The organism is Niabella ginsenosidivorans (assembly GCF_001654455.1).
Taxonomy (GTDB): domain Bacteria; phylum Bacteroidota; class Bacteroidia; order Chitinophagales; family Chitinophagaceae; genus Niabella; species Niabella ginsenosidivorans.
Map to the genome: position 1 here is coordinate 3,575,631 of NZ_CP015772.1, position 115,343 is coordinate 3,690,973.

Consider the following 115,343-nt stretch of genomic DNA (forward strand, 5'->3'; position numbering starts at 1 on the left):
TCAACCGGTCCGCTTAGCGGGAAATCCCCGCCATATGCCAGAATACGTTTCCCGTTTTTCACTGTATCAATTCCCTGGTCGATCCATTCCCAAATATAGCCGCCCTGTGTTCCCGGCGTGTTTTCGATGGCATCCCAGTATTCCCTGAAATTCCCGAGGCTGTTGCCCATAATATGGGCATACTCGCTCATAATATAGGGTCTTCCGTCTTTTGAATCTTTCTGCCTTGCCACACCGTTGGGAGACGGGTATTGCGGGCAGATCACATCCGTGTTATAATCATATTCCGCACGCTCATATTGTACAGGGCGTATATCTTTTTTCTTCAACCAGTCGTATCCTTCATACATGTTAATTCCATTGCCGGCTTCATTACCAAGCGACCAGGTAATGATAGAAGGATGATTTTTGTCGCGTTCATACATACGCTTTATGCGCTCCAGGTGCGGAATACGCCATTGCCGGTCGTTGGCCAGGGTATATTCCAGGTCATAATACCTGCCATGCGATTCAATATTTGCTTCGTCAATTACATATAAGCCATACTCATCGCAAAGTTCCAGCCAATACGGGTCAGGCGGATAATGGGACTGGCGCACGGCGTTCACATTCAGCTTTTTCATCATTTCCATATCCTTTTCCATATCCGCTTTTGTAAGGGTATGGCCTGTGCGGGCATTATGTTCATGACGATTCACCCCTTTAAAGAAAACACGTTTGCCGTTTATAAGAAAATTCCGGCCTTTTATTTCAATGGATCTGAAACCTACACGAACGGGGATCACTTCCAGCACTTCACCCCTGTTATTTTTTAACGTAATATATAAAGTGTATAAGTAGGGCACTTCTGCAGACCATGTTCTTATGCCGGGAATATTTTTCCGGAAAGAAACAGCTGTTTTATACCGGCCCAATACGGAAACAGCGGGCAGTGTTTCTTTAAAAACAGCATGCCCTGCATCATCTGCCAGTTCCAGCTCAACAGTAGCCGTATCTGCTTTGGAATGCAGCGTTTTCCGGTCTGTTTTATAATTATTCACCTCGCCGGCAAATTCAAAGACCCCGTCTTCGTAATGATTGGTTAAAGTAGCCGATACCTTAAAATCACGTACATCCAGCAATGGTGTGGCATACAGGTACACCTCCCGCTCAATGCCCGAGATGCGCCACATATCCTGGCACTCCAAATAGCTGCCATCGCTCCATCGGTACACCTGTAGTGCAATCAGATTTTCGCCGGGTTTTACATACCGGGTTATATCAAATTCAGCAGCCATTTTGCTATCTTCACTATAGCCCACCTTTTGCCCGTTTACCCAAATGAAGAAGGCCGATTTAACGGCGCCCAGGTGAATAAAAACCTGCCGGCCATCCCAATCAGCGGGGATCACCACTTTTTTACGATAGGAGCCCACCGGGTTATTATCGTCAGGTATGTCATAGGGCGGGCTCAGTTTTTTGCCTGTTTTTGCACGGCCGGCAAATTCATACGGCTGGTTTACATAAATCGGCAAGCCATAACCGTTCAGTTCCCAGTTGGCGGGCACGGGAAAATTGATCCATTTGCTGTCATTGAAATCCGCTTTATAAAAATCTGCAGGACGGTCTTTGGGATTCTGCACCCAGTTAAAACGCCAGCTCCCATTCAGCGATATAAAGTATTTTGACTGCTCTTTTTCTCTTTTTTCTGCCAGCTGCCTTGTTTCAAAAGCAAAAGCATTTGCCCGCATGGGCATCCGGTTCACGGCGACTATTTCCGGCGTCTGCAGTTCGGAAGGAAGTGGTTGTTGTGCGATTCCTGCAATAGATATCCATAACAATGCAACCAATGATAGGCCCTTTTTCATAAAAACATTTATGTATGGTATTGTATATGGCGCTAATATAGAAAAAGCGTTTAAGAAAAAAACGGATTCCGGGAGATTACGGACAGGTACAGCCTGCTACAAAAAACAGCCAATAAAAACACATTTTATTACAGGATCCGCTCCGGTAGCGTATTACAGCCCATGCTCCTTTCCAGGCGCTTACCGGTGCAATCGATTGAGCAGCCCGTTTTAAAAACTGTTATGCGGCACCTCTTTTATGCGCCGGAGGCCGGCCTTTTATTAATGGCAACAAAAAAATTTCCAGCAGCATTAAAAAAGCACCTACCATAATAGAAACATCTGCCATATTGAATACACCGGTCTGAAAATAATGAAAATCCATATGCAGAAAATCCGTTACATGGCCAAACACCACCCTATCGTATAAATTACCGATGCCCCCTCCAATGATCAACCCAAAAGCAATGACCATAAGCAGCGATACCTTGCGTCTTTTAAAGAGATAAAAGGTGACACTCAAAATAGAGGCAATAGGCAGAATGACCAGTACAAATATCCTGAGCGGCATTGGCCAGGAATGTCCCAGGCTTAAAAAAGCACCGGTGTTCTCTACCCTTATCAGGCTCAGAAAACCATCCATTACATGCACCGGCTGCATATAATCCAGCCGTGCCCGGGCGACCTGCTTGGACAACTGGTCGCATGAAATACTGCTGACAACAATCAGCAACAATAAAATGAAACGAAGGGTTTTATTTTTCATTAACAGCTATTGACCAGCTAAAATTAAGCAGCATACTACTTACTTTTATCATTCATCCAGTTTCTGCTTATTGATCCTTTAAGGCTTCACCGTATTGTATTTACACCGTTATAACGACCCTGCAGTTATGCCGTCAATGCCTGCCTGGCAAAATCCAGACAGCGCTTTACTTCCTGTACTGCGTCAGATCCGGCCGGGATCTCATACTCCAGCTCTATAGTAGCGGGTATCTTATATTTTTGTTCTTTTAAAAGATCCAGGATTTCTTTTATAGGTGTATCCCCCTGCCCCCAGGGCACGTTGGCCCCTCCATGCTCTTTTGTTTTACGATCTTTTATGTGCATGGAAGTAATACGGTCGTGCCGGGCCTTTATTAATGCAAGCAGGGATTCTTTTGTGTTACTGCCACCTGATGCCATATAATGCCCGCAATCCAGGTTCATGGAATTATAGGGCGACTGGGCCAACGCAGTGTCCCATACCGTATCAGTTGCCTGTGTATGCGCATGATAGCCTATATACATTTTATGCCTGGCGGCCAGCGTGCCCAACCGTTGTGAGTGTGCAGGGTCTTTAGGCAGCTCCACTGTTACGGATTGTGCGCCCAGCACCTTTGCTGCTTTTAAAGCGTATTCAATTTCAGCATCCGTATTATCGGGGTTAAGCGCATTTGGTTTAAACGCGTAAATATGCACACCGGCTTTGTCGAACATTTTTTTTACTTCCGCAAATTTATCCATCGGTGCATTTGCACGCCATGCTGCAATTTTTTCTTTATCGGAAGGTATGCCGGCATAGGCTTCCACCGGGCCACCCATCAGTTCAGTTGCGCTGATACCACTGTCTGCAATATACTGCAATACCTGTTCTAAAGCCTGCGGCATGCTCCTGTAAGAATAAGTGATCACCCCTATCTGAACGCCTGCAATTCTTGAATCAGGGTTCTTAAAAAATAAAGAAGGACGCGCCAGCACCTTTCCGCCCAATAACAATCCGGCTGAAGCCAGAGAGCCGGTTTGTAAAAAGGACCGGCGGGATATTGTATTTTTTTTATCAGCAAACATATCAGTTTTTTTAAGAGCTGAAGTTAGTGATTTTATCGGAGATCTGACCAGTGATGCGCCTTTAATGAGTACAGTGAAAGAAGTGAGGGATGAGCGGCAAAAAATGAAAAGTGAAAGGCTATCTGTAAGAAGTAAACGATGCAACAGCAATAGTGAACTCCAAAAGTTACATATACGATCAAGGCACACTTCTCTTTTCTGCAGTCAGTGAAAAATTACTGGCCGCAGGCATAAACTGCCACCCCCGGAAGGAGGAGCTTTTTGCTCACCTCCCGTCAAAAAACTTCAATCAACATCTTACGAATATCCAACCGGTATTATTTCTCATCCCTGCTCATGGAGTAAGGAACGTCTGCTTCACCAATACCTCTTGTCTTATTGGGCTGCGCACCCATCGTATAATTGATAACGGCCCCTTTCTGCAGCCTGCTATGACTGAGCCAGTTTTTTGTAAAGGGCTGCCCGTTGAAGGAGGCCGACTGAATATACCGGTTCACATCACTGTTGGCAGGGGCGTTAATAACTATTTTTTTGCCATTTTCCAGGTAGATGGTTGCCTTTTTAAATAATGGGGCCCCTACCACATATTGATCCACAGCCGGTGTTACCGGATAAAATCCAAGTGCCGAGAATATATACCAGGCGCTTGTTTGCCCGTTGTCTTCATCACCACAATAACCATCAGGTGTTGCATGATACATCCGGTTCATGGTTTCCCTTACCCAATATTGCGCTTTCCATGGCGCACCTGCATAATTATACAAATAGATCATATGCTGGATGGGTTGGTTCCCATGCGCATATTGCCCCATATTGGCGATCTGCATTTCACGGATCTCGTGGATCACACTACCGTAATAGCTGTCGTCAAAGACAGGAGGCATCACAAATATGCTGTCCAGTTGCTGTACAAATGCTTTCCTGCCTCCCATCAGATCAATCAGTCCCTGGATATCATGAAAGACGGACCAGGAGTAATGCCAGCTATTTCCTTCAGTAAATGCATCACCCCATTTAAACGGATTGAACGGGCTCTGGAAGCTGCCATCCTTATTTTTTCCACGCATTAAATTATGCGACGGATCAAACAGGTTCTTATAATTATGGGCATGTTTGAAATACGGTTCCAGCTCTGTTTTAGGGTGTCCCAGCGCCTTTCCCAGCTGGTAGATCGTAAAATCGTCATAAGCATATTCCAGCGTACGCGCTGCATTTTCATTAATCCCTACATCATAAGGCACATACCCCAGTTCATTATAAAAAGACACTCCTTTTCTTCCTGTTCCACCCGGCCCTTCAGCATTGGCACCGTGCAACAGCGCTTCATAGAGCTTATTGATATCATACCCCCGCAGCCCTTTTATATACGCATCCGCCACAACGGATGCAGAATTATTACCTACCATTACCGGCGCATAGGCAGGGCTGCTCCACTCCGGCAGCCAGCCGCCTTCCTTATAATCATTGATCAGCCCTTCCTGCATTTCTTTATTGATAGACGGGTACACCAAATTGAGGAAAGGATATAAGGCACGGAAAGTATCCCAGAAGCCGGTTCCGGCAAACAGGTAGCCGGGCAGGGTTTTACCGGTATACGGGCTGTAATGTACCGGGTTGCCAGATGCATCCAGTTCATATAATTTATTAGGGAAAAATAATGTACGGTACAGGGCAGAATAAAAGGTACGCATCTGGTCAATGGTGCCTCCTTCTATTTCAATCTTTTTCAAACGGTCATCCCACTGTTGTTTTGCTTTTGCCATTGTTTGGGCAAAGCCGTCTTTGCCCAGCTCTTTTTTCAGGTTCAGCTCTGCCTGGTCAAAGCTGATAAAGGAGGTTGCGATGCGCATGTTCACTTTTTCACCCTTACGGGTTTTAAAGCCCACAATGGCGCCGGTATGATCTGCGCTGATCTCCAGCTTGGTTTCGTTCAGCTTTTTTCCTTCCCATGTATGGGCGTTTGCAAAGGGCTTGTCAAAATAGATGACAAAGAAGTTTTTAAAATCCGGCAATTTTCCGATGGCATGTTTTGTTGAATAGCCGATGATCTTTTTTTCAGCAGGAATGACCTTAATATACGATCCCTTATCAAAAGCATCGATCACTACATAGGAGCTATCTGATTCCGGGAACGTAAAGCGGAACTGCGCAGCACGTTCAGTAGGCGTCAGTTCGGCAGTTACATCATGATCAGCTAGATACACACTGTAATAATAAGGTTTTGCCACCTCTGCCTTATGCGAGAACCAACTGGCACGTTCATCCTGGTCAAAGACCATTTTACCGGTTACCGGCATAATGGACAGCTGGCCATAATCGTTCATCCATGGTGAGGGCTGGTGTGTTTGCTTAATGCCCCGTATCTTATCCGCATCATAGGTATACATCCATCCATCTCCCATTTTACCGGTCTGTGCGCTCCACAGGTTCATTCCCCAGGGTACTCCAACTGCAGGATACGTATTACCTGTAGACATACTTGGTTTGGACATAGTACCCATTAATGGGTTCACCAGCTCTACCGGGTCATATTTTTGGGCGTTCACTGTATTTACAAGCACTCCTGTTAATAACAACAAGCCAATATGGCCAATCCGCTTCATGAGCAACAAATTTTGAAACTTATTTAATGAATAAAAACCGGTTAAATGCCGGAAACAGGTGGAAAAATACACCAAATTATTAACAAACAGGCTCCTGTCTGCATCAAGGATAAAATGCCGGTACATATTCCTGCTGCCCTGAAGCTTCAGAACGGGGGGAAATACAGCAAACTATTCTATTCTGAGCATTGCTATTTCATGGTATCAAGGATCCGGTCAATATCATTTTCCGTGGTATCCGGGTTTATAAAACAGAAACGGGCAACCGTTTCCATCATTCCCTGCCGGCGATACCTGGTAGGCGTTACCAATGCAAAACCTTCTTCAAGGTTTTTGAAGGTCCAGTGTTTATAATCATCCGGCTGCCATCCTCTTCTCCGGAACAGTACGCAGCTTAAGCCGGGCTCCCGGACCAGCTCCAGCAACGGGTTTGCCGTTATTTTCCGGGCGGCGGCCTGTGCCAGCTCTATTCCCCGTTCTATCGCTTTCTTATAAGTATTGGTACCATGCATGGCCAGTGAGAACCATAAGGGCAGCCCCCGTACCCGCCTGGTAAGCTGTATCTGGTAATCAGAAGGGTTAAAACCATCTGCAGCTTTATCTTTAAAGATATCTAGATAAGCACCTTCCTGCGAATGAGCTTTTTTTGCCAGTTCCGGTCTTTTATAAATAACAGCTCCGCAGTCGTATGGGGAAAACAGCCATTTGTGCGGATCGATGGTAATACTGTCGGCTTTTTCAATGCCTTTGAATAAATGCCTTACGGAATCCGCTGCAAGCGCTCCGCCTCCGTAAGCAGCATCCACATGATACCAAAGGTCATAACGCTTACAAATATCAGCAATACTGTCCAGGGAATCAATGATCCCTGCGTTGGTAGTGCCTCCTGTTGCCACCACGCCCAGCAGCCTGCGCCGTTTATCCGCATCCAGGCTTTCTATTAACTGCGTTACCGCTTCGCCCGTCATCCGGTCTTCCGTATCTATCAGCAGCAATTCTGCATCAATGATCTTTGCCATTGCCCTTACAGAAGAGTGCGCGCCTGTAGAGGTGATCAGTACTCCTTTATGATGATCGTGCTCCGGATCTTTTGATCGCCAGTATTCCCGCGCGGTGATCATTGCTGAAAGATTGGCAGCTGTGCCACCGCTTGTAAACACGCCAAAAGCGCCTTTGGGCATGCCCGTCAGCGACACCAGCCATTCCATTGCCTGATTCTCTGCAAAAATGCCACCGGCGCCTTCCATCCAGTAAGCTCCGTGAATGGAGGATGCGGAAGTAACCAGGTCAAACATTACAGCCGCGCGCGACGGTGCAGCCGGCACAAATGCAAGATGCCGGGGGTGATCGATAGAAGCCGTTGCTTTTTCCAGCACATTTTTCCATAATTCCAGTGCCCGTTCCCCGCCGATCCCTTCCGGAGTAATGGTTGCTCCTACTAAAGCCTTTAACTCTTCGGCCGATTTAAACTTCCCAAGCTTCCTGTCTTTTTCGGTAATACGATGAATCACATATTTGGTAATGTCAAGCGTCATTTCGATCAGGTCAATATCAATATCATGCATATTCTTAGACATATCAGTTTATTGAGGTAACAAATGTAATCACATAATCGGCAAAAGAAGAAGGATTTGCTGCTATCGCCTGCTAACCAGGCACTGTCTGTCAGCTATTTTACCGGTCATCAATTAATTGAAGCAGATCTTTGCTATTTTGTATCTTGCCCGTGCATTGAAAGAGCATCCTGTTTTAATTATCATTGTTGTAAGCTTTGTTGCCACGCTTGTTCGTTCCACCTTCGGTTTTGGAGAGTCGATGGTAGCCGTGCCGCTGTTCCTCTGGATATTGCCGGCTAAGATTGCGGTACCATTGTCGGCCCTGCTTTCTGTTACGGTTGCCCTGGTGATCCTGGTGCAGGATCACCGGAAGATCCATTTTCACAGCGCCAAATGGCTGGTTATTTATGCTGCCTTGGGCATTCCTATAGGATTGTTACTGCTGGTATATGGCAGCGAGCCCCTGATCGTTTCCGGCCTCGGTATCTTTTTAATTGGCTATTCCGTTTATTCCCTTCGTTATAAAAACAAATTCCACCTGCAAAAGGACAATAAGCTATTATTGTTTTTATGCGGATTTTTTTCGGGTATTTTTGGCGGCGCTTACAGTATTAACGGCCCGGCATTAGTGATCTATGGCAACCTGCGCCGCTGGCCGGCAAAAACATTCCGGGCAACCCTTCAGGCCTATTTTTTACCGGCAAGCTTCCTGGGCCTTGCGGGGTTCTGGTGGAAAGGCTTACTGGATCTTCACTTATTTATTTATTTTGGTTATGCATTTGCCGGTGCGTTTCCGGCTATATTCCTGGGCAGGTATTTCAATGGCCGGCTTAAAGACCAATCCTTCTTTGATTATGTATATGCGGGGCTCATCCTTATTGGTGCGCTGCTGATTTACAGGGGCATCCGGTAGTCAGTAAAGACCGGCAATGGGTTGAGCCATCAAAACCCTGCACCTTTTACGGTTGTTTTTACCCCATATACTGACGTTCTGGCGGTAATAAACAACAGGTCATGATCCTTTCCCCCAAAACAAACATTGGACGTGCCTTCCGGAACAGGGATGTAAGCGCTCTTTCGCCCCCGGGGGTCATAAACGGTAATACCCCCCTTGGTCAGGTACAGGTTGCCTTTTTCGTCCAGCGTAATTCCATCCGATCCCTGCGGTACAAACAGTGTTTTTTCAGATAGTGTACCATCTTCTTTAATCAAAAATTTATAGGTTTTGTTATCCCCGATGTCTGCTACAAATAAATACCTGCCGTCTTCTGAGCCTGTAATACCATTGGGTTTTACCAGTTCATCAGAAACCACTATGGGTTGCTGAGCACCTTTGGGCAGGTAATAAACAGCCTGTTCTTTTATATCAGGTGCTTTTCTGGTCCAGTAATCGCGCTGGTAATAAGGATCTGTGAAATAAATGCCGCCCTTTTTATCGATCCACAGATCGTTGGGACCGTTTAATTTTTTGCCCCCTACTTTACCCAGGATCACTTTTACTCTTCCTTTCGGCGTAATGGACCAGAGCTCGTTGTTTTCATCAGCACAGGCAATAATGCTCCCGTTTGCATCAATAGCCAGTCCATTGGCCCGGCCCGATTTTCTTTTGAATTCCGTCAAGGTGCCATCAAGGTTATACCGCCAGATGCGGTCATTGGGCTGGTCTGTAAAATACACACGCCCCTGCGCATCTGCTGCAGGGCCTTCCGTAAAAGCAAAGCCACCGGCTAATTTCCGGAGGGGCTCTCCTCCTTTGGCAATGATGCCCAGGGAATCAAAAAAGGGTTGCTGCTGTGCAGCTAAAAAAGTACCTGCAAGCAGGCTGGCTATCAGGAAAAAATGCTTCATGGCAATTTTTTTTATAAAATATGCTGTTGTTGTAACCACTCCTTTAAAAGCCCGGCCCATAGCACATCAGAGGTTTTATTATGCAGTCCGAAACCATGACCACCTGCCTCGTAATAATATACTTTGGCTGGCACTCCGTTTTTTAACAGGGCTTCATAATAATCTTCACTATTACGCCAGGGCACTGTTTTATCGTCTTTGGCGTGCACCAGGAAGGCCGGAGGTGTATTTTTATTTACATGCAGCTCATTAGAAAAACGTTCGATCATTTTTTGTGAAGGGGATTTACCGATAAGATTATTACGACTGCCTGTATGCCCGATGCTATCACTGAAGCTGATTACGGGGTAGACCAGAACGGAAAAATCCGGACGGAAAGAGATCTTCCGGGGATTATTAATGAGCGGGTCATTATAATGGGTAGATAACGTTGCGGCAAGATGCCCTCCTGCCGAAAAGCCCATAATGCCTACCCTATGTATATCTACATTATATTCTTTGGCATGCTCCCGTACCCATTGCATGGCACGTTCTGCATCCTGTAAAGGAGCAATGGATTTATCAACCATGGCTCGATCATCCGGCAAACGGTATTTTAAAACAAAAGCGGTCATACCCCATTCATTAAGGGTTTGGGCTACCTGGGTGCCTTCGTGGTCAAAAGCCAGGATGGCATATCCCCCACCGGGACAAATAACAACCGCAGGGCCGGGCTTTTTACTTTTTGCTGACGGCTGAAAAACCATGATCGTGGGAACGGAAACATTGCTGATGCGTGTAATACCGTCTGTGCCTTTTTCTGCTTTTTCAACATTGACTGCCGGTTGACTGTTGGGCACATTTTTATAAAGTGCTATTTCCGTTTGTGCATGGATCATAGAAAAAAAGAATAGTGAGGCAGACAGGCAAAATAAGCGCGTCATTTGTATTGTATTTTAAGGTTCAAAATGATCTTTGGCAATAACCCAGAAAGCGTCCAGACCTGTTAATCGTTCCTTCAGGAAAGCAATAATTTCTGGCCAGTCCGTTTTATTAAAGATATTGACATTTTCCTTAAAACAAATAATTCTTGAAAGAGGGATTCCCTGCTCATCATAAACCGCTTCCTGCCAGTACCATTCACCGGAAACCGTCTCCCTGAAAACAGTCTTTAGGCATTGCATTTTTTCAAAAGCAACAAGACGGTCTTCCTGCACAGGATGCGTTAGCTCAATAGCTGCGCTGGCCTCTTTTTTGGTAACATCTGTACGAAAATAAATATGCCTGATCCCGGTTTTGTAATTTACCCAGTTGATAGGGTACCCGTTTGCATTGGGAATCGGTTTCAGGTAGCTTCCCAGGGCGGTCCAGAATTCCTTTTTAAGAAGCGCTGCTTCATGTTTACTGTACATAAGATTCCAAAATAAGGTTATTTATATCTTTTTTATCGGAAAAAACTCCGGTAATTAAGGTTCTTCGTTCCGGGATTGGGGTTTAGTACGCATTTAACAAAGAAATTCTGCGCTAATAGTCCGACGCCTTCTCCGGGGCATAAAAAGAAAATGCTCGGCCGGATGAGGTCATCGCTGACCTTTTTTACTCATTTATTCTTTTGAATACACGTGGGCACCCCTCATCACAATTCCTGTTATTTAAAACCAGGGTATTATCATCGGGGAAACGGGCGTTTGCGTGCCCTCTTATGCTATACCACAATTGTCTGGAAGCGTTGCAGTTTCTGAACTCCACAGTAAGGTTATTTTCACTTAAATCCTGCCCTCCCTCTTTATCAAAAGTAAAAGTACCGGCACAGGGGTAATCACTTGCCTTTACTGCTCCTGTTGCATCAAAACTTACAATATAATTTTCTGTATGTACATTATCATCAGCAGTTTTAACCAGCTTCCATTTTCCCTCGATTCCTTTTTGCAGAGGCAGAGCAGGGTTATGCTGCCTGCTGCAGGCTAAAAACAAAATTGCAATCAGAAGATATAGTTGCATTTTCATAACCGGGTGTTTTACTTTTTTTAATGTTACTGCAAGGTGATGTGACAGGAGGATGCTTAGCAAAACAGCCGCATTCAGCCCGGTTTTTCATAAATACCTGGCAGGCTTTTGAAGGCAGCAATGCACGCTTTATACTGTTAGCGCTTATTCATTTTATTGATACGCTTTTCTTTCCTGCTTTTAACTTCGGTCGTTTAGTATGGTATATAACCCAATCGGCTTTCCGGCAAATATCATCTTCACTATCAGCAGTAATAATGACGTATTAAATATAATAAAAAAAGTAATGCCTTTTTCAGTGAAGTTATTTTCTATATTGAAACCACTGCATCTTCTGTTAATTGTTAGCAACCTTTTTCCGGTAGTTCTTAAACAGACTTTGCCAGCGCAGGTTCAGTACTCCCAGTATACCTTCTTTCAGGATGCCCTTATTCATCTTTGACTGTCCCTCTGTTCTGTCCTGGAAGATAATAGGCACTTCCTTTATCTTAAAGCCCAGTTTCCAGGCAGCATACTTCATTTCAATCTGGAAGGCATAGCCTACAAAGCTGATATTGTCAAAATTGATCGCGTTCAGCACTTTTGCCGTATAACACATAAACCCGGCGGTCGGATCCTTAACCGGCATCCAGGTAATGATCCGCGTATACAAAGATCCTCCTTTAGATATAAACACCCGGTCAGCCGGCCAGTTAACAATACCACCTCCCTTTACATAACGGCTGCCAATAGCAAGATCTGCCCCGTCAACACAGGCCTGGTATAAACGAACCAGGTCCTTGGGGTTATGCGAAAAATCGGCATCCATTTCAAAAATGTACTGGTACCCGCGCGCAAGGCTCCATTTGAATCCGTGGATATAGGCAGTGCCCAGTCCCAGCTTACCCCTGCGCTCTTCCAGGAATAAACAGCCGTTGTATTTTTGTTGCAGCTCCTTTACAATACCGGCGGTGCCATCAGGCGACCCGTCATCTACGATCAGTATATGAAAATCACCGGGCAGCATTAGAACGGCCTCTATAATATTGGCGATATTTTCTTTTTCGTTATATGTTGGTATAATTACAATTTTCTCCACCAGTCTCCGTTATAAATCAAATAATTGAATTACATCAATATACAAACCCTGATACGGTCGTTTTCCCTGTCTTATACCTTCTTTAATAATTTGCTCCTGGTGAAGATTTCTGTTAGCTTCTGTTTGGTATGTTGCGGGAAATCGCCTTTCATCATCCAATCATAATACTGCGGCTCTGCTTTTAGTACTTCTGCAACACTCTTTCCTTTGTATTTTCCAAAATTAAAAACCTCTATTCCGTTATCCATAACAAAGCGGCGGGCAAAATCAACGATTACCTCCTCACCAATGACCTTATTGATTGTATCGATGGTAGTTCCCAATTCAGGATAACGCGCTACCTGCGCCAGCAGCACTTCATGAGTAGCTGCTGCATCTGCTTCCGCAGAATGGGCACCGTCCAGCACTTTATTGCAATAAAATTTATAGGCGGCTGATAATGTACGTTGTTCCATTTTATGAAAGATATTCTGCACGTCAATCAGCTTCCTTCCCTTCATATCAAAATCAACACCCACTCTCAGGAATTCTTCAACCAATAAGGGAATATCAAAACGGTTGGAATTATATCCCGCAAGATCGCACCCGTCCAGTACCTGTTTCAGCTCCCGGGCTACCTGCGCAAAAGTAGGCGCATCCTTTACCATATCGTCCGTAATACCATGAATGTCGGAGTTAGCCTTGGGTATAGGCATTTCAGGGTTGATGAGCTTCCGTTTTACTGTTTTTGAGCCGTCCGGTAATATTTTTACAATAGCAATTTCAACAATACGGTCCGTACCCAGGTTTACACCTGTGGTTTCCAGGTCAATAAAAGCGAGGGGTTTGGTAAGTTGTAACATGTATCCTGTTTAAAAATTTAAAGATAGGGCATTTTTTTTCTGTGGTAAGATTTCCATCTTAAAATTTTGTGGCAAAAAAATGAGGCAATAATAAATTTTTATATATTTGCACCGCAATGAAATACTGTATATCTATTAAACAAAGAGTTGCAGCGTTCCATTCTATTAAAAAATATATGAAAATTTTAGTACATATCCATCATCATTTTGCAGACTTACCCAAGTAAGCCCGGTGGTGTTATGTATCAGTTTATAGAAAAAGGCTTACAAATTTGTAAGCCTTTTTTATTGCAATTGCGGGTAAACGATGAACATTCAGAAACAACAAAAAGAAATAACAGTGAAAAAAAGTGTATCAGGCAAATTAAACAGTCGCCCGGATCTTAAAAAAAAGGCCCCCGGCAATGAGGTGCTTCGTATTGCGGTGCAAAAATCCGGCAGGCTGAGCGAAGACTCGCTGAAACTACTAAAGGAATGTGGCATTGGCGTGCCTAACGGCAACAACCAGTTAAAAATAAAAGCTGAAAACTTTGACGCAGAGATCTTATTTCTAAGAGATGATGATATTCCGGAATATGTACAGGACGGCGTAGCCGATATTGGTTTTGTTGGAGAAAATGTAGTGCTGGAAAAAAATAAAGCGACAGAGATCGTAGAACGGCTGGGTTATGGTAAATGCCGGCTTTCTATTGCCCTGCCCAAGACCAGGAAAAAAATAGAATTAAAAGAATTGAACGGAATGAAAATAGCTACCAGCTATCCTTTTATCCTGAACAGGTGGCTAAAGCAAAATAAAATAAAGGCAGAGACCCATGTAATCAGCGGCTCTGTGGAAATTGCGCCCCGTATTGGCCTCGCTGATGCTATCTGCGACCTGGTAAGTTCCGGCAGCACCCTGTTCAGTAATGAGCTTTACGAATATGAAACGCTGCTACGATCAGAAGCAGTACTGATTTCGGGAAAACAACTGAGCCCGCAAAGAAAAGAGCTGCTGGATAAACTGTTATTCCGCATCCGCTCAGTAAAGAAAGCTAAATACAATAAGTACGTGCTGTTAAATGCCCCTAATAAAAGCATTGAACAAATATGCGCTTATTTGCCCGGCATCAACAGCCCTACTATTGTTCCCCTGGCAAAAAAAGGCTGGAGCTCCGTTCATTCAGTGATCAGCGAATCTGATTTCTGGAACGTGATCGAAAATCTGAAAGCCGCCGGTGCCGAAGGGATCCTGATCATACCGATTGAAAAGATGATTGAGTGAAATTTGAGCAATAGAAAATAAGATGAAACCCCCGATAATGAATTTTTATAAATACCCTGCTCCTGAGCTTTGGCCGGAGATCTGTAAACGACCCTTACAGGAATTTCAGAAAATAATACCGGCTGTAAACAGCATTATAGTGGCGGTTCAGAAAAAGGGCGATGCTGCGCTGAAAACATTCAGCAAAAAATTTGACGGCGTTCAGCTGGAATCTTTAATCGTTACGGAAAATGAAGTAAAAGAGGCAACTGCCCTGGTGAGCGCCTCTTTAAAAACAGCCCTCAGGCAGGCAAAGAAAAATATTGAGGCCTTTCACCGTGCACAAAAAGAGGCCGCCCGTAAAATAGCTACGGCGCCCGGTATTGTTTGCTGGCGCGAAAGCAGGGCCATTGAAAAAGTAGGATTGTATATACCCGGAGGCTCTGCACCTCTGTTCTCTACTGTTTTAATGTTAGGAGTTCCCGCACGTTTGGCAGGTTGTAAAGAGATTGTCCTGTGCACCCCCTGTAATAAAGAAGGGAAAGTGCACCCTGTCATTTTATATGCCGCCGCTCTTTGTGGTATTACAAAAATCATTAAGGTGGGCGGGGCGCAGGCCATCGCCGCAATGGCTTATGGTACAGAAACGGTACCGGCTGTTTATAAGATCTTTGGTCCGGGCAACCAGTATGTTACTGCAGCAAAGCAGTTGGTGCAGAACCAGGTTGCCATTGATATGCCGGCCGGCCCCTCAGAAGTGCTGGTCATTGCCGATGAAACCGCCAACCCTGATTTTGTTGCGGCAGACCTGCTGGCACAGGCAGAGCACGGGCCGGACTCACAGGTGTTGCTGATTGCAACGTCAGCATCCCTGATCAAAAAAACAGAGCAGGCTATTGCCGGACAACTGGAAACATTGCCCCGGAAAGAGATTACGGCAAAAGCATTAGCGCACTCCCGTATGGTGCTGGTAAAGAACTGGCAGCAGGCCATTGCCCTTTCTAATTATTATGCCCCGGAGCACCTGATCCTTTCCGGCAAGGTGCCGGCTTCGCTGTTAAAGAACATCAGCGCCGCTGGCTCTGTTTTTATCGGTCACTATTCACCGGAAAGCGCGGGGGATTATGCAAGCGGCACCAATCATACCTTACCCACCAACGGGTATGCCACTGCTTACAGCGGTGTGTCGCTCGACAGCTTCTGCAAAAAGATCACCTTCCAGCAATTAAGCCGGCGCGGGTTGGAAAATATTGCAGACACCGTAATAGCAATGGCAGAAGCAGAAGGTTTACAGGCACACAGCAATGCCGTTAAAGTAAGAATCACAAATTAAGAATCAGCAATCACAAACAGGATCATGGAATTTAATTTAGACAATTTAGTACGGGAAACTATAAAAGACCTGGCGCCCTACTCCACGGCCCGCCATGAGTTCAGCGGCGAGGCAAAAGTAATGCTGGATGCCAATGAAAATGCAGCCGGCTCACCGGTTACACTGGATATTAACGAACGGCACGAACAGCTAAACCGTTATCCCGATCCCATTCAGCTCAAATTAAAAGAACGCATCAGCAACATCAAACGCATTCCTGTTGATCATATCTTTACCGGTAATGGCAGTGATGAGGCTATTGACCTGCTGATCCGTATTTTCTGTGAGCCGGGTTTTGACAATATTATTACCCTTCCGCCTACATATGGTATGTACAGTGTGGCAGCAGCCATTAATAATATAAAAGTAAAGGAAGTAGCCCTGGATGCGGATTTCCAATTAAACATACAGGGTATTGCAGACGCAATTGACGACTATACCAAGATCATTTTTATTTGCTCACCCAACAATCCAAGCGGCAACAGCATCATTCGCCAGGATATAGAGATCATCCTGAACAATTTCGACGGCATCGTGGTAGTGGATGAAGCGTATATTAACTATGCCCGGCAAAAAACATTATCCCTGCAGTTAATGGACTACCCGAACCTGGTAGTATTGCAAACGCTCTCCAAAGCCTGGGGGCTGGCGGCATTGCGCCTGGGGATGGCATTTGCCGGCAAAGAGATCATCCGGCTGATGAATAATGTGAAATATCCGTATAACATAAATATTGCCACACAGGAACTGGCATTAAAGGCATTGCAAAATGTTGAACAGGTAAACGGATGGATCCGCGATACCATTGCTCAGCGCGAACTGCTGGCGGATGCATTAAAACAAATGGACATTACGCGCAAGGTCTATCCCTCAGATGCCAACTTCCTGCTGGTGCAAATGACCGGGGCCAATGAAATTTTCGGATACCTGCAGCAAAAAGGCATCATTGTGCGGAACCGGAGCAACGTTCCGGGATGTGAAGATTGTTTACGTATTACTATTGGCACCGAAGAGGAAAACCATATTTTAATAGAAGCATTAAAAGCATACTGTGAGAAATAAGAAAATGAAAAAAGTATTATTTATTGACCGGGACGGCACATTGATTTATGAAGCGCCTCCCACCTATCAGCTGGACGCTATTGATAAGATCACCTTTTACCCCGGCATGTTTACCTGGCTGGGCAAAATTGCCAAAGAAATGGATTTTGAGCTGGTAATGGTAACCAACCAGGATGGTTTGGGAACGGAGAAATTTCCTGAAGCTACTTTCTGGCCTGTTCAAAACCTGGTTATGCGCAACCTGGAAGCGGAAGGCATTCATTTTTCTGAAGTATTTATCGATAAAACCTTTCCGGAAGAGCAGGCACCTACCCGCAAACCGGGAACCGGTATGCTGACAAAATACATTAACAATCCGGATTATGATCTGGCTGGCTCCTTTGTGATCGGTGACCGCATCACAGATATTCAGCTGGCTAAGAACCTGGGCTGCAAAGGCATCTGGCTGAACCAGGATGAAGCTCTGGGCGCAACGGAAATTACTGATACAATAAAAGAGCTGGAACCTGTTATTGCATTAAAGACCACCGGTTGGCAGGAGATTTATGCATTGCTGCAACTGAAAACAAGAGTTGTGGAGTATGAACGCAATACCAATGAAACAAAAATAAAGATCCGTATCAACCTGGATGGAACCGGGCAGTGCTCCATTGATACCGGCCTGGGTTTTTTTGATCATATGCTGCACCAGCTGGGCCGTCACAGCGGTATGGATTTAAGTATTGAAACAAAAGGCGATCTGCATATAGATGAGCATCATACTATAGAAGATACAGCCATTGCACTGGGCGAAGCACTGGGTATTGCACTGGGCAATAAAGCAGGCATTGAACGATATGGCTTTTATTTACCGATGGATGACGCACTGGTAAAGGTGGCGCTTGACTTTGGCGGCCGTTCCTGGCTGGTTTGGGACGCAACTTTTAAACGTGAAAAGATCGGGGAAATGCCTACTGAAATGTTCTACCATTTTTTTAAATCATTCAGTGACGGTGCAAAAATGAATCTGAACATTGAAGCAGAAGGTGAAAACGAACATCATAAAATTGAAGCCATTTTTAAAGCACTGGCAAAAGCCATCAAAATGGCCATCAAAAGAACACCGGGCAATGACCAGCTGCCCAGCACAAAAGGATTCATCTAAAACCCAGCCAACCTCTCAAAGGAAGGTATAAAATTATCAACTGTTAACAATTGTAAGAATGAATGGACATATTCAAAATACAAATGGCTCAAACGCCCCTTCTCCTGTGGGGAAGGGGGATGGGGTCGTCATCATAAAATACAATGCAGGCAATATCCGGTCGGTATTGTTCGCACTGGAGCGGATCGGGGTCCGGGCCACCGTAACAGATGACCCGGAAGCCCTACAGGCGGCCGATAAAATCATCTTCCCCGGTGTGGGCGAAGCCAGCACGGCCATGAATTACCTGAAGGAACGCAAGCTGGATCTGCTGATCCGGAACGCGCGGCAGCCCCTGCTGGGCATCTGCCTGGGAATGCAGCTGCTATGTGCCCATAGCGAGGAAAATGACACCCAATGCCTGGGCATTTTTGATGTGCCTGTAAAAAAATTCATCAGCACGGAATTGAAGATCCCGCAAATGGGATGGAATACCATTCATACAAAGGAAAGTGCATTATTCAGAAATGTACCGCAGGATACCTGGTGCTATTTCGTACACAGCTATTATGCAACGCTGAATCCTGAAACCATTGCTACAACAAGCTATGCAACGGACTTCAGCAGCGCCCTGCATAAGGATAATTTTTATGGCGTTCAGTTCCACCCGGAAAAAAGCGCTGATGCGGGCGCACAAATATTAAAGAATTTTTTAGACCTTTGAGCAATTGAAGAACACTAAAAAATAAACAATGGCACCCCAGCAGACAAAAGAAACCCTTCATGCCAAAGGTCCTGAAATTGCGATCTATACAGAAGACTTTAAAAACGAATATATATCGCTTACGGACATTGCGCGGTATAAGAGCGATGAGCCCTTTATAGTCATCAACAACTGGATGAGAGGAAAAGACACGATCCAATTTATAGGATTATGGGAGCAATTGCATAATAAAAATTTTAAACCTATCGAATTCGATAGGTTTAAAAAAGAAGCGGGCTTTAATGCCTTTACCCTCTCTCCCCAAAAATGGATTGAGGCAACGAATGCGATTGGTATTATTTCCAGATCCGGCAGGTATGGAGGCACTTTCGCGCACTCGGATATTGCTTTTGAATTTGCTTCCTGGGTTTCCCCTGAATTTAAGTTATACATTATAAAAGACTATAAACGGCTAAAGAACGAAGAGAACAGCCGGCTTTCTTTAAACTGGAACTTAAACAGGACCATCTCAAAGCTTAATTACCGCATTCATACCGATGCCATTAAAGAAACCATCATCCCCAAAAGTATTACGAAAGAACAGGCGGCCATTATCTATGCCCATGAAGCCGATGTATTAAATATGGCATTATTCGGCATTACCGCTAAACAATGGAGGGATCAAAATAAATCATCAAAGGGCAATATAAGAGACCTGGCAACAATAGAACAGCTATTGGTTCTGGCCAACCTGGAAAGTCTGAATGCTGAATTCATCAGGATGGGGATGCCCCAAAATGAACGGTTAATAAAGCTGAACCGAACTGCTATCTGTCAGTTAACTTCTTTACTAAAAAACAACACAACCAATCAAATAGACAAACGATAAATGGACATCATACCCGCAATAGATATTATAGAAGGCAAAGCCGTACGGCTAAGCAAAGGAGACTACAGCCAGAAAAAAATATACAACGAGCATCCCCTGGAAGTAGCGCAGCAGTTTGAGGATACCGGCTTAAAACGCTTACATCTTGTAGACCTGGACGGTGCTAAGGCCGGCCGTGTTACCAACTGGAAGGTACTGGAAACCATTGCCGGTAAAACCAGCCTCATCATCGACTTCAGCGGAGGCATCAGCAGCGAAAAGGACGTACAGATCACCTTCAATTCCGGTGCTGCTTACGCTGCCGTAGGCAGTATGGCAGTTAGGAAGCCCGTGGTGTTCCAGGATTGGCTGACCGCTTTCGGGGTTGAAAAATTCATCCTGGGCGCAGATGTGCTGGATGAAAAAATAATGATCAAAGGCTGGACAGAAGCAACAGAGATTAATATTTTTAATTTCCTTAAACATTACCGTACCAAGGGCCTGCAGCAGTTCTTTTGTACAGACATCAGTAAGGACGGCCTTTTGCAGGGCAGCTCCAATGATCTTTACAGGAAAATTCTTGACGAAATAGAAGGCTTAAAGCTCATTGCCAGCGGTGGTGTCAGCTGTATAAAAGACCTGGAAGAGCTGAGCGCCATAGGCTGCAGCGGAGCCATAGTAGGCAAGGCAATCTATGAAAACAGGATCAGCCTAAAAGAGCTGACTCATTTTCATAATAAATAGCAGCGCCTGAAATTTCTGATCTAAAATGAGGCCGGTTATTCAATAGATCAGCCACAGGAAAACAAAAATTTAAAGAAAACAACTAAATCAGCAATTAAAATGCTCGCAAAACGAATCATTCCCTGTTTAGATATCAAAGACGGGCAAACCGTAAAGGGAACCAACTTTATAAACCTGCGCCACGCGGGCGACCCGGTGGAACTGGCGATGCGCTATTGTACTGAAGGTGCTGATGAATTGGTGTTTCTTGACATTACTGCAACGGTAGATAAAAGGAAAACCCTGTCGGAACTGGTGCGCAAAATTGCTACTCACATCAATATTCCTTTTACAGTGGGCGGAGGAATTAATTCGGTGGAAGATGTATCTGTGCTTATGGAAAACGGGGCCGATAAAATATCTGTTAACACATCGGCCGTTAAAAATCCGCAGCTGGTAAGCGATCTTGCAAAAAATTTCGGCAGCCAGTGCGTAGTGGTTGCTATTGACATCAAACTATTTGATGGCGTATGGAAAGTGGTAACCCATGGGGGTAGAACAGCAACAGAGCTGAACGCCACAGAATGGGCAAAGGAAGTAAGCCGGTTAGGCGCAGGAGAAATCCTGTTAACGTCCATGGAAAATGATGGCACAAAAAACGGGTTTGCCATTGACATAACAAGGGCGATCAGCGAAACGCTCCCTATTCCGGTCATTGCTTCCGGCGGGGCCGGCTCTATGGAACATTTCCGGGATGTGTTTCAAAAAGGAGCTGCTGATGCAGCACTGGCGGCCAGTATTTTCCATTTCCGGGAAATTGAGATCGGCACATTAAAAAACTATTTAAATAACAATCAGATTCCCGTCCGGTTATAATTTGCCGGCAGTTGAATTCTTATTATAAAACTCCGAAATTTTTAAATTCGCACAATGATCAGTTTTTCAAAATATACAGATGGCCTGGCGCCGGTAATCATCCAGGACGCAGCTACGCAACAGGTGCTGATGCTGGGTTTTATGAACGAAGAAGCCCTGGAAAAAACAAAGCAGGAAGGAAAAGTAACCTTCTTCAGCCGCAGCAAACAACGCCTGTGGACAAAGGGAGAAACTTCCAGTAATTTTTTGCTGGTAAAAGAGATCTTACCGGATTGCGATAACGATACCCTGCTCATCAAAGCCGATCCGCAGGGCCCTACCTGTCATACAGGCACTACAAGTTGCTTTGGAACGGCCAATGATACTTTTTCATTACAGCAACTGGAAAAAGTGATCCGCGACCGGAAAAACAACCCATCTGAAAAATCATATACCGCTTCCTTATTTGCAAAAGGCATTAACAAGATCGCCCAGAAAGTAGGTGAAGAAGCCGTGGAAGTAGTGATCGAGGCAAAAGACGATAACCCCGGCCTGTTTTTAGGAGAAGCCGCCGACCTGCTGTTCCATTACCTGGTATTATTGCAGGCCAAGGGATTTGAGCTGAAAGATGTGCTTGGCGTACTGGAAGCAAGGCATCAGCAATAAACCTGCTTATACGAAACGGTCCTTATCCGGGCCATCGTGATTCCCGTATTAAAGGCCGGCATTCATCATGGTATCTTCTTTTATTTCCGCAAGATCCGGCAAAGGCTTTTTTTGATTACAGACCAGCGTTCTCTTGGATGATCTTCTTCGGGATTGAATTCATTGCCTCCGTATATTTCCTGCTTCTTCCCCGTCATAAATTATAACTGGTAACAGATGATGCCCCACTTGCACGATGAAACGAAGATAGATCCAGCCCGATCAGTTCAAACCGGTCATGCTGATACCGGAAGGTATAGCTCCGGTCCATTACTTCTTAGCTGCCACAGCTTAGCCAGTAATGCAGATCCATTTTCAATACGCCCTTACTGATCTTAGGCCGCCATCATATAATAAAGAGGTCAGCCAGACAGGGTTCGGATTCTGTGTGCCGGGACAGAGGCGGTCATTGATCCGGAAACTGGCTTTATCCGCATGCCTGGGCACCGCTCTCTTACCCGGGAGCCTGTCCCCATTCAGATCTCTCTGTAAAACGGTATCTGGCACTCAGCCATATGGGGTTAGTTCTTTAATGTTCGTCACTATGGCCCGTTGCTGCGCGTCCAGATCATTACCCCCAAAGGTCATACAGGCAACAAAAGCCCGTTTTCAGGAACCGACGCATATTTTTTTGCAGATCGATCAAAACTATAAAAAAATTAGAGTAATATTAACAACTGAAATACGCCTGCCTCCCGGTTACCTTACTGAGTTGCGCGTACCAATAGTAAATTTGTATATTGAACAAACAACATCGATACCTGATCATTCTGGCAGTGGTCTTTTTGCTGCCGGCTGCTTTTGAGAACGCGGTGTATGCACAGGCAACAGACACCGTACGCGTTCCTCCTATGCCCTCTATGCAGGAGATCATGAAGGATTGGGGGCCGCATGACTCCACAAGAGTAGGGGCCATCTGGTATGGTACGGATTATGATTCCTTTAAAATATTGCCCTATGCAGAAGAGCAGAATATATGGGTATCCAAATTGCCGCCGGCCCAACTGGAAAAAGTAAAGCAGGAATGGAGCCGGCTGCGCAATGCAGTATATGTCTGCTACCCCTATGCGTTAACAGCAGCAGCCACTATTAATACCATAAACAGGCAACTACAGGGCATCACAGATAAAAAAGCACGAAAAGCCATTATCAAATCAAGGGAAAAGGAGCTGAAAAAGCAATTTGCTGACCCCATGAGCAACCTTTCCGTGTACCAGGGAAAAGTATTAATGAAGCTGATCTACCGGCAAACAGGAAATGATTGCTATGAGATCATTAAGGAGTTTAAAGGAGGATTTAATGCCCGGATGTACCAGACGGTGGCCTTTTTTTACGGCGGCAACCTGAAACAGGATTATGATATCCGGACGAACAGCTTTGACCGCCAGATTGAGGATTTTGTACAGGAGATCAACAGCACCTGGTATAAGAATCCTTACAGGACCCGGTAATGTTCCTGATATTTCCCTGGCCGGACGGATGCGGGTTGAATTGCCGCTGCCGGAAAAGCCGGATTGTTTCCTGAATACTAAAAAAATTTATGTACCTTAAGCCATCATCAGCTCAGGCAAAATGAACAGCACGTTCAAAATTATTTTCTTTTTGGGCATTATCCTTAGTCAACTGGTGGTGAACGCTCAACATCCGATGCAGGCGGTCAATCAGCAAATCAGAGACTCCATTAGCCGGTCAGGAGCCAGTATTGCAGTAGCATTTAAAGACCTGCAAACCGGCAACACTCTATACATTAATGAAAAAAAAACGTATCATGCGGCCAGCACTATGAAGTTCCCGGTACTGATTGAGCTGTACAAACAAGCAGCAGAAAATCGTTACTCGCTTACAGACTCGCTTGTGCTCAATAATTCCTTTAAAAGCATTGCAGACAGCAGCAGGTATTCCCTCAACGACTCTGATGATACAGAAACCGGCCTTTACAGGAAGCTGGGCCGGAAGATCGCTATTAAAGACCTGGCTTACCTGATGATTACCAAAAGCAGTAACCTGGCCACCAATACCTTAATACAACTGGTCCGACCGGCCGGCATTATGCAGACCCTGAGGCAACTGGGCGCTAATGATACCCGTGTGTTAAGAGGCGTAGAGGATCAGAAAGCCTATGACAAAGGTTTAAACAACACAACCACGGCCTTTGACCTTGCCTTATTATATGAGCAACTGGCTAAAAAAGAACTGGTTAGCGAAAAAGCGGATCAGTCAATGATCAAAATTCTTATGGATCAGCAACTGAATGAGGTCATTCCCGCGCTGCTGCCGGAAAACGTAAAAGTAGCGCACAAAACCGGAAATATTGAAGGATTACAGCATGATTCCGGTATTGTTTTCCTGCCGGACGGAAGAAAATATGTGCTGGTCTTATTGTCTACATTCCGCCCGGATCAGACCCGGGATGCCATCAGTACCCTGGCCCATATTTCAAAACTGATTTACGATGCTGAAACAGCGCAAAAAGATTGATTTTTATGACTGATAAAATATCTGTAATACTGGCTGGCAATCAATCAAAATGGCCTGTTTATCCCTATTTTTGCCAACACTGAAAAAAAGACGCGTTTAAAATGAACTTCAAAAAAGTAAACAACCTTACCGGATGGGTGGTCTTTATTATTGCCACTTTTACTTATGCTACAACCCGTGAAGCCCGGGGTTCCCTCTGGGATTGCGGGGAATTTGTATCCACTGCTTATAAAATGCAAATGGCGCACCCGCCGGGCGCACCTATGTTCAGCATTCTAGGGCGCTTTTTTATTTTACTTTTTGGAGATAACGCAATGACCGCAGCCAACGCGGTCAACTTTATGAGCGCGCTCATGAGCAGCGCTACCATTCTTTTCCTCTTCTGGTCCATTACTCATTTTGCGCGCAAAATGTTCGGGAAAACCGGCAATGAACTTACCGGGCCGCAAATCTTTACCGTAATGACAGCCGGTGTTGTGGGGGCTTTGGCCTATACCTTTACGGACTCTTTCTGGTACAGCGCCGTGGAAGGAGAAGTATACGCAAGCTCTTCTTTTTTTACAGCACTGGTATTCTGGTGCATGCTGAAATGGGAACATGCTGATGAACTGGCAGGCACCGATGAATATGCAAGAGCGCGTGCCGATCGCTGGATCGTATTTCTGTTCTTTATGATGGGGCTATCCATTGGTGTGCACCTGCTCAACCTGCTGACCATTCCCGCCATCGTAATGATCTATTTCTACCGCCGCTACCGGGCCACTGTAAAAAGCGGTATTGTTGCTTTTTTGGCAGGCTGTCTGATCACGGGCATTGTGCAGCTGGCTGTTATCCAGTACAGCATGAAAGCTGCAGGGCTGTTTGATATTTTCTTTGTGAACAGCTTCGGAATGCCTTTCTTCTCCGGCTTTACCATCTATTTTATTTTAATAGCAGCGCTCATAGCCTGGGGCCTCCGCTTTAAACCCAACGTTTCCAGAACAACGATCCTGATATGGACAGCCTTGCTGTTTACCCTGGCCTTTTTGCCCTTTGCGTTTGGAAGCACCATGGCCGCACTTAAGATCATCTTACTGCTGATCATCGGTGCCGTTTTGGGTTACTTCATCAGGCCAACCGCCTTAAAGATCCTGAAACTGTTCCTGTGGTGCTTTTCGTTTATGATGCTGGGTTATTTCATGTATTTCACCAATATGATCCGGAGCTCAGCGAACCCGGCTATTGACATGAACAATGTAGATAACCCTATCAACCTTGTTTATTACCTCAGCCGTGAGCAATACGGCACACAGCCATTATTATACGGCGCGCATTATGCAGCAGAACCCGACTATGACGAAAATGGAAGCCCCTTTGAGCAGGAGGAAATGAAATATGTAAAAGGCGAAAACAAATACATTCCTATCGGAAGAGACCAATCAGTTCGTTATAAAAGCTCAGACAAGCAGTTATTTGTCCGCGTTTGGGACTCCAGTAATGACCAGGGGCACAAGGATTTCTATGCAGATTGGTTAGGACTGGCCAAACCGGATCCCAATACCGGTCAGGGCGCTTATGGGGCTCCTACCTATGGAGACAATATTAACTGGTTCATCAGTTATCAGACCAGCTGGATGTACATGCGCTATTTTATGTGGAATTTTGCCGGCAAGCAGAATGACCTGCAGGGATACGGCAATAAAAGAGATGGTAACTGGATCTCCGGCATCTCTATTATGGACAATGCCCGCCTGGGCGATCAAAGCCAGCTGCCGGACAGCATCAAGAACAATAAAGCGCATAATACCTTTTATATGCTGCCATTTGTTCTGGGTATTATCGGTTTCATTTATCAATACCTCAAAAACCGGAAAGACTGGGTAGTTACCTTCCTGCTCTTTTTCTTTACTGGTATGGCCATCGTTCTTTACCTGAACCAGCCGGGCAATCAGCCCCGTGAGCGGGATTATGCCTATGTAGGTTCTTTTTACGCTTTTGCCATCTGGATAGGCCTGGCCGTTGTAGCGTTCCTCAGGAATGCATTAGAGCCGGAAGATAAAGAAGGGTTCCAGAAGCTGTTGATTTACGGTGGATCTGCAACGTTCCTTATTACAGCGCTCAGCAGCATTTCCAGTTCCTTCTCCGGTGTCATTATTGCCAGCCTGGTTGCTACGGTAATTTACATAGCAGTACTCTATGTATTCACATTTATTATAAGAGCTGTTTCTGCCAAAGGCGCCAATATAAAAATGTCCAATGTGGCCACAGCGGTACTGTGCCTTATTGTGCCGGTGCTGATGGCGCAGCAGGAATGGAATGACCATGACCGCAGCAAGAAAACACTGGCCCCGGACCTGGCAAAAGATTATCTGGAAAGTTGTGCGCCCAATGCCATCCTGTTTACTTTTGGCGATAATGATACCTATCCCCTTTGGTATGCCCAGGAAGTGGAAAATGTACGCCCGGATATCCGCATTATCAACACCAGTTTACTGGGCATTGACTGGTACATCAACCAGCTCCGGTACAAGATCAATGATGCAGATTCTGTAGACGTTATTCTAACCCCGGAACAAATTGAGGGGCATAACCGGGAGTATCTCCGTTTTACCCAGCCACAGCCGGGACAGAATATAGACCCTAATAATTTCTATCCGTTATACAATGTTATAAAAACGGTGGTGGGCGCAAGGGCCGAAGATCCGGATACAAAACGCGATGTGGGCTCCAACTACCTTCCCATCAGGCGGTTCTTTGTTCCTGTAGATAAAAACCTTGTACTAAAGAACGGAACTGCCACCGCTGCAGACAGTGTATTGGCACAGGTTCCTTTTGAGATCCCGCAGGGAACATCGGGCATTCAGCGGAACGATCTCATTATGCTCAGCATTATTGCATCCAACCAATGGAAACGGCCTATTTACTTTACAGCCCCATACGGCAATTTAGGATTTGGTCAATACCTGCGTAAAGACGGTTTGTCGTATCGCCTTGTTCCGTTTGTAACCAAAACGCCACAGGCAAACTGGATCACCGACCAGGTGTACCGCCAGTTGCGTGCAGGAGGCACTTCTATACGGGATAATAACCTGGATGCGATCAGTAAGAACCTGCTGACCAAATATGAGTTTGGAGGCGCCAACAAGCCCGGCGTTTATTTTGACCAGGAAAACAGAAGGCACCTGCTGAACATACGGGGTATTTTTGCAGAAGCAGCAGGTAACCTTGCAGATGCCGGCAGAAAAGAGGAGGCCGTTAAGCTACTGGATAAGGTAGAAGCGGGCATCCTGACGGAGAACCTGCCCTATGCAATGGTCAGTCAGTTCAATCAGCATGATCAGATCGGACTGATGCTGGCAGAAGCCTATTACAAGGCAGGCAAGCTGGAACAGGCTCGTAAGGTGATTACTGCCGTTAAAAAAGACGTGGCCGACCAGCGCAAATATTATAACTATCTGAAAACGGAAAAACCGGATTATTACCAGGGCTTACAGCAGACCGACGATCCGTTAAATGAAATTGCGGGCGCAGCAGCAGATGCTATTGAACAGCATTATGACCCGCTGAAGAAAGGCGAGCCTGGTCATGTACAGGAGCTGCCCGGCGGCACGGCTCCGGCTAAAGCGGCTGATAGCGGCAAAGCTGCTCCGACAAAAGATTCCGGTAAAAAATGATCAGCCGGACATTACTCAAAATCCCCTGGTTTTCAGGGGATTTTTTTATGGCTCAACCATTCCTTGCCGCTGTTTGTTATTAATTTGGCGGATGGAGCCTGTTTACCTGGGAAATTTGCGGGAAACAGGGTTTCAATGTCTTTGTTTTTGTAGCCGGTTTTGCTGGTCACTTACGGAACCGTTGTTATTTATAGACTACGCTGAGCCTGAAAACAGCGATCGGCAGCCGCCGCATGATTCATTTCAGAAATTATTGATACATTTAGTATATGAGAGGGTTTCAGTTTTCAAAATTTGATGCAAACAGCCAGGGCAAAACGCCCTTTGAAAAAATGCTGGACATCTTTATGCAGTTGCTCACCTATACCAGCGGCGATGTGGCGGAAGCCCTGCAATGGTTAAATGAGCTGGATAAAGAATACCGGTTGGGGACGGAAGATTATGGCATAGGCGATTTTATAGAAGATCTGAAACAAAAGGGCTATATAACGGAAGACCAACTGAAAGGCGAAATAAAGATTACGCCCAAAACAGAACAGGGCATCCGTAAAAAAAGCCTGGAGGAAATTTTCGGGAAACTGAAAAAAGCAGGGAAAGGAGAGCACAGCACCTTTAAGCCCGGTCAGGGAGATGAGATCAACCCCGAAACCCGCCCCTTCCGGTTTGGAGATATGCTGGAACAGATCGATTTTACTGAATCCATCCGAAATGCGCAGATCAACCATGGTATTGACGGTTTCAATATGCAGGAGAATGACCTGAGCATCCGTGAATCCGATTTTAAGACCCAAACCTCAACCGTCTTAATGATCGACATTTCCCACTCTATGATCCTTTACGGGGAAGACCGCATTACTCCCGCCAAAAAAGTAGCCATGGCCCTGAGTGAGCTCATTACAACCCGTTACCCCAAAGACACATTAGATATTGTAGTATTTGGGAATGATGCCTGGCCGGTGGAGATCAAAGACCTGCCTTATTTACAGGTAGGGCCGTATCATACCAATACGGTAGCAGGGCTGGAGCTGGCAATGGATATTTTGCGGAGAAGGAAAAACCCGAACAAGCAGATCTTTATGATCACAGACGGCAAGCCTACCTGTTTAAAAATTGGCAAACGGTATTATAAGAACAGTTTCGGGCTGGATCGGAAAGTGATCAACCGCTGTATGAACCTGGCCGCATCCTGTAAAAAATTAAAGATCCCCATCACAACATTTATGATCGCTACAGATCCCTACCTGCAGCGCTTTGTTCAGGAATTTACAGAAATGAATCACGGAAAAGCCTATTTTGCCTCTTTAGATAATCTGGGGGCATTTATCTTTAAAGATTTCGAAAGCGGCAAGAACAAGACGGTTTATTAATGCTTCGCCGGGAAGACGAAAAGACGGGAAGTCCCTATTTTTACATTAGTATTAAAGACTGGCATGGCTTACCACTATACCGTTTTATTAGCTATTAAACCTCATTTAAAAACACCTAAAAACATTAAAAATGTATCAGCTCACCGAAAAAGAACAGCACCTTTGCAAAGAAATTGTTGACTGTATATTTAGAGTACATACATCGCTTAGCCCGGGATTACCGGAGAAAATTTATGAAGTGTGTATCTGTGATGAGTTGGAAAAAAAAGGAATTAATTATTTACGCCAGGCATATCTGTCCATATCTTACGATGGGCTTCTATTTGATGAAGAATTAAGGATGGATATTTTTATAGAAGACCTCATAATCTGCGAACTAAAAGCAGTTGATATTGTTAACCCCTGTCTGGGAGACACAAATCCCCAGTCATTTAAAATTAACAGGTAAGCATGTTGGTTTTCTTATTAATTTCAACGTTGCAAAAATAAAACATGGAATCAGGCGATATTGTCTTGAATAAACAAAATGGGAAGTATTTTCCATCTTCCCGACCTTACCAACGATGAACAATATTAAAACACTAGGTGAATTAAAAGCAAGTGGCTATCAATCAAGATCCATTAAAGAAGAGATCAGGCAAAATCTTATTAAAAAATTAAAGGCAGGAGAAACCACATTTCCGGGCATTGTAGGGTATGAAGATTCCGTAATCCCGGAAACCGAACGCGCATTGCTCAGCAAGCACAACATCCTTTTCCTGGGGCTGCGCGGCCAGGCAAAAACACGTATGGCAAGGCAAATGATTTCCCTGCTGGATGCATACATTCCCGTAATAGAGGGAAGCGATATCAATGATGACCCCTTCAACCCTATTTCAAAATACGCAAGAGACCTTATTGCAGAAAAAGGAGATCAGGCACCCATTACCTGGTTAAGCCGGGAGCAGCGCTATGGTGAAAAACTGGCAACGCCTGATGTAAGCGTAGCTGATCTGATAGGAGATATTGATCCCATTAAAGCCGCCAACCTTAAACTGAGCTTTGCCGATGAGCGCGTACTGCATTATGGCATCATCCCAAGAAGCAACCGGAGCATTTTTGTTATCAATGAGCTGCCCGATCTGCAGGCGCGCATACAGGTATCCCTGTTTAACATCCTGGAAGAAGGAGACATACAGATCCGGGGCTTTAAACTGCGCCTGCCACTGGATATTTTATTTGTGTTTACCGCCAACCCGGAAGATTATACCAACCGCGGCTCTATTGTAACCCCTTTAAAAGACCGCATCCAAAGCCAGATACTGACGCATTACCCCAAAACACTGGAACATGCGCTGGAAATAACAGAACAGGAAGCCGGCATTCATGAAGAGCAAAAAGGACTGGTGCAGGTAAGCGATCTGGTAAAACGCCTTATTGAACAGGTGGCTTTTGAAGCAAGGAGCAGTGAACTGGTGGATAAAAAAAGCGGTGTCAGCGCACGTTTAACCATCTCTGCATTAGAGAATGCGGTAAGCACCGCAGAACGCAGGGCCTTTTTAAACAATGAGTCCTCCACACAGGTATGGATCTCGGATCTTGCTGGTATTATCCCTTCCATTACCGGAAAAGTAGAGCTGGTATATGAAGGCGAACAGGAAGGCCCCTTCCAGGTTGCAATGAACCTGGTGGACAAAGCCATCCGCTCACAGTTCGTCCGGTATTTTCCCAATCCGGAACAACTGAATAAAAGACGGAATACGGGAAAACCCTCGGCGCAGGTAAAGGCAGAAGAAAACCCTTATAAGCCGGTTATTAACTGGTTCGACAAAGGCAATCACCTGAATATTGATTTCAATACAACTGATCAAAAAAAGGTACAGCAATTATATCAGGTAGACGGGCTGCATGCACTGGTAAAAAAATATTTTTCAGGTACCAATGAGTTGCAGGCTGCATTGCTGATGGAATTTGTCTTATTTGGCCTGGCCTCCTACTCCATGATCAGTAAAAAGCTATTTGAAACCCGGGTAGAATTCAACGATCTTTTTGGAAGCATGCTGGGATCCGGAGTTTCAGATGAAGAAGATCCGGGATTTGAAGAAAATGAATAATTATACTTTTTATACCATTTAAACTTTTAAATTACACCAAATGATGATATGTCAGGCTGAGGCACTCACAAAAGCGTTGCATTTATGCTGATTGGGATGACAATTTTTTCAATCGTCATCCCTGGCACAGCCGGGGATCTCTGTATTCTCAGAGAGATTCCTCGCTCATTCCGCTCTGCTCCATTCGGAATGACGTTCCTTAGGTAGATTCATTTTCAATAACTTACAGCACTTGTCCATAACAGCCTGGCGAAGCCTGATCACCCATCGTCAAGCTTTGGGTAACAGTTCTTTTAGATGGCCCCCGGTGAAATAGTTCCTCTTTCCGAAAGCTTTCGGATCCGATGGCTGCCGGATAATCCCCATTCAGCAACCAGATCCATCCCGGGTTAAACACATATCCGAACAGTAACGCTTAGTCCAGCCATTCAAAAGCTGCCGATTTTGGCATTACCCCGTAAGCATCAAAAACCTGTACCGGCGGTGTGGTCAGTTTTCTTTTTACAGTATCAATCCAGGCGCCGTCTAAAGTGATCACGGCAGCCAAAACCCCGCCTTCTTTACAAATGCTGTGCCGCACAGTCCAGCGGCTGAAATTCCTTCTTGCCTGCACCAGTTCCAGGTCGATCAGCAGCTCCTCTTCCTGCCGCACTTCCTTTTTAAACACGCATTCTTCCCTGAAAATTACGGGCCCCACCTGTAATTCCATCATTTGCGAAGGAGATAAGTCATTCGCCGTCAGAAACGCAATACGGCAATAAGCGCCCCAATCATAGTAAACACTATGTCTTACATGCCCATTAGGATCAAGATCTGCCCAGCGGATCTGCAGCTTTTTCTTAAATTGATTCATATTTCCTGATAGAGGGTCCATTTGAAAGCTATAATTAACAAACTTACACCATCCTAAACAGTATAATTATAAAAACGCTTATTATATTTACCGCTTTAATTGATAACTTAACATACATAGATGAAATCTCTTTTTACGATCGGGTTAATTGGTTTAAGCAGCTTTTCTGTATTTGCACAAACAAAGGCAAAACCCAAACAGGCACCGGTTAAAAAACCGGCAGCCGCCGCACCCGCAGCAGCCAGTACCCTGCACTTCAGCAACCTGCAGGATTCTGTAAGCTATGCATTAGGAATAAATATAGCCCAGTCTTTAAAAAAGGATATCGGCAGCGATCTGAACACAACCATTTTAGTAAACGCAATGAAAGAAGCGTTTAATAACAAACCCCAGGCAATGGATGATGAAACCCTGATGCGTGTAATAAGAACTTACTCAGAAAAAGCAAAAGAAAAAGAAGCGGCAGGAACCGTAAAAGAAGGGCAGCAGTTCCTGGAGCAGAACAAAACAAAACCGGGTGTAAAGACCACTGCAAGCGGCCTGCAATACCTGGTGCTGAAGGAAGGCACCGGAGAAAAGCCAACTGCTGCTGACACAGCCATCTGCAACTATAAAGGCAGTCTGATAAATGGTACCGAGTTTGATAATTCCTATGATCGCGGTGAGCCGCTGACCATACCTGTTGGCGCTGTTATCAAAGGCTGGACAGAAGGGCTCCAGCTGATGAACAAAGGCGCTAAATACAAATTCTTTATCCCCTATGAGCTTGCCTATGGTTTAAGAGGCGCCCCGCCTACCATTCCCGGCGGCAGCGCATTGATCTTTGAAGTGGAGCTGCTGGATATAAAGAAAGGCAAATAAAAGATCAGCGCTGATATCTGAACTATTAGTATTCAGGTATTAAAAGGGATCGTCATGTTTTATCCGGGAAGAGGAAATCAGAGAGCTTCTTTCTTTTTTTAGAAATCTTAGAAATCTGAAAAGTTAAAATTTGTTTTCTGTAAGCTCTTACGCACTTCCCATTTTGTATAGCAGGTTCCCATCGTTTTGACTTTTTGATAACGCGCTCCCCTTCCTGTTCCATCCCAAAACCTGCGTGCGTTAATCCTTTTACGTGGCTGACCGTTCCATCCGGTTCTACTATAAACTGAACCGCTATTGTGTAAGTACCGGCTTTTGCACCGTTACGAACAGGTATAGCTCCGTTAAGTTCGGATGACAAAAAATCTTTCCAGGCCTGATCGCCTCCGGGATAAGCAGCATCTTTGTCCACCGCGGCAAACAGTAAGAAATAATTTACAGCGCTCAGCGTTTTTGCTTGGGGAATAGTGTCGCTGCAATTAAAATTATTATTGGCTATTCCTTTTTCACCAGCAGCCAATAATGAAAATAGAATAATTAAAGCAGTTGTATTTTTCATATTGTAAATATATCATAGACAGTAATCATAATAACAAATGCGTTTCCTTTACTACCCCCATTACAAAAATGCTTTGCACATGACCCAGGTTTTCTACCTGGCTCAGCCGGTTCACATGAAAGTCATAGAAGCCGGCCATATCCTTTGCCAGCACTTTCAGCATAAAATCAAACTCACCTGAAATACTGTAACATTCAACTACTTCATTCAATCCGTTGATCGCCTGAATAAACCTTAACCCTGCTTTTTTATCATGCTGCCGCAATGAAACATAACAGATCACCATTAGCCCCTTGTTCAGCTTCTGCGGGTCCAGCAGCGTGGCGTACTGCCGGATGATGCCGGACTCTTCCAGCCGCTTAATACGTTCATGCACAGGCGTCGGGCTTAAATGGATCTTTGCCGCTATATCTTTAACGGCAATCCGGGCATTATCCTGTAACAATTTTAAAATAGCAAGATCCTTTGGATCCAGGAGAATACCCGCAGCATTTTCTGCTTTAGGGATTTTTGATTTAGGCATATAACAGGATTATACACTAAAAATAGCAATTTTTATCAGATTTAACACTATAATTACTTTATAAGTACAGAATTTTATACTATACCTGTACCTTTGCGGAGCTGTGGTTAATCCGTTATTATAAAAGGAACATCACAACAGCCTGAAATAAAAACTTCAAATAAACGAATATGTCAACAGTTGCAAAATCACAGATCGACTTTGATCTCAAATACAAAGTAGCCGACATCAGTCTTGCTGATTGGGGCCGTAAGGAAATAAAACTGGCAGAAGCAGAAATGCCGGGATTAATGAGCATCCGTAAAGAATACGCTGCTGCGCAACCCTTAAAAGGAGCCCGCATTGCAGGATGCCTGCACATGACCATTCAAACAGCAGTGCTCATTGAAACACTGGTAGCCCTGGGCGCCGAAGTAAAATGGAGCTCCTGCAACATTTTTTCTACACAGGATCATGCCGCAGCAGCCATAGCCGCTGCCGGTATTGGCGTATTTGCCTGGAAAGGGCAGACCCAAAAGGAAGCCGACTGGTGCATTGAGCAGACCTTATTCTTTGGCGGCGCAGACCGTCCTTTAAATATGATCCTTGATGACGGAGGTGATCTGACCAATATGGTACTGGATACCTATCCCGAATTGATCCAGCACGTAAAGGGGATCAGCGAGGAAACCACAACCGGTGTGCACCGCCTGTATGAAAGAGTGGCTAAAGGCACTTTGCCCATGCCTGCCATTAATGTAAATGATTCCGTTACCAAATCCAAGTTTGATAATAAATACGGCTGTAAAGAATCGCTGGTAGATGCCATCCGCCGGGCTACTGATGTTATGTTAGCCGGTAAGGTGGCTGTTGTAGGAGGCTACGGAGATGTAGGCAAAGGTTCTGCAGCTTCTTTAAGAGGTGCCGGCTGCCGGGTAATCGTTACTGAAATCGACCCGATCTGCGCATTACAGGCAGCAATGGACGGTTATGAAGTAAAGAAAATGATTGACGCTGTTAAAGAGGCGGATATTATCGTTACCGCAAGCGGTTGCCGCGACCTGATCACCGGAGAACATTTCAAACTGATGAAAGATAAAGCCATTGTTTGTAACATCGGGCATTTTGATATCGAAATTGATGTAGCATGGCTGAATCAAAACTATGGTGCCACAAAAGATACCATTAAGCCACAGGTAGATATTTATAATGTAGATGGTAAGGACATCATTCTTCTGGCAGAAGGGCGCCTGGTAAACCTGGGTTGTGCTACCGGCCACCCCAGTTTTGTAATGAGCAACTCATTCTCTAACCAGACCCTGGCTCAGATTGAATTGTGGACCAACCATGATCAATATGAGAATAAGGTATATGTGCTGCCCAAGCACCTGGATGAAAAAGTAGCGCGTTTACACCTTGCAAAGATTGGTGTGGAGCTGGATACCTTAACCCCGGCACAGGCAGCTTATTTAGGCATCCCCGCAGAAGGGCCGTTTAAGCCGGAACTGTACAGGTACTAATCTGAAGTTAATATGTTTAATAAAAAAAACGTACTGGTATCCGGTACGTTTTTTTATTGCCATAGGTAGCGTCAGTTTTTCAAATGGAACAGGGCAACTTATTATGCCGCTATTTCCTTTACCAGCAGATAATGCGTAACGCAGCTGGGCAATAAATGGATCTCAAGCCTGGAACCGGCTTTCAGGTTAACAAAAGTGATTTCATTTTTAAGAATGGTGTCCAGCATGGAGTTGATCACTACCGTATCCGTTTCAACACGGTACATGCTTTTATTACCGAGGAGGCTGCTGCCGATATTCAGCACCTGTGTCCGGATGATCACCTTTTGCCGGATAAACGGATATTTTAATATATACCGGTGCTCCCGGAACAGCAACATCCAGATACCGCACAAAGCCATAAACAATAAGAGGATAAATGCAAAAACAACCACCCGGGAATAATCCTCTATTTCGGTAATATTTTTCATCAAAAAAAACAATACCAGCAGCGGAGCTACCACAGAAAGCAAAAAGCCGGGGCAGATCTTTTTTACAAACACTTTCCAAAGCAGCCATTTATCACAGGCAGATAAAACCTGTACCTGATCCGGGCCTGGCATGCTGTTTTTTGCACCGGCATTATGCATACGAACCGCTTTAAAAGAATTCATACCTGCTCTTTACATTTGCTGAAAGAAACAAATTGTACGGGTTAAACATTTGGTTTAGCAACGGCCTTGGGTTCGGTCATTTTTACGGATCCGTTTTCAAATAATACAACTATTCAAAAGGAGTCCGTTAAAATCTGATACAAAGCTACTTTAGGTTCACCCTAAAAAATATACCTGTTTTCCGGCATTTTTTGGGAAGGTACCGTTCTTTCCATACAGAATACCCGTTGACAACCTTACCGGAGAAGCGCCGATCTTTAGTTCTACAAAGATCATTTAGGGCTGTTAAAAACCCGCTAATACAGGGTGAACGCATAAATCTGTAAACGATCAAGCCAGAGATACACGAATCAATAAATACGTTTTTTCTTTTAAATGAACACAAATCATGCTGTATCAAAAGTCACTATCGTCATGCCGGACCTGGTCCGGTATTTAAAAATCACATATGATTATCAATATATTATGAAACAAGTTCAGAATGACATTCCGTTGTAAAAACGACTTTTGATACAGCCTCTATTCGTGCCTGCCCATCCGGTCAGCTGCCCTGTATACATATCTTTTGCTAACAGATATAAGCGTTTCTGATTATTATACGCTGCTTTTTCTTGTTTTTCATCCGAATGTTCGGATTCCGGAACACAATTACGACTACTACAGCTAACCGGCTTTGTGGCGCCCGCCCGTTGAACCAACCGTTCGCCTGAACTGCCGAACGGCAGGCAGGGAAGAGCCGTTTTTAATAAGTTCGATTACTTACTTTTCTTTCTGATCCTTTTTGTTTGCCCAGAAAGGATCGCAAAAAGGGCAGCCGGTTCCGAAATTTCGGAAGGTTACAGCACAATTCCGGCAGGGCACTACTATCAGCTTTAGAATATAGTGGTGTGTTCCGCCACAATTGACCAACCGGGAGGGCGGGACGCTCGACTTTAGAATTTCTATGATTAGGCCCAGGCAACTTTACAGCTATCCGAAGTTCGGATATTTTGCCCGTCTCCTAAAGGCTAATTACAATTACAGTTACTACACGCTCCCTGATAATATGAGAAAATAGTTGTGTGTACAGCGTAGCCGTTCCGTTCAGGCGGGCATTCCTGGCATTGTGAATTGACCTTATTCATAGCCCATTTCGGTAAAAAATAAATTGATGCGCCTGCCCTGCCCGCTGATAGCTCCTGCCGGTTTTTATTGTAGCTTTGGGTTAAGAGGGCTTTTCAGATCCATTATTTACTATTATTGGTTTATGAAAACATATGGTCAGATATTGCTGGTTGCCATTCCTGCTTTTTTGCTGTTGGTGTTACTGGAAATGGGCTACGCGTACCTGAAAGAAAAAAAGGTATTGCGTACCAATGATATCATCAGTAGTTTATTAAGCGGTGTTACCAATATTACAAAGGATGTGCTGGGACTAAGCATTGTGATCTACTCCTATTCATGGATGGTGCATCACTGGGCGCTGATGCATACTGAGGCTTCCTGGCTTACCTATGTGATCGCTTTTATCGTGCTCGATTTTTCCGGCTACTGTGTGCACCGGATCCAGCATGAATATAATTTTTTCTGGAACGGGCACCTGGTACATCACAGCAGCGAGGAGTTTAACCTTGCCTGTGCCTTGCGGCAAAGCATTTCCGGGTTTGCCAACATCTTTGTGATCTTTCTTTTACCGGCAGCATTGCTGGGAGTGCCGGAAAAAGTAATTGCTATTGTTGCTCCTTTGCATTTATTTGCCCAGTTCTGGTACCACACTACTTTTATAAAAAAGATGGGCTGGCTGGAGCACATCATTGTAACGCCTTCCCTGCACAGGGTACATCATGCCATCAACCCCGAATATCTTGACAAGAACTATTCACAGATCTTTATATTCTGGGATAAATGGTTCGGCACTTACCAGGAAGAAATTCCGGGCAAACCGCCCGTATATGGCATCACAAGACCCGTGCAAACGTGGAATCCCGTTAAGATCAATTTTCAGCATGTATGGCTGCTGATCAAAGATGTATGGCGTGCAAAAAGCTGGAAAGACAAATGCCGTATCTGGCTGATGCCCACCGGCTGGCGTCCTGCTGATGTTGCAGAAAAGTACCCCGTGCATAAGATAGCGGACGTTTACCATTTTGAAAAATACGATCCGCCTTTAAGCACCGGAGCAAAAGCCTGGCTTTGGGTGCAACTGGCGGTACTGCTCTTTTTTATCTGTTTTCTTTTCGGGAATATCGCTGCCATCGGCTCACCCGGCATTTTTTATTACGGGCTGTTCATTTTTCTTTTTGTTTATGCGCTGGCAGAGCTGATGGATGGCCATAAATATGCATGGATCTGGGAAGGACTGAAATTGAGCTGCGGAGGATGGATTCTTTATATAGGGAGCGACTGGTTTATGCTGAAAGATTTTTTACCTTATGGGTGGCTGTTGATTTCAGGGTATTTTTTATTGTCGTTTATTATTACGGCTATTCTTAACCATCAATTGCTTAACAGGAGAAAGCAGCTATTTTAAGAGTCCCTTTCTAATACCTTTTTCAGAAATTCATCCGGGCTAAAAGTGGGCAAGGCAGGAATGGCGGCTTTTTCAGTTCTTTATCCCGGGTAATAAAATAATCTGCTTTATGATGCAAAGCTGTATAATATTGCAGCGTATCTTCAATATCCCTGATCCTGGAATGCAGTGCATTAAAGTGATTTCATGACCGATGTCCACTACCTGCACATTGGTCAGCAATGCCAGCAGAACATTCGTGCATTTGTGGCTACCACTTATACGGGGCACATTTTACTACTAAATAAATTAGCATTATCTTTGAGGGCTTTTTAATTTGATTATACAATGACCCCGTTAGCAGAACGATTAAGACCCCATACACTGGAGGAGCTGGCAGGACAGGAACATCTTACCGGCAAGGGCAGCATTCTTCAAAAGTCTATTGAGGCCGGCACGGTGCCCAGCATGATCCTGTGGGGCCCGCCTGGTGTGGGCAAGACCACTATTGCCACCATTATTGCCCATACAGTAAACCGGCCTTTTCTTTCATTAAGCGCTATTTCCTCCGGTGTAAAGGATATCCGCGATGCTATTGCTACGGCAACCGCAGCAGGCGGTGCCATTTTGTTCATTGATGAAATCCATCGTTTTAATAAAAGCCAGCAGGACGCTTTATTGGGCGCCGTTGAAAAAGGGATCATTACCCTTATCGGCGCTACAACGGAGAACCCTTCTTTTGAAGTGAACAGCGCCTTGCTCAGCCGTTGCCAGGTGTATGTTTTAAAGGCGCTGGGAGAAAAGGACCTGGTACAACTATTACACACCGCCCTTGAACAGGATGAAAAAATAAGAGCAAAAAAAGCAGAGCTGAAAGAAACAGAAGCGCTGATCAATATTTCCGGCGGAGATGCAAGAAAGCTGCTGAACCTGTTTGAGATCGTATGTGATGCCATTGGCACTCCTGCTATCATTACTAATAAGAAAGTGATGGAAATTGCGCAGAAAAAAATTGCGCTGTATGATAAGTCGGGCGAGCAGCATTATGATATTATTTCTGCATTCATAAAATCCATCCGGGGCAGTGATCCCAATGGCGCGGTTTACTGGCTGGCCCGGATGATCGAGGGTGGTGAAGATGTAAAGTTCATTGCAAGGCGCATGGTGATTGCCGCAAGCGAAGATATTGGCATGGCCAATGCCAATGCACTGTTGCTGGCCAATGCCACATTTGACGCCGTAACAAAAATCGGCTACCCCGAAGCCAGAATTATACTATCGCAATGCGCTGTATACCTGGCTTCCTCCCCCAAAAGCAATGCCTCCTATATGGCGATCAATGATGCCCTGGCGGCGGTAAATAATACAGGCGACCTGCCGGTGCCCTTGCACATCCGCAATGCGCCCACAAAGCTCATGAAGCAGCTCAACTACGGGAAGAATTATAAATATGCACATAGTTTTGAGAACAATTTCAGCGAGCAGGAATATCTGCCCGACCCAATTGCAGGAACCCGTTTTTATGACCCGGGGAACAATGCCCGGGAAAATGAATTGCGCAATTACCTGAAAAAACTGTGGAAAGAAAAATACAATTACTGATGCAGGAAAAACCCGTCATACAATGGATCTGTAAGTCGTTTGATGAGCTCTCCACCCCTGAACTGTATTCCCTGCTGCAATTACGGTCTGCAGTGTTTGTAGTGGAGCAAAACAGCATTTACCAGGATGTGGATGGCAAGGATCTGAAAAGTTATCATCTGATGGGCACTGATAACGGAACTGTAATAGCTTATACCCGGCTGCTGCCAAAAGGGATGTCTTATGCAGATCAATCGGTCGGACGGGTAGTGGTAGCCCCATCATACCGCGCTTATGGCCTGGGCTTTGAGCTAATGCAACGCAGCATCCGGGCCAGCTATGAATTGTTTGGCAATGATACCATCCGCATCAGCGCCCAGCTTTATCTTAAGCAATTCTATGAATCATTAGGATTCCGGCCGGTAAGCGATGTATATGATGAAGATGGCATTCCCCATATTGAAATGGTAAAGATACCGGGCTGACCGATTTTCTCCATCGTTGATGTTGAGCATAGCAATGAACACAGGCAAGACACCAACGATATAATCAGTTGCTGAATCTTGCTGAGTGGACTGCTAACGCCACAGGCTGGCACGCAATATCGGAAAAGGTGCTAAAATGCAAAACCCGTCAGGCCGGCACGCGACACCGGCAAAGGTGCTGCATTATTGTGCTGCTTTTTGAATATGGAAGGTATCAGCGCTCATGGTTGTTGTACCAACTTTGGCGGCTATATGTCCCTTTGCAGTTGGGTAAACAGTTACTTCGTTCTCCTTTGAAGCGCTCTCCGTTGCACTTTTCGTTCCATAACCCCTCACAATCACTTCCTGTAGAGGGTCTTTTTTACTACCAGACCTATGACCCGTTTTTGTAGTAACCAGCACGGCTCCGTTCCGGGCCGCATTTCCATAAAGGGTCTTTGCCGATGCATCTTTCAAAACAGCAACAGATTCCAGATCTGCCGGATCCAGTTCTTTTAATACATTATGATCCTGTACTTCCCCGTTCAGTACAAACAAGGGAGCCTGCTCACCGTTCTTCGCCGGGTGAAATGTAAGCATTACCTTTTGTTCCCCGGAATGATTGGGTTGATCAGCAGATGCCGGAGCCACGGAAATGCCCGTAGCCTTTCCTTTCAAAGTAACATCAACTGGTACTGCTTTGAATTCGTTGCTGTTATAAGTGTATTTAAGTGTCTTTTTGAAAGTAACAGTGGTGTTTGCTGCAGAATCGGACTTTACCGCATCATTTTTTTTGGAGGTAATAATAATGACGCCATTTTTACCATCAGCTCCGTATAACGATGTTGCAGCTTTATCCTTCAATACAGAAATAGATTGGATCCTATTCGGATCTATACCTTCCAGCGCCTTTCCTCCTTTATTATCGACCTTTTCACCATCTACAATGATCAACGGGTTATCAGCCACCAGGGTATTTGAGAGGGTTTTCTTCATTACATAAACAGAGTCAAATTTATTGATGTTATTATCAGCCCGCTTATTAATAGTTAACAAAGGAGCAATGCCATATTCTTTTTCATATTTTTCCTGATGGGCCTTCCATTCAGCAATGCTCATTCTTTTAACAATGACGGACGGGTCCTTGATATTCCTTCCAAAACCACTGCCCGTCACAATAACATCATATTTTTTTGCTGCACCTTTTACAGGCGTGGTATCTTTACGGATCAGAGCCAGCTGTAGGTTCACCGGCGTCCTGATACTGTCTGTTGCAGCATCCGGTGCGTTCAGTAATTCCCCGGAAGACGTCCGGCGCCCGGTACTTTCATGAAGCACTTCTTTCCTGAAAGCCAGCAGCAGAACGGCTATTACCGGCAGCAAGAACAAAAACTTGGTTAAATGTACTTTGGCAGATTTAATAGTGTTCATCATAGCGATCCGGTTTTTTAAAGAGGAAAAGTTAAAATGGTTGGTGAACGCAAACTGTTTATTGCCCATCACTTTTAATAAAAGATACTGGTATTCTTTTTTATCTACCCCTCCCTGCAGCACCTGCTTATCTGCTAAAAACTCAAGATTCTGTTTGATGCTTTTACGCAGCAGCCATACAAAAGGATTGAACCAAAGCAATATGCAAAGCAGCTCGCTCCACACAATATCAATGGTATGTTTTTGCTTTACATGTACAAATTCATGACGAATGATCTCTTCCAGTTCCTCCCCGCTATGCAGTTCCGTATTAATAAAAATAGCATTGCCAAAAGAAAAAGGGCGCATATCTTCATCCAGTTGATAAATACGCGTATCATCATCAGAGATCAGTTGTGCCCTGCTTTTTATTTTCAGAAAAGAAAAAAACATGATCAGGAAACGGGTCAGCAAAACCACCGAGCCCAGGATACCCACAACCAGCACCCAGTCCCAGATGGTCAATGATTCCAAAAAGGAGCTATTATCTGCCGCCGATGCAAAACCCAGTGCCGGGATCAGTTGCACAAGCATGCTCTGATCCAGTTGTTTCTTTTGCAGCTCCGGCATTATATCGATTAAGGGAATTACAAAGCTCAGGGCACTATAACCCAGCAGGTACCAGCGGTTCCAGTTATAAAAAGTCAGCCGCCTTAGCAGAAGCTGGTAAAACAGGTATACAACGGCCAGGCAAATACTTAGTTTAAGAATATAATCAATAATGACAGGCATAACGGGAGATTTCAGATTTGAGTTTTGAGTTGTCAGCTTTCAGTCTTTAGTTCCACAAACAACGCAGCCCGGTAGCTACCAGGATTGAAAACTGATCGCTGATAACTATTTTTTCTTTCCGGATTCGATCATTTTAAGGATCTCTTTTAATTCCTGGGCAGATAATTTTTTCTGGTCTATAAAGAAGCTGACCAGCTCTTTATAGGAATTGCTGAAATAATCCTTTACCACGCTTCCCATAAATTTCTTTTTATATTCTTCTTCAGAAATAGCGGGTTTATATACATATACATTTCCAAATAACCGGGCAGAAACATACCCTTTTTTCTCAAGGTTCTTTATGGTAGAAGCTACGGTTGTATAAGGCAGCTGTTCCGGCAGCAGCTCCATAAACACTTTTACGTTTCCCTCTCCTGCCTGCCAAACGGCCAGCATTAGCTGTTCTTCCTGTGCTGTTAATTTTTTCATTTATTATACGAGTTTAAAATAAAATTACGAAAAATTCGTAATAATGAAAACTTTTTTACGCTTTTTAAGGCAACCCCGCCAACTAATTCTGCATCCTATTGTTATCTTTGATGTCTGTTATTTTATAAAATAAAGAAAATGAAGTATTTAATCTTATTCCTGATCGCAATTATCTGTTTTCAGCCGGGCAATAGCCAGGCCCTTCCTCCTTATAAACAATACCGTACCATTCCCGCAGTGCGTCTTTTAAATGCGGACAGCACCGGGTGGGAGCTAAAAGCCAGGCTGCAGAAAAACAAGCCCGTAATGATTATGGTGTTCAGCCCGGAGTGCGATCATTGCAAGCATGAAACCGAGGAAATGATCAAGAATATGGATAAATATAAAGGCATCCAGATCGTTATGGCCACTCCTCTGCCCTTAAAGGAAATGGCTGATTTTGTAGCGCATTATCAGTTGCAAAAATATCCTAACATTATTATAGGCAGAGACTATTCCTATACGCTGCCTGTTTATTATAATATTAAAAACCTTCCCTTTCATGCATTCTATAATGCTAACAAGCAGCTGATCACTGCTTTTGAAGGCTCTATGTCTACCCAGGCTATTTTAAAAATATTTGGCAAATAGCTGAGCCCATTGGCTTAATCCGGCGCTGCCGGGATCCTTCGTAAAAATCATTTCTTTTTTGAAATAACAGCCTGGTAAAAGAGAGGAAACTCTTTTCGCCAGGCTTCTTCATTATGGCCGCCGCCGCTTCTGATCACTGCTGTCAGTTCTGCTTTGGAAACTGCAGCCAGGTCTTTCATAGCTTTTAGCAGGTCGTTGGGCATGGTATCGCCCTCCAGCAATCCAACATAAAAATAAATAAAGGAATTCAGCGCGGGACCCAGCTTTTTGATATCTGCATAAACCTTATCCTCCGTTATCCAGAACGATGGTGAAAAAACACCCACCCCGCCATAGATCTTCGGATATTGCAGCGCAGTGTAAAAAGAGATGAGTCCGCCCATGGAGCTGCCTGCTATAAACGTATTGGGCTTGCTTTTTAATGTCCGGTATTGCCTGTCAATATAGGGCTTCAGCGTTTGCACCATAAAGTCAGCATATAAATTCCCCTCCGCGCCCGGTATGCTTTTTACAGGGTAAGGGCAATATTCATCCAGCCGCTTATCTCCCCCGTTGTCTACTGCCACCACAATGGAAGGCGGCAAAGCAGTAGTGTCCATAAAGCCGTCCACGTCCCACTCACCTGCATAGGAAGTAAACTCATCAAAAACATTCTGCCCGTCCTGCAAATACAAAACAGGATAGCGTTTCTTTTTATCCGTATTATAACCTGCAGGAAGATAGATCCGCACGGTACGGTGCCTTTTTAGCTGCGGCATATAAAATTGCTCAGTGACGGTTACATTTTTACTTGCGGTATGCATTTTCTCCTTTTTTCCAAAATGATCCTGCCATCCTTCCACAGCAATATGAATGACTGAATCTGATTGCAACTGCACTACCCTGTTGGAGATGCTTTTGCCATTACCGGCTGTCTCTGTTTGATCCCAACTGCCCCGGGTAATTTTAAACTCAATAGCTCCATGAACGGCATCCATCACCAGCCGGTAACGCCCCTCCTGTATCCGGAACCGGTAACCGTCCGCCTGCGGGCTCCAGTTATTCGGGTTTCCCGCCAGGAACAGCGCGGCCGTATCTGCTGTATAAGGAGGAACACTATCTAAAATAACCGTCAGCTTATAATCCTGCGCAATAATAATGAGCGGGTAAACAGTCATTACCAGAAAACATAACAGAAGGAAGCAGGGCCGTTTCATTTTTTGAAATTATCAAAAAATGAGAAAAAGAACCGTTTTATTTAGGAGGTGCCCGGCAAATCTTTTTCATAAGATAAACTTTACATAAACGGCCGGCATTATCAGGCTGCTTTTCCTATTTTTGAGCAAATTGATTATGATGAAAAGACTTTATTTCTTGCTGATTGCTGTTTTTACTGTCCTCACAGGATCTGCACAAAACCCAGTAAAACGTCCAAAATTAGTGGTAGGCATCGTAGTAGATCAAATGCGCTGGGACTATTTATACCGGTATGCAGACCGGTATGGCAGCGGTGGCTTTAACCGGCTGCTGAAAGACGGATACTCCTGCGAAAATACTTTTATCAGTCACCTGCCCTCTTTCACAGCTGTAGGGCATACTACTATCTTCACCGGTTCTGTTCCTGCAATACACGGTATTACAGGAAATGACTGGGTTGATGAGCTGACAGGCAGATCTGTTTATTGTACAGAAGATTCCACGGTGCAGTCCGTAGGAAGCACTTCAAAAGCCGGAAAAATGTCGCCCAGGAATAACCTGGCCAGCACCATCACAGACGAGCTCAAACTGGCCACCAATTTCCGGTCAAAAGTTGTAGGCGTTTCATTAAAAGACAGAGCCTCTATTTTACCGGCCGGCCACGTGGCAGATGGCGCCTTCTGGTTTGATGATGAAAGCCGCCAGTTCATTACCAGCACCTGGTATATGAAAGAACTGCCCCAATGGGTGAACCGGTTCAACAGCAAAAAGGAGCCGGAGACACTTATTGCCCAACCCTGGACAACACTTTATCCGGCAAATACCTATACGCAGAGCACAGCGGATGATGTGCCCTGGGAAGGAAAATTTAAAGGGGAGAAAACAACCGGCTTCCCGCACGACCTGAGCGAAGTTTTTAAACAGGATCCTGATGTTATACGCAGCTCTCCTTACGGTAATACCCTGACGCTGGACTTTGCAAAAGCAGCAGTGGATGGTTATCAGTTGGGGACAGGAGCCTTTACCGATTTTCTTACGATCAACTGTGCCTCTACTGACTATGTAGGTCATAAATATGGCCCTAACTCCATGGAAGTAGAAGATGTATACCTGCGCCTGGATAAAGATCTGGAAACCTTTTTTAATTATCTGGATCAAAAAGTAGGTAAAGGCCAGTACCTGGTTTTCCTTACGGCTGATCATGGCGCGGCACATGCCATCGGATTTATGCAGGCGCATAAAATCCCTGCCGATTTTTTTGAAAGCGGTAAAGTGGGCAAAGCCTTAAATGAAATGCTGAAAAACCAGTTTGGTGTAGATAAACTGGTTACTTCCGGCACCAACTACCAGATCCATTTTGATAATAAGTTGATTGAGCAGCGCAAGCTGGATTACGCAGGTATAAAAAAAGCAACTGTTTCTTTTTTACAGAAGCAGGAAGGTGTGGAATTTGTGGCAGACCTGGATGAAATTGGCAGCGAATCCATTCCGGAACCCATTAAAACAATGATCATTAACGGATATAATTATAAACGTTCCGGTCCTATCCAGATTGTTTTAAACCCGGCATGGTTTGCGGGCAGTGCCGGCGGCACCGGTACTACCCATGGCACCTGGAACCCGCACGATACGCATATTCCGTTGCTATGGTATGGCTGGGGCATTAAACCAGGGCAATTAACAAGAGAAGTGCATATGACCGATATTGCCCCTACCATAGCCGCACTGTTGCACATCCAAAGGCCTAACGGATGCATCGGAAGCGTGATTCCTGAAATAGGACAGTGATTTACTGCTCTTACAGGCTGCTGTTGGCAGATTGAATGCAATATAACCAGGCCGGAAGATCCTGTATAGTCGGGCAATACCTGATCATTGAGCAGCTTCCGGCTTTTTGTTTCCACCGGAATCTTCAGGGGCTGCCAGAAAATGCGAGAGCGACGAGAATTACATATCCCTAACAACTTACAGGAGAACTTTTTGAAAATTTTAATGCTCCAGTCACATAAAAATTTTCCTTATGCCCGGGTCAGTAAATTAGGAGAGAGAACGAAATATGAAAGGTGAACGGGCTTGCTATTCTTTTGGGAGCTTTACAAAAAAACAACTACCCTTTTGGCCATCGCTTTCTACCCAGATACTGCCACCATGTGCTTCCACAATCTGCCGGGTTATCGACAGCCCCATGCCAAAAGACGGTTCCCCGGCCGTTCCGTGGCGTTTTGCACTGGTATGCAGATCAAATATCCGGTTCTTAATATCATCCGGCACTCCTATTCCTTCGTCCTTTACACCAATCAGCACGCTGCCGGCGCTATCTTCCAAATCAATATGAATAACCGCACCCGCAGGGCTGAACTTAATAGCATTGGAAATAAGATTGCTGGCAACACGCCACAGTTTCTGCCTGTCGGCCTTTATCATAACTGGTGCAGCCTGAAGATGTATTTCCAGCCCTTTTTCCCTGGCTTTGCTCATATACAAAGCCACACAATGATGCAGCAAATCTCCTATATCTACCGGCTCTTTTTTAAGCGCCCCCGGTTTGGTATTAAGCGCCAGTATGTCATCTGTCAGATCCAGCAGGTTCTGGCTGGAATCTTTTACAAGCTCAAACATCTCAGCATCTTCGGCTGTCCTTTGGGGTTCTGTTAACAGCAATCCGGCAATAGCATTGATACCACTTATCGGCCCCCGGAGATCATGCACTATTACCTTCATCATCTTCGCATTTTCTGCATTACTCTGCTCCAGTACTTTCAAAGTTTCCTGCAGGGTATCATTCTGTGCAGTTACCAGCCTGTTTAGCTTACGGGTCCTTTCCAGATTCTTTTTTATAATGATGGTAAAAACAAGTCCTGCAATACTTAAAAGCAGCATTCCGGCAATCAGCCATCGCTGATAGGTGTCCCGGGCACTTACAGCTTCCAGTTGCTCTTCCTTTATAGCGTAATCAACATAATCTACAGAAGATGCCGCATTCATATTCTTTTCATCCTTAAGCGCGCGGATATATTGCTCTGCAAAATAGCGGTATTCTTCCGGTTTTTTGCTGCTCAGGTAGCAGTTATAAAGCTTTTCTGCCAAAACCTCTTTATAAAAGGTATAGCCACTTTTCTGCACAATATCCAGCCCCATCTGGTAATAACGGACAGCCTGTGCTATATCAGTACCTGTCAGGTAATCGCCCATGGTAATGATCATATCCAGGCTGGCAAAATACAGTTGCCGCTGCTGTGCGCTGTCAATAGTTTGTGCCAGCAGTTGCAGCCCCTCCTGCCGCCGGCCCTCTTCAATAAGCCGGCTGGCCATAATTTGATGGATGACCAGGAGCGAACGCTGATCCTTATATCTTAAAGCTATTTCTTGTGCTTTACGGCTATAATAAGCAATAGAATCGCCGCTTAACGACGCTGAATAAGCCAGAAGATAGTTACAGATCAGCAGCGACATAATGGAATCTTTTTGCAGGTGCGCACCTGTATGAAATGCCGCATTAAAATATTTCCGGGTTCGCCGCTCTTTTCCCATATAATGATAAAGGCTGCCGATATTCATCAGCACCTGCACCTGATTAGAGGTGTCCCGGATGGCTTTATACAGCTTGAACGCTTTATTATAATAATAGATCGCCAATGCCGAGTATCCCTTAACATCGTATACCACACCAATATTGGTCAATGCATCTGCTTCTCCTTTCTGATAGTCATGCCGGGCTGCAATGGCACGGGCCTTGCGGGTATAAAAGAAAGTGCTGTCAATATTTTTTTCATACATAAGAAAACCCAGGCGGTTCAGCAGATCAGTAAGATGTAAACTATCCTTTACAGTTTGCAGATCGGCTCTAATACCTGTAATTTCCGCGGTTTGTGCCTGAACGGATATATATATATTAAGGGCAATGCTGTAAAGAACAATAACGTAAATGCGTTTTATCATATCTGATGTGCTGCTTAATGGGCTGTTGCTCCAAATTTAGTTAATTTATTTGCTCAGCTGATTTATATTCACAGGCGCTGCATTTCCCTGCCAATACCGTTGCCTTTCTGAACAGCGCAGCTGTATTATCTCAGTTCCTGTAAGAGTCTATCTGCTGCTTGATCAGGAACAAGAAAACCATTTTATTAAGCGATATATAATTAAGAAAGTTATTTTAGTAGATCAAAAAATAAACAGCATGGAACTGATCCGGCAATTTGAAGCAGCGGTAGCGGCCAGCAAAACGCTTACTCAAAAACCATCTAACGATCTCTTACTGCAATTATATGCGCTTTACAAGCAGGCTACAGAAGGCGATGTGGCCCCGGAAGCCCCTGCAAATCCTTTTGATCTTGTAGCAAAGGCAAAATACAATGCCCGGGAAACCATAAAAGGTAAAAGCAAAGAAGCTGCCATGCAGGAGTATATTGACCTGGTCAACAAATTAAAAACGGCTTAACTTCTGCCTTTCAGCACTGCCGTGGTTACCAGCAATTGCCCGGTGTGCCGCATGGTATGCTCTGCCGCATGAAAGCATAAGCCTATTACCGTAGAAGGTAGCCCCGCCCGGCCCACTTTCCGGGCCTCTGTTAATACAGCTTCAGGAAAGTTTTTATACCGGCTGATGGTCTGATCAATGGCTGCAACTGCATTTTCCAGTAATTGTTTTAATGACAAAGGCTGTACTGCTATTTCACTTTTAAGCGTTTCCAGCTGTTGTTTCGTAAGTGCGTTGCCTTCAGCATAGGTCAGCAGGCGGTCCAGAAACCCTGCAATGTGTTTTAAATGAAAGCCCACAGAAGCCACACCTGCCGGTCGTTCCCAAAGCAGTGCATCAGGAAAACCGTTAAGTAATCCCTGCAGTTCTTCCTTGGCCTGCAGTAGCGCATCTGCCGCAGGCTGTAACTGCAATGCCAAACCGGGTATCTTTTCTCCACGTAACCAGACTTCCGTTTGCGTTTTCATAAACATTTTTAACTAAGGTACACAAAAACAGAAAACCCGTTCGGGCAATTACCAGAACGGGTGTCTTTTATTTTAATAACTCTTATCCAGTAGTGTGTTATACCCTGAAGTGAGCAAACGCCTTGTTGGCTTCTGCCATACGGTGGGTATCTTCTTTCTTTTTAAAAGCAGCGCCTTCCCCTTTGCTGGCGGCTACAATTTCGTTAGCCAGTTTATCTGCCATGCTGCGGCCATTTCTTTCACGACTGTAACGGATCAGCCATTTAATGCTCAGGGAAATTTTACGATCCGGGCGCACTTCAGAAGGGATCTGAAAGGTGGCACCTCCAATACGGCGGCTGCGTACTTCAACCGCTGGTGTCACATTGGCCAGTGCTTTTTTCCAGATCTCATATCCATCTTCATTGGTTTGTTTCGCTACCTTATCAATTGCATCGTAAAAAATGGTGAATGCGCCACTTTTCTTACCTTCCCACATCAGGTTGTTTACAAAACGGGTAACCAATTTATCATTGAACTTAGGATCCGGTGCTAACGGAAGTTTCTTGGCTTGTGCTTTACGCATTATCTTAAAATTTTATCTTATTTTTTCTAAGTCTGATTCCGATAGCTATCGGAGCTACCAGCGACTGATATTTTACCGCTAATTATTTCTTAGCTTTTTTAGTTCCGTATTTAGAGCGGCTTTGTTTACGGTCTTTTACGCCCGCAGTATCCAGGCTGCCGCGTACAATATGATAACGTACACCCGGTAAATCTTTTACACGCCCTCCTCTGATCAAAACGATCGAGTGCTCCTGCAGGTTATGACCTTCACCCGGAATATAAGCGATCACCTCTATCTTGTTGGTAAGGCGCACTTTAGCCACTTTACGCAATGCAGAGTTAGGCTTTTTGGGAGTTGTAGTATATACACGGGTACAAACACCACGGCGCTGCGGACATTGATCCAGTGCCCTGGATTTGCTTTTTGCCCTAATGATTTCTCTTCCTTTTCGAACTAACTGATTAATAGTAGGCATTCTTTTAATGCTTTAAATTTTGTCCCGATTTTTCGGGAGGCAAAGGTAGTATTTGTATCGGAACTTTCAAAAATAATTCTCACTTTTTCTGCTGCCTCTTTATTCCGGCATCCCGGCTGCAGGAACACTGCTCAGCCTGGTTACGTCGCACTTTTCAGCTTGCATATCACTAATCTGTTGTATATCATATTTTTGCGACTAAAATAAAAAGAACCCGGACAAAGCCCGGCTCTTTTCCGTGTCTTTTTTAATTCCTCTATACTTTTTCCAGCCATCCGTAAGGATCACCGTGTTTATTCTCCTTGTAATCCAGCAGGTATTTTTTCATTTCTGCTGAAATGGTCATGCTGTCCACGTCAAATTCCATTACAAAATCCTTGTACTTCAGCTCTTTTACATGGGAAATGGTAGCTGCTGTTCCGCATCCGAATACCTCTTTCAGGGCACCGGCTTTATAAGCATCCATCAGTTCATCAATAGATACTTTGCGTTCTTCTACCTTGAAACCCTGATCACGGAACCGTTCAAGCAGGCTTAAACGGGTAATACCACTTAAAATGGTGCCGTCCGTGAGGTCCGGTGTTACCACTGTATCCCCTATGATGAACATGATGTTCATGGCTCCCACCTCCTGTACATATTTGTGCTCCAGCGCATCCATCCACAACACCTGGTCATACCCCTGTTTTTTTGCTTCTGCGGAAGATAATAAGGAGGCTGCGTAATTGCCGCCTGTTTTTGCAAAACCGGTTCCGCCGGGAGCTGCACGGGTGTATTTTTCTTCTACATAGATACGTGCAGGCGCGGAAAAGTAAGATCCCGCGGGGCCTGTAATGATCAGAAATTTATAAGAAGAGGATTCTTTTACCCCCAGGGTTTCTTCGGTTGCAAAAAGAAACGGGCGGATGTAAAGGGACTCGTCGTATCCGGAAGGAATGAAATCCTTATCCAGCTCGATCAGTTGCTTCATCCCATCAATAAAAATCTCCTCAGGGATCTGCGGCATGGCCAGGCGTTCAGCTGAACGGTTCATCCGTTTCCAGTTTTCATGCGGCCGGAAAATATGAATATTCCCTTGTTCATCTTTATGCGCCTTCTGTCCCTCAAAAATAGTCTGGGAATAATGCAGTACGGAAAGTGCAGGTAGAAAGCCGAGCGCCTCATAAGGACGGATATTCACATTTGTCCATTTTCCGTCAACATAATCTGCCTCCAGCATGTGATCAGAAAAATACTTACCAAAACCCAGGTGATTGAAATCCACCTTGTCCAGCTTACTTTTACCGGTTTTCGTAACCGGTATACTCATTGCTTCCACCATAAAATATTATTTTTGATGCCGATACCTATCGGAACTGGAGCGAAGTTACGAACCACGTCGTTAGGAAAAAAAGAAACGTATGAGTTTAAATAAAATTGATCTGCCGCCCCGGCTGATTGCCCAACTGTACCCCAGGTCATTAATGCCGGATAACAGCATAACCGTTGCTGCCGAAATTGTTGCGGAAGCCCCGGACATTGAGACGGCCTCAAAGCAGCCACCCGTGGAGGAGAGCTCCGGCACCGGTACAACCACCGAATGGAAATCGCTGGGGGGCAACCAGAAAAATATTATGGTAATAGTGGATTACACGACCGACCTGCATTTACCGGACCCGGCCTTTACCTTTTTATCGCAGATCCTGAACGCCTGCAAACTGGGCCCGAACGATGTAGTGATCATTAACCGCAATAATTATCCGCATACGCCCTATGAACAACTGCTGGATCATTTCACCGGCAAGGTGGTATTGCTGTTCGGCACAACTGCAGCAGCCTTTGGGTTCCCCTTTGAAATTCCGCCTTACCAGGTACAAACCTTTGCAGGCTACACGGTGATGCATGCCCCCGCCCTTGATGCGTTAAAAGACGACAAACCTGCTAAAACCCAGCTCTGGAGCAGCTTTAAAAAGATATTCAATTTATGATTACGCTCATTTTTGCCACCAATAACGACAACAAGGTACAGGAGATCCGCCAGGCACTGCCGGAAGGATTTGCTATCATCAGCCTGAAAGAAGCAGGGATCCTGAAAGATATACCGGAGCCCCACGCCACGCTGGAAGAAAATGCTACCGAAAAAGCAACAGTCATCTATCAGATGACCGGTAAAAATTGTTTCAGCGAGGACAGCGGTCTCGAAGTAGCCGCCTTAAACGGCGCCCCTGGCGTAAAAAGCGCCCGTTTTGCGGACGGAGAACCGCAATACAGCTCCAATATGGATAAACTATTGCAGCTTTTGAAAGGTAAAGAACAGCGGGACGCACGGTTTAAAACAGTTATATCATTGATTATCAATGGAAAAGAGCAGCAGTTTGAAGGTGTTTGCCCTGGCAGGATCACAGAAGCGCCATCAGGGACCAACGGGTTTGGCTATGATCCGGTGTTCATACCGGATGGAAGCAATAAGACCTTCGGACAAATGTCGTTAGAAGAAAAACAGGAATTTAGTCACCGGAAGAAGGCAGTTAAAAAACTGGTGGTATATTTGACGAGGTTTGCAGACAGTGAACATGTTTAAATTGAACCATTAACAAGGGAAATTTCCCGTCAATTCATTAACCTGTCAACTAAAACCAGTCACTTTTAAAAAAAATTAAAAATTTGAGTACTGAAAGCAACCATATCATACCGGAAAGCGACTTGATTAAAGGATGTATTGATGGAGACAGAAGGATGCAGGAAGAATTATACCGCCGTTTCTCTCCTAAAATGTACGCCGTATGCTTGCGTTATGCTTCAAATGCTGATGAGGCACAGGATATTTTGCAGGACGCATTCATAAAAGTTTACAAAAAATTAGAGAGTTTCCGCGGAGATGGGTCATTTGAAGGGTGGGTACGCCGCATTTTTGTAAACACGGCCATTGAACATTTCAGAAGAAAAAAATACCTGCAGCCTGTAACAGAAAAGGAAGAGAACACAATAGAAGGGAAATATGTTTCTGTATTGGACGAACTAGCTGAAAAGGATATCCTGCAACTGATCACTCAATTGTCTCCCGGGTACCGTACCGTGTTTAATATGTATGTTGTAGAAGGTTATTCGCACAAAGAAATTGGCGACATGTTAGGCATCAGTGAAGGTACCAGTAAAAGCCAGCTTTCCAGAGCAAAGGCTATTTTACAGGATCTTGTAAAAAAATATATTGACAATAAAGATAAAATTGACACATTAAGCAATGAGCAGCCAACATAAGTTATATGATTATCAGGTAACACCACCGGCTGAGGTTTGGAACAGCATTGCAACCGGGTTAGATGAATGGCAACAACTGAAACCACTGGCGCAAAAGCTGAACGCCATGGAAGTTGCCCCTCCGGACCTGGCATGGAAGAATATCCTTGACAACCTGGAAGAAGAAAATGCTTTTGATCATCTTTCGGACAGATTAAAGCATTTTGAAATTCCGCCACCTGCTGCACTCTGGTCTAAAATTGAGCCGGAACTGCCCCGAGCAGTTGCTGCACCCAAACTGGCTCCTGTTAAAAAAGGATCCTTTAAATGGGCACGTTATGCTGTGGCAGCTACTGTTGTGGGCCTGCTTTGTTTTGCTACTTTTCACATGATTGAGAAGTCTAATAAGGATTCTGCAACTATTCTCTCCAGGTTTGAAAATACGGATCGCAAAAATGATCAGCAGATCGCCAGCCTGGACAGGAAAGAAAAAGAGCCGGTCAAACAGGTACAGCCTTTAGCTGCGCACCCGTCTGTTTTACCCGACGCGCACACACAACCCACACAAATTAAGACAGCTTCAGGCAATACTTATATTACTACTGTTGAAAGAAATAAAGCTCTGCAGGGAAGGTATATTATGCTGATGACCGAAGATGGCAAAGTAGTGCGGATGTCTAAAAAGCTGGGAAATATAGCAGATTGTGTTGCAGGAGAAGCCTCTGGTTCAGAATGTTCTAACCAGATACAGCAATGGCAGAAACAACTGGCCAAGGCGCCTGTAACCGCAACTCCTGACACTTTTCTGGATCTGCTGGATCTTGCCAGTTCTGACAAATCCGGTTTGTAACAGTCTGCGTGCGGTCTGAAAGAACTCAAAAGTCTTACTCAATGGTAAGGCTTTTTTTATGATACACGGTTCCGGGAAATGGTGGTTTTTCCTTATACTTGCCTGCTGAAACCGGGCAGCGCACAATCAATAAATATTTATGGCCAGGATAAAAATAGCATTACCAAAAACATTCCGGTTTACCTGTACTATCCCGGTACGTGTTACCGATATCAATTATGGCGGTCATGCGGGCAATGACAGTCTGCTGGGAATGATACAGGAGGCGCGCGTACAATTCCTGAAACAATTTAACTATACTGAACTATCCTTTGAAGGTATAGGGCTGATTATGGCAGACGTGGCCATGGAGTTTAAAAATGAAGCTTTTATGGGAGATCTACTCCTCGCATCCGTTGCGGCGGGTGACTTTCAGCGGGTAGGATTTGACCTCTACTACCGGCTGGAAAAAGAGGTTGAGGGCAAAAAAATCCCTGTTGTTTTTGCAAAAACGGGAATGATCTGTTTTGATTATACTTTACGGAAATCAGTTGCTTTGCCGGAGGCGGCCCTTCAAAAGTTACAGTAGACAAATCAGATGAAAATGTATCTGCCGGCGGCAGATTTACCACAGGATGAGCGCAGAGCCCTCCGTTAAGTACTGACAGTTTCTTCTGCCTGATCGATCTCTACTACCAGGTTGTCGATAATAAACTCCTGGCGGTCCATCGTATTTTTACCCATATAATATTCCAGCAATTGCTGGATATGATCGCCCTGCTCCAGGCGCATGAGCTGTTTGCGCATATCGCCGGATATGAATTGTGAAAATTCATCGGGGCTGATCTCCCCCAGTCCTTTAAACCGCGTTACTTCCGGTTTGCCGGATAATTTTTTTATTGCTGCTATTTTCTCGGCCTCATTGTAACAATAAATGGTCTCTTTCTTATCCCGTACCCGGAACAGCGGGGTTTCCAGCACATATACCTTTTCCTGCTTTACCAACTCAGGAAAGAACTGTAAAAAGAAGGTCATGATCAGCAGCCGGATGTGCATACCATCCACATCAGCATCCGTAGCGATTACAATGTTATTAAAACGCAGCCCTTCCAGGCCCTCTTCTATGTTCAATGCATGCTGCAACAAATTAAACTCTTCATTTTCATACACCACTTTTTTGGTAAGCCCGAAACTGTTCAGCGGCTTACCCCGTAAACTAAATACAGCCTGGGTCTCAACATTCCTTGCTTTGGTAATAGAGCCACTGGCGCTGTCACCCTCCGTTATAAAAATGGTTGTCTCACTCTGTTTTGCAATAAATTCCTCCCGGCCTTTTGCAGGTGGCTCTTCATTCAGATGTATCCGGCAGTCCCTTAATTTACGGTTGTGCAGGTTGGCTTTTTTGGCGCGTTCATTTGCCAGCTTTTTAATACCGGCCAGGTCTTTCCGTTCCCTTTCACTTTGCTCAATCCGTTTTTTCAACGCTTCGGAAGTAGCCGGGTTTTTGTGCAAAAAATCATCCAGTGCCTTGGAAAGAAAATCGCCCACAAACTGTTTCATGCTGGGGCCGTTTATATCCACATTCTGAGAGCCCAGCTTTGTTTTTGTCTGGCTTTCAAACACCGGTTCTACAACACGCACGGAAATGGCGGCCACAATTGCGCCCCGGATATCCGCCGCATCATAATCTTTTTTATAAAAATCGCGGATGGTTTTTACATACGCCTCCCGGAATGCCTGCTGGTGTGTACCTCCCTGTGTGGTATGCTGACCGTTTACAAAACTGTACAGTTCTTCTCCGTAATCATTGCCATGAGTAATTGCTACTTCTATGTCTTCTCCCTTCAGGTGAATGATCGGATACCGGATCTCATCCTCATTGGTCTTGCGTTGCAACAGGTCCAGCAAACCATTGCGGCTGATATAGGTTTTCCCATTGAAAATGATCCTGAGCCCTGCATTCAGGAAACAATAGTTCCAGATCAGGTTTTCCAGAAATTCCGGGTAGAATTTAAAGTTCTTAAAAATAGTATTATCCGGCACAAAGGTTACCAGGGTGCCATTATCGGCGGCTGTTTTTATTTCTTTGCTCTCATTTTTCAGGACTCCTCTTTCAAACTCTGCCTGCTTTTCCCTGCCGTCACGCACAGATACCACTTTGAAATAATTGCTCAATGCGTTTACCGCTTTGGTACCTACCCCGTTCAGACCAACGGATTTCTGAAAGGCCCGGCTGTCATATTTGGCACCTGTATTGATCTTGCTTACCACATCCACTACTTTGCCCAAAGGGATACCGCGGCCATAATCCCGTACCGTAACTGTATTATCTTTAATGCTGAGCTCTATGGTTTTTCCATAGCCCATCATGTACTCATCAATACAGTTGTCCATTACCTCTTTTACCAGCACATAAATACCATCATCCGGGCTGTTGCCGTCTCCTAATTTTCCGATATACATACCCGGACGAAGCCGGATGTGCTCCTTCCAGTCCAGACTTTTAATACTGTCTTCATTATATTCAGCTCCTTTCTTTGGTGCTACTACTTCTTTTGCCATTGAACAATTCCGTTTAAATGCTTTAACGTTCTCCTGCTGCAGGCCTGCGCCTGTAACCGCTCAAATGTAAAAATATTTCCGGAGAACCGGCAAGGCTATTTGTTTACTTTATTTTAGTATTTTTCCAAGCTTTTTTGCATTGCCATCAACCGGCTGGTCAGCCTTCAGGCCCAGCAGTTGCGCCAACAGGGGATACACATCAATATTATTAAAGGACCTGATCTTATAATGTTCTTTAAAAGCCGGGCCCCATGCATAAAAAGTAGCCTGCATTTCCGGTAACCGGTTGTCAAAGCCATGTGCTCCCAAAGATTTTCTGCCGCCGAAATAAAAATAGCGGGGAGGCGAACAGGTAAGCAGGATGTCGCCTATGCGATGATACCGGTCGTTCTTTTTCCGGTATTTCCAGCTTTTTGGCGTTTTTGTAGTAAGCCATGCCTGAAAATCCGTTTGTTCGCGTAAGCGTTTATAGGCGGGTTTGATGTCTGCTTTATTTTTTGCATATAAATGGATCATGGTGCCACCTCCGGCCATGAGAAATTTACTGGTATCTATCAAACCGGTAATTAGGGCAACCGGAACTATTTTAGCAGTATCCAGGTTGGCAAAGCCATGATCCGATACCACTACAAAATTAACCGGCAGACCGGTTGAACGGCAGGCTTCATACATTTTACGAATAGCATCATCTACCAGGTGCACCGCCTCCTCTGTTTCCTTTGCATCCACCCCATGCATATGCTCCTGATGATCTACCTGTGGAAAATAAAAAGTAATCAAGTGTGGCCTGGTTTCTGCAGGTTGCTGCAACCATTCTTTTAAAATTTCAACACGCCGGTCTATGGAAATAGCTTCATTGTATTTATAATAATAAGTGGGTGGCATACCATTGATGTGGCTTTCCGAACCTACCCAGTAAAAGCTGGCAGTGATCATTTTTTGCTTTTCTGCCAGTACCCAAAGCGGCTCACCGCCATACCAGGATGAGTCCTCTACGGCTCTTTTATCACCTACCTTATAGTAGGCATTTTTTCGGGCATCATAGAATGAGTTATCGACCAGGCCATGATGCGACGGATACAAGCCGGTGATGATGGAATAATGATTGGGAAAGGTCAGCGACGGGAAACAGGGCTTCATGGAAGCTGCGGCAACACCTGCATCCCGCATTTTTTTTAAGAAAACGGCATTGTGTTTATCTGCCAGATCGTACCGGAACCCGTCAATAGAAATAAGGACCACATAAGGTTTTTGCTGCTGCTCAATAGTATTGACCCTTCCGGGAATAATATACTGTGAGGTATCCTGTGCATTTAAAGAGGTTGCAGCAACAAAGGCTACCAGAAACAGACCATATCTCAATTGACTCATTTCCCTGATTTTGAGCCTGCAAATTAAATGGATTTTGTTAATTTGCTGTTACCGTTTAAAGGGAAACTGCTGCTTCAGGAAGTGATCTTATTTTTTTTGAGATAAGCATCGATCAGGCTGCCGATATGCCGGGCTTCGTCTTCCGGAAGATCACCCCAGACCTGTTTCCAGCCTTCCATATCTTTTCGTACCTGGGTAATTTCTTTTTCATTGACTTTACAGACATAAAAGTCTACGCCATCGGTTGTTTCAGCAGTGGTTACCTGAATTTGCTGCTTTTTACCATTTACTGTAGCTTCAATGGCAAACTGTTCTTTTTCATTTTTCATGATCCTGCTTTTAATGACCAGTTACTACCAAAAATGTAAGCGCTATCTATAATTTATCCGCTAATATCAGGCCAATTCTCTTTTTAACAAATTTGATCAGGCAAACTCCTTTTTGAGGCTTTTAAGCGCTTATAGAACACATATTCAACTATCGTTGATTAAGACAGGCATTAACAGATCGTGGTTATGGTGTTATTTTCTGTCTTTTAGCAAAATTCCGTCATAAAACACATCTGCATTTTTGCTTTTAAAAAAATACCAGGTTATCTCATAATCTTCTTTTTTAAATAAATGCCGTTTTTTAAAGCTGATTTATCCGGTACAATTTTAAAATATCCCAGTCTATCTGTTCTTCCCAGGCACTGCTTCTCCGAATCATAAATAGCGACATCCGGAACCGGTTGCTGCCGGGTGTTTTCCACATTTCCGAAAAACACAATTCTATTTTTTAAAGAATCAATTGCCGGATTTATAAACGTGTACTCCATACCTTTTGACTGTTCTTCAATAGTACCCAGGCCCATCAGCTTCCTTCGCACATTGAGCTGAACCGCATTTTTCACCGGCCATAAAACCGTTTTGCCGGAACGATCACTGCCATACTGCGTTCCATACAGTTGATATTTGTTATGAAACATTTGTATACGATCATACATATATGCATAATACTCTTTTTTTGCAAAGCCCCTGTCTATCGCCTTTTTTAAAACAGGCAAATATTTTTCCTGGATTGCCGGCGCATGCTGAATAACTATATAAAGCGCCTGCGCCGCCATAGGTGAAATTTTCTGCTGAGGTAACCACCCATAGCGGTCAATAATTTTGGTAACCTGCAAAGCATTTAAGGAATCCATTTCTTTGACGTGGTTCCAGTACCGGTTGACTGTATCCGAATTATAACCAAACTGTTTCATCAAACGATTTAATGTATCCCGTGGTTTTTGGTCCTTTACATAAATAGTTTCAAGCACCCCGGACAGGCTATCACAGGCCATTTTCTCCTGGCTGTAAACCAGGCCGGAAAAAAGAAGCAAAACCGTTAAACAATACAATCGCATAAAAACAGGATTGAGCAACCACCTATAGCTTTAAAACAACCAGAAACAGCTATAGTTTATATTTCTTAAAAGAATAAGAGCTGAGACAATGCCTCAGCTCTTCAATAATATTACACCAAGAAAGTTATCCTTCTGTTATGGTTACCTGGTCTCTCTCGCTATTCTCTTTCCAGCGTACCAATACCTTCTGCGTGTCGAAGGAATCAATGTATTTACCCACATAATCCGCCTGGATCGGAAATTCCCTGCTGAACCTGCGGTCGATCAGTACACAAAGCGCTACTTTTTTGGGGCGGCCATAATCCAGCAAAGCATCAAAAGCCGCCCGGGTAGTGCGCCCTGTATACAATACATCGTCAATCAGGATCACATCTTTACCTTCAATGGAGAAAGGAATATCTGTTTTATTGGCTGCATGCAGCTCATTCCTTACATCATCCCGGTAAAAAGTTATATCCAGCCGTCCATAATCAATCTGCTGTTTTTTGGATTGCTGCTGAATAGCTGCATAAATGCGATCCGATAAATAGATTCCTCTTGGTTGCAGGCCAATGATCGCGATCTTTGAAAAATCATCATGATCCTCTACTATCTGGCAAGCCAGTCTTTTAATGGTAATGGCGATCTGCTGCTCTGTAAGAATTGATTTCAAAATATTTTTTTTTACCTGACCCTGACAAAGGATGATTGATACCGGGAGCCATGGTTTGTCAGGCGCACCACGACATTCGTAAACAGTGCGCAACCCTATTCTTCCGCCATAAACGGATAACGGTAGTCTACCGGCGGATTATACGTTTCTTTTATGGTGCGTACACTTAACCAGCGGTATAAATTCAGGATAGACCCTGCCTTATCATTGGTCCCGGATGCCCTTGCCCCGCCAAAAGGCTGCTGCCCTACCACGGCGCCGGTGGGTTTGTCATTGATATAAAAATTACCCGCTGCATTGGAAAGACGCCGGGTGGCCGTTTCGATTGCCGCGCGATCTCTGGAAAAAATGGACCCTGTTAAAGCATAAGGCGATGTATGATCTACCAGCTCCAGCGTTTTTTCAAACTGGCCGGCCGGGTAAACATATACCGTCAGCACCGGCCCGAAGATCTCTTCGCGCATAGTGATAAACCGGGGGTCCTTTGCTTCAATCACTGTTGGCTGAATAAAGTAGCCTTCTCTTTTATCGCAGGTTCCTCCAACCACTACAGACGCTTTAGGGTCTTTCTTTGCTTTTTCAATATAGCTGCTGATCTTATCAAAGCTTTTTTCATCAATCACTGCGTTGATAAAATTGCTGAAATCCTCTACCGATCCCATTTTAAAGGAGTTGATCCCGTCAACCAGTTTTTTCCTTATATCTTTCCACAGGTTGGAAGGAATATAAGCCCGGGAAGCTGCAGAGCATTTCTGGCCCTGGTATTCAAAAGCGCCTCTTAACAGGGCTGTAGCCACTTCATCTGCATCAGCGCTTTTATGCACCATCACAAAATCCTTTCCACCTGTTTCACCAACAATACGGGGGTAGGTTCTATATTTGGAAATATTTTTCCCGATAGTTTCCCACATATGGTTAAATACGCCGGTAGAGCCGGTAAAATGGATGCCCGCAAAGTCCCTGTGATTAAAGCATACATCCCCCACAACAGGCCCATCCACATAAATTAAATTAATAACGCCATCCGGCAGCCCGGCCTCCTTTAAAATACGCATGAATAACTGCGCCGCATAGATCTGCGTATGTGCCGGTTTCCAGACCACTACATTGCCGCACAGGGCGGCCGATGTGGGAAGGTTCCCTCCGATAGCCGTGAAATTAAAGGGTGTAATAGCCAGCACAAATCCTTCCAGCGGGCGATACTCCAGGCGGTTGTGCATACCCGCGCCACTTATGGGCTGTTGTTTATAGATCTCACTCAGGAAATGCACATTAAACCGCAAAAAATCGATCAGCTCGCAGGCACTGTCAATTTCAGCCTGGTAAGCATTTTTACTTTGTCCCAGCATGGTAGCTGCATTCATCCGGGCACGGTATTTTGTGGAGATGAGGTCTGCCGCTTTTAAGAAAATGGCTGCACGGCTTTCCCAGGTCATCCCCTCCCAGTACTGCTTTGCCGCCAAAGCCGCATCTATTGCCTGCTGCACATGCTTCTTCTCTCCTATTGAAAAAGTGCCCAATACAACTTTGTGCTCATGTGGCGGGCGCAGCTTTTCTTTTTTTGAAGTACGCACTTCGGCGCTGCCGATATACATAGGCACATCAATGGGAGTGCTTTTCAATAATGCAAGCGCTGCTTTTAAGTTTTCCCGTTCTTTACTACCGGGTGCATAGTTCAGTACCGGTTCATTTGCAGGTAAAGGATAAGAAAAAGTTCCCTGGTGCATAGTATTTCAATTTGAAAATTATATAATTTGAAAATAAGGTTCTTTATTATTTTAAATAGTTATTGACGTGTTGTTTTATATTGTTCTTTACTGATTCCCAGGTTTGTCCTTTAAGGCTGACCGGATCATCATCGGCTTCTGCATCATCGAAATACAACATTGCCTGCGGTACAGAAATCAGCGTCATATTTTTGGAAAATTTTTCAAAATAGAACTCAATTATTTTTCAGTTTCAAAAATATCCAATAATAAACTCAGATCATAAAAGCCCTTTTTCTTGGCTCTTTGCATAAGTGCAAAAATTTTCATTGCTGCGATATCTTCAGAACTCATTAACCTGATCCTTTTATGATAACGATATTTGACAAAATCGACCTTTACTTCATCAATATAAGCAAAAACTTCTGGTGCAGCATTACTGCTGGTGAACCTGAACGTAGTAAAAATCTCTGTTAATTTATCTTTCAATTGCTGGTTATCAAAATCGGTATCAGAGAACAGATCTAAATCAATTGATTTCCGATGACCATTCTTCAAAGACAGGGCGGTTCCTCCAACTAATATAAAGTTATTCAGCATCTCTAAATGCATTAACTGCTTTAATAGAGCCAGGGTATTTCCTTCGACTGTCTCATAGTATAGCATCGAAATGTTTCAGATTTTAAATCAAACAGATTTTTTACAAAAAGAAAGATATCATACCTGAGCCACTTTGCATTTAACAAAACCTCTTTTACCTTTTCATCCCCATAAAACCTCCTTACCTGTCGTATATCCTCAACATCTCCCCTTTCAAAAACACGTTCAATAATGGATGCCGCATGGCTTTTATAATCCAGTTTTGAGAAATCCGTGTCCCAGAATATCCGCTTATTTAATATGGGTATGTTTTTTTCCATTTCCAACAAAAATATTAAACTGTTTCCTTACTCTGCATCAGGTACGCTTTTATGAAACCATCCAGCTCACCGTCCATTACCGGCTGCACATTTCCTACTTCATAATCTGTACGGTGGTCTTTGATCATTTTATAAGGATGGAACACATAGCTGCGTATCTGGCTGCCCCATTCAATTTTTTTCTTACCGGCATTTGCTGCATTTTTCAGCTCCTCCCGCTTACGCAATTCTTCCTCGTACAGCCGGCTTTTCAGCATCTGCATGGCTTTTTCCCGGTTGCCCATCTGCGTGCGCTCGGTCTGGCAAACCACAACGATACCTGTGGGAATGTGCGTCAGGAATACTTTTGTTTCTACCTTGTTCACATTCTGTCCGCCGGCTCCGCCGCTGCGGGCTGTTTCCATCTTTACATCAGCATCCTTTATTTCTATATCGATGGTATCATCTACCAGCGGGTATACAAATACGGATGCAAAGGAAGTATGCCTTCGGGCATTACTGTCAAAAGGTGAAATGCGCACTAACCGGTGCACACCGCTTTCTGCTTTTAAAAAACCATACGCAAAGGGGCCTTCAAACTGAAGCGTAGCCGTTTTGATGCCTGCGCCATCACCCCACTGCCAGTCCAGCTCGGTTATTTTCCAGCCCTGCTTTTCACCATACATCCGGTACATACGTGCCAGCATTTCGGCCCAGTCCTGGCTTTCCGTGCCGCCGGCGCCTGAGTTGATCTGCACCACGGCAGGCAGCTCATCTTCCGGCTCATTCAGGGTGCTTTTAAACTCTACATCTTCCAGCACTGCAACCGCCTGATCGTAGGCCTCCTGCGTTTCCTCTTCCGTTGCGTCACCGGCCTTCCAGAATTCAAACAGCACCGCAAAATCCTCTACCATTGAATCTGCCTTATGAAACAGCTCCATCCAGTATTCATTGGTTTTTAAAGTTTTCAGAATTTCTGTGGCGCGCTGATTATCATCCCAAAAGCCGGGACTCAGAGAAAGCTGCTTGTCTTCATTTATTTTCTGCTGACGGTTCTCGACGTCAAAGAAACCTCCTTATCCCGAGAACGCGGGACCGCATATCCTGTAATTTTTCCTGTGTCATAGCTTGCAAAGATACATCCTATTTCCGATTTGCGGCCGCTTGCACAAACGATTGTTCAATAAAGCAACACAGCGGCCGGTATTTGCATATCAAGGGAAAGCAATTTCTGTTTTACTGGCCGGGCGCCAGTGCTGCTATCGGGCTTTACTTGCGTCGCTCCGTTCAGCTGTAGTGCTCCTATCTCTCCGCTGAAATATCGGCGGCTCTCAGAACCGGCAGATGCGATGCACCTTTTATATAAGAATAAGACCTTCGGATTTACAATACGGTCCCGGCCATTTGTCCGATTGGCTGGATCACATCATTGGACTATCTTTGCATATACCGCAGATGAGCGGTCTTTTTTAAACCAATCCATGCACTATGGATGACTTTATTGCGGCGCGGTCGCAGATGGCGCTTTCTTTAGGATTTCACATTATTTTTTCCTGCATTGGCATGATCATGCCGTTCTTTATGGCCGTTGCGCATTATAAATGGTTGAAAACAGGCAATATTGTATACCGCAATGTAACACGCGCCTGGAGCCGAGGGGTGGCTATCTTTTTTGCAACCGGGGCCGTTTCCGGTACGGTACTTTCATTTGAATTAGGGCTCCTTTGGCCGGAATTCATGAGACATGCAGGCCCCATTTTCGGAATGCCTTTTTCGCTGGAGGGTACCGCTTTTTTTATTGAAGCTATTGCTTTAGGATTTTACCTGTATGGATGGAATCGTTTTAACCGTTGGTTTCACTGGTTCACGGGGGTGGTGGTGGGCATCAGCGGACTGGCATCCGGCATCCTGGTGGTAGCTGCCAATGCGTGGATGAACAGCCCCGCGGGCTTTGATTATATAAACGGCCAGTACCTGAATATTGACCCCATAGCCGCCATGTTCAATGATGCGTGGTTCTCCGAAGCATTGCACATGATACTGGCAGCGCTTACCGCAACCGGCTTTGCTGTTGCGGGCGTGCATGCCCTTATGATTCTTAAGAAAAAAAATGTGCTGTTCCATACCAAAGCCTTTCGCATAGCTGCCGTTTTTGCCTGTGCAGGGGCGATCTTACAGCCGGTCAGCGGTGACATTTCGGCCAAGGATGTTGCCAGACGCCAGCCGGAAAAACTGGCCGCAATGGAAGCCCATTTTATAACGGAAGCAAAGGCCCCGCTGATCATAGGAGGCATACCGGATGTTAAAAATGAAACCGTAAAATATGCCCTCAAAGTTCCTGGCGCACTGAGCTTTCTGGCACATGGCGATTTCAACACGCCTGTTACCGGGCTGGATGCCTTTCCCAAAGACACTCACCCGCCCGTTGCGGTTACCCACTACGCATTCCAGATAATGGTGGGCCTGGGCACGCTGATGCTGCTTATTGCACTGTTCTATTTCTTTATGCTGTGGCGAAGAAAAAAATGGCTGGAGCGCAACTGGCTGCTCCGGTTATTTGCAATAGCAACGCCTGCAGGTTTTATTGCTGTTGAAGCGGGCTGGACGGTAACTGAAGTAGGCCGCCAGCCATGGATCATATACGGTATTATGCGCACAAAAGATGCGGTTACACCAATGCCGGGTATTATTTATTCTTTTTACATTTTCACGGCCGTATACTGCTCGCTGAGCATTATTGTAATACTGTTGCTATACAGGCAGGTTAAAATGGTAGGTAAGTTATATGATGTTGCTGAATAAAGAGTGCCAGCTGCATTACAGAATAAATAAACCTCAAACAACAAACTTCAAACAAGAAAGATGCTCTACGTTGTAATGGCTTATCTGTGGTTGTCTATCCTGTTATACGTTTTAATGGGAGGTGCGGATTTTGGTGCGGGGATCCTTGAGTTCTTATCCACACAGAAAAGTAAGGATCAAACCCGGAAAGTTATGTACCGTGCCATTGGCCCGATATGGGAAGCCAACCATATGTGGCTGATCATTGCAATTGTTATTTTGTTTGTAGGATTCCCGGTCATTTACTCCACGCTGTCCATCTACCTGCACATTCCACTGGTCGTAATGCTCTTGGGTATTGTAGCAAGAGGCACGGCTTTCAGCTTCAGGAATTATGATGCCGTTAAGGACAGCATGCAGGTGATCTATTCAAAAACATTTATGTATTCCAGCGTTATTACGCCGCTGTTCCTGGGCATCATAGCCGGCAGCGCTGTTTCCGGCAGAATCAACACCGGTGCCCGCCATTTTCCGGATGCCTATATATTCACCTGGCTGGGGTTCTTCCCCATATCCGTAGGTATTTTTACGGTGATTATCTGCGGGTTCCTGGCAGCAATATTTATTATCGGCGAAACAAAGACAGAAAAAGAGCGTCAGCGGTTTATTACAAAGGCCAAACACATGAGCCTGGCGGCTATTGGTGCAGCAGCACTGGTCATCATTGCCGCGTCAGCAGATAATGTGCCTGTTGCACACTGGCTTTTCGGAAACCCGGTAAGCCTTGGCTGCGTTGTTTTAGCCGCCCTGTCGCTGGCATGGATGTGGGTATCCCTGTTCCGGCAATCAACAAAATGGCTGCGTATTACTGCCGGTGCACAAATCACTCTTTTATTGATTGCAATCACCTATGAACATTACCCCATGCTTATCAATTTAAAAAACGGGCAGGGGCTTTCGCTGGTTCTTCAGCATGCTTCAGACAAAACAGTTGAAGCACTTGCTGTTGCATTATTATTGGGAAGTATTTTTATTTTGCCGGCCCTGTTTTACCTGCTCTACAGCTTTACCCGGCAGGAAGAAATCTAAAACAGCACGTTTGCCGGATGGCATAGCATAGTGTACTTGCAAAAGACCACTTTGACAGTAGCTACTGAATGTTGTTTTCCTTGGCGGGGCCCTGTTTAGCGACCCGTTTATAACGGGCCTTCTTTTTTTCTTTTCCCTTCCCAGGGAATAAAAGCCCCCATAGTGCCCCTGAAGCGCCTGAAGAAGCCTTCCCGGTCTGTCAGCGACCTGAAATTTTCAGTCATTGCAGGTAAAGGATCAATGACCGGGTTGAGATGATTGTATTCTTTCAGGGAATCGATTATAAAAGGAATATGCACAATTTTTGTCCGGAACTTTCTCCGTGTAAATCTGTTTAATAACAAGGACTGGAGCGGATCCGTAACCAGCGCAATGCTTTTGAAGCCCTCCCGGCGGGCAATCTGATAGGAGTAGAAAATATTTTCTGTACTGTGCTCTGCCTGGATATCGTAAAAAATGTGTTTCGGGGAAACGCCAAGCTGCCGGGCATACAGCCCCATTATCTTAGCCTCATAGTATGGCGAGTAAACGGCTCCGCCGGAGAAAATGATATTGCGAATGACCCCCTGCCTGTAAAGCAATGAAGCCCAGATTACCCTTCCTTTCATTACAGTATCCCATTGGTTGTTGTTAAAAGGCACACCGGGAACAATAGCCGCGTCAAATGTTTGCTTCCGGGCAAGCACCGTTTCATATAACCGCGCCGGGCGTTTCCGGTAAACAAAAGCGCACCCGGATAAAAAGATCAGGATCAGTACTATTCCTAAAGCAGCAATACTTTTTTCTACCATCAGAATTAAAAATACATCAATCCGGTTAGAAACCAGTTTTCAGCGATCAGAATTCAGATATGAGAAGATTGTTATCAGTCCCCAGTTATCAGCATTCAGATGTGAGCGTTGAGATACGATACTGAATCATCAGCTACAGATGGATCACCCGCCATTTTCAGCAGCCAGGGACAATGAACCATGGAACTACACTAATGCATCATTTCGCTCATATCCATTTTGGGCCCTTTGTCTTTCTTCCGGCGGACCAAAAGAATAAAAGGTATGCATACGAGGAATAAAATACCGAGGTATAAAAAAACATCCATATAGGAAAGTACAGTGGCCTGTTTGGTTACCGAGAAATCAAGCATCTGGTAGGCCGATTTCAGGGCCACATCCGGAGTCATTCCTTTTGCCATAAAACTATGCTGCAGCGCACTGATCCGTTGCTGCACATTCAGATTATTAACGTCCAGGTCAGACACCAGGTCGTTCCTGTACAGCATATTCCTGTTGGCTATAAAGGTAGTAATGGCGGCTACACCGAAAGATCCCCCCAGTTGGCGCATCATACCCGTAAAGGCTGCCCCCTGCCCGATCTCCTGTCCCCGCAGGGTAGACAGGGCCATGGTGGTAATAGGAATGAATAAAAGACCCAGCCCTACCCCACGTACAATCAGCATCCAGAAGAATGCATCCTTTCCGGTATCCGGTGTGATGATTTTGTATCCCCAGAAACTATATACAAAGAACAGGAATAAGCCGGTGGCTACCATATAAGGCTGTGACACTCCTTTGGCAATTAATCTGCCTATTATAGGCATCATAAACGCTGTAGCCAGGGTGGCCGGAATCATCAGCAATCCCGCCTGGAAGGCCGTCCATCCTAAAATGCTTTGCGTATAAAGCGGAACAATAAAGGTAGAACCATAGAGCCCGAATCCCAGGATAAATGACATTACCGTGCCAATCCTCAAATTACCGTTCTTCAGCACCCGCAATTCAACAATCGGATTTTTATAGGTCAGCTCTCTCCAGATAAAAAAGAAAAATCCAAAGACGGCTGTAACCGTAAGTGTAATAATCACATTACTGGAAAACCAGTCATCTTCATGCCCTCTTTCCAGGATGTATTGTAAGGATCCTACCGTAACGCTCAGCAGGAAGATGCCCAGCCAGTCGATCTCATGAGCTGCCTTTTTTGCCGCAAACCGCGGACTTCTTACAAACTGTAATGTAAGCAATGTGGCAATGATCCCTAGTGGTATATTAATGTAAAAGATATAAGGCCAGCTGAAATTGTCAACAATATAACCACCGAGCGGAGGTCCCAATGTAGGACCAACGATAACACCCAGGCCATAAATGGCCTGGGCCATACCTCTTTTTTCAACAGGATAAGACTCGGTTATGATTGTTTGAGATGTTACCAGCAATGCGCCGCCACCAACGCCCTGCAAAAACCGGAAGGCGACCAGCTCCCAGATATTGGTCGCATTTCCGCAAAGAAAAGAGCAAATGGTAAAAATGACAATAGAAACGGCAAAATAATTACGGCGGCCAAACTGCTGGGAAAGCCAGCTGGTCATGGGTACTACAATAACATTACCGATGGCATAAGCCGTAATGACCCAGCCTACTTCGGATAGTGTGGCACCAAGGTTTCCCTTCATGTCATTCAACGCAACGTTTACGATGGTGCTGTCCACGATCTCCAGCAGCGCACATATAATGGCCGTGATGGTAATGATCACGCGCCGCGCACCATATTCTACAAGGGAATCTTGTTGTTCCATAAATCGGGTATCTATACTTTATAGTGAGCAGTAAAGAGTAAAAGACAAAAAGTAACAGGTTAACACCAAACGCTTCATTTCACTTTTCACTATTACATTTTACATTTCACTTTGTACTAATTAAGATTAACTTCAACCACTACATTCATACCTGCACGCAATTTCTTAATAAGTGAATCGTTCTTGTTGGCAAATTCAATTCTTACCGGCAAACGCTGCACTACTTTTACAAAGTTACCGCTTGCATTATCAGCAGGAAGCAATGCAGATACCGAACCTGTAGCAGGAGAAAATGAGCCTACCACTCCTTCAAAGGTATGCTTGGGAAAAGCGTCCACACTTATTTCTACCTTTTGGCCAGCCACCATTTTTGACAACTGGGTTTCTTTAAAGTTGGCCACCACCCATTTTTCATCATTCAATACAATACTGAACAATTGTGCTCCGGCCTGAATATATTGCCCAACCTGTACCGGCACTTTTGAAACAACGCCGTCAGCATTGGCAACAATAACGGCATAGCTCAGGTTCAGCTTGGCATTTTCCACATCTACCTCACGCTGACGAACCATTGCAGCTGACACGCTGATCTGCTCCGCTGTTGCTTTTGACTGGGAGCTCACCGCGCCGGTCTGGGCTGCGGCCTGGTTCCTTTGCTGCTGCAATACCTGTAGCTGGCGGTCTGCTGTTTGTTTTGCAGCAAGCGCCTGTTCATATTGCTGCTGTGTAATGGAATGATCTTTGATGAGGTTTTCATACCGTTTCAGGTCTTCTGTAGTGCGCCAAACATTCACTTTGGCAGCTTCTATCTGTGCATCTGCCGCAGCCACGGCTGCGCTTGCAGTATTGATGTTTTTATGTGCGGCTTCAGTGCCCGCCCTGGCAGATGCCACATTGCTTCTGGCCGTAGCCAGGGCTGCTTCTGCCTGATCCAACGCGATCTTCAGCTCGCGGGTGTCTAATACTACCAGTGTATCACCCTTGTGTACAAACTGGTTGTCATTTACCTTTACCTCTGCAATATAACCGGATATCTTGGAGATTACCGGGCTTACATTTGCAGCAATCTGTGCATCATCTGTATCTTCATGATGCAGAGCATGTACATAGGCTTTTATTCCAAAGAACCCACCCACAATTACCAGTAAAGCAAGAATGATAAAGAAAACCGGGCTTCTTTTTTTCTTCTGATTCGATTCGTTTGGTTGTTCCTGAACTGTGTTTACTTGTTCGTTTGCCATTGTATTCGTATTAATAGTCTTTAATGTTTTATTTTATTAAGATCCCTGAAGCTTCCAGCAGTTTCTGATAGGCCAGTGCCGCATCTGCCCTGGCATTCAGCAAGTTGATTTTTGATGATAACAAGGCCGCATTGGCATCCAGCAGGTCCGTAATGGTAACCAGGCTGTTGTCATATTTATTCTTTGTAATACGGTAATTTTCTTCTGCCTGGATCAGTGCCTGGGCATGCACATCTATTTTTTTTCTTGCCAGAAGGGTGTTCTGGTAATCTCTGTTTATTTCCAGACGGATATTATCGGTTAAAAGATCACGTGACGCCAGCAGTTCCTGCGCCTGTGCCTTTGCTTTTCTGATACTAGCGCCTGTTTTCCACAGACTGGATAAATTATACTGGATCCCCAGGCCGCCGTTTATTGCATTTGTTACAGTAAACACTTTGGGAATATCTGCTGCAACATAGCCACCTGTTAAAGCCAGGCTTGGCAGATAATCGGCCCTGGCAGCCTTGATACCGGATTGAGCAGCCTTTTGCTGGTAATCCAGCGCCTGCATATCTTTCCTGTTCTGTATTGCCTGCTCCTCATAATAATCAATAGGCTGCTCCTCATATGCCGAATTAATAAATGTTGAATCCACTTCAATCACCGTTGTTTCCGGAAGGCCTAAAAGCAGATCCATATTTACATTAGCAATGTTATAGTTATTCTGCGCTTCCAGCAACTGCAATTCAATATCAGAGGTCTGTAACTGAGCTTTTAAACGGTCGTTGCGGGCCATAAGGCCATTGTTTTCCAGCTGCAGGAAATTTGAATCCCTGTGCTGCGAAGCCGCCAGGTTTTCCTTGATTACGCCGATCAACTGGGCGGCCTTGAATAAATTGGCATACGCTTCTGTAAGATTATAGGCAATGGCATTCTTATCGCTGCCGGTGTTCAGCTTTACCGCTTCCAGCAAATACTTTGCAGACTGTATGCCATACCGGATCTTTCCTCCTGCATACAGCGGCAGGGTTAAATTGGCTATTCCATACATTGCCTGGGAAACCTTTGGCATAGAGGTTCCGCTTTCGGAACCGGAGCCCTCCCCGCTGTTTCCCTGTCCCATTTTCAGGTCAATATTCGCATTCGTTAACCGCATGTAACTGCCGCTCACTTTAAAGTCCGGCAACTGGCGGTTTTTTGCTTCCTCCACCGCAGCTGTTGCCTCCTGGATCTTTGCCTGATCGATCTTTAAGTTCTTACTGTTTTCCAGGCCCAGCTCCACTGCCTCCTGTAAAGAAAGTTTTTTTACTTCCTGTGCAGAAAGGCTATTACTAAAAACCATAAACGCTGCAAAAAGGGCTACGATGGTTGTTATTTTTTTATTCATATACACGATAGCTTTTACTATAATCTTTTCAAATTATTTATCCGATTCTTTCACCAGCAGATAGCTTTTAACCACTTCTTTCAAATGCGCTTTCAGCCGGGGAATAATCGTTTTAAAAAATTCACTGTCATTATGCTGGTCAATATGATATTGCTCGCATAAAAACCTGCGGGTATTAAATGCCTGGTTAATGGTACCAAATACCGTTAATGCCAGAATGGTAACATCTACATTCTTTTTAAAGATTCCGGCTTTTGCCCCTGCCTTAATGGCACTCTTAAGCAATGTATTGTTCTTTAACTTCATGCTCCTTACTCCCTCATACAGCACAGGGTTTTTCATTACCCCCTGTTCTCTTACCATCAGCAAATGAAAATTCGGATTGGCGGCAATAGTATCAATATAGGTATCAATGATCAGATCGATTTTATCTGCGGGGGTAACATCGCTGGCAAAAACAATTTTCTCCAGCCTTTCCCGCATCATGAGTATATATTTCTGAAAAATCGCTTCCAGCAGCTTTTCCTTGGAACCAAAGTAATAAGAGATCATGGCCACATTCACATCAGCCGCCTTTGCAATATCTCTCACAGAAGTATTATCAAACCCTTTATCTGCAAAGAGCTTTACTGCTGCTTTTATAATCTCTGTTTGTTTCTGTGTAAATACTGCGGACACGGTTTTCAAAAATATTGCAGCACAAAGGTATTAAACAGATGTTTAATTAATCAAACATTTGTTTAATTTTTTTTTGAAATTTCATTAAAACTTAACCTTTGTCAAGTAATGGTATACAGGCAATTACATCCAAATCCACTTTGGCGATAAGAGAGAATTTATACTTATTTTACTGTAAATTAATTAACAAAGTGTCTGCCAGGCGTTCTGGAGATCATAAATATTCCCACACTGTGCCGGTACCTTATATAGCGCTCTCCCGGGTACTGCATCAATGGAAAACAACCGCCGGTAACTTTATGCCTTGCTTTAAGACCGGCAATGGCTTTTTTTATCGATTATTATAATATCTTTCTGAAAACGAACGTCACTTTATTATAACTGGTATTTTTCTTTGTACCGCTCGTATAACTGGGTTTGCTTATTGGCAAGGTTTATTTTTCTTCCCTGTATAAAAGCGTCTGTTATCACGCTTTGCCCCATATCCAGGACATCACCGGTTGAGATAATGATATTTGCATCCTTACCCACTTCTAAAGTACCGGTGCGGTCATCAATACCCAGTATTTTTGCTGTATTCCCTGTTATTGCCTGCAAGGCTTCTTCCTTTGACAAACCGTAAGAGGCGGCTGTTCCTGCAAGAAAGGCAAGATTCCGGTAGCGGGGCTCCTCAGCATCATCATTCAGGGCAAACAGCACCCCTGCTTTTTTAAGGAGGGCGGGAGTTTTAAACGGCTGATCCACTGCATCATCCTCCAGTGTGGGCAATGCATGCAACGTGTTCAGGATTACGGGTATATTATTCTGCTTAAGCAGGTCCGCAACCAGATAGCTGTCGCTGCCGCCAACAATCACCACGTTGATGTCAAACGTCTTTGCCAGATCAATCGCCATTAAGATCTGGCGCGCTGTTTCAGCGTGCACAAAAAGCTTTTGCTTCTTTTCAAACAGCGGTTTCAGTGCTTCAAATTTTAAATTGGTTTCCTGTTTATCTGAAGTATTCTTATAGGCTTTGGCTTCCTTAAAAAAGGATTTTAATCCTTCTATTTTTTTCAGATCCTCGCTTACCGGGTCTGTTGCTGGAGGAGGACCAAAGCGGCGAAGGGGCTTCATCAGCAACGGCATATTTAAAACCATGCCGTTATCGGCCTTGTACAAAGCATCTTCCCAGGTCCACGCATCTAACTGCACAACAGAAGAAGTACCTGTCAGCAACCGCCCTTCGGGCATTATATTAGCCAGCAGGATGCCATTGGACCGGAGCGTATTGATGATCCTTGAATCCGTGTTATAGGCAACAACAGCACGTACATCTGGGTTATACTCGCCTAATTCAAAATAATCATTGCTGCCTCTTACCCCGCTTCCTATTTCCCGTAACCCCAGATCTGTGCTGGGCAGTATCAGGCCCGGGTAAACATTCTTTCCAGATGCATCAATAACCGTTCCCCCCTCCGTGCTTTCCGGCTGCTCACTGATCTTGCTGATCTTCCCATCTTTTATAACAATTGTACCTTTCCGGATCACATCTCCGGTTCCGGTATGAATGGTTCCGTTAGCAATAATCAGGGTCCCCAGCTGTTTTCCTGCGGGATAAATGTTGTCCTGCGCCATGGCGTTCAGGGATAAGAACAACAGGAATATATACGCGGTAACTTTCATTACAATATCATTTAAATTGTTAAATAAGCAATGATCAATAATCAAATGCATCAACTGTTAAAACCCCTTCTGCATGCTCATGATCCTCACAATGCAGCACCACCTGTGGGGTTGGTTTAACAGCTGTAACAGGAGCGCCTCCTTTTGCCGCTGCCAGCATTTTCTGGATCAGGCGGTTCCTTTCCGCAGCAATATGTGCGCGCATTTGCGCATCTTTTTCCCGGTCAAAATAAACAGTGCCATCTACTATTGTATACAATGCTTTTGCATAAATGCTCAGCGGGTTATCGCTCCACAGCACCAGATCCGCATCCTTCCCGGTTTTTATGCTGCCCACCCTGTCTTCTATATGCAGTGCCTTTGCTGGGTTCAGCGTTACCATTTTAAACGCTTCATCTTCTGTTACGCCTCCATACTTGATGGTTTTGGCTGCCTCCTGGTTCAGACGGCGCGCCATTTCTGCATCATCACTATTGATGCAAACATTCAGCCCCATTTTTTGCATAATGGCTGCGTTATAGGGAATAGCATCCCGTACTTCATTCTTGTAAGCCCACCAATCCGAAAACGTGGAAACATTGGATCCATGCTGTTTGATGCGGTCTGCAACTTTATAGCCTTCCAGTATATGCGTAAAGGTGTTCACCTTAAACCCATATTTCTCGGCAATATTGATCAGCCCCAGAATCTCGCTCTGCACATAACTGTGGCAGGTAATGAATCGCCTGTGCTCCAGTATTTCAACCAGTGCATCCAGCTCCAGGTACCTTCTCAGGTCCTTGCGGCCGGCTTTTATTGCTTTTTCATAATCACGCGCCCGCTGAAAAGCGTCGTTCAGCACTTCATAAACCCCCATACGGGTATCCGGATAGCGGATATTTCCCTGGGCCTGCGCAGTACGTTTCACATTCTCGCCCAAAGCAAATTTTATAAACGGATCGGCACCTTTAAATTTCAGGCTCTCATCGTCTGCTCCCCAGCGCAATTTGATCAGTTGGTTCTGCCCGCCGATCGTATTTGCGGAACCATGTAATATTTGCGAAGTGGTAACACCGCCGCTCAACTGGCGATAGATATTAATATCCTCAGGATTTAAGTTATCGCCGATCCGCACTTCGGAAGTTACGGATTGCGCACCTTCATTAATAGAGAAAGCAGCTATATGAGAATGTTCATCAATAATTCCGGGGGTCAGGTATTTTCCGGTACCGTCAATCACCCGTGCGCCGGATGCAGCAAGGGCTTTGCCTACCTGTGCAATTTTTCCTGCGCGCACCAGCACATCGGTATGTTCTAAACGCCCGGTGGCTTCATTGGTCCATACGGTTGCATTCTTAATTAAAATAGTTTCCTGCCCGGGCAACTGCTCATTGCCATACCCGTTAAAGGGATAAACCACTTTTCCAAGCACAGGCGGTGCCTTCAGCTTTGAAGAATCAGCGGCAACTGCCCCTTCCTTTACCCGGGTAGCCACCCAGCTTATAGCCGCACCTTTTTCATCTGCCCCAACTCCCTGCCAGGTGGTACCATAATCTACCCCGCTCAGTCTTATTAATGACCCGGCCTGTTTATTTTCAAATGTGGAATCTTTTTGCCCGGTTCCGATGACCTTTGTAGTTGGTTTTAAAGAAAAGCTGATGGTTACCATATTGCCGCTGGCATTAAACTTGGTGGTAAGCGCTTCTTTATCGGTAACGGTTGCCTGCCCGTTGTTCTTTACTTCCAATGTATATTGACGGGTACCATCCGGACCGCTCAGGCTTAATTGATATTGCCCGTTTTTCTCATTGCTGGTTCTGGCATTGATCTCATAACGATCACCCTGTACCCAGTTTTCGAGGATCACTGTTTTTTCTGAAAAAAGATTACCGCTTGTGATCAGAAAATTAGCAAGCTTACCCGGTTCAAGGCTGCCTACCTTATCAGTTATTTTTAATAATTCCGCCGGTGTCTTTGTTAGCGCTTCTAATGCCGCTTTTTCTGAAAGCCCGTATTGAATAGCCTTACGCAGGTTGGGCCAGAAAGTTCTGGCATCCTTAAGATCAGCAGCCGTAATAGCAAACGGGATCCTTGCTTTTTCAAAAGCCGCAGGATTCGTAGGCGCCAGTTCCCAGTGCTCCAGGTCACTGAGCGCTACAAAACGGGCATCTGCCGGATCATCTACTTTCTGCGCTTCGGGAAAGTTCAGGGAAAGGATATAGGGTGCTTTTGTAGCGGCAATTTCCTTAATGCGCTGGTATTCGTTACCGCCGCCCTTAATAATGTACTGTACTCCAAACTCATCGCCTATACGGTCTGCCCTTAACCCGCTCCATTTATCAGTGGTTTCAAAGATCTGCGGCAGTTGCTGGTCTTCATTCCATGCTTTCAGCGAATGGTTCACCCCCTCCTTTGCCGGCTTGTTGTTTTTATACCATTGCGCATCCAGATAGGTTTGCCGCAGCAGCGCCACGGCTCCCATCATACTTGTGGGATAGCTTTGCGTGGAAGTACCTTTGCTGAACGAATAGAACGCCGCGGCTTTATCTTTTATAATAACCAGGTTTTCTTTTTTGCCATCCAGAGTGGCCACTACTCCTGTACCACGGGCAATGCCATCTTTCTGGTGCGATAATACTGTTCCAAAGCCCAGTTCTCTTAAAGGTTGTGCTTTTGTTTCATCCTGACTGAATATATCCACCGCATTCACCTCACTTTTAATGGCCTGGTTCCAGTTATAAGGGCCCTTTGTATTGCTGGTAAACTGTTGTGGACCAAAAAAACCCAAAGAACTGCCGGCCCTTTGTGGAACAGGCACGCCATAGTCACTGTATATGTCAATAAGAGAGGGGTAAATGTATTTTCCCTTACAATCCACCACCACTGCATCTCCGGGAACCACACCATTGCCTACACTTACAATTTTTCCTTCTTTAATAATCAGTGTTGCCTGTGGCAGTGTTTCTGAAGCGTTTTTTACAATTGTAGCATTCACAAATGCATAACTTCCGGTACGGGGATCCGCAATTCCATTCACAGGAAAGGTTACCTGGGCGCCTGCGCTCCAGCATAGCAGCCAGCATAACGGCAACAGGGACAATTTTTTCATCAGCAGGAAATTTTGAGAAAAATAGGAAAAATTATTGGTATCTCAATTACAAATTCATCAGCCTTTGCCAACCGTTTGCATACACAACCGGCCTAAAATAGTTGTACGAGGCCCCGGGGCCCCGTACGGTACTACTGCGTCTATGCAGCAGTATTTTTTATTTGGACAGTTAGTTATTCTTACAGGCTTTCTCCGTGCTGTGAAAGATCCAGCCCTTCTATTTCTTCTTCTTCAGTTACACGTAACGGAGTTATAAGGTCTGTTACTTTAAGCAGGATAAAAGACACTACTAAAACATAAACGATCACCCCAATCAATACCAGCACATGGGTGGTAAATAATTTTGTTTCGCCAAAAAACAAACCATTTGTTGCCACAGGGTTGATCGCCTTATTTGCAAAGACACCGGTCAGCAGCATGCCCACCATTCCGCCGATGCCGTGACAGGGAAACACATCCAGCGTATCATCAATACCTGTTTTGGTTCTCCATTCAACCATCAGGTTGCTGATAATAGCGGCTACTATACCAATGACCATTGCATGCGGAATGCTTACAAAACCGGCCGCAGGCGTAATGGCTACCAGTCCTACAACGGCACCTATGGAAGTGCCCATAGCCGAAGGCTTTTTACCCCTTAACGCATCAAAAATGATCCAGGAAAACGCAGCTGCGCCGGAGGCTACTGCTGTGGTAGCCAATGCAGATGCTGCCAATGTATTAGCAGCCATTGCAGAGCCACCGTTAAAACCAAACCAGCCAAACCAAAGTAACCCGGTACCTATTAATACATAAGTGATCCGCGCCGGTTTATTTTCCCCGGTGTCCGTTCTTTTTTTCAGATAAATAGCTCCCGCCAGCGCAGCCAGCCCTGCACTCATATGTACAACGGTTCCGCCGGCAAAATCCAGCACACCCAATTTTGCCAAAAAGCCGTCGGGATGCCAGGTAGCATGCGCCAAAGGACAGTAGATAAAAATAATAAACAGGCAAATAAACAGGATATAAGAAGTAAAGCGGATGCGCTCAGAAAATGCACCGGTCACCAATGCAGGGGTAATGATTGCAAATTTCAGCTGAAAAAAGGCAAATACAGCCAGCGGAACAGTAGCAGCAGCAGGCCAGGGCTTGCCGTCCAGCACTCCGTTCATCAGAAAAAACGTTTTAGGGTTACCGATAAAGCCTCCGATAGATTCGCCAAACGCCAGGCTAAACCCAAAAATGACCCAGACCATCGTAACGATTGCCATACAAATAAAACTTTGCAGCATTGTAGAGATCACATTTTTCTTTTTCACCATGCCTCCATAGAAAAAAGCCAGTCCGGGTGTCATAATTAACACAAGAGCAGCAGAAGTGAGCATCCAGGCGGTATCACCAGAGTTGATTTCCGGGTGCTCCTCAATTTTTACAGGACTGTGACCACATACAAGACTCAGGATCACAACAAGGATCAATAATACAAAGGGAATGATAGCCAGTTTTCGCGTCATTGACATATTATATAAATTTTAGTTTTGACTTATGTTAAATATTTGCTTGAAATTAACAATAGCACATAAACACAAAACCAAAAATAAGTACATAAAATCAAATTATGCACAAAAAATAATTATTATTTTTCATATTTAATTATTAATAATATATAAACATCTAATAAATTTTGTGATCCGGCTGTCTTCTGGAAAAGTATATTTATATTAAATAAAAATAATATGCTATTTTATATAAAAAAAACGGGCAAAAGCCCGTTTTATAAAAATCAGGTTGATTGATTACCGGGCCTTGCCGGGGTACTCTTTCAGCGCCTGTTCCAGGCAATCCATTGCGGCACTGATCGACTCCCTGTTGAGCACATAAGCCAGGCGTACCCCATTTTTCCCTAACCCGGGCGTAGCATAAAAACCGGTAGCCGGGGCCAGCATCACTGTTTGGTTATTGTATGTAAAAGATGACAGAAGCCACTGACAGAACTGATCGCAATCGTCAATGGGCAATCGGGCCATTGCGTAAAACGCGCCGCCGGGGTTAGGACAAAATACGCCTTCCATAGCATTCAGGCGGCTCACTAAAAGATCTCGCCGGCTTTGATATTCTACTTTTGTAGCATCAAAATAATCTGCCGGCAGGTCTACTGCGGCCTCTCCCAATAGCTGGGCCAGCCCCGGGGGGCTTAATCTTGCCTGTGCAAACTTCAGTGCCGCAGCATATACCGCTTTGTTTTTTGTGACCAGCGCTCCAATACGGGCACCACAGGCACTATAGCGCTTGCTGATCGTATCCAGCAGGATAACGTTCTCTTCCAGCCCGGGAAGCTGAAAGGGACTAATGTATTCCCTGTCCGAATAACGAAATTCCCGGTAAGCCTCATCAGAAAAAAGATACAACTGGTGCTTTTTACAAATAGCTCCCAAAGCTGTTACCTCTTCTTTACTGTACAGATAACCCGTAGGATTATTGGGGTTACAGATAAGAATGGCTTTTGTTTTATCCGTAATTACTTTTTCAAAGCCGGCTACCGGCGGCAGCGCAAAACCCGTTTCAATTGATGAGGGAATGGGCACCACTTTTATACCGGCAGTACAGGCAAATCCATTATAATTGGCATAAAAAGGTTCCGGAATAATCACTTCATCGCCGGGATTGAGGCAGGCAAAAAAAGCAAATAAGATCGCTTCGCTGCCTCCGGTGGTGATCATAATCTGCTCATGGCTTACAACAATACCTGTTCTTTGATAATAGTCCACCAGCTTGCGCCGGTAGCTTTCATTACCCGCGCTATGACTATATTCCAGCACCGGCATATCAAAATCCTTTACCGCCTGTATAATTGCAGGTGGCGTCTGAATATCCGGCTGGCCAATATTCAAATGATAAACTGTTACACCCCGTTGCTTTGCAGCCTCCGCATAAGGAACCAGCTTACGGATAGGTGAAGCAGGCATTTGAATTCCCCTTTCTGAAATTGTAATCATAGCTGAACTAATAAAGGGGCAAAAATAAAAAAATTCCATCTGTAAAGATGGAATACATTGTGTAAACTGTTCAATAACACTAAAAACTAAACTCTTAAATTATTTCTCCGGTAAAATAAACCGTTTTGGGTTGTGCGCCTTTTACTTTAATGGTCACATCTTTTTTAAAAGTGCTGCCCACAGCGGCAGTAGCATCATATCCCACTTTTATTTTTCCAACTTTACCTGGCATAATGGGGGCAGAAGGTTTTTCAGCCACTGTGCAGCCACAACCCACCATTACATTTTCCACAATAACCGGTTTTTTGCTGATATTGGTAAATTCCATGTAAAAGGTAGTCCCTTTTTTAAATTTCAGCCGGCCAAGATTATACTCTTCCTTTGCCATTTTAATCACCTCATCGGCAGGCACTCCATCCTGCGCATAAGTAGTAACCGCAAATCCCAGAAAAAACAAAACTGCCAAAAGGTAAAACTTCTTCATAATCATTAATTATTTTTGAGAAACTAAAATAAAAAACAAAAGTACAGAATAGATGATTGGTGTTTTAAAAAAGTTGCATGGCAGTTTACTAACTAACGAGAGTTAGCATCCAAATCCCTATTTTTGCCGATATGGAGAATCGTACTTCCAGCCCTGCTGCACATTCAGACATGTTATCTTTTGAGAATTTTAAAGATGGCGTGCTGCACGATTATTACCTGGCTTGTTTAAGCCGGGAAACCAGTCTTTTAGGACGGCGGGAAGTGCTGACAGGAAAAGCCAAATTCGGGATTTTTGGCGATGGAAAAGAAGTGGCACAACTGGCAATGGCCAAATTTTTCCGGCCAGGTGACTGGCGGAGCGGATATTATCGTGACCAGACCTTAATGTTTGCAATCGGAGTAGCCACCCCGCAGCAATATTTTGCCCAGTTGTATGCAGATCCTGATCCGGAAAATGAGCCCTTTAGCGTGGGCCGCCAGATGAACAGTCATTACACCTCAAGAAACGTAGATGAAGAAGGAAACTGGCTTCCCCTGGCCCGGATAAAAAATACGGCCACTGATATGGCTCCCACAGCGTCCCAGATGCCCCGCTCTTTCGGACTGGCCTATGCTTCCAAAAGTTTTCGTTTAATTCCGGAACTGCACCCGTTCAAAGATCTGTCCGATAACGGCAATGAGGTTTGCTTCTGCACCATTGGCGATGCCTCCACCAGCGAAGGGCATTTCTGGGAAATTATAAACGCAGCCGGTGTGGCACAGGTGCCCCTGGTCATCTTTGTATGGGACGATGGATATGGCATTTCTGTTCCCAAAGAACTGCAAACCACCAAAGGCTCTATTTCTTTAGCTTTAAAAGGTTTTGAAAAAGAAGAAGGCACTAACGGCTTCTATATTGCCAAAGTAAAGGGCTGGGATTATATGGGTATGATCGAAGCCTTTGAGGAAGGCATCAGCCTTGCCCGTGAAACCCACACCCCGGTTATTTTTCATGTAGATGAGCTGACGCAGCCCCAGGGGCACAGCACTTCCGGCAGCCATGAGCGCTATAAATCAACAGACCGGCTGGAGTGGGAACGGGAGCGGGACTGCATCAGAAAGTTTAAAGAATGGATATTAAAAAACGGACTTTCGGAAGAGCATGTGCTTGAAAAAATAGAAGCAGATGCCAGAAGAAATGTAAAAGAAAGCCGTGACCGTGCCTGGAAAGATTACCTGAAGCCTGTTAAAGAGCAGGTAGAGCGTACCCGCAACATACTGGAACAACTGGTACAGGAGCTTCCTGAAAAGGCACAGGAACTGAAGAAACTGCTGCCGGACCTGGTAACCAACCGGGAACCCTTAAGAAAAAATATTTTACAGACCCTGTACAAAGCCATCCTTATTGGGGGAGAAAAAGCAGGCATTGCCCAAAGCTATTATGACCAGCTATGTAAAGAGAATGCGGTTATTTATAATTCCCATCTCTTTGATGAAGGTCCCAAAAGCGCTTTAAAAGTAAAACCCGTTGCACCTGTTGTTACAGACAAATCGCCATTGATCAACGGTTATGAAATACTGAATCATTATTTTGACCAGTTATTTGCAAACAATCCCAAGGTGCTGGCCTTTGGTGAAGACCTGGGACTGATCGGCGACGTAAACCAGGGATTTGCCGGGTTGCAAAAAAAATACGGTCCCGAGCGGATCGCAGATACGGGCATCCATGAACTTAGTATTATAGGCAGGGGCATAGGCCTGGCTTTGCGCGGATTGAGGCCCATTGCAGAAATCCAGTACCTCGATTACCTGGTATACGGGCTGCAGCCTTTAACAGACGATGTGGCTTCTTTGCAATACCGTACCGGCGGGCAGCAGTTCTGCCCGATTATTGTACGCAGCCGTGGCCATCGACTGGAAGGCATCTGGCACAGCGGATCTCCGATGGGAATGATCATTAATTCATTAAGAGGTATACATATTTGCGTGCCCAGGAATATGGTGCAGGCGGCAGCCATGTATAATACCTTATTGCAGAGCAATGACCCAGGGCTGGTGATCGAAAGCCTGAACGGCTACCGGCTGAAAGAACGGCTGCCGGAAAATCTGGGTGAGATGACCGTTGCTTTTGGTGTTCCGGAAGTTTTACAGGAGGGAACAGACATCACTATTGTAAGTTATGGCTCTACCCTGCGCATCATACAGGAATCCATAAAAATGGTGGCATCACTGGGCATCAGTTGTGAGCTGATAGATGTACAGACTTTACTGCCATTCGATATTCATCACCGCATACTGGAATCGCTCAAAAAAACCAACCGTATTGTGTTTATAGATGAGGATGTACCCGGCGGAGCTGCTGCATTTATGTTTAACAAGGTAATGGAAGAACAAGGTGGTTATCGCTACCTGGATGTTGCCCCCAGAACCATTACCGCTAAAGAGCACCGGCCGGGCTATGGCAGTGACGGTGATTATTTCAGTAAACCCAATGCAGAAGAGATTGCTGCGGTATTAATTGAAATGATGAAGGAATAAGGAGACCGGAGATTCCAAGTGATCAGTGATCAGTTCCGGTAGCTGCGGGGATCAATATTGAGATGAACGATCGGCCCTAAACTGTCATTAGTCAATCCCCGAACCGGCAACCAGCCACACTAAACAGATTCAACATGGAACAACTGAAAAGATATTGTCTGGCACTGGATCTGAAAAATGATCCGGCTTTAATAGCCGAATACGAAGCGCATCACAAAGCGGTCTGGCCCGAAATAAAAAAAAGCATCCTTGATGCAGGTATCCGGCATATGGAAATTTTCCGCGTGGAGAACCGCCTGTTTATGATCATGGAAACAGAGGCTGGTTTTTCTTTTGAAAAAAAAGCAGCTGAAGATGCACAAAATCCAAAAGTTCAGGAATGGGAAACCTTAATGTGGAAGTACCAGCAACCGCTGCCCACTGCCCGGCCCGGTGAAAAATGGATGCTGATGCAATCCATTTTCCGGCTGTAACAGCAATTCTGACCAATTCGCCAGTTAGTCCGTTTGTATTTTTTTAACAACAGACAATAAACCAAATACGGCAAACCGGCGTCTATTCATCAACTTTGGCATTTCAATTGCATAAAGTATAAAAAGAAAAATATAATTATGAAAAGAATTTTACAATTCGCTGTTCTCCTTTTAATTGTTTCTGTAACAGGTGTGGCTTGTTCCAACAGCAATAAAAGCACTACTACTGTGCCCCGTGCAGATTTTAAAGGAAACTGGGTGGTAACCAACACAAGTGTTGAAGGCACTGATACAAAAGACCTGAAAGTTCAGGCCTTTGATGATGTAGACCTGGCCTGCTTTACAGGCAGTGAATGGGTGTTGCCTAATAATGGGTATGGCACTTATACGATCAATAGCCAGGACTGTTCAGGCGGACCGCGCCAGATCTTATGGTCTACAAGAAATAACAATGGCGTCACCCATTTTAATTTTAAAAGAGTGGATGGTTTGAAGAAGAACCAGTCAAAAAATGTTGAACAGGGCTATTCACTGGAAGTTATTTCTGCAGATAATAATCATTTTGTAGCGCAATCGCCAATATCCTTTGAAGGAAAAACGATTTACATCGTTTATAATTTTGAAAGAAAATAACCATTGACCTATATAATAGCAGGAAACCGTTTCACCTTTGTTTGAAACGGTTTTTTAACCGGATAACTTTTATCTTTACAAGGTCATTCTAAACATTGTATTTGTGCACGATCACAAAATATTCTTAACCTTGCTATCTTCTGACTGGCATTTAAATAATTATGTCAAAAAAAAATAAACAAGCCGAATGGGTGCCCTGGAATCTTAGAAGAACCAATCCGGATATCTTTTATTTTAAGGAAGAGGAGCATATACCCAACAGTCGTCTGCCGGTTTTAATTTACAGGGGCGTTTTTCATATGGACGATGATTGCTGTGAAAAATGGCTGATCGAAAAATTTATTACCAACAAATGGATCTATAACCAGGACCATACGGTTTTTGAATACGATCACTATTATACCAATACCCACCTGGTATTAGGCGTTTGCCTGGGCGAAGGGCAGCTGCAAATAGGCGGTAAGCTGGGCATTACAGCACACGTTGAAAAAGGAGATGTTATTGTAATACCCGCGGGCGTGGCATTACGGCTTGCTTCCACCGGCAATGACTTTAAGCTGGTTGCAGCCTATTCTTTTGAAGGAGTACCCGAGTTAAGAAAAGGTAGCGCAGGTGACCGGCCGGCAGCAGATACCACAATAGCCAGCACACAATTGCCCCTTCTTGATCCGATCCTAGGGCCCGAGGAAGGCCTGTTACACATATGGAATGGAGTGCCTTATAAATAAACAGCCATTTCTTTCTGGTATTCTCCGGCAACCCCTCCTGCTGCCGCTTCAAAATCTTCACCATCTGATGCATAAATGATTGCACGGCTTGCATTAACCAGTAGTCCGCAATCTGCGTTCATAGCCTTTTCAGAAACTTCTTTTAAACTGCCCCCCTGCGCACCCACGCCGGGTACCAGTAAAAAATGATCGGGGATCAGCTCACGGATGTGTGTAAATTCATCTGCCTGCGTTGCTCCCACCACAAACATCAGGTTATGATGGGTTCCCCAGGCTGAAACCTTTTGTATAACTTTTTCATACAGCAGTTCATTCCCGCACTTTTGCAGCTCAAAATCCTGTGCGCCTTTGTTGGATGTAAGGCCTAATACAATGGTCCATTTATCTTTGTATTCCAGGAAAGGTTTTATGCTGTCTTCTCCCATATAAGGCGCTACTGTAATAGCGTCAAAGGGCAGGTTTTCAAAGAAGGCCCTGGCATACTGACGGCTCGTATTGCCAATATCACCCCGTTTTGCATCAGCAATCTTAAAATGCTCATTGCCGATATAGTGAACCGTTTTTTCCATTGCCTCCCATCCTTTTACCCCCAGTGCTTCGTAAAAAGCCGTATTGATCTTATACGATACACAAACAGCTCTTGTAGCGTCAATAATCGCTTTATTAAAGTCAAAGATCGCAGCAGCGTTTCCCCTTAAATGATGTGGCATTTTATAAAGGTCTGTATCCAGTCCAACGCACAGGTAAGACTGCCGCTCTCTGATCAATGCAACTAATTTTTCCCTTTCCATCTTTATTTTTTTAACGTCCTTATTTTACAGGAACCGTAGCATGGAACAGCAGGGCTGCTGTTTCCGCAACCACTTTTACCGTGGCCCCGGCAAATGCCGCCGCAGCAATATTTCCTCTTTCCAGCTCAATACGGGTACCGGCCTCGCTTAAGGCCACCTTTCCGTTTGTGAGCAACAATAATTCTGCAGTGGCAGGATGAATCGTAATTTCCTCCCCTGCTTTCAGCTCATAAGAATTCAACCGGAAATCATTTACAGGAGCCGGGTATTCCTTTTCTTTTTCCCCTTTGGAGGCTTTTATAATCTTCGGATAAGTGGCTTCACACTTTGTGTGCTTTAACAGCTCAACCGTATCAATATGCTTCGATGTTAAGCCTCCCCGCAGCACATTGTCGGAACTGGCCATTATTTCCACGTTATACCCTTCCAGATAAGCATGCGGTACACCGGCATCCTGGAAAATGGCTTCTCCTTTTTTCAGATGCAGCACATTAAAAAAGTAAATGGAAAAAATCCCCCTGTCTATAGAGCCCGGCTGTACAAAGGTTTGCGCCGCCCGTGCAGCCCAGAAATCTTCTGATTTTTTTTCCAGTTGATTTTGCTGGTACAGGGGAATGATACGGTTAATGAGAGGCTGCAACAACTCGTTGACTTCCTCCTGCGGCAGCTCCATGGCCATTTTGTACAGACCTTTGTATCCCTTCTTTTCAAACACGGGAATAAAAACATGCAGCGCTTCCACGGCCTGCAGTGTTGCCAGCAGTTCCTTTTCCGGCTTAAAACCATGCAGCAGGTAAAACTCACTGAGCGCTACCATTAATTCGGGCTTGTGGTTCTTGTCTTTATAATTCCTGTCCGGCGCATCTAATGCAATCCCCTTTTTATTTTCAAGTTCAAAGTCTATTGCCGCCTGCTCTTTTGAAGGGTGCACCTGTATGGATAGCATATCCCTCACATCCAAAACCTTCAGCAGATAAGGCATCCCGTTAAATAATTGCTTAACAGCGCTACCCAGCAGTTCCTCCGGATGTTCCTGAATATAATCGCGCAGCAACACCTCTCTCCCATCGTTCAGCCTGATGGTACATCCGGCTCCCGGGTGCACTCCCATCCAATACTCCGCAAAGGGCTTCATCTGCGGGTTTTCTATTTGCAGTAAGGCTGGGATAAATGAAACACCCCCCCAGTCATAATGTTTTACTTCTCCTTTTAACAGCGCCAGCTTTTGCATATAAAAAAATTCAGATTAACTTGGTGGTAAAGATAACTGAATGGCAACACATAATCAATTAGGAAAGGAAGGAGAAAATATTGCGGCTTCCTACCTGGCACAACGCGGGTATACGATCCTGTTCAAAAACTGGCGTTATTCGCATTATGAGATCGACATTATTGCTACCCGTAAAAACAAGCTCCACTTTATAGAAGTAAAAACCAGGAGCAGCAGCTATTACGGCTACCCGGAGGAAAGCGTTACCAAAAGAAAATTCAAATTCCTTCAGCAGGCAGCAGACGAGTTTTTATACCATAATCCCCAATACAAATGGATCCAGTATGACATCCTGTCCATCATTCATGTAAACAACAAATTACCGGAATTTTTTTTACTGGAAGATGTGTTCCTTTAAACAACGCAACACCAGCATTATACCCGTTTAAAGCAATCAAAAATGCTGCACGGTCGATTTTTACAGTATTATGAAGGCTATAACCACCAAAAGTTATTGCCGCTACCTCTCAAATCTGTAAATTAGCACCTGAAATTTTCCTATTACAAAAAAAGAAATAATGAAACTACAATCAATTTCGCTTGCAACTGTTCTTCTTGCTGCTGCGCTTGCTTCCTGTAAAAATGGCAACAATAAAACTGCTGAGGGCCAGGCTGGATCTTTTTGCAAAGATTCGGCCTGTATGACAGAACCGCTGCGCTTTGGTAGCCCAACCCCCGATAAACCCTTTGTAACGGTTTCCTTTAAAGACTGTAAAATAGATACTATACACTGGGAAAAAGGTAAAAAAGAAGGCGCTACAGATATCATATTCAAGGATTTTATTCCGAATGATGTGCGCCCGAGCAAATCCTATTTCAGCTGTGATGTGGTGGGTGATCAATATGCCTGGCTGAAATTTAATGACTGTTCAACAGGAAGGGGATACCTGATCAAGCTTCCGTTTGACAAGAAGGTAGCAACCAGCAAATATACCAGCGCTATTAATAATTTTGATCCAAAATTCAAAGTAGCAGATGGTTTGGTTTCTTATTTTGACAATACTTTTATTTATGTAGAGGATATCAATACCGGAAAAGTGGCACAAACCTTATTAACAGATACGGGTATTAAAGGGGTTGACTATGATGATATTCACTCCTTTATTGATACAGTCAATATTACAAGAAGCACTATTTATGCAAAATTGCATTACGATGGAAAAGAGATCGTGCACAACGATCCTTTAACCTTTAAATGATCCCTTAACCTTTTAGGGTCCTGCTTTGTTATAACAGAGCAGGATTTTTTTATATGTGGGAACCCTACAAAAAAAGCTTTCAGGCCTATCTGAAGTTGGAAAAATCGCTTTCTGACCATTCTACGGAAGCCTATCTGCATGATATTGATAAACTGACCGAATACCTGGAAAGCCAGTCGATCAGTAAAACGCCGGCTGCTGTAACACTGGACGATCTTCAGTCCTTTCTGGTATGGATTGCTGAGCTGGGCATGCAGCCTACCTCCCAGGCCAGGGTCATATCCGGCATCCGTGCTTTTTACAAGTTCTGCCTGCTGGAAAACATTGTGCAGCAGGATCCTGCCCTGTTACTGGAAGCACCCAGAACCAAACGTGCGCTCCCTGATGTTTTAAGTTTTGAGGAAATCGAAAAGATCCTTTCCTGTATTGACCTGAGCAAACCGGAAGGCACCCGTAATAAAGCCATTATTGAAACCCTGTACGGATGCGGGCTCCGGGTAAGCGAGCTGGTTAACCTGCGCCTTTCCCAATTGTACCTGGATGTTGGCTACATCCGTGTAATAGGAAAAGGCAATAAAGAGCGGCTGACCCCTATAGGAGATGCTGCATCAAAGTACATTAACATATACCTGCGGGAAATACGCAGCCATATAAAAGTAAAACCGGGTAATGAGGACATCGTTTTTTTAAATAAAAGGGGCACATTATTAAGCCGCGTAATGATTTTTCTGATCATTAGGGAACTTGCAGACCGGGCCCAGATCAAAAAAACGATTTCGCCCCACACCTTCCGGCATTCCTTTGCAACACACCTTATTGAAGGCGGCGCCAACCTGCGCGCAGTGCAGGAGATGCTGGGTCATGAAAGCATAACCACTACAGAGATCTATACGCACCTTGACAGGGAATTTCTGCGTAAAACGCTGGATCTGTACCATCCTTTATATAATACTTCCAGATGAGGAATATTATCCTATTTTCGTAACCCAAACACAAACAGATATGAAGCATATCCTGGTAACATTTTTTTTAGCAGGCGCCTTCCTGGCCAGCCGGTCACAGGTAAAAGTGCCGGCGGCAAGTTCCGCCCAAACCGTCAGACAGGATTTCGGTCTGGGCACTTTAGAATGGTCCTACAGCCGGCCTGGTCTTAAAGGCAGAACGCTCTATACAGATGTTGCCCCTGCCGGAAAGCTCTGGCGCACGGGCGCTAACAGTGCCACCACGCTTACTGTAAGCGATACCATAATTATTGGCGGCAAAACGATCGGAGCCGGAAAATATGGATTGCTTACGATCCCCGGCAGGAATTCCTGGACTGTGATCATCACAAAACAAACCAACGTAACCGCAGACCCTACTATATACAAAGAGGCTGAAGATGTAGTGCGTGTTCCTGTAAAACCGGTCACTGTCAATACCTCCACGGAAACATTTACCATTCAGCTGGCAGCCATAACCCCTGCCAGTGCAGAGCTGCAGCTCCTGTGGGGCAATGTAATGGTACCTATCCCTGTAAAGACGGATATAGACAAACGGATAATGGCTTCCATTAATGCTTCTATGCAATCTGCCAAGCCGGCTTATTTTGCAGCAGCCAATTATTATTATGACAATAATAAAGATCTTCAGCAGGCCATTGAATGGTACCGCAAGGCGGCTACAGCACAGCCTGATGCCTACTGGGTGCACTATTATTATGCAAGAGCCCTGGCAAAAGCGGGCAGAACAAAAGAAGCCCGCAGCACTGCTGAAAAATCAAAACAGCTGGCCGCTGAAAATCACAACCCTGATTACGTAAAATTAAACGAGCAATTACTTGCTACTTTGTAAACCCTAAAACACAGAATAATGAAAAAAACAGTTATACTATTAAGTGCCGCAATACTGCTGACCGGCACCTCCCTGTATGCCCAAACTATTACCCTGAAATTTAATCCGGATAACGGAAGTAAATACCAGAATACCACTACCAGCCAGATGAAGATGAACCAGACCGTCATGGGCCAGTCTATGGAAATACAAACAGCAACCCATATGGATCTGCAATATGCTTTTACAGATGCTGCACCAGACAAAAACCTGGAGATTACCTATGACAAAATGAACATGAACATGGAATTAATGGGGCAAAAAATGGAGTTTAACAGTGAAAGCGCTGATTCCGCGAATGCCGGCAATAAAACATTTAAGGCTATCAAAGGCTCAAAGATCAATGTTGTAATAGGAAGCGACGGGTCCGTAAAAAGTGTAAAGGGCACTGATGAGCTTGCAGCTAAAGCCGGTGCCGATAATGCGCAGGCAAAGCAATTGCTGAAACAGCTGTTCTCTGAGGCCGCACTAAAAAGCTCCTTTGAGCAAAGCCTTAAATTTTACCCTAACGATCCTGTAAAACAGGGAAGCACCTGGGCACTGACCACAAAAGTAGAAAGCCCGTATAATATGACCTTTCAGAACAATTATACGCTCAGCCAGATTAACGGCGATCGGAGCACAATCAATGTAGACGGCAAAGTAAGCACAGAAGGCGCCGCTAAATTTGAACAACAGGGCATGAGCATGGAAATAACGCTTGACGGAACCAATACCGGAACCTTAATGGTGAATAATAAGACCGGCATACCTGAAAGTTCAGACCTGGTGCAGCATTTAAAAGGGAAGGTCAATGCAATGGGCCAGGAAATCCCGGTTGAAATTGATATTGAATCCAAAAGCACTATTACCAAACAATAAGTCAGTCTTCAGTTATCAGTTTTTCAGAATGAACGGCCGGAGCCGCTCATTGAGTGCGTTCTGCAGATTTTTATATTCCGGATCAGCAGAGGTAGCCCAATGGAAACTGTTTGAGCCGTGATAGACATGTAGTTCAATAGAGCATCATATAGGAATCAATCCCGTCCCGGTATATGACCGGAAGTGAAGCTGCTATTTTTGATACCGGTTCATTATTATTTTACATCAATCTTATAATCCTTGGGCGGCGTGGCTCCTAAAAGGTGCTCAACAAAATAATCCCAGCGCCTGCGCATTACATATGCCCCATCTGCTCCGTAGCCATGCCGTGCATTAGGAAGCACCAGCAGGTCGAACGTTTTATTGGCTTTGATCAGTGCGTCTGCTACCAGATAGGTATTGTAAGGAGGCACATTATCATCCATTCCGCCGGTCACCAGCAACAATTTCCCCTGCAGGTTGCCGGCATAGATCTGGTTTGCCTGTTTTTCATAATTATCTCCTTCCAGCAAGCCGATATAACGCTCGCCCCAGTCATCTTCATAGCTACGATTATCATGGTTCCCGGATTCGGCTATTCCTGCTTTGAAAAACTCAGGGTACCTGAATAGTGCAGTAACTGTTGCAAAACCACCTCCGGAATGGCCCCAGATGCCCACCCTGTCCAGATCCATAAAAGGGTGTTTTGCCGCCAGTTGCTTTACGCCTGCTACCTGGTCCGGCAGGGTATTTTCTCCCATATGCCCGTAACAGGCATCATGAAAGGCTTTTGATCGGTTCGGGTTACAACTCCCCTCCAAACGCACAACAATAAAACCCAACTCAGCCAGGGCCTGGTAGTCGCCGGCGGCAGGATTGAAGGACCAGTTTCCGACGCTCCCACCCTGCGGGCCGGGGTAAATATAAACGACTACCGGATATTTTTTTGAAGTATCCAGCTGGGCGGGCCTGTACATAAGGCCATACAGATCAAATTGCCCATTGGCCGATCTTACCGAAAACAGCTCAGGCGCTGTCCAGCCCTTTGCCTTTAATTTTCCCAGGTCAACAGCCCCCAGTTCACTGATGGTTTTGCCCTTGCCAGTCTTAAGCTTTACAACCGGGGGTATAGCCGGGGCAGAGTACCTGTCAACAAAATAATTTCCGTCAGGGGAAAAGCTTACCGTATGGGTTCCCGGCTCTGTGGTCAGCGGTACCAGATGCTTTCCATTAAAATCAATTTTATAAAAATGGCTGTAATAGGGGTTTTCACCCGGTTCTTTTCCTTTTGCTTCAAAGATGATCTTTCGTTTAACAGGGTCTGCGCTCAGCAGTTGTGTTACCACAAAATCGCCCTTGGTGATCTGGTTCTTTAACTTACCGGTATTCAGATCATACAAATACAAATGCCCCCAGCCACTGCGCTCAGAGTACCAGATGAACTCATCCGTGCCTGGAAAAAATTGCCAGTTGATCATTCCCTGGCCCGATTCATATTGGGTAGGCACCTCTTCCTTAAAAACGGTACGTACGGCTCCTGTACCGGCGTCGGCCAAGCGGAAAACAGCTGTTTTATGATCGCGGCTTACAGATACAAAAGCCAGTTGCCGGCCATCTGCGCTCCATTGGGCATCTCCCAGTTCCCCGTCAACCGCAATATCATCGCTCAATGTTCCCCGGTGGTCATCAGGAGGCATCTTCAAACGTACCACAGCGGAGGATTCCACATCAATAATCACCCGGTGGATCCTGATCACAGCACTGTCGCCCGGCAGGGGGTATTTCCATTGTTCCAGCTCCGGCGCGCCCACTTTTGTGCGTACGAGGTACATATCCTTTACGTGGCGCTGGTCCTGCTGAAAAGTAGCGATCTTCCTGCTGTCGGGCGACCACAGAACAATCGGGGCGTCAGAATGCTTCCAGCCCGCATTATCTGTAGCATAACCAAAGTTCTCAATACCGTCTGTAGTCAGCTGTTTTTCGATACCCGTAGTAATATCTTTTACCCAAAGGTTCCAGTTTTTTATAAAAACAGCCTTTTTCCCATCCGGTGACACTGCCAATTTTACATCCGCTCTCCGCCGGTTTAAGGGCCGCTTTTCCTCCGGCGCTTTATTTGTCAGGATTTTGTCCGTTTTTTTTGCTAAAGGATCAATGATCACATACTGGTCAGATACGGGATCTTTATACCACAGCCTGCCATCCTCCGACCATTGGGGAGTGATGTTCTGCCTTGCAAATTCTTTTGCCACAGGCCCTGCAGACAGCCTGGTTACCGCCCGGTCGTAATCGGCAGTTGTTAGTGTCTTTTTATTCTGTGCCCCTACAACTATTGTCAGGAATAGAAAGCCGGCTAAAAAGAGGTATCGTTTCATAAACAATCAGTATTAATAAAAAAATAATCCGCCAAAATAGTTGATTTTTTCGGAAATTTGATTAGAATATAAATGTGCTTAATGTGCGTATTCCGCTTGAACGCTTATTTAACGTATATAGCAAAAGGCCACAAATGAAAAAATATTCCGGCGCTGTAAGGGTTTCGCTTTTGCTTTTGACTGTTTTTCTTTTAGGAAGCTGTCAGAAAAGCAAGGATACAACGCCTGTTTATTATAACCTGACCACCGTTTATGAAAACCCGCTTCCTGATCCGGTAACCATCCAGTACCTGAACGGTACCATTGATGCCAAAGGCGATACCACGATCCTCTACGAATTTGACAAGATCACCATTGATCCGAATTCCAGCACCCAGATCATGCAGGCCATCTGCGTGAAAGGCTGCCCGGAGCCTGGCACAATGGTTCCCAATATGGCAAGAATAACCATTGGCAGCCAGCAACGGACGGATGTAGACCGGAAATATATTTTATCTCATGACCCCGATCCTACCATTAATGATACGATCAATATTTTTAATGAAAAACAATGGTCTGTCTCTAAAATGAATTCAGGCGACATGATCAGGATCTATAAATTGACCCAGGATGATTATTTAAGAACAAAGTGAGCATCATAGCTTTAACAAAAGATTGGATGACCGCCTGATCGTGGAACACAAAGCCTTTCTATTTTTAATTTCAGATGTTACGCACCCTGTTCATATGTTCGCTGCTGTTGATTGCCGCAACTGCCCCTGCACAAACAAAAACCTATTTAAGAGGAAATATTTTCTTATATAGCAATGACACCCCTGTTCCCGGTGCTACCATTACCAACCTTACCACCAAACAGACTTCGATTTCCACTTCTGCCGGTACTTATGAAATCCCGGCATCCAATAAGGACATCGTGGTGTTTTCATCAACCGGCCTGAAAAGCGATACGGTTAAAGTGGAGGAGCAGCTTTTAAAAACCGGTTATGATGTAGGCCTGACTGTAGACGGAACAATGCTAAAAAATGTAACGGTGTCCAGCAATTACCAGCTTGATTCTATAAGACGCAGGAATGACTATGCCAGGATCTATGAAAAGCAGCCGGGCCTTACAGGAGGAAATACACCCCAGGCCGGAGCAGGGATTGTGTTAAGCCCTGTCAGCTTTTTTTCAAAAAAGGCCAGAAGGACCCGGCAGCTCAGAAAGCAATTGAACAAACAGGAAGAAGATGCCTATATCGATTATGTCTTTTCTCCCTTGTGGGTGAGCAAGCTGACCGGCTTAACAGGAGATTCGCTGCACCTGTTCCTTTACCAATACCGCCCTACCTATGAACAGGCAAGGGCGCTGGACCGGCCCAGCATGATTGCGTATATTAATGATAAATACAAAGAATTTACCCGCAAAAAAATTAAACGCGGTACGCTGTAAGACCATGAGGGAACGCATACTCTTGCTGATGGACAGGCCAAGCTGTTCCGGGCTGCCTGAAGTAATATAACATAGGCCCTGCTGCAGCCTGCAACAGACAAATTTGTACAATGCACCCTCTTTTTCCCATATTCTTCTTATTTTTAATAGGAAAATCTGCTTTTTATGAAGAAAATATACAGTTTGTTGACCTGCTTTATCTGCTTTCTTTTTGTATCAAACGCACAAGTAAAAAACAAGAATACAGCAGCTACCGTGCCTTCATTGGTAACTTCTGTAGAAGGGGTAAGTGAATACCGCCTGCCCAACGGCCTGCAGATCCTGCTGATACCAGATGCCTCCCAAACCAATGTTATTGTTAACATTGTGTACCATGTTGGCTCGCGCCATGAAGGTTATGGAGAAACAGGGATGGCCCACCTGTTGGAGCATATGCTCTTTAAAGGTTCTAAAAAGTTCTCAAGCATTAAGCAGACCATAGCTGACAAGGGGGCTTCTGCAAACGGCACTACCTGGTATGACCGTACCAACTATTTTGAAATACTCCCGGCCACCGACAGTAACCTGGTGTGGGCGCTGGATATGGAATCCGACAGGATGGTTAATTCTTTAATGCGCAATGAAGACCTTCAGAAAGAGTTTTCGGTAGTGCGCAATGAATTTGAAGCGGGAGAAAATGATCCCGGCGGCATCCTGACGGAGCGGATCCTTTCGTCCATGTACCTGTGGCATAATTATGGAAAATCCACCATCGGCAGCAAAGAAGATATTGAAAGAGTGCCTATTGATAACCTCAGGGCCTTCTATAAAAAATATTATCAACCGGATAATGCCACACTGATCGTTGGCGGAAAGTTTGACGAGAAGAAAACGCTGGCCTGGATCGGAAAATATTTTGGCGGGATACCGAAACCGGAACGTGTGCTGCAGGCTCCTTATACGGTAGAGCCGCCGCAGGATGGCGAACGTTTTGTAGAACTGAGGCGCAACGGTGATATGCAATACGTGGGTATGGCCTATCATACACCGGCTTACTCTGATAAGGATTATGTTGCCAATGATGCGGTGATCGAAATTTTAACCAATAACCCTTCCGGCGTTTTTTATAAGGCATTGGTTGATACAAAACGGGCTACCAAGGTTTCCGGATGGAGCCAGCAGTTGTATGACCCGGGCTTTACCTATTTCAGTTGTGATGTGCCCCTGGATAAAAACCTGGACAGCGCTAAAAATGCCTTTATAGCCAGTGCAGACGGGATTCCTTCCCTCAGCATTACTGAAGCAGATCTGGAGCGTGCAAAAAATACGCTTTCCAAACAGGTATTTAATACCCAGAACAATACGATTGGTTTTTGCGTGGCCCTTATTGAAATTATTGGCGCGGGCGACTGGCGGCTGTTTTACATTTACAGGGACCGGCTGGAAAAACTAACACTGGCAGATGTACAGGCTGTTTTAAAAAAATATTATCTCCCCAGCAACCGTACTTACGGAGTGTTCATACCCGACAGGTCAGCAGAGAAGAACCGCGTTACGGTTAATGACCGGCCGGATATTGCCACACTGGTAAAGGGCTACAAAGGCAAAGCAGTTACGGCACAAACAGAAAGCTTTGAAGCCAGTATTGAAAATATTAAAAAGAATACGGAGTATGGAACACTTGCCAACGGCATGAGATATGCACTGTTGAAAAAACCGGCAAAAGGAGATAAGATCCGCATACAGATTACTTTAAAAATAGGTTCGGAACAAAGCCTTACCGGCAAGGGCCTTATACCGGAATTAACGGCGCGCATGCTCAGAAACGGAACCACCAGTAAAAGTAAAAAGGAGATCAATGACCTGCTGGACAAGTTAAAAACCAATCTCAGCATCTACGGCCACGGGCCTTCTGTTGTTATTAATGTCAGCACTGATAAGGAAAATGCAGACGCCGCGCTGAACCTGCTGGCGGATATCCTGCTGCATCCGGCCTTTGATAAAGAAGAGTTTGACAAAATGATGCTGGAGGTAAAAGGCGAATACGAGTCCAACCAAAGTGATCCGCAATACCTGGCTTCTAATGCTGTGAACAAAAAAACGGCCCTGTATCCCAAAGGACATCCGTATTATCCCAATAGTATCAGCGAGGCCCTGGAAGCACTTCAAAAGGTAACGCCTGAGGATCTGCGGAATTTTTACCAGGATTTCTATGGAAGCAGTCATGGCTACGCTGCTTTTGTGGGCGCTATTGATAAAAAAGCCATCACCGCGTTCCTGGAAAGGAACCTGGCGGCCTTTAACAGCAGGCAACCCTATACTGAAATTGAAGAAAAGTATTTTGATGTAAAAGGCAGTCTTGAAGCTATTGATGTTCCGGATAAGAAGAATGCTGTTTGTGCCGGGGCAATAAATATACCGCTTAAAGAGTCTGCGGTTGATTTTCCTGCCTTGGAAATGGCGAACGAACTGTTGGGCGGCGGAGCCTTTCTTTCCTCCCGTATACCCCAGCGTTTAAGAGAAACAGATGGTATGAGCTATGGCGCCGGGTCCTACCTGGTGCCCAATTATAAATATCCTGCCTCTACATGGGGCGTATATGCCATATTTAACCCCGCTTATAAAAACAGGCTGGACAGTGCGCTGCATGAAGAGATCAGCAAGGCGATCGCTTCCGGGTTTAAAGAGGATGAATTTAAAAGATCCAGAGAAAGCTGGTTGCAGCAAAGAAGAACCAACTTAGGATTTGACAACTACCTTTCTTATCTGCTGTCATCTTTTATGCGGGACGAAAAGGACCTGAATTATTTTACAGACTATGAGAACAGGATAAAAAAGCTGACCCTGGGAGATGTGAATGCGGCATTAAAAAAATATATAGACCCGAAAAAAATAACGCTGATCTATGCAGGTGATTTCAATAAAAAATAATCCGCATAAGCGATCCGGTCAATGGAGGCAAGGTGACTGAAAGTAATGTCAGCCTGAGTTTGATGAAGGCTAACTCTTTGATTGTCTGTATTTCATCAGGCTGCCAATGACAGATCTGTTATTGTTTTAAAAATCAATCTTTCTTTTTGTCATGCCGTTCCGATAGTTCGGAATTGTTTCGGCATCTATTTATCGTTCACCTGGGCCCAGAAAATAAAAACAGGTCCGGGATGACATCTTTAGGTGCCCCTAAGGAGGATTGTCAATGCCTCATTAATTAGGTCCCCTATAAAAAACTCATATGACAGTCAAGGGATCTTTTTGGTCAACCCCCATTTTTATATACACAATCCTTTAAATGTATACCTTAGTATGCTCAAAACGGTTTTATGGCCAGAAAGGTATATAAGGGAGCAGTAAACAATAAGGAACGATCCATTCAGAAATTATTAGCATCAGTTGGGAAAGTTATCAGAGAAAAGGGGTACGCTGGTCTGACGGCCACCAATATAGCGCAACAGGCCGGGGTAAGCCGCAGGCTGATCTCAATGTACTTTGGCTCTGTGGATGAGCTTGTGGAAACTTATGTAAAAAGCAAGGATTACTGGGTAGCCGCTTCGGGCACTACAGTAATTACCCAGGAAAACAAAGAAGGGAACAATACCCGGCAGCTACTGGAGTCTTTATTATTAAACCAGCTCGATTTCTTTAATAGAAACGAGGAAATGCGGCAAATAATCCTGTGGGAGATCAGCCAGCGTACGGAAATCATGTATCACATTTGCAATGAGCGGGAACAACTGGGCAGCAGAATCTTTGAAATGACTGATAAAGAGTTAAAAGACCGCCCTGTGGATCTGCGCGCTGTTTCTGCGCTTCTGGTAGCCGGAATCTATTACATGGTGCTCCACTCAAAAACATCGGATAGCTTTTTCTGCGAAATTGATATTACCCTGCCTGAGGGACTTCAAAGGATCCGGGATGCAATCAAACAGATATTGAAATGGGTCTATGAAAAAGAAGCATAGCTTTTGAGACCCGGAAAATCAGCAGACAGAGCAGCAGGGCAATCCTTACCGGATGCCTGCAGGCTCAATAACCCAGCTTCTTACTATAAAAAAAGCGCGATCTGGATAAATCACGCCAGGTATTTTCATTGAGTCAGGCTAACATTTTCTGCTCCCGGTCATAAAGCCTGCACGCTTAAGCCTGCATATTATAGGCTGACCCGATTATAAGTTTTTCATCGAAAGCATCGGCCTTTAAAGATCAAAACACCTTTTCTTCTTTTAAAAGATCAGAAGCTTTGTTTTCCCATAATGTTTACAAACAATTGTATACAAATGTATGTATCAAATCTGTAATTTTCCCAATACCGGGAAAATTTTAAACTAATTTTATCAACCGGCCTTTCCGCTCATATTGCCGGAAAAAAAGACAGAACATGCTTCTTTGTAACCGGTCTCCGCAGTTTGCCGGTATATTTACCTACAGAAATCAGCTATTACTATAATTACTATAAAGGAAAGCAGTTATTAAAGATCCACTACAACCTGGTTGCGGGTAAGGTCGTCAAGTGTGTCGCGTTTACGGATCAGTTGCGCATTGCCTTTATAAACAATCACTTCCGCGGGGCGAAAGCGGGAATTAAAGGTAGAGGCCATTTCATAGCCATAGGCACCTGCATTATAAAATACCAGCAAGTCGCCTTCGCGTACTTCCGGCAATGGCCGTTCCCAGGCAAATGTATCAGTTTCACAAATATTCCCGACAACAGAATAGGCTTTAACCGGTCCGGATGGGTTGGTTATATTGCTGATGCGATGATATGCATCATAGAACATCGGGCGGATGAGGTGATTAAAACCACTGTTCACACTTACAAAGGTAGTAGCTGATGTTTCTTTGATCAGGTTGACCGAAGTGATCAGGTAACCGGCCTCACTCACCATAAATTTACCGGGTTCAAACCATATTTCCAGCCTTCTGGCTGTTTCGTGGGCATCAAATTCAGTCAGCACTTTTTGCGCAAGTGCTTCCACATCAATAACAGGGTCTCCTTCTTTATACGCAACTTTAAACCCGCCTCCCAGGTCAACAGACTGCAAGTACGGGAAGTGGGGTATAATATCAAACAGCACTTCTATCCCTTTCACAAACACAGCAGCATCCTTTATATCGCTTCCAGTATGTATATGCAGATTCCGGATCCTGATATTGTATTTCTTTACAATTTCAAGCAATTGATCCAATTGCTCAACCGGAATCCCAAACTTGCTTTTATCATGACCGGTAGAGATCTTCAGATTGCCCCCTGCCATAATATTGGGCCGCAGGCGAACCCCCACGGGATATTTGTTTCCATATTGCGCTCCGAGTTTCTGAAGATTGAACAAACTGTCAATATTTACAAAAACGCCCAGTTGCAATGCTTCTTCGATTTCCGTAAAATGAATGCCATTACTGGTATATAATATACGCGATGGCTCAAAACCGGCCTGTAATGCCAGTTTTACTTCGTTAATAGAGCTACAGTCTACATTAGCGCCCAGCTTTTTTATAAAGCGAAGCACGCTCAGGTTGGTCAGTGCCTTTGCTGCATAAAATATTTTAACGCGTTCAGAGCCAAATGCCCCCCTTAATTTATGATACTGCTGTTCAATTTTATCTGCATTATACACGTATACCGGGGTGCCAAACTCTCTGGCAACCTGTATCAATTCTTCGTTTGTTAGTTGTTCGCTCATCTTTTGTCCATAAAAAAAGCAGTAAGGGAACTACTGCTCTATAAAAATAAAATTTCTATTTTAAACGGCAGCCGGTCATGCTTCATCAGGCTTTTCAGCATCTCCTTTCTTCTCTTCATCGTTCTTATGCCCCGCATCTTTATCATTGTCCGGCTCATCCTTTCCTGCTGAAGCATCTGCGCTGTCTGTACCTGCTTCCCCCGGGGCCATTGTTTCCGGGTCTATTCCATCCTCTTCATCTGCGGCTGGTTCGTCAATTTCAGCAATAAGGTCTTCCTGCAACAGGTCTTCTTCTTTAATGACCGTTTCATCAATTACCTCTTCCTCAATAATTATTTCGGTTTCCGCTTCCTGCTGCCCTTCGGTTTCAATGAGTTCACCATTTTCTGCCACAGCCAAAGGATTGCCTTCCCCTTCAGTTGTCCTGCCGTCAGCGTCCAATGGCGCATCGCCGGCTTCATTTACAGGGGTTGGTAATACCTCCTGGTCTGCCAGCACTTCTTTTATCTTTGGCAATTCTTCGGCCGAATTGATCCCAAAATAATCCATGAAATTTTTGGAAGTGGAATAGACCAATGGGTGGCCTGGTAATTTTTCATTGCGGCCGCTGATGATCACCAGCTCTTTTTCCAGTAATTTCTGAATGGCATAATCAGCGCTTACACCCCGTATGGCTTCAATTTCTCCTTTGGTTACGGGCTGTTTGTAAGCAATGATAGAAAGTGTTTCTAAAGCTGCCGGCGATAAACGTTTCATAAATTTATCACCATTAATCTGTGCTACAGTTTTATGATAGGCTTTCTTTGTTAAGAACTGCCATCCCCCACCGCTCTCACGTACTTCAAACGGGTAAAATTCCGAGCTGTATTTTTCAACGATACCGCTTATGGAAGCTTCCACCTGGTCCAGTGTGATCTTGTCCTCCATAAAACCGAAGGCTTCATTGATCAGATCTGTTACCTCCAGCAGTGTCAGCGGTTTATCGCTTGCAAAAATCAATGCTTCAATATGGGGAATCAATCCGGTTATTTCCATTAGAAAAATTTGAGGGCTGAAGTTACACATCAAACAAGAAAACCCAAAACCTTAATTATCCCTGTAATGCGGCAGCGCCACTTACAATTTCCGTCAGCTCTGTTGTAATAGCTGCCTGGCGGGCCCTGTTATAGGACAGTTTCAGGTTACGCAGCATTTCATTTGCGTTTTCAGATGCCTTATCCATTGAGGTCATACGGGCCCCATGTTCAGATGCGTTGGAATCCAATACGGCTTTGAACAACTGTGTATTCAATATTTTAGGCATTAATTCTGCAATCAGTTCGCCTTTGTCCGGGTCAAAAATAAAATCAGCTTTTGCGGTTCCTTCTTTCTTTTCCACTTTGGGAATCGGCAGGAACTGTTCTGCAGTGAACAGCTGTGTTGCCGCATTTTTAAACTGGCTGTATACTATTTCTACTGCGTCGAAACGTTTTTCCTCGTAAGCCCGCATGGCCTCCTGCGCGATCTTCTGAACATTTTCAAACGAAAGGCGCAGGAAAATATCTTTATAGGTATCATCTGTCTTATATCCGGCTTTGGTCAGCGCCTCATACCCCTTTTTGCCCAGGTTCCAGATAGTTACATTTCCTTTGTCAAAGGGGCTCTGATATTTATCCCGGATCAACGCTTTTGCCAGTTTCACAACGTTTGCGTTAAACGCCCCTGCCAGTCCACGGTCACTGGTAATAACAATGAGCAATACTTTTTCAACAGGGCGTTCTGCCGCCAGCGCTATTTCAGTATCTCCGTCATTATTGCTCACAATGTTGCTTAGCATTTCCTGCAGCTTTTGCGCATAGGGTCTCATTTGAACGATGGCTTCCTGTGCACGGCGGAATTTTGCAGCGCTTACCATTTTCATTGCCTTGGTAATCTGCTGCATGCTTTGTACTGAGCTGATGCGATTACGAACCTCTTTTAACTGACCTGCCATAGTATTTTAAGATTTGGGGACTGAGCATTCAGGTCTGAGACCTGTCACTCAACGCTAACCTCTGATTTTAAGGCGCAAAAGTACACTCTAATTATCAGATTTCCATATCCGGCAGCTCCTTTGTGGAAAAAGACAGTATAAACAGGCCCCAAAACAGTATTATCGTTTAAAATACAATATATTAGCAACATTTCTTTGCCCTTCATGATCCCATTTTTTGTTATCTGAAGGGTGATTAATAACCCCTTTATGTTTTACCCAGAGGGTGGAAGACCCGCCGCCGTCCAAATTGATGGCCGAAGTGCATCCCAACCAGCGCATTATTTTTGCCAGTTCTTCAAGGTTCAGTCCTGCAGCATTCGCATTCCGGCCGTCTGCCACCAATAATATCACGCTGCCTTTTGTGGTTACACCAACCGCGGTCCTGGGGTGTCTGTTCCTGGAAAAAGCATCATCTGCCTGCATTTCTTTTATACCATTCATAAGCAGCAAAGGGCCGCTGCACAATACGGAAGCCGCATTACAGGTATCCGGCCAATCAGGGTCCGCCCCTCCTTTTTGAATACTGAGCTGCCCCCTGCTGACCAGCACTGCTGCCTTCTGATGAAAGGCCATCCTGCCATTGCCGGGCACCGTATTTTTGCTGATGACCGTTCCGTTCACTTTTACATAATCCTCAGATCCTCCCTCCTTTATATAAAAAAAATTGCCGTTGACCGCTGCACCGGCATTTACCGCTTCAGCAAACGCCGCAGTTGTCTTTAACTGTTTTGCTTCAGCTGCAATATTGAACCCGTTCTTACGCTTTTTATTTTTTATAATCATATAGGAGATATACTGGTTAGCACCAAAAAGCGCTTTATTAAAGAACTGCTGTTTTATTAAAACCACTCCTTTCGCCACCCGCTCTTTTTCCCAATAAGGCTTTACAAAACGCAGGGAATCTGCGTCCTGGCTGAACGCGGAAGGGCTAAAAAAAGCCAGGGCCAACAGCAATGCGGCCCCCGCTACCTGTATGCTATGGCTACGGTTATTCATATATAAACTTTAAGATACAAAAATGCATTCTTTTATCAAAACAATTTTGAATACATCCGGCCATTCATGTAATTTTATTAAATGCATCCTGTAAACAAATGACCATGCCATCCAAATTGATCCGATCAACATTGCTGCTGATACCAGTATTAACTGCCTGTACTGCTTTTGCGCAATACAATACCAAACAGGAAAAAGGCTATTTTAATATTACCACCCCTGTTGAAATACAGGTAATGAGCTCCATAGATTCGACAATGCTGGCCAACGGAACGGCCCGTATGAAGAGCGGCTTTGAGGTAAACACCATTAACGGATATTTTATCAATCCATCGTTTTCCATCGGTTTAGGAATAGGAGTACAGTTCTCCAACTATAAATATTATCCTTACCCGGGTCATGAAAATGACAATATAAAAAAAAGCGGTCCGGGGATCGTTTCACTGCCGCTTTTTGCTGATTTCCGGTATTATCCCCGGGATGCAGTAAGCACTCCTTTATTTATTATTGATGCAGGTTATGCGCCTGTTCTGAGCACCCGCAATAAAGACGACCGGCAGTTCTTAGATGGCGGTGCCCTGTTTAAAATAGGCGCGGGTTATAAGTTGTATATTAGTGACCTATTCTCTTTTGTTCCTTCCATTAATTTTAAGGCGCAGCTATATGGCAATCACACCGCTGTTGGCGGCGTATTAAGCCTGGGGCTGCTTTTTTAGTGTAATTAAACGTTCCTTCCCATCCTCATTTTTTACAGCACGCGGGCATTTCAATCATCAGCTGTTTTTTAATGCGGGTCGGTCATGGGGCCTTTACTGCTTCCTTACAGTTCTTTTTAATGATTTTCAACATCGCCCTGAACGTGTCAATTTTAATAGCCATCAGCATTTGTTTTGAAGGATTGCAAGCTTCAAGGCCGGCTACTAATGAAGCTTTCATCACCTCCAGGTAAAGCTGTGGCCCCTTTCCAAGATCCTGCTCCTGCCAGCTTTGTACCAGCAGGTATTTTTCTACTATACAACGGTATCTGCCCTGCATAGCAGCCAGTTGCAGGTTTAACCGCTTTATTTTAAACGAAAGTGCAGCTGCCTGGTTTATTGACTGCAGGGTTGTTTCCTCCTCCTGTCGTTGTATGGTCTTTAAAACAGCAGCCGGTGGCGGTTCTTTACGCTTCCTGTTTTTTAACCAGGCCTGTGTAAGCAGGAGCAGGCGGCGGTTTGCCGCTTCTGGTAAATTTCGGTTGTTCTTTTCATAAAGTGTAATAACCGCCTGTGATACTCCCAGCAAACCGGCCATATCCCGCTGGGTTAATTGAAGGGTTTCTCTGAATGCTTTCATACATGATAGTTTAATCCTGATTACACATTTTAGATTAAAATCCGTTCAATAAGCAATGTCGTGGTGAGGCAACCATAAAAGCGTTTCATTTAAGTTCATTCGGATGACAAGTTTTTTAATCGTCACCCCGACCAAACCTGCTTTCAGCGGGTGCGCAGAGGGATCTCATCTGTTACAGAGATCTCTCCGCTCGTTCTCCGAACTCGGTCGAGACGACGATCTTGTATGTTGTTGGATTTCAATACAATAAAATACTTGTCATTAACAGCTTGTCGAACTATAATTCATTTGACAAACTTCCTTCGTCTTAGAATACAGGATGATAATACTTTTTTAAAGAATCTAATTGGTATTACAAGTCAGCAAAAATTTCTTCCGGTAAATGCAAAGGCCCTTCTTTTTGCGCTGCAAAAAGAAAACCCGGCGTATGCTTATTCTTCAGTCCATAAATTTTTTTCGCATTTGCTCTGCTTTGTGGCCAACCAGCCAGAAAGACAGGGCCAGGATGGCAAAAAAGATCCCTTTATTGGTCTTATCCCAGAAATATTCAAAATAGCGGGCATAGATATTCAGCAGAAAAAACAACAGAACAAGATCACGGAAAAATTCATCTTTTAGCTTATACGCATATACCACCAGCCCACATAATACAATCGTATACCCCAGCGCCCATAAAAATAATTTTCCCTGGCGGATATTGCTCCATACGTCATAGCTAAGGTTTCCCGAAACTGACAGGAACAAACCGGACAGCAGCAACAATATCCACAGGAATTGTACGGTAATCTTATAATTGGGAAGCTTTTCCACCCTGTTCTTATATAAAAACAATAACAACAGTAACAAAGCACTGAAAACGGTCATCCTTAAGGGATAATTCATGCCTAAAAAATAGTCATGCTGCCCGCCAGACCAGTTCCAGCTTTGCACGGCAAAACTCACTACCAGTGCTAACAGCGCGCATATCCATATCAGCTTTGACCGGAGATATTGCGCCACCAATCCATAACAGACCGCTAATATAAGAATAACCAGACCGTATAACTGATAGCCGTTTCCAAAACTACGTGCCAGATAGGTAACCGCAACGCCAAGGCTTAATACAAGCAGCACATTAAAGCTTTCATTACTCATTACGGCATCCGGATATTTCTGTGTTCTTTTTTTTGCAAACCAGATCAGCAGGAGCGATAAACCCATGAACAGCAAGCCGATGAGCATTTCTGAAAATGCAAAGAAATTCCGCATCCGTTCAATCCACTTTTCATCCAGTACAATGGCCCCGAATGCAAGTATAGCACAGGATATAGCAGCAACAAAAGCATAAAAGGTCAGGGAGCCAAAATCATCTTTATATTCAGTTACAGCATTTCTTAATTCATCCGCTTTTGCTGCATCCAGCACCCGTTCCTTTTTCCATTCATCAATGGCTTTGTAAATAACAGCAGCATCTTTCTTGTTTATGCGCATAGGCTTCTGCTTTGCTACAAGATAGGAATTTAATGGGAATTGAGATTTGAGAATCGAGATTGGAGTTATCAGTAGTCAGTCTGATTACTGATAACTGACTACTCAATTCCAATCACAACCTTTTTTGCCTTCTGCCCGTCTTTTTACAGAAACCTCAAAAATGAAGCGAACATTCTTCCTTTTATTCTTTGCATCTTCACTTTCAGGCCTTTATGCCCAGAGAGTTACAGAAATTTATGTGCATCTTTATACAGACAGCCTGAAAAAAGGCACTTACAATTATATTAATATTGACGGGAAGATGAGCGATGGGAGCTGGAAGCCGTTAACCAGCAAGGAATTAACCTTTACAACAGACTATGGAAAATTTGAAGGGAACAGCCTGGTTTTACCAGATCATCCTGCCGTAAAAAAAGTAACGGTTACCGCAACCCTGAAAGCAGACACAGCGCTCAGCAAAACTTTTCAGATTGGGATCAAGCAGCTACCGGATCCTCCGCTGCCGGAAAATACACAGGAGGCTTACCGGAGCCGTACAAGGAAACAATAGCCGCTCACCTGTACTGCTCTTTTGACTGTAAATTTATCTGCCTTTGGCCGTTAAGGAATTAAAGCACATTAAGGCGGCCTTTTCTTAATTTCCTCAATGATTTCAGCATTAAAAAGACTCTGACAGGCCCGTTTATGCCTGTGCAGCGGGCCCTCCGAAATTAACAGGCAACTGCACTTCGTCCAGGTCTTTAATAGGTCCCTGAGTTGCTTCAAACTTTTCAACATTATCAATAAGCGCTTTCATAAACCGTTTGGCGTGCTGGGGTGTAAAAATGATCCTCGATTTTACCTTGCTCTTAGGGGTGCCGGGCATCACATTCACAAAGTCGATCACAAATTCCGCCATTGAATGGGTGATGATGGCCAGGTTGGCATAAGTGCCTTCCGCCACTTCTTCCGAGATCTCTATATTTAACTGGTTGGGTTGCTGTTCCATTTTTTTTGTTTCAAACGAAGGTAATAAAAAAGGCCACCGGAAAAGTGGCCTTTGAAAAGAGATCTGGATTTTAATTAACGGCTGCCGCCGGCCCACCATACATTTTCAGTATAAACATAGCTACCATCTCCGAAGGCGGCTTTAATAGCCTGATTTGCCGTAACATCAGAATTCCCATAAGTATACCGAAGCGGGAATTTGTTTTGAGCATCCAGCGGGTTGGCTAACCCTATGAAATCTGCTTCACCTAAGGCTTTTAACCTGCGATAATCATTATAAGCTTCTGTAGATTCCCCTGATGCCCCAAAAAATGCAAGATATTTTTGCAATACCGTTTCCTTAAGCGCGTTCTGTTTAAAACGCGGCAGTACGCTATTTAAAAAATAATTGGTAGCAACCGCTTGAGATAAATTCGGGTTTACTTTTACACCAAAACCATCCCCACCAGACTTAATTGAGTTTTGCAAATTCGCAAAGGCTGCAATAATCGCTTGCTCAAGATATGCTTGTGCTTCAGTACTTCTATTTAAACGTACTAACGCTTCTGATTTTAAAAACATCAATTCATGGTAACTTAATAATAAAGTAGGTGCTGTGGCGGCGTAATCAATAACGGCAATTGGGTACGTAAACTGCACCTGCTCTGCATTGCCGTTTTCCACACCTTTATTGATGGCATCATTAATATTTAAAACCTGCCCTCCGTAAGTAACAAAAAGCTGTTCTCCTCGGGGGTCATTTAGCGTTTTGAATTTAGTTGCTAGACTTTTACTATTTCCAAGCATATCTCTGGAATAAGAGATACCAAATAAAGGATTTACATTGGAGTTACCGTCATATAAATCAAAGGCCAGCTGTTCATCTGATCCTGCAAACGATTTATCTACATACCCAATAATCTTATTTAAATCTCCATTTACATCAGATGATACTTTTAATGTATGCATCAAGTATCGCGCTTTTAACCCATAGGCAGCTTTTGTCCACAATTCTGCATCACCTCCATAAAGCAGATCCTGATTGGGATTAGTTGCTATCCCTTCAATTAACGCTGCATCTGAACCTGCTAATTGTGTAATCGCTTCGTCGAGCAATTTCTGAATTTCGGGATACAGGTCTGATTGCTTGTCAATAGCAGGCTGCATATATTTAGGAGTGCCGTCATCATTCATTATACCTGTTTGTTGATAGGGTACATCACCAAAAAAATCCGTTAAAACACCCAGGTTATAAGCCAGCAAGACTTTTGCAATACCACCGGTAACATCATTTCCCTCCTCAGTACCGTTAGCAGAAGTTTTTTCAACAGCAATTTTGAGGGCTTTTATATTATTATAGATTCCATCCCAACTATTATTATAAGTAGTTGCAGAGGTCGGTTGCGTAATCCTGTTTTCAGCCTGATAAGCCTGATTCCAAACCCCTCCTTCATGTTCCAGATAAATTGATGCATATAAGGGGATATCGCCACCTACTATATTAAACGCTGTAGACGTCATAACATCTGTTAAAATAAACCGCGCTGGCACATCCTGGGTATGGTTTCTGTCCCTATTCACTTCGTCCATCGCTTTCTTAGAGCAGGAAATCAGAAGGCTACCCATCAAAGCAAAAGTGATAATATTAAAAATATTTATCTTTTTCATCTCGATTATTTTAAATTAGAACTTAATTAGAATTGCAGGTTCACTCCAAAACCAAAACTTGTTGTTTGTGGCAATGTGAACCGTTCAAAAGCGCCTGCCATATTGGTATTCCCCTGAGTAGATTCCGGATCTAATTGCGGGTTGTTGGTCCAAACCAAAATATTACGTGCAAAGAAATTAATGCCTAAACCAAACTTTTCTCTTTTAATAGGCTGATATCTTAATGAAAGCTCCCGGAATTTTATAAATGAACTTCCATAAATGCTGCTTTCATCAATGGTATTCAGGTTTTGATAATATGCCTGAATATTCTTGTAGCCTTCTATTTTTATATCACCTACCGTACCATCTTCTTTCAATGCATTTTTAATAACGATTTCATTTTTATCTCTTGCGTCTGCTGTTAATTTACTGGCGCCGTAGTTATCTAATAAATTAGTGGTACCGCTATATTGCTGGCCACCGCTTTTCCATTCAACAACGGCAGAAAAAGTAAAATTCTTATAACGCAGCCTTGTGTTACCTCCTAAAATAAAGTCAGGGGCCGCAACACCAATCACACCATCTTCTCCAACAAGAGGAATTCCATCGTCGCCATATATGATCTGCCCCTTATCATTGCGTTTATATTTTGTACCGTAAATAACAGGAAACTTATCACCAATTCCAGCACGCACCTGGGGTGTAGTAAATCCTCCCAGAAAGATACTTTCTACTTCTGGGGCTAATTCATCTACGTAATTATCAATTTTTGAAAAGTTTACACCAAGGCTCCATTCCAAATCTCTATGCCGGATAATATTTGCATTAATCGTAGCTTCATGCGCATTCGTATGAATTTTACCACCATTGGTCATAAAATTATTAGCACCGGTAGATCCAGCTAATGGAATGGCAAAAATCTGGTCTCTTACATCCTGCCTGGAGTAAGTATAATTTAGTTCAATTAAATTATTAAAGAAATTCAGATCTGTTCCTATTTCAAAAGAGTTCGTGTTTTGTGGTTTCAGATTTGGATCATATATAGTAGTACTGGGAATATATGCTTTTACAGAATTTTCCCCTATAGGGTAAAAAATAGGTGTTATGCTATAAAACCCACCGCCATATGCTGGAATACTATAATAATTAGGCAAATAAGTTCCTGCCTGGCCTACCTGAGCTACAGAAAACCGTAGTTTACCATAATTTACAACTGAACCGTTTTTCAACCCATTTAATTCAGTAAATACAAAACCTAGAGAAGCTGAAGGGTAGAAGAAATCCCTGTTCTTTGAAGGCATGGAAGAAACTCTGTCATAACGACCAGTCAATCCCAAATACAACATATTTAAATATGATAAGGATATATTAGCAAAAGTACCAATGGTCCTGTATTTAGTGAATGTTGATGTGGCATCTTTGGTGCCGGTATTATCCATATGATTCCATCCACCAAATGCAAAATCCTGCCCGTATTGAGATTTGTAATCTGTAACCTGGTTTACAAATTCATTTCCCACTAATGCAGTAAATTTAAAATCATTGCTTATATCCCATTTTAGATTTCCGGTTAATAACGAATTAAAGCTAGTGTTGGTGAAACTGTATTGTGTGATGCTAGAAGATCTGCTAGGAGAACCAAACCCCCAGATATCTTCATAATTCGTTGTATATGCATCCGTACCTAACTGATACTTTACATCTAAAGTTGTTTTATCTGAAAATCTTGTATTATAAGTTAAATACCCATTTCCAAAAAAGCGGTTGGTTTGCTCTGTAAAAGTATTGTTTTCCACTCCCCAGTATGGATTCACGAATGTGCCCCCCCTGTACCCTACCGGAGTATATAAATCACCGTCAGCATGGCTGGGAATACCAGCTAAATCATAGCTTGGAGGAGCTGGATAGACGGTCGCTATCAATCCATCATTTGCAGAAGGCGCTTTTTTGATATTGGAGTTCACAAAATTGCCACTAAATCCAACTTTAAAATGATCTGAAAGCATTGTTTCTGCAGCTAATTTGGCATTGTAGCGGTCCATTCCTGTTTTAGGAACAATACCGGTTTGATTGGTACTGGCCAGGCTCAATGCATAAGAACCTTTATCGGTGGCATTTACCACCCCGATGGAATTATTAAAGGTCAGCCCGGTATTAAAAAACTCTTTTACATTATCATAAACCGCGGGGGTAACCCAGGGATCCAGCCCTGCCTGGGCACGCTGAGGAACATAGTACATTCCCGGATGTTTGCCATCGGCAGCAGTATAATCATTATCCGTTTCACCGCCATAATTGGGATCTTTGGGCAAATCTGAGATTTTAGGTCCATAAGAAGTTGACGCGGTAGGGTTAAAAGCACCATTTGACCCTTGTGCATAGGTGCTTTGCAATTCAGGATATCTTGAGATCCGATCAAAACTTACTGTAGAATTAAAACTAATTTGAGGCCGTCCTTTAGCTGCACCTTTACCACTTTTTGTCGTAATCAAAACCACACCATTGGATGCCCTGATACCATAAAGTGCAGACGCAGCCTGGCCTTTCAGAATTTCAACGTTGGCAATATCATTCGGATCAATATCTACACCACGGTTGGCGTAATCTGTTCCTGTAACACTATTTCCTGTACTTAAATCTGGTCCGGATGAAATAGGCATACCATCCACAACATATAAAGGAGAGTTATCTCCGGTAAATGAACGTGCACCCCGTATTGTAATCAATGTTGAGGCTCCCGGCATACCGCTTGACGGAACAATATCAACTCCGGAAACTTTCCCCTGTAAGGCGCCGGCAAAACTGGTGTTTGCTGCTTCAACAAGCTGATCGGCCTTTAGTGATTGAGTAGCATACCCTAACGCCCGTTTTTCTCTGGAAACACCCAAGGCAGTAACCACAACTTCATCAATAGTCTGGCCTCTCCCGGATTTAAGAATAACACTCATAGGTTCTGAGGTCGCTTTTACTTCCTGGGATTCAAAACCAGTTGCCGAAATTTCTAAGGTCGTTCCAGCTTTTACATTTAAGTGAAAAATACCCTGGGCATCTGCAGAAACTGCATTTTGAGCACCCTTCTCTGAAACAGTAGCAAATGGAACGGGATTTCCCGATTCATCCTTTACTGTTCCGGTAACAGTTGTTTGAGCCATCGCCAGGCTGGTAATTGATAGAAACACCGCCAGCAACAATACAATTCTTCTCATTTAGATTAGATATTTATGTTAACAAATAATAAACCAGTTCTTAAAATTTATCTAAAAAACATAGCAAGATAGGCCGATTTAACAATAGATTCCAAATAAATTAACTTTTTTTTTAAAAACAATTAATAAATTCATATAACATTAAAAAAATAAATACTACATAAAACTTTGCAGAAAAACCAGTTAAATGATAAAAATTTGATGACAAAAGAGGTTATTTGACCCGGATCAATTTATTACCGGATGGATGTTTTTTATTGCATTCTTACTTACAATAAGCTATCATAAAAAGCCGGCTCAAATAAATGAGCCGGCTTTTTATGATATGTTTAAGAATGCGGTTTTTATCAGCAACAGCAGATAAAAGCAAGCACCCATTAATATCCCGGGTTTTGCTGGTCTGCCAGTGTTGGGTTAGAAGATATTTCTGAAGTAGGAATCGGCCATAAAAAGCGGTAATCAGAATAAGCAATAGCTGCTCTGCCCGGAGTTATATAAGGACGAGTTTCAACATTATAGGAGCTGTTGGAAATTTGCGTTGGATTCAATTTTGCAGGAATACCAGCTCCTCCCCCTAACCCGTAGTTCGGATCCAGTGCAAGACGATGAATATCCGGCCAGCGGCGCCCTTCAGCTGCAAATTCGATCCTGCGTTCCTGTAAAATAGCTAATGTTAAATTTGCCGGGGCCGTAGTAAATTTATTAGCATCAGGAACAGAACGGTCTCTGACTGCATTTAGCAATCGCAAAGCCTGGGCAGTATTACCTGTGCGGGAATAGGCTTCAGCTACATTCAATAAGACTTCAGCATAGCGAATTATCGGAGCCCAATCAGTTCTTGTTGTATAATCTCTGTATTTGTAGGTATAATAAAGACCATCATTCGTATTCAGCACCTGCAACTCACTTCTGCGTTTGTCCCCTGTAACCCAGAATGATGCATTATATAAATTGGGGCTTGTTGCCACTAAACCTCTTGCTCCCTGATCGGAAGGGCCAAGCATTGCAGGCAATGCTCCGTTAACCCCCCCGTTGGAGGATGCACTGTTTGCTATCGAAAAGATTGATTCTGAATTATTGGCAAAACTTGCAAATGGTACAGCCGGGTCACTTTCTAATTTGTACCCTCCAATGGGGCTGGAAAATGCACCTGATGTAACGCCGGTTCCTAATTTAGTTCCTTCTGCAATAACTCCTGCCCAATCTCCCATATGCAGCTTTATACGGGTTTTTAATGCAATGGCAGCTCCTTTTGTTGGCCTTGCAACTCCATTCGTTTGTTTTTCAGGCAGGTTTGCTTCAGCGTAATCCAGGTCTTCCAAAATTTTGGCATAGTCTTCTGCAACGGTGCCCCTGCCCAAAGCTAATCCTTCATTAACAGCAGCCGGGGAATTTACTGCCACTTCCCTATAAGGGACACCTAGCTGCCCTCCTTTACCCTCTGCGTAAGGTTTACAAAAATGTATCAACAACTCATGATGAGACAGTGCCCTGATAAACCGGCCCTCTGCTTCATACGCGTTGCCTACATCACTTGTAATAATACCTGAACTAACAGCACCTGTGACCCCGGTAATTAAAACATTTGCCTGGTTGATCAAGGCATATAACTGCTCCCAATGATTAAC

General features: G+C 44.4%; 103 protein-coding genes (2 of these 103 cut by a window edge). 47 read left to right on the forward strand and 56 right to left on the reverse strand.

Annotated elements, in window-relative coordinates:
* From A8C56_RS15020 to A8C56_RS15040, 5 genes are all read right to left on the reverse strand, one after another.
* Positions 1-1,847 carry the 5' portion of a glycoside hydrolase family 2 TIM barrel-domain containing protein gene (locus A8C56_RS15020; protein ID WP_067757681.1) on the reverse strand. It extends 1,312 nt beyond the left edge of the window, so the window shows 1,847 of its 3,159 coding nt (coding positions 1-1,847); it begins with the start codon at positions 1,845-1,847; its stop codon lies off the left edge, out of view.
* Between the two features lie 220 nt (positions 1,848-2,067).
* Complete coding sequence (lspA, locus tag A8C56_RS15025; protein WP_067757684.1) at positions 2,068-2,592, reverse strand: signal peptidase II; 525 nt, start codon at positions 2,590-2,592, stop codon at positions 2,068-2,070.
* A gap of 125 nt (positions 2,593-2,717) precedes the next feature.
* Positions 2,718-3,656, reverse strand: a complete 939-nt coding sequence (locus A8C56_RS15030) for a sugar phosphate isomerase/epimerase family protein (protein ID WP_067757687.1) — start codon at positions 3,654-3,656, stop codon at positions 2,718-2,720.
* A gap of 317 nt (positions 3,657-3,973) precedes the next feature.
* Complete coding sequence (locus tag A8C56_RS15035; RefSeq protein ID WP_067762089.1) at positions 3,974-6,259, reverse strand: GH92 family glycosyl hydrolase; 2,286 nt, start codon at positions 6,257-6,259, stop codon at positions 3,974-3,976.
* Positions 6,260-6,450: 191 nt separating this feature from the next.
* Positions 6,451-7,836 (reverse strand): pyridoxal phosphate-dependent decarboxylase family protein, encoded by a 1,386-nt coding sequence (locus A8C56_RS15040; protein WP_218917191.1) that lies wholly within the window; start codon positions 7,834-7,836, stop codon positions 6,451-6,453.
* 115 nt (positions 7,837-7,951) lie between these two features.
* Here A8C56_RS15040 and A8C56_RS15045 point away from each other — a divergent pair, with 115 nt between their 5' ends.
* Positions 7,952-8,728, forward strand: coding sequence for a sulfite exporter TauE/SafE family protein (locus A8C56_RS15045; protein WP_245645506.1), 777 nt, complete (start codon positions 7,952-7,954; stop codon positions 8,726-8,728).
* Between the two features lie 29 nt (positions 8,729-8,757).
* Here the strand turns inward: A8C56_RS15045 and A8C56_RS15050 are convergent, their stop codons facing one another.
* From A8C56_RS15050 to A8C56_RS15080, 6 genes are all read right to left on the reverse strand, one after another.
* The gene (locus A8C56_RS15050) at positions 8,758-9,663 is read right to left on the reverse strand and encodes an SMP-30/gluconolactonase/LRE family protein (protein ID WP_067762095.1); all 906 of its coding nucleotides are present in this window, start codon (positions 9,661-9,663) and stop codon (positions 8,758-8,760) included.
* Positions 9,664-9,674: 11 nt separating this feature from the next.
* The gene (locus tag A8C56_RS15055; RefSeq protein WP_067757690.1) at positions 9,675-10,586 is read right to left on the reverse strand and encodes an alpha/beta hydrolase; all 912 of its coding nucleotides are present in this window, start codon (positions 10,584-10,586) and stop codon (positions 9,675-9,677) included.
* 12 nt (positions 10,587-10,598) lie between these two features.
* Positions 10,599-11,054 (reverse strand): DUF4268 domain-containing protein, encoded by a 456-nt coding sequence (locus A8C56_RS15060; RefSeq protein WP_067757693.1) that lies wholly within the window; start codon positions 11,052-11,054, stop codon positions 10,599-10,601.
* 184 nt (positions 11,055-11,238) lie between these two features.
* A complete protein-coding gene (locus tag A8C56_RS15065; RefSeq protein WP_067757696.1) occupies positions 11,239-11,649 on the reverse strand; it encodes a hypothetical protein in 411 nt (136 codons plus the stop codon).
* Positions 11,650-11,986: 337 nt separating this feature from the next.
* On the reverse strand, positions 11,987-12,727 hold the full coding sequence (locus tag A8C56_RS15075; protein ID WP_067757702.1) for a polyprenol monophosphomannose synthase: 741 nt from the start codon (positions 12,725-12,727) through the stop codon (positions 11,987-11,989).
* 71 nt (positions 12,728-12,798) lie between these two features.
* Positions 12,799-13,569 (reverse strand): 3'-5' exonuclease, encoded by a 771-nt coding sequence (locus tag A8C56_RS15080; RefSeq protein WP_067757705.1) that lies wholly within the window; start codon positions 13,567-13,569, stop codon positions 12,799-12,801.
* A 340-nt stretch (positions 13,570-13,909) separates the two neighbouring features.
* On the opposite strand from A8C56_RS15080, the gene hisG reads away from it, so the two are divergent.
* The 16 genes from hisG (at position 13,910) to A8C56_RS15155 (ending at position 31,811) form a co-directional block, all read left to right on the forward strand.
* Positions 13,910-14,830 (forward strand): ATP phosphoribosyltransferase, encoded by a 921-nt coding sequence (gene hisG, locus A8C56_RS15085; RefSeq protein WP_245645508.1) that lies wholly within the window; start codon positions 13,910-13,912, stop codon positions 14,828-14,830.
* A gap of 37 nt (positions 14,831-14,867) precedes the next feature.
* Positions 14,868-16,142 carry a histidinol dehydrogenase gene (hisD, locus tag A8C56_RS15090; protein ID WP_067757708.1) on the forward strand — a complete coding sequence of 425 codons (1,275 nt, stop codon included), beginning with the start codon at positions 14,868-14,870 and terminating at the stop codon, positions 16,140-16,142.
* Positions 16,143-16,166: 24 nt separating this feature from the next.
* On the forward strand, positions 16,167-17,243 hold the full coding sequence (gene hisC, locus A8C56_RS15095; protein WP_067757711.1) for a histidinol-phosphate transaminase: 1,077 nt from the start codon (positions 16,167-16,169) through the stop codon (positions 17,241-17,243).
* On the forward strand, positions 17,233-18,387 hold the full coding sequence (hisB, locus tag A8C56_RS15100; RefSeq protein WP_245645509.1) for a bifunctional histidinol-phosphatase/imidazoleglycerol-phosphate dehydratase HisB: 1,155 nt from the start codon (positions 17,233-17,235) through the stop codon (positions 18,385-18,387). The genes hisC and hisB overlap by 11 nt, the downstream gene beginning before the upstream one ends.
* A gap of 58 nt (positions 18,388-18,445) precedes the next feature.
* Positions 18,446-19,090, forward strand: coding sequence for an imidazole glycerol phosphate synthase subunit HisH (gene hisH / locus A8C56_RS15105; protein ID WP_084490225.1), 645 nt, complete (start codon positions 18,446-18,448; stop codon positions 19,088-19,090).
* A 28-nt stretch (positions 19,091-19,118) separates the two neighbouring features.
* Positions 19,119-19,958 carry a KilA-N domain-containing protein gene (locus tag A8C56_RS15110; protein WP_067757717.1) on the forward strand — a complete coding sequence of 280 codons (840 nt, stop codon included), beginning with the start codon at positions 19,119-19,121 and terminating at the stop codon, positions 19,956-19,958.
* The gene (gene hisA / locus A8C56_RS15115) at positions 19,959-20,681 is read left to right on the forward strand and encodes a 1-(5-phosphoribosyl)-5-[(5-phosphoribosylamino)methylideneamino]imidazole-4-carboxamide isomerase (protein ID WP_067757720.1); all 723 of its coding nucleotides are present in this window, start codon (positions 19,959-19,961) and stop codon (positions 20,679-20,681) included.
* A 99-nt stretch (positions 20,682-20,780) separates the two neighbouring features.
* Positions 20,781-21,536 carry an imidazole glycerol phosphate synthase subunit HisF gene (gene hisF, locus A8C56_RS15120; RefSeq protein WP_067757723.1) on the forward strand — a complete coding sequence of 252 codons (756 nt, stop codon included), beginning with the start codon at positions 20,781-20,783 and terminating at the stop codon, positions 21,534-21,536.
* A gap of 54 nt (positions 21,537-21,590) precedes the next feature.
* Positions 21,591-22,181, forward strand: a complete 591-nt coding sequence (gene hisIE, locus A8C56_RS15125; RefSeq protein ID WP_067757726.1) for a bifunctional phosphoribosyl-AMP cyclohydrolase/phosphoribosyl-ATP diphosphatase HisIE — start codon at positions 21,591-21,593, stop codon at positions 22,179-22,181.
* 779 nt (positions 22,182-22,960) lie between these two features.
* Positions 22,961-23,671, forward strand: coding sequence for a DUF4294 domain-containing protein (locus A8C56_RS15130; protein WP_245645510.1), 711 nt, complete (start codon positions 22,961-22,963; stop codon positions 23,669-23,671).
* Between the two features lie 121 nt (positions 23,672-23,792).
* Positions 23,793-24,698, forward strand: a complete 906-nt coding sequence (locus A8C56_RS15135; protein ID WP_067757729.1) for a serine hydrolase — start codon at positions 23,793-23,795, stop codon at positions 24,696-24,698.
* A gap of 101 nt (positions 24,699-24,799) precedes the next feature.
* Positions 24,800-28,351 carry a DUF2723 domain-containing protein gene (locus tag A8C56_RS15140; RefSeq protein ID WP_067757732.1) on the forward strand — a complete coding sequence of 1,184 codons (3,552 nt, stop codon included), beginning with the start codon at positions 24,800-24,802 and terminating at the stop codon, positions 28,349-28,351.
* A gap of 269 nt (positions 28,352-28,620) precedes the next feature.
* Positions 28,621-29,718 carry a vWA domain-containing protein gene (locus tag A8C56_RS15145; RefSeq protein ID WP_067757735.1) on the forward strand — a complete coding sequence of 366 codons (1,098 nt, stop codon included), beginning with the start codon at positions 28,621-28,623 and terminating at the stop codon, positions 29,716-29,718.
* Between the two features lie 130 nt (positions 29,719-29,848).
* Entirely contained in the window at positions 29,849-30,166 is a 318-nt protein-coding gene (locus tag A8C56_RS15150; RefSeq protein WP_262492421.1) for a GxxExxY protein, read from the forward strand.
* Positions 30,111-30,239, forward strand: a complete 129-nt coding sequence (locus A8C56_RS25315) for a GxxExxY protein (RefSeq protein ID WP_262492422.1) — start codon at positions 30,111-30,113, stop codon at positions 30,237-30,239. The genes A8C56_RS15150 and A8C56_RS25315 overlap by 56 nt, the downstream gene beginning before the upstream one ends.
* 42 nt (positions 30,240-30,281) lie before the next feature.
* Positions 30,282-31,811: a magnesium chelatase gene (locus A8C56_RS15155; protein WP_067757738.1), complete on the forward strand. Its 1,530-nt coding sequence runs from the start codon at positions 30,282-30,284 to the stop codon at positions 31,809-31,811.
* Between the two features lie 415 nt (positions 31,812-32,226).
* On the opposite strand, the gene A8C56_RS15160 is transcribed toward A8C56_RS15155, so the two are convergent.
* Positions 32,227-32,685, reverse strand: a complete 459-nt coding sequence (locus tag A8C56_RS15160; protein WP_245645511.1) for an acyl-CoA thioesterase — start codon at positions 32,683-32,685, stop codon at positions 32,227-32,229.
* 99 nt (positions 32,686-32,784) lie between these two features.
* Here A8C56_RS15160 and A8C56_RS15165 point away from each other — a divergent pair, with 99 nt between their 5' ends.
* Positions 32,785-33,525 carry an FKBP-type peptidyl-prolyl cis-trans isomerase gene (locus tag A8C56_RS15165; RefSeq protein WP_067757744.1) on the forward strand — a complete coding sequence of 247 codons (741 nt, stop codon included), beginning with the start codon at positions 32,785-32,787 and terminating at the stop codon, positions 33,523-33,525.
* 52 nt (positions 33,526-33,577) lie between these two features.
* Here the strand turns inward: A8C56_RS15165 and A8C56_RS15170 are convergent, their stop codons facing one another.
* Positions 33,578-34,084, reverse strand: coding sequence for an energy transducer TonB (locus tag A8C56_RS15170; RefSeq protein WP_067757747.1), 507 nt, complete (start codon positions 34,082-34,084; stop codon positions 33,578-33,580).
* A 25-nt stretch (positions 34,085-34,109) separates the two neighbouring features.
* Complete coding sequence (locus A8C56_RS15175) at positions 34,110-34,607, reverse strand: Lrp/AsnC family transcriptional regulator (protein ID WP_067757750.1); 498 nt, start codon at positions 34,605-34,607, stop codon at positions 34,110-34,112.
* A 170-nt stretch (positions 34,608-34,777) separates the two neighbouring features.
* Here A8C56_RS15175 and ahcY point away from each other — a divergent pair, with 170 nt between their 5' ends.
* A complete protein-coding gene (gene ahcY / locus A8C56_RS15180; RefSeq protein WP_067757753.1) occupies positions 34,778-36,106 on the forward strand; it encodes an adenosylhomocysteinase in 1,329 nt (442 codons plus the stop codon).
* 101 nt (positions 36,107-36,207) lie between these two features.
* Here ahcY and A8C56_RS15185 read toward each other — a convergent pair whose 3' ends face one another.
* Positions 36,208-36,759, reverse strand: coding sequence for a hypothetical protein (locus A8C56_RS15185; RefSeq protein WP_067757756.1), 552 nt, complete (start codon positions 36,757-36,759; stop codon positions 36,208-36,210).
* A 1,150-nt stretch (positions 36,760-37,909) separates the two neighbouring features.
* Here A8C56_RS15185 and A8C56_RS15190 point away from each other — a divergent pair.
* The 3 genes from A8C56_RS15190 to A8C56_RS15200 all read left to right on the forward strand — a co-directional run bounded on the left by A8C56_RS15190 (position 37,910) and on the right by A8C56_RS15200 (position 41,313).
* The gene (locus A8C56_RS15190; RefSeq protein ID WP_245645512.1) at positions 37,910-39,268 is read left to right on the forward strand and encodes a sterol desaturase family protein; all 1,359 of its coding nucleotides are present in this window, start codon (positions 37,910-37,912) and stop codon (positions 39,266-39,268) included.
* A gap of 327 nt (positions 39,269-39,595) precedes the next feature.
* Positions 39,596-40,849, forward strand: coding sequence for a replication-associated recombination protein A (locus A8C56_RS15195; RefSeq protein WP_067757759.1), 1,254 nt, complete (start codon positions 39,596-39,598; stop codon positions 40,847-40,849).
* Positions 40,825-41,313 (forward strand): GNAT family N-acetyltransferase, encoded by a 489-nt coding sequence (locus A8C56_RS15200; RefSeq protein WP_245645513.1) that lies wholly within the window; start codon positions 40,825-40,827, stop codon positions 41,311-41,313. The genes A8C56_RS15195 and A8C56_RS15200 overlap by 25 nt, the downstream gene beginning before the upstream one ends.
* 183 nt (positions 41,314-41,496) lie before the next feature.
* On the opposite strand, the gene A8C56_RS24860 is transcribed toward A8C56_RS15200, so the two are convergent.
* Positions 41,497-43,494: a M56 family metallopeptidase gene (locus A8C56_RS24860; RefSeq protein ID WP_067757762.1), complete on the reverse strand. Its 1,998-nt coding sequence runs from the start codon at positions 43,492-43,494 to the stop codon at positions 41,497-41,499.
* Between the two features lie 105 nt (positions 43,495-43,599).
* A complete protein-coding gene (locus A8C56_RS15210) occupies positions 43,600-43,962 on the reverse strand; it encodes a BlaI/MecI/CopY family transcriptional regulator (protein WP_067757764.1) in 363 nt (120 codons plus the stop codon).
* Positions 43,963-44,100: 138 nt separating this feature from the next.
* Here A8C56_RS15210 and A8C56_RS15215 point away from each other — a divergent pair, with 138 nt between their 5' ends.
* Complete coding sequence (locus A8C56_RS15215) at positions 44,101-44,592, forward strand: TlpA family protein disulfide reductase (RefSeq protein WP_067757766.1); 492 nt, start codon at positions 44,101-44,103, stop codon at positions 44,590-44,592.
* 47 nt (positions 44,593-44,639) lie between these two features.
* On the opposite strand, the gene A8C56_RS15220 is transcribed toward A8C56_RS15215, so the two are convergent.
* Positions 44,640-45,788: an alpha/beta hydrolase gene (locus tag A8C56_RS15220; protein WP_084490227.1), complete on the reverse strand. Its 1,149-nt coding sequence runs from the start codon at positions 45,786-45,788 to the stop codon at positions 44,640-44,642.
* 136 nt (positions 45,789-45,924) lie between these two features.
* Here A8C56_RS15220 and pafA point away from each other — a divergent pair, with 136 nt between their 5' ends.
* On the forward strand, positions 45,925-47,556 hold the full coding sequence (gene pafA / locus A8C56_RS15225; protein ID WP_245645514.1) for an alkaline phosphatase PafA: 1,632 nt from the start codon (positions 45,925-45,927) through the stop codon (positions 47,554-47,556).
* Positions 47,557-47,844: 288 nt separating this feature from the next.
* On the opposite strand, the gene A8C56_RS15230 is transcribed toward pafA, so the two are convergent.
* Positions 47,845-49,707 (reverse strand): ATP-binding protein, encoded by a 1,863-nt coding sequence (locus A8C56_RS15230; protein WP_067757771.1) that lies wholly within the window; start codon positions 49,705-49,707, stop codon positions 47,845-47,847.
* A 238-nt stretch (positions 49,708-49,945) separates the two neighbouring features.
* Here A8C56_RS15230 and A8C56_RS15235 point away from each other — a divergent pair, with 238 nt between their 5' ends.
* Positions 49,946-50,206 carry an acyl-CoA-binding protein gene (locus A8C56_RS15235; protein ID WP_067757774.1) on the forward strand — a complete coding sequence of 87 codons (261 nt, stop codon included), beginning with the start codon at positions 49,946-49,948 and terminating at the stop codon, positions 50,204-50,206.
* Here A8C56_RS15235 and A8C56_RS15240 read toward each other — a convergent pair.
* From A8C56_RS15240 to A8C56_RS15255, 4 genes are all read right to left on the reverse strand, one after another.
* Positions 50,203-50,712 (reverse strand): DinB family protein, encoded by a 510-nt coding sequence (locus tag A8C56_RS15240; RefSeq protein ID WP_084490438.1) that lies wholly within the window; start codon positions 50,710-50,712, stop codon positions 50,203-50,205. The genes A8C56_RS15235 and A8C56_RS15240 overlap by 4 nt on opposite strands.
* 97 nt (positions 50,713-50,809) lie before the next feature.
* Positions 50,810-51,277 carry a 30S ribosomal protein S7 gene (gene rpsG, locus A8C56_RS15245; protein WP_067757780.1) on the reverse strand — a complete coding sequence of 156 codons (468 nt, stop codon included), beginning with the start codon at positions 51,275-51,277 and terminating at the stop codon, positions 50,810-50,812.
* 82 nt (positions 51,278-51,359) lie between these two features.
* Positions 51,360-51,734, reverse strand: coding sequence for a 30S ribosomal protein S12 (rpsL, locus tag A8C56_RS15250; protein ID WP_067757783.1), 375 nt, complete (start codon positions 51,732-51,734; stop codon positions 51,360-51,362).
* 256 nt (positions 51,735-51,990) lie between these two features.
* Positions 51,991-53,055 carry a branched-chain amino acid aminotransferase gene (locus A8C56_RS15255; RefSeq protein ID WP_067757786.1) on the reverse strand — a complete coding sequence of 355 codons (1,065 nt, stop codon included), beginning with the start codon at positions 53,053-53,055 and terminating at the stop codon, positions 51,991-51,993.
* Positions 53,056-53,134: 79 nt separating this feature from the next.
* Here A8C56_RS15255 and A8C56_RS15260 point away from each other — a divergent pair, with 79 nt between their 5' ends.
* From A8C56_RS15260 to A8C56_RS15280, 5 genes are all read left to right on the forward strand, one after another.
* Positions 53,135-53,701 carry a hypothetical protein gene (locus tag A8C56_RS15260; protein ID WP_067757788.1) on the forward strand — a complete coding sequence of 189 codons (567 nt, stop codon included), beginning with the start codon at positions 53,135-53,137 and terminating at the stop codon, positions 53,699-53,701.
* Complete coding sequence (gene rdgB / locus A8C56_RS15265; protein ID WP_084490228.1) at positions 53,698-54,294, forward strand: RdgB/HAM1 family non-canonical purine NTP pyrophosphatase; 597 nt, start codon at positions 53,698-53,700, stop codon at positions 54,292-54,294. The genes A8C56_RS15260 and rdgB overlap by 4 nt, the downstream gene beginning before the upstream one ends.
* Positions 54,295-54,377: 83 nt before the next feature.
* Entirely contained in the window at positions 54,378-54,971 is a 594-nt protein-coding gene (locus A8C56_RS15270) for an RNA polymerase sigma factor (RefSeq protein ID WP_084490229.1), read from the forward strand.
* Positions 54,955-55,800: a hypothetical protein gene (locus A8C56_RS15275; RefSeq protein ID WP_067757791.1), complete on the forward strand. Its 846-nt coding sequence runs from the start codon at positions 54,955-54,957 to the stop codon at positions 55,798-55,800. Before A8C56_RS15270 ends, A8C56_RS15275 begins: the two co-directional genes overlap by 17 nt.
* A gap of 139 nt (positions 55,801-55,939) precedes the next feature.
* Complete coding sequence (locus A8C56_RS15280) at positions 55,940-56,368, forward strand: acyl-CoA thioesterase (protein WP_067757793.1); 429 nt, start codon at positions 55,940-55,942, stop codon at positions 56,366-56,368.
* A gap of 65 nt (positions 56,369-56,433) precedes the next feature.
* Here the strand turns inward: A8C56_RS15280 and A8C56_RS15285 are convergent, their stop codons facing one another.
* From A8C56_RS15285 to prfB, 10 genes are all read right to left on the reverse strand, one after another.
* Positions 56,434-58,341, reverse strand: coding sequence for a DNA topoisomerase IV subunit B (locus tag A8C56_RS15285; protein ID WP_067757795.1), 1,908 nt, complete (start codon positions 58,339-58,341; stop codon positions 56,434-56,436).
* A 108-nt stretch (positions 58,342-58,449) separates the two neighbouring features.
* On the reverse strand, positions 58,450-59,712 hold the full coding sequence (locus A8C56_RS15290) for an alkaline phosphatase family protein (protein ID WP_067757798.1): 1,263 nt from the start codon (positions 59,710-59,712) through the stop codon (positions 58,450-58,452).
* A 74-nt stretch (positions 59,713-59,786) separates the two neighbouring features.
* Complete coding sequence (locus A8C56_RS15295) at positions 59,787-60,041, reverse strand: hypothetical protein (RefSeq protein ID WP_245645515.1); 255 nt, start codon at positions 60,039-60,041, stop codon at positions 59,787-59,789.
* A 263-nt stretch (positions 60,042-60,304) separates the two neighbouring features.
* Positions 60,305-61,099, reverse strand: a complete 795-nt coding sequence (locus A8C56_RS15300) for a DUF6624 domain-containing protein (protein WP_157098002.1) — start codon at positions 61,097-61,099, stop codon at positions 60,305-60,307.
* Positions 61,100-61,223: 124 nt separating this feature from the next.
* Positions 61,224-61,751 (reverse strand): bifunctional pyr operon transcriptional regulator/uracil phosphoribosyltransferase PyrR, encoded by a 528-nt coding sequence (gene pyrR, locus A8C56_RS15305; protein ID WP_067757808.1) that lies wholly within the window; start codon positions 61,749-61,751, stop codon positions 61,224-61,226.
* A gap of 95 nt (positions 61,752-61,846) precedes the next feature.
* Positions 61,847-63,478 carry an L-glutamate gamma-semialdehyde dehydrogenase gene (gene pruA, locus A8C56_RS15310; RefSeq protein WP_067757811.1) on the reverse strand — a complete coding sequence of 544 codons (1,632 nt, stop codon included), beginning with the start codon at positions 63,476-63,478 and terminating at the stop codon, positions 61,847-61,849.
* Positions 63,479-63,524: 46 nt separating this feature from the next.
* A complete protein-coding gene (locus A8C56_RS24515) occupies positions 63,525-63,665 on the reverse strand; it encodes a hypothetical protein (protein WP_157098003.1) in 141 nt (46 codons plus the stop codon).
* Positions 63,666-63,697: 32 nt separating this feature from the next.
* On the reverse strand, positions 63,698-64,123 hold the full coding sequence (locus A8C56_RS15315) for a nucleotidyl transferase AbiEii/AbiGii toxin family protein (RefSeq protein ID WP_084490230.1): 426 nt from the start codon (positions 64,121-64,123) through the stop codon (positions 63,698-63,700).
* Complete coding sequence (locus A8C56_RS24700) at positions 64,078-64,377, reverse strand: DUF6922 domain-containing protein (protein WP_067757817.1); 300 nt, start codon at positions 64,375-64,377, stop codon at positions 64,078-64,080. Before A8C56_RS24700 ends, A8C56_RS15315 begins: the two co-directional genes overlap by 46 nt.
* A 14-nt stretch (positions 64,378-64,391) precedes the next feature.
* Positions 64,392-65,481 (reverse strand): peptide chain release factor 2 gene (prfB, locus tag A8C56_RS15325; RefSeq protein WP_157098004.1). Its coding sequence is split into 2 segments (ribosomal slippage): positions 64,392-65,420 and positions 65,422-65,481, totalling 1,089 coding nucleotides; the frame shifts between segments, so codons are not numbered across the junction.
* Between the two features lie 363 nt (positions 65,482-65,844).
* On the opposite strand from prfB, the gene A8C56_RS15330 reads away from it, so the two are divergent.
* Together A8C56_RS15330 and A8C56_RS15335 are read left to right on the forward strand one after the other, a co-directional pair.
* Entirely contained in the window at positions 65,845-67,158 is a 1,314-nt protein-coding gene (locus tag A8C56_RS15330) for a cytochrome ubiquinol oxidase subunit I (protein ID WP_067757822.1), read from the forward strand.
* Positions 67,159-67,218: 60 nt separating this feature from the next.
* Positions 67,219-68,226, forward strand: coding sequence for a cytochrome d ubiquinol oxidase subunit II (locus A8C56_RS15335; protein ID WP_067757824.1), 1,008 nt, complete (start codon positions 67,219-67,221; stop codon positions 68,224-68,226).
* A gap of 107 nt (positions 68,227-68,333) precedes the next feature.
* Here the strand turns inward: A8C56_RS15335 and A8C56_RS15340 are convergent, their stop codons facing one another.
* The 10 genes from A8C56_RS15340 to A8C56_RS15385 all read right to left on the reverse strand — a co-directional run bounded on the left by A8C56_RS15340 (position 68,334) and on the right by A8C56_RS15385 (position 82,292).
* Positions 68,334-69,017 carry a YdcF family protein gene (locus tag A8C56_RS15340; RefSeq protein WP_084490232.1) on the reverse strand — a complete coding sequence of 228 codons (684 nt, stop codon included), beginning with the start codon at positions 69,015-69,017 and terminating at the stop codon, positions 68,334-68,336.
* Between the two features lie 191 nt (positions 69,018-69,208).
* On the reverse strand, positions 69,209-70,795 hold the full coding sequence (locus A8C56_RS15345; protein WP_067757827.1) for a DHA2 family efflux MFS transporter permease subunit: 1,587 nt from the start codon (positions 70,793-70,795) through the stop codon (positions 69,209-69,211).
* Between the two features lie 116 nt (positions 70,796-70,911).
* Positions 70,912-72,036, reverse strand: coding sequence for an HlyD family secretion protein (locus A8C56_RS15350; protein ID WP_067757830.1), 1,125 nt, complete (start codon positions 72,034-72,036; stop codon positions 70,912-70,914).
* Positions 72,037-72,064: 28 nt separating this feature from the next.
* The gene (locus tag A8C56_RS15355) at positions 72,065-73,405 is read right to left on the reverse strand and encodes a TolC family protein (protein ID WP_067757834.1); all 1,341 of its coding nucleotides are present in this window, start codon (positions 73,403-73,405) and stop codon (positions 72,065-72,067) included.
* Between the two features lie 33 nt (positions 73,406-73,438).
* Positions 73,439-74,083, reverse strand: a complete 645-nt coding sequence (locus A8C56_RS15360; RefSeq protein WP_245645517.1) for a TetR/AcrR family transcriptional regulator — start codon at positions 74,081-74,083, stop codon at positions 73,439-73,441.
* A 375-nt stretch (positions 74,084-74,458) separates the two neighbouring features.
* Complete coding sequence (locus A8C56_RS15365) at positions 74,459-75,745, reverse strand: amidohydrolase family protein (RefSeq protein WP_067762113.1); 1,287 nt, start codon at positions 75,743-75,745, stop codon at positions 74,459-74,461.
* A gap of 34 nt (positions 75,746-75,779) precedes the next feature.
* A complete protein-coding gene (locus A8C56_RS15370; RefSeq protein ID WP_067757841.1) occupies positions 75,780-78,833 on the reverse strand; it encodes an amidohydrolase family protein in 3,054 nt (1,017 codons plus the stop codon).
* A gap of 179 nt (positions 78,834-79,012) precedes the next feature.
* Positions 79,013-80,326 carry an ammonium transporter gene (locus A8C56_RS15375; protein WP_067757844.1) on the reverse strand — a complete coding sequence of 438 codons (1,314 nt, stop codon included), beginning with the start codon at positions 80,324-80,326 and terminating at the stop codon, positions 79,013-79,015.
* A 282-nt stretch (positions 80,327-80,608) separates the two neighbouring features.
* On the reverse strand, positions 80,609-81,808 hold the full coding sequence (locus tag A8C56_RS15380) for a pyridoxal phosphate-dependent aminotransferase (protein ID WP_067762115.1): 1,200 nt from the start codon (positions 81,806-81,808) through the stop codon (positions 80,609-80,611).
* A 94-nt stretch (positions 81,809-81,902) separates the two neighbouring features.
* Positions 81,903-82,292, reverse strand: coding sequence for a DUF1573 domain-containing protein (locus A8C56_RS15385; RefSeq protein WP_067762117.1), 390 nt, complete (start codon positions 82,290-82,292; stop codon positions 81,903-81,905).
* Between the two features lie 131 nt (positions 82,293-82,423).
* On the opposite strand from A8C56_RS15385, the gene A8C56_RS15390 reads away from it, so the two are divergent.
* The 4 genes from A8C56_RS15390 (at position 82,424) to A8C56_RS15405 (ending at position 86,645) form a co-directional block, all read left to right on the forward strand.
* Positions 82,424-84,811 carry an alpha-ketoacid dehydrogenase subunit alpha/beta gene (locus A8C56_RS15390; protein ID WP_067757847.1) on the forward strand — a complete coding sequence of 796 codons (2,388 nt, stop codon included), beginning with the start codon at positions 82,424-82,426 and terminating at the stop codon, positions 84,809-84,811.
* A 134-nt stretch (positions 84,812-84,945) separates the two neighbouring features.
* Complete coding sequence (locus A8C56_RS15395; RefSeq protein WP_179946943.1) at positions 84,946-85,284, forward strand: L-rhamnose mutarotase; 339 nt, start codon at positions 84,946-84,948, stop codon at positions 85,282-85,284.
* 138 nt (positions 85,285-85,422) lie between these two features.
* Positions 85,423-85,917, forward strand: a complete 495-nt coding sequence (locus A8C56_RS15400) for a hypothetical protein (RefSeq protein ID WP_067757850.1) — start codon at positions 85,423-85,425, stop codon at positions 85,915-85,917.
* Positions 85,918-86,078: 161 nt separating this feature from the next.
* Complete coding sequence (locus A8C56_RS15405) at positions 86,079-86,645, forward strand: cupin domain-containing protein (protein WP_084490234.1); 567 nt, start codon at positions 86,079-86,081, stop codon at positions 86,643-86,645.
* Here A8C56_RS15405 and pyrF read toward each other — a convergent pair.
* Both pyrF and manA read right to left on the reverse strand, forming a co-directional pair.
* Positions 86,636-87,436, reverse strand: a complete 801-nt coding sequence (gene pyrF, locus A8C56_RS15410; RefSeq protein WP_067757853.1) for an orotidine-5'-phosphate decarboxylase — start codon at positions 87,434-87,436, stop codon at positions 86,636-86,638. The genes A8C56_RS15405 and pyrF overlap by 10 nt on opposite strands.
* Positions 87,437-87,455: 19 nt before the next feature.
* On the reverse strand, positions 87,456-88,667 hold the full coding sequence (gene manA, locus A8C56_RS15415) for a mannose-6-phosphate isomerase, class I (RefSeq protein ID WP_067757857.1): 1,212 nt from the start codon (positions 88,665-88,667) through the stop codon (positions 87,456-87,458).
* Between the two features lie 40 nt (positions 88,668-88,707).
* Between manA and A8C56_RS15420 the strand changes: the two genes are divergently transcribed.
* The 5 genes from A8C56_RS15420 to A8C56_RS15440 all read left to right on the forward strand — a co-directional run bounded on the left by A8C56_RS15420 (position 88,708) and on the right by A8C56_RS15440 (position 92,638).
* Entirely contained in the window at positions 88,708-89,064 is a 357-nt protein-coding gene (locus tag A8C56_RS15420; protein ID WP_067757860.1) for a YraN family protein, read from the forward strand.
* A 160-nt stretch (positions 89,065-89,224) separates the two neighbouring features.
* A complete protein-coding gene (locus tag A8C56_RS15425; RefSeq protein WP_067757863.1) occupies positions 89,225-89,905 on the forward strand; it encodes a hypothetical protein in 681 nt (226 codons plus the stop codon).
* A 53-nt stretch (positions 89,906-89,958) separates the two neighbouring features.
* Positions 89,959-90,867, forward strand: coding sequence for a site-specific tyrosine recombinase XerD (gene xerD, locus A8C56_RS15430; RefSeq protein ID WP_067757867.1), 909 nt, complete (start codon positions 89,959-89,961; stop codon positions 90,865-90,867).
* A gap of 40 nt (positions 90,868-90,907) precedes the next feature.
* Positions 90,908-91,738, forward strand: a complete 831-nt coding sequence (locus A8C56_RS15435; protein ID WP_067757870.1) for a DUF2911 domain-containing protein — start codon at positions 90,908-90,910, stop codon at positions 91,736-91,738.
* Between the two features lie 18 nt (positions 91,739-91,756).
* Positions 91,757-92,638 (forward strand): DUF6263 family protein, encoded by an 882-nt coding sequence (locus tag A8C56_RS15440; protein ID WP_067757873.1) that lies wholly within the window; start codon positions 91,757-91,759, stop codon positions 92,636-92,638.
* Between the two features lie 215 nt (positions 92,639-92,853).
* Here the strand turns inward: A8C56_RS15440 and A8C56_RS15445 are convergent, their stop codons facing one another.
* Positions 92,854-94,992, reverse strand: coding sequence for a S9 family peptidase (locus tag A8C56_RS15445; protein WP_067757876.1), 2,139 nt, complete (start codon positions 94,990-94,992; stop codon positions 92,854-92,856).
* Between the two features lie 134 nt (positions 94,993-95,126).
* Between A8C56_RS15445 and A8C56_RS15450 the strand changes: the two genes are divergently transcribed.
* The 4 genes from A8C56_RS15450 (at position 95,127) to A8C56_RS15465 (ending at position 100,359) form a co-directional block, all read left to right on the forward strand.
* Complete coding sequence (locus A8C56_RS15450; protein ID WP_067757878.1) at positions 95,127-95,624, forward strand: hypothetical protein; 498 nt, start codon at positions 95,127-95,129, stop codon at positions 95,622-95,624.
* Positions 95,625-95,731: 107 nt separating this feature from the next.
* Positions 95,732-96,421 (forward strand): carboxypeptidase-like regulatory domain-containing protein, encoded by a 690-nt coding sequence (locus A8C56_RS15455; protein WP_245645519.1) that lies wholly within the window; start codon positions 95,732-95,734, stop codon positions 96,419-96,421.
* 165 nt (positions 96,422-96,586) lie between these two features.
* Positions 96,587-99,331, forward strand: coding sequence for a M16 family metallopeptidase (locus A8C56_RS15460; RefSeq protein ID WP_067757884.1), 2,745 nt, complete (start codon positions 96,587-96,589; stop codon positions 99,329-99,331).
* A 389-nt stretch (positions 99,332-99,720) separates the two neighbouring features.
* Complete coding sequence (locus A8C56_RS15465; RefSeq protein ID WP_067757887.1) at positions 99,721-100,359, forward strand: TetR/AcrR family transcriptional regulator; 639 nt, start codon at positions 99,721-99,723, stop codon at positions 100,357-100,359.
* Between the two features lie 507 nt (positions 100,360-100,866).
* Here the strand turns inward: A8C56_RS15465 and lysA are convergent.
* From lysA to A8C56_RS15485, 4 genes are all read right to left on the reverse strand, one after another.
* Positions 100,867-102,078, reverse strand: a complete 1,212-nt coding sequence (gene lysA, locus A8C56_RS15470) for a diaminopimelate decarboxylase (protein ID WP_067757891.1) — start codon at positions 102,076-102,078, stop codon at positions 100,867-100,869.
* Between the two features lie 75 nt (positions 102,079-102,153).
* Positions 102,154-103,113 carry an SMC-Scp complex subunit ScpB gene (gene scpB, locus A8C56_RS23945; RefSeq protein ID WP_071609342.1) on the reverse strand — a complete coding sequence of 320 codons (960 nt, stop codon included), beginning with the start codon at positions 103,111-103,113 and terminating at the stop codon, positions 102,154-102,156.
* Positions 103,114-103,168: 55 nt separating this feature from the next.
* Positions 103,169-104,050 carry an ATP synthase F1 subunit gamma gene (gene atpG / locus A8C56_RS15480; protein ID WP_067757894.1) on the reverse strand — a complete coding sequence of 294 codons (882 nt, stop codon included), beginning with the start codon at positions 104,048-104,050 and terminating at the stop codon, positions 103,169-103,171.
* 159 nt (positions 104,051-104,209) lie between these two features.
* Positions 104,210-105,088, reverse strand: coding sequence for a phosphodiester glycosidase family protein (locus tag A8C56_RS15485; protein WP_084490235.1), 879 nt, complete (start codon positions 105,086-105,088; stop codon positions 104,210-104,212).
* Between the two features lie 104 nt (positions 105,089-105,192).
* Between A8C56_RS15485 and A8C56_RS15490 the strand changes: the two genes are divergently transcribed.
* The gene (locus A8C56_RS15490; protein ID WP_084490236.1) at positions 105,193-105,804 is read left to right on the forward strand and encodes a hypothetical protein; all 612 of its coding nucleotides are present in this window, start codon (positions 105,193-105,195) and stop codon (positions 105,802-105,804) included.
* Positions 105,805-105,886: 82 nt separating this feature from the next.
* On the opposite strand, the gene A8C56_RS15495 is transcribed toward A8C56_RS15490, so the two are convergent.
* Both A8C56_RS15495 and A8C56_RS15500 read right to left on the reverse strand, forming a co-directional pair.
* The gene (locus A8C56_RS15495) at positions 105,887-106,423 is read right to left on the reverse strand and encodes a helix-turn-helix domain-containing protein (RefSeq protein WP_067757897.1); all 537 of its coding nucleotides are present in this window, start codon (positions 106,421-106,423) and stop codon (positions 105,887-105,889) included.
* Positions 106,424-106,861: 438 nt separating this feature from the next.
* A complete protein-coding gene (locus tag A8C56_RS15500) occupies positions 106,862-107,893 on the reverse strand; it encodes a hypothetical protein (RefSeq protein WP_067757900.1) in 1,032 nt (343 codons plus the stop codon).
* 160 nt (positions 107,894-108,053) lie between these two features.
* Here A8C56_RS15500 and A8C56_RS15505 point away from each other — a divergent pair, with 160 nt between their 5' ends.
* A complete protein-coding gene (locus A8C56_RS15505) occupies positions 108,054-108,443 on the forward strand; it encodes a hypothetical protein (RefSeq protein WP_067757903.1) in 390 nt (129 codons plus the stop codon).
* 132 nt (positions 108,444-108,575) lie between these two features.
* Here the strand turns inward: A8C56_RS15505 and A8C56_RS15510 are convergent, their stop codons facing one another.
* The 4 genes from A8C56_RS15510 to A8C56_RS15525 all read right to left on the reverse strand — a co-directional run.
* Positions 108,576-108,881, reverse strand: coding sequence for a DUF3467 domain-containing protein (locus A8C56_RS15510; protein ID WP_067762126.1), 306 nt, complete (start codon positions 108,879-108,881; stop codon positions 108,576-108,578).
* 74 nt (positions 108,882-108,955) lie between these two features.
* A complete protein-coding gene (locus A8C56_RS15515; RefSeq protein ID WP_067757906.1) occupies positions 108,956-110,527 on the reverse strand; it encodes a SusD/RagB family nutrient-binding outer membrane lipoprotein in 1,572 nt (523 codons plus the stop codon).
* A 26-nt stretch (positions 110,528-110,553) separates the two neighbouring features.
* On the reverse strand, positions 110,554-113,715 hold the full coding sequence (locus tag A8C56_RS15520) for a SusC/RagA family TonB-linked outer membrane protein (protein ID WP_067757910.1): 3,162 nt from the start codon (positions 113,713-113,715) through the stop codon (positions 110,554-110,556).
* Positions 113,716-114,092: 377 nt separating this feature from the next.
* Positions 114,093-115,343 carry the 3' portion of a RagB/SusD family nutrient uptake outer membrane protein gene (locus tag A8C56_RS15525; protein WP_218917192.1) on the reverse strand. The gene runs 354 nt beyond the window's last position, so the window shows 1,251 of its 1,605 coding nt (coding positions 355-1,605); its start codon lies off the right edge, out of view; it ends in the stop codon at positions 114,093-114,095.

Excerpts from the sequence above, each read along its gene's own strand:
- rpsL (WP_067757783.1), bottom strand. The coding sequence starts at position 51,734 with ATGCCTACTATTAATCAGTTAGTTCGAAAAGGAAGAGAAATCATTAGG.
- hisH (WP_084490225.1), top strand. The coding sequence starts at position 18,446 with ATGAATGGACATATTCAAAATACAAATGGCTCAAACGCCCCTTCTCCT.
- A8C56_RS15240 (WP_084490438.1), bottom strand. The coding sequence starts at position 50,712 with ATGAAAACGCAAACGGAAGTCTGGTTACGTGGAGAAAAGATACCCGGT.
- hisF (WP_067757723.1), top strand. The coding sequence starts at position 20,781 with ATGCTCGCAAAACGAATCATTCCCTGTTTAGATATCAAAGACGGGCAA.
- A8C56_RS15340 (WP_084490232.1), bottom strand. The coding sequence starts at position 69,017 with ATGGTAGAAAAAAGTATTGCTGCTTTAGGAATAGTACTGATCCTGATC.
- A8C56_RS15055 (WP_067757690.1), bottom strand. The coding sequence starts at position 10,586 with ATGACGCGCTTATTTTGCCTGTCTGCCTCACTATTCTTTTTTTCTATG.
- hisA (WP_067757720.1), top strand. The coding sequence starts at position 19,959 with ATGGACATCATACCCGCAATAGATATTATAGAAGGCAAAGCCGTACGG.
- A8C56_RS15155 (WP_067757738.1), top strand. The coding sequence starts at position 30,282 with ATGAACAATATTAAAACACTAGGTGAATTAAAAGCAAGTGGCTATCAA.
- lspA (WP_067757684.1), bottom strand. The coding sequence starts at position 2,592 with ATGAAAAATAAAACCCTTCGTTTCATTTTATTGTTGCTGATTGTTGTC.
- pyrF (WP_067757853.1), bottom strand. The coding sequence starts at position 87,436 with ATGGAAAGGGAAAAATTAGTTGCATTGATCAGAGAGCGGCAGTCTTAC.
- manA (WP_067757857.1), bottom strand. The coding sequence starts at position 88,667 with ATGCAAAAGCTGGCGCTGTTAAAAGGAGAAGTAAAACATTATGACTGG.
- A8C56_RS15405 (WP_084490234.1), top strand. The coding sequence starts at position 86,079 with ATGTCAAAAAAAAATAAACAAGCCGAATGGGTGCCCTGGAATCTTAGA.
- A8C56_RS15420 (WP_067757860.1), top strand. The coding sequence starts at position 88,708 with ATGGCAACACATAATCAATTAGGAAAGGAAGGAGAAAATATTGCGGCT.
- A8C56_RS15465 (WP_067757887.1), top strand. The coding sequence starts at position 99,721 with ATGGCCAGAAAGGTATATAAGGGAGCAGTAAACAATAAGGAACGATCC.
- A8C56_RS15135 (WP_067757729.1), top strand. The coding sequence starts at position 23,793 with ATGAACAGCACGTTCAAAATTATTTTCTTTTTGGGCATTATCCTTAGT.
- A8C56_RS15275 (WP_067757791.1), top strand. The coding sequence starts at position 54,955 with ATGAGCAGCCAACATAAGTTATATGATTATCAGGTAACACCACCGGCT.
- atpG (WP_067757894.1), bottom strand. The coding sequence starts at position 104,050 with ATGGCAGGTCAGTTAAAAGAGGTTCGTAATCGCATCAGCTCAGTACAA.
- pruA (WP_067757811.1), bottom strand. The coding sequence starts at position 63,478 with ATGCACCAGGGAACTTTTTCTTATCCTTTACCTGCAAATGAACCGGTA.
- hisIE (WP_067757726.1), top strand. The coding sequence starts at position 21,591 with ATGATCAGTTTTTCAAAATATACAGATGGCCTGGCGCCGGTAATCATC.
- A8C56_RS15445 (WP_067757876.1), bottom strand. The coding sequence starts at position 94,992 with ATGAAACGATACCTCTTTTTAGCCGGCTTTCTATTCCTGACAATAGTT.
- A8C56_RS15485 (WP_084490235.1), bottom strand. The coding sequence starts at position 105,088 with ATGAATAACCGTAGCCATAGCATACAGGTAGCGGGGGCCGCATTGCTG.
- A8C56_RS15230 (WP_067757771.1), bottom strand. The coding sequence starts at position 49,707 with ATGATAAAACGCATTTACGTTATTGTTCTTTACAGCATTGCCCTTAAT.
- hisD (WP_067757708.1), top strand. The coding sequence starts at position 14,868 with ATGAATTTTTATAAATACCCTGCTCCTGAGCTTTGGCCGGAGATCTGT.
- A8C56_RS15060 (WP_067757693.1), bottom strand. The coding sequence starts at position 11,054 with ATGTACAGTAAACATGAAGCAGCGCTTCTTAAAAAGGAATTCTGGACC.
- A8C56_RS15370 (WP_067757841.1), bottom strand. The coding sequence starts at position 78,833 with ATGAAAAAATTGTCCCTGTTGCCGTTATGCTGGCTGCTATGCTGGAGC.
- A8C56_RS15175 (WP_067757750.1), bottom strand. The coding sequence starts at position 34,607 with ATGCCTAAATCAAAAATCCCTAAAGCAGAAAATGCTGCGGGTATTCTC.
- A8C56_RS15500 (WP_067757900.1), bottom strand. The coding sequence starts at position 107,893 with ATGCGCATAAACAAGAAAGATGCTGCTGTTATTTACAAAGCCATTGAT.
- A8C56_RS15385 (WP_067762117.1), bottom strand. The coding sequence starts at position 82,292 with ATGAAGAAGTTTTACCTTTTGGCAGTTTTGTTTTTTCTGGGATTTGCG.
- A8C56_RS24515 (WP_157098003.1), bottom strand. The coding sequence starts at position 63,665 with ATGACGCTGATTTCTGTACCGCAGGCAATGTTGTATTTCGATGATGCA.
- A8C56_RS15210 (WP_067757764.1), bottom strand. The coding sequence starts at position 43,962 with ATGAAAAAATTAACAGCACAGGAAGAACAGCTAATGCTGGCCGTTTGG.
- A8C56_RS15065 (WP_067757696.1), bottom strand. The coding sequence starts at position 11,649 with ATGAAAATGCAACTATATCTTCTGATTGCAATTTTGTTTTTAGCCTGC.
- A8C56_RS15495 (WP_067757897.1), bottom strand. The coding sequence starts at position 106,423 with ATGAAAGCATTCAGAGAAACCCTTCAATTAACCCAGCGGGATATGGCC.
- A8C56_RS24700 (WP_067757817.1), bottom strand. The coding sequence starts at position 64,377 with ATGGAAAAAAACATACCCATATTAAATAAGCGGATATTCTGGGACACG.
- A8C56_RS15185 (WP_067757756.1), bottom strand. The coding sequence starts at position 36,759 with ATGAATTCTTTTAAAGCGGTTCGTATGCATAATGCCGGTGCAAAAAAC.
- A8C56_RS15040 (WP_218917191.1), bottom strand. The coding sequence starts at position 7,836 with ATGTCTAAGAATATGCATGATATTGATATTGACCTGATCGAAATGACG.
- A8C56_RS15260 (WP_067757788.1), top strand. The coding sequence starts at position 53,135 with ATGAGTTTAAATAAAATTGATCTGCCGCCCCGGCTGATTGCCCAACTG.
- A8C56_RS15150 (WP_262492421.1), top strand. The coding sequence starts at position 29,849 with ATGTATCAGCTCACCGAAAAAGAACAGCACCTTTGCAAAGAAATTGTT.
- A8C56_RS15505 (WP_067757903.1), top strand. The coding sequence starts at position 108,054 with ATGAAGCGAACATTCTTCCTTTTATTCTTTGCATCTTCACTTTCAGGC.
- A8C56_RS15355 (WP_067757834.1), bottom strand. The coding sequence starts at position 73,405 with ATGAATAAAAAAATAACAACCATCGTAGCCCTTTTTGCAGCGTTTATG.
- A8C56_RS15195 (WP_067757759.1), top strand. The coding sequence starts at position 39,596 with ATGACCCCGTTAGCAGAACGATTAAGACCCCATACACTGGAGGAGCTG.
- A8C56_RS15490 (WP_084490236.1), top strand. The coding sequence starts at position 105,193 with ATGCCATCCAAATTGATCCGATCAACATTGCTGCTGATACCAGTATTA.
- A8C56_RS15170 (WP_067757747.1), bottom strand. The coding sequence starts at position 34,084 with ATGAAAAATACAACTGCTTTAATTATTCTATTTTCATTATTGGCTGCT.
- A8C56_RS15315 (WP_084490230.1), bottom strand. The coding sequence starts at position 64,123 with ATGCTATACTATGAGACAGTCGAAGGAAATACCCTGGCTCTATTAAAG.
- A8C56_RS15380 (WP_067762115.1), bottom strand. The coding sequence starts at position 81,808 with ATGATTACAATTTCAGAAAGGGGAATTCAAATGCCTGCTTCACCTATC.
- A8C56_RS15145 (WP_067757735.1), top strand. The coding sequence starts at position 28,621 with ATGAGAGGGTTTCAGTTTTCAAAATTTGATGCAAACAGCCAGGGCAAA.
- A8C56_RS15365 (WP_067762113.1), bottom strand. The coding sequence starts at position 75,745 with ATGAAAGTTACCGCGTATATATTCCTGTTGTTCTTATCCCTGAACGCC.
- A8C56_RS15435 (WP_067757870.1), top strand. The coding sequence starts at position 90,908 with ATGAAGCATATCCTGGTAACATTTTTTTTAGCAGGCGCCTTCCTGGCC.
- rpsG (WP_067757780.1), bottom strand. The coding sequence starts at position 51,277 with ATGCGTAAAGCACAAGCCAAGAAACTTCCGTTAGCACCGGATCCTAAG.
- A8C56_RS15295 (WP_245645515.1), bottom strand. The coding sequence starts at position 60,041 with ATGAAAAATGAAAAAGAACAGTTTGCCATTGAAGCTACAGTAAATGGT.
- pafA (WP_245645514.1), top strand. The coding sequence starts at position 45,925 with ATGATGAAAAGACTTTATTTCTTGCTGATTGCTGTTTTTACTGTCCTC.
- xerD (WP_067757867.1), top strand. The coding sequence starts at position 89,959 with ATGTGGGAACCCTACAAAAAAAGCTTTCAGGCCTATCTGAAGTTGGAA.
- A8C56_RS15510 (WP_067762126.1), bottom strand. The coding sequence starts at position 108,881 with ATGGAACAGCAACCCAACCAGTTAAATATAGAGATCTCGGAAGAAGTG.
- A8C56_RS15235 (WP_067757774.1), top strand. The coding sequence starts at position 49,946 with ATGGAACTGATCCGGCAATTTGAAGCAGCGGTAGCGGCCAGCAAAACG.
- A8C56_RS15290 (WP_067757798.1), bottom strand. The coding sequence starts at position 59,712 with ATGAGTCAATTGAGATATGGTCTGTTTCTGGTAGCCTTTGTTGCTGCA.
- A8C56_RS15350 (WP_067757830.1), bottom strand. The coding sequence starts at position 72,036 with ATGGCAAACGAACAAGTAAACACAGTTCAGGAACAACCAAACGAATCG.
- A8C56_RS15255 (WP_067757786.1), bottom strand. The coding sequence starts at position 53,055 with ATGGTGGAAGCAATGAGTATACCGGTTACGAAAACCGGTAAAAGTAAG.
- A8C56_RS15220 (WP_084490227.1), bottom strand. The coding sequence starts at position 45,788 with ATGAAACGGCCCTGCTTCCTTCTGTTATGTTTTCTGGTAATGACTGTT.
- A8C56_RS15110 (WP_067757717.1), top strand. The coding sequence starts at position 19,119 with ATGGCACCCCAGCAGACAAAAGAAACCCTTCATGCCAAAGGTCCTGAA.
- A8C56_RS24860 (WP_067757762.1), bottom strand. The coding sequence starts at position 43,494 with ATGCCTGTCATTATTGATTATATTCTTAAACTAAGTATTTGCCTGGCC.
- A8C56_RS15375 (WP_067757844.1), bottom strand. The coding sequence starts at position 80,326 with ATGACGCGAAAACTGGCTATCATTCCCTTTGTATTATTGATCCTTGTT.
- A8C56_RS15460 (WP_067757884.1), top strand. The coding sequence starts at position 96,587 with ATGAAGAAAATATACAGTTTGTTGACCTGCTTTATCTGCTTTCTTTTT.
- rdgB (WP_084490228.1), top strand. The coding sequence starts at position 53,698 with ATGATTACGCTCATTTTTGCCACCAATAACGACAACAAGGTACAGGAG.
- A8C56_RS15190 (WP_245645512.1), top strand. The coding sequence starts at position 37,910 with ATGCGCCTGCCCTGCCCGCTGATAGCTCCTGCCGGTTTTTATTGTAGC.
- A8C56_RS15280 (WP_067757793.1), top strand. The coding sequence starts at position 55,940 with ATGGCCAGGATAAAAATAGCATTACCAAAAACATTCCGGTTTACCTGT.
- A8C56_RS15330 (WP_067757822.1), top strand. The coding sequence starts at position 65,845 with ATGGATGACTTTATTGCGGCGCGGTCGCAGATGGCGCTTTCTTTAGGA.
- ahcY (WP_067757753.1), top strand. The coding sequence starts at position 34,778 with ATGTCAACAGTTGCAAAATCACAGATCGACTTTGATCTCAAATACAAA.
- hisC (WP_067757711.1), top strand. The coding sequence starts at position 16,167 with ATGGAATTTAATTTAGACAATTTAGTACGGGAAACTATAAAAGACCTG.
- A8C56_RS15390 (WP_067757847.1), top strand. The coding sequence starts at position 82,424 with ATGGAGAATCGTACTTCCAGCCCTGCTGCACATTCAGACATGTTATCT.
- A8C56_RS15400 (WP_067757850.1), top strand. The coding sequence starts at position 85,423 with ATGAAAAGAATTTTACAATTCGCTGTTCTCCTTTTAATTGTTTCTGTA.
- A8C56_RS15080 (WP_067757705.1), bottom strand. The coding sequence starts at position 13,569 with ATGTTACAACTTACCAAACCCCTCGCTTTTATTGACCTGGAAACCACA.
- A8C56_RS15440 (WP_067757873.1), top strand. The coding sequence starts at position 91,757 with ATGAAAAAAACAGTTATACTATTAAGTGCCGCAATACTGCTGACCGGC.
- A8C56_RS15165 (WP_067757744.1), top strand. The coding sequence starts at position 32,785 with ATGAAATCTCTTTTTACGATCGGGTTAATTGGTTTAAGCAGCTTTTCT.
- A8C56_RS15425 (WP_067757863.1), top strand. The coding sequence starts at position 89,225 with ATGAAACTACAATCAATTTCGCTTGCAACTGTTCTTCTTGCTGCTGCG.
- A8C56_RS15215 (WP_067757766.1), top strand. The coding sequence starts at position 44,101 with ATGAAGTATTTAATCTTATTCCTGATCGCAATTATCTGTTTTCAGCCG.
- A8C56_RS15035 (WP_067762089.1), bottom strand. The coding sequence starts at position 6,259 with ATGAAGCGGATTGGCCATATTGGCTTGTTGTTATTAACAGGAGTGCTT.
- A8C56_RS15450 (WP_067757878.1), top strand. The coding sequence starts at position 95,127 with ATGAAAAAATATTCCGGCGCTGTAAGGGTTTCGCTTTTGCTTTTGACT.
- A8C56_RS15285 (WP_067757795.1), bottom strand. The coding sequence starts at position 58,341 with ATGGCAAAAGAAGTAGTAGCACCAAAGAAAGGAGCTGAATATAATGAA.
- scpB (WP_071609342.1), bottom strand. The coding sequence starts at position 103,113 with ATGGAAATAACCGGATTGATTCCCCATATTGAAGCATTGATTTTTGCA.
- A8C56_RS15140 (WP_067757732.1), top strand. The coding sequence starts at position 24,800 with ATGAACTTCAAAAAAGTAAACAACCTTACCGGATGGGTGGTCTTTATT.
- lysA (WP_067757891.1), bottom strand. The coding sequence starts at position 102,078 with ATGAGCGAACAACTAACAAACGAAGAATTGATACAGGTTGCCAGAGAG.
- A8C56_RS15030 (WP_067757687.1), bottom strand. The coding sequence starts at position 3,656 with ATGTTTGCTGATAAAAAAAATACAATATCCCGCCGGTCCTTTTTACAA.
- A8C56_RS15050 (WP_067762095.1), bottom strand. The coding sequence starts at position 9,663 with ATGAAGCATTTTTTCCTGATAGCCAGCCTGCTTGCAGGTACTTTTTTA.
- A8C56_RS15515 (WP_067757906.1), bottom strand. The coding sequence starts at position 110,527 with ATGAAAAAGATAAATATTTTTAATATTATCACTTTTGCTTTGATGGGT.
- A8C56_RS15335 (WP_067757824.1), top strand. The coding sequence starts at position 67,219 with ATGCTCTACGTTGTAATGGCTTATCTGTGGTTGTCTATCCTGTTATAC.
- A8C56_RS15300 (WP_157098002.1), bottom strand. The coding sequence starts at position 61,099 with ATGCGATTGTATTGTTTAACGGTTTTGCTTCTTTTTTCCGGCCTGGTT.
- A8C56_RS15160 (WP_245645511.1), bottom strand. The coding sequence starts at position 32,685 with ATGGACCCTCTATCAGGAAATATGAATCAATTTAAGAAAAAGCTGCAG.
- A8C56_RS15395 (WP_179946943.1), top strand. The coding sequence starts at position 84,946 with ATGGAACAACTGAAAAGATATTGTCTGGCACTGGATCTGAAAAATGAT.
- A8C56_RS15520 (WP_067757910.1), bottom strand. The coding sequence starts at position 113,715 with ATGAGAAGAATTGTATTGTTGCTGGCGGTGTTTCTATCAATTACCAGC.
- A8C56_RS15345 (WP_067757827.1), bottom strand. The coding sequence starts at position 70,795 with ATGGAACAACAAGATTCCCTTGTAGAATATGGTGCGCGGCGCGTGATC.